At 65.5% G+C, this 114,672-nt stretch carries 101 protein-coding genes (1 of these 101 only partly in view); 46 read left to right on the top strand and 55 right to left on the bottom strand.

Going from position 1 to position 114,672, the window contains the following annotated elements:
* The 3 genes from PKKP23_RS00005 to PKKP23_RS00015 form a co-directional block, all read right to left on the bottom strand.
* Window positions 1-520, bottom strand: a 520-nt coding sequence (locus PKKP23_RS00005; RefSeq protein WP_420873174.1) for a T6SS effector phospholipase Tle3 domain-containing protein, incomplete at its 3' end; no start/stop codon positions are given.
* A gap of 3 nt (window positions 521-523) precedes the next feature.
* A complete protein-coding gene (locus PKKP23_RS00010; RefSeq protein WP_126875327.1) occupies window positions 524-3,037 on the bottom strand; it encodes a type VI secretion system Vgr family protein in 2,514 nt (837 codons plus the stop codon).
* A 394-nt stretch (window positions 3,038-3,431) separates the two neighbouring features.
* Window positions 3,432-4,277 carry a helix-turn-helix transcriptional regulator gene (locus PKKP23_RS00015; protein ID WP_126875328.1) on the bottom strand — a complete coding sequence of 282 codons (846 nt, stop codon included), beginning with the start codon at window positions 4,275-4,277 and terminating at the stop codon, window positions 3,432-3,434.
* Between the two features lie 200 nt (window positions 4,278-4,477).
* On the opposite strand from PKKP23_RS00015, the gene PKKP23_RS00020 reads away from it, so the two are divergent.
* The 3 genes from PKKP23_RS00020 (at window position 4,478) to PKKP23_RS00030 (ending at window position 9,061) form a co-directional block, all read left to right on the top strand.
* Window positions 4,478-5,599: an extracellular solute-binding protein gene (locus tag PKKP23_RS00020; RefSeq protein WP_126875329.1), complete on the top strand. Its 1,122-nt coding sequence runs from the start codon at window positions 4,478-4,480 to the stop codon at window positions 5,597-5,599.
* Between the two features lie 185 nt (window positions 5,600-5,784).
* Complete coding sequence (locus PKKP23_RS00025) at window positions 5,785-7,374, top strand: DUF3138 family protein (RefSeq protein ID WP_126875606.1); 1,590 nt, start codon at window positions 5,785-5,787, stop codon at window positions 7,372-7,374.
* 31 nt (window positions 7,375-7,405) lie between these two features.
* On the top strand, window positions 7,406-9,061 hold the full coding sequence (locus PKKP23_RS00030; RefSeq protein WP_126875330.1) for an amidohydrolase: 1,656 nt from the start codon (window positions 7,406-7,408) through the stop codon (window positions 9,059-9,061).
* A 65-nt stretch (window positions 9,062-9,126) separates the two neighbouring features.
* Here PKKP23_RS00030 and PKKP23_RS00035 read toward each other — a convergent pair whose 3' ends face one another.
* The 6 genes from PKKP23_RS00035 to PKKP23_RS00060 form a co-directional block, all read right to left on the bottom strand.
* Entirely contained in the window at window positions 9,127-10,683 is a 1,557-nt protein-coding gene (locus tag PKKP23_RS00035; protein ID WP_126875331.1) for a UxaA family hydrolase, read from the bottom strand.
* Window positions 10,680-11,603, bottom strand: coding sequence for an SMP-30/gluconolactonase/LRE family protein (locus PKKP23_RS00040; protein ID WP_017774809.1), 924 nt, complete (start codon window positions 11,601-11,603; stop codon window positions 10,680-10,682). The genes PKKP23_RS00035 and PKKP23_RS00040 overlap by 4 nt, the downstream gene beginning before the upstream one ends.
* Before the next feature lie 60 nt (window positions 11,604-11,663).
* Window positions 11,664-12,719 carry an ABC transporter permease gene (locus PKKP23_RS00045; protein ID WP_240658653.1) on the bottom strand — a complete coding sequence of 352 codons (1,056 nt, stop codon included), beginning with the start codon at window positions 12,717-12,719 and terminating at the stop codon, window positions 11,664-11,666.
* Window positions 12,716-13,654 (bottom strand): ABC transporter permease, encoded by a 939-nt coding sequence (locus PKKP23_RS00050; RefSeq protein WP_126875332.1) that lies wholly within the window; start codon window positions 13,652-13,654, stop codon window positions 12,716-12,718. The genes PKKP23_RS00045 and PKKP23_RS00050 overlap by 4 nt, the downstream gene beginning before the upstream one ends.
* Entirely contained in the window at window positions 13,651-15,165 is a 1,515-nt protein-coding gene (locus PKKP23_RS00055) for an ATP-binding cassette domain-containing protein (RefSeq protein WP_126875333.1), read from the bottom strand. The genes PKKP23_RS00050 and PKKP23_RS00055 overlap by 4 nt, the downstream gene beginning before the upstream one ends.
* A 120-nt stretch (window positions 15,166-15,285) precedes the next feature.
* On the bottom strand, window positions 15,286-16,254 hold the full coding sequence (locus tag PKKP23_RS00060; protein ID WP_017774805.1) for an ABC transporter substrate-binding protein: 969 nt from the start codon (window positions 16,252-16,254) through the stop codon (window positions 15,286-15,288).
* 307 nt (window positions 16,255-16,561) lie between these two features.
* On the opposite strand from PKKP23_RS00060, the gene PKKP23_RS00065 reads away from it, so the two are divergent.
* Complete coding sequence (locus PKKP23_RS00065; protein ID WP_017774804.1) at window positions 16,562-17,296, top strand: GntR family transcriptional regulator; 735 nt, start codon at window positions 16,562-16,564, stop codon at window positions 17,294-17,296.
* Window positions 17,297-17,389: 93 nt separating this feature from the next.
* Here the strand turns inward: PKKP23_RS00065 and PKKP23_RS00070 are convergent, their stop codons facing one another.
* From PKKP23_RS00070 to PKKP23_RS00080, 3 genes are all read right to left on the bottom strand, one after another.
* A complete protein-coding gene (locus PKKP23_RS00070) occupies window positions 17,390-19,201 on the bottom strand; it encodes a methyl-accepting chemotaxis protein (RefSeq protein ID WP_126875334.1) in 1,812 nt (603 codons plus the stop codon).
* A gap of 145 nt (window positions 19,202-19,346) precedes the next feature.
* Entirely contained in the window at window positions 19,347-20,912 is a 1,566-nt protein-coding gene (locus tag PKKP23_RS00075) for a methyl-accepting chemotaxis protein (protein WP_126875335.1), read from the bottom strand.
* Between the two features lie 374 nt (window positions 20,913-21,286).
* Entirely contained in the window at window positions 21,287-21,481 is a 195-nt protein-coding gene (locus tag PKKP23_RS00080; protein ID WP_126875336.1) for a hypothetical protein, read from the bottom strand.
* A gap of 111 nt (window positions 21,482-21,592) precedes the next feature.
* Here PKKP23_RS00080 and PKKP23_RS00085 point away from each other — a divergent pair, with 111 nt between their 5' ends.
* Both PKKP23_RS00085 and PKKP23_RS00090 read left to right on the top strand, forming a co-directional pair.
* Window positions 21,593-22,150, top strand: coding sequence for a TetR/AcrR family transcriptional regulator (locus tag PKKP23_RS00085; RefSeq protein WP_126875607.1), 558 nt, complete (start codon window positions 21,593-21,595; stop codon window positions 22,148-22,150).
* 76 nt (window positions 22,151-22,226) lie between these two features.
* Window positions 22,227-23,141, top strand: a complete 915-nt coding sequence (locus tag PKKP23_RS00090; RefSeq protein ID WP_240658654.1) for an alpha/beta fold hydrolase — start codon at window positions 22,227-22,229, stop codon at window positions 23,139-23,141.
* Window positions 23,142-23,250: 109 nt separating this feature from the next.
* On the opposite strand, the gene cyoD is transcribed toward PKKP23_RS00090, so the two are convergent.
* The 7 genes from cyoD to PKKP23_RS00125 form a co-directional block, all read right to left on the bottom strand.
* Entirely contained in the window at window positions 23,251-23,583 is a 333-nt protein-coding gene (gene cyoD / locus PKKP23_RS00095) for a cytochrome o ubiquinol oxidase subunit IV (protein ID WP_017774800.1), read from the bottom strand.
* The gene (cyoC, locus tag PKKP23_RS00100; protein WP_126875337.1) at window positions 23,584-24,192 is read right to left on the bottom strand and encodes a cytochrome o ubiquinol oxidase subunit III; all 609 of its coding nucleotides are present in this window, start codon (window positions 24,190-24,192) and stop codon (window positions 23,584-23,586) included.
* A 2-nt stretch (window positions 24,193-24,194) separates the two neighbouring features.
* Window positions 24,195-26,207 carry a cytochrome o ubiquinol oxidase subunit I gene (gene cyoB / locus PKKP23_RS00105; RefSeq protein ID WP_126875338.1) on the bottom strand — a complete coding sequence of 671 codons (2,013 nt, stop codon included), beginning with the start codon at window positions 26,205-26,207 and terminating at the stop codon, window positions 24,195-24,197.
* 3 nt (window positions 26,208-26,210) lie between these two features.
* A complete protein-coding gene (gene cyoA, locus PKKP23_RS00110; protein ID WP_126875339.1) occupies window positions 26,211-27,101 on the bottom strand; it encodes a ubiquinol oxidase subunit II in 891 nt (296 codons plus the stop codon).
* Between the two features lie 226 nt (window positions 27,102-27,327).
* Entirely contained in the window at window positions 27,328-29,292 is a 1,965-nt protein-coding gene (locus PKKP23_RS00115) for a putative bifunctional diguanylate cyclase/phosphodiesterase (protein ID WP_126875340.1), read from the bottom strand.
* Entirely contained in the window at window positions 29,289-29,822 is a 534-nt protein-coding gene (locus tag PKKP23_RS00120) for a YfiR family protein (protein ID WP_126875341.1), read from the bottom strand. Before PKKP23_RS00120 ends, PKKP23_RS00115 begins: the two co-directional genes overlap by 4 nt.
* A gap of 1 nt (window position 29,823) precedes the next feature.
* Window positions 29,824-31,851 (bottom strand): TonB-dependent receptor plug domain-containing protein, encoded by a 2,028-nt coding sequence (locus PKKP23_RS00125; protein ID WP_126875342.1) that lies wholly within the window; start codon window positions 31,849-31,851, stop codon window positions 29,824-29,826.
* A gap of 231 nt (window positions 31,852-32,082) precedes the next feature.
* Between PKKP23_RS00125 and PKKP23_RS00130 the strand changes: the two genes are divergently transcribed.
* A complete protein-coding gene (locus PKKP23_RS00130) occupies window positions 32,083-33,009 on the top strand; it encodes a LysR family transcriptional regulator (protein ID WP_126875343.1) in 927 nt (308 codons plus the stop codon).
* A 262-nt stretch (window positions 33,010-33,271) separates the two neighbouring features.
* Entirely contained in the window at window positions 33,272-35,488 is a 2,217-nt protein-coding gene (locus PKKP23_RS00135; protein ID WP_126875344.1) for a glycoside hydrolase family 3 C-terminal domain-containing protein, read from the top strand.
* A gap of 22 nt (window positions 35,489-35,510) precedes the next feature.
* Here the strand turns inward: PKKP23_RS00135 and PKKP23_RS00140 are convergent, their stop codons facing one another.
* The 6 genes from PKKP23_RS00140 to PKKP23_RS00165 form a co-directional block, all read right to left on the bottom strand.
* Window positions 35,511-36,497: a LysR family transcriptional regulator gene (locus PKKP23_RS00140; RefSeq protein ID WP_017774791.1), complete on the bottom strand. Its 987-nt coding sequence runs from the start codon at window positions 36,495-36,497 to the stop codon at window positions 35,511-35,513.
* 78 nt (window positions 36,498-36,575) lie between these two features.
* On the bottom strand, window positions 36,576-36,917 hold the full coding sequence (locus PKKP23_RS00145; RefSeq protein WP_017774790.1) for a carboxymuconolactone decarboxylase family protein: 342 nt from the start codon (window positions 36,915-36,917) through the stop codon (window positions 36,576-36,578).
* A gap of 51 nt (window positions 36,918-36,968) precedes the next feature.
* A complete protein-coding gene (locus PKKP23_RS00150; protein WP_420873175.1) occupies window positions 36,969-37,832 on the bottom strand; it encodes a hypothetical protein in 864 nt (287 codons plus the stop codon).
* A gap of 53 nt (window positions 37,833-37,885) precedes the next feature.
* Window positions 37,886-38,794, bottom strand: coding sequence for a substrate-binding domain-containing protein (locus tag PKKP23_RS00155; RefSeq protein ID WP_026121429.1), 909 nt, complete (start codon window positions 38,792-38,794; stop codon window positions 37,886-37,888).
* A 44-nt stretch (window positions 38,795-38,838) separates the two neighbouring features.
* Window positions 38,839-39,261: a c-type cytochrome gene (locus PKKP23_RS00160; protein ID WP_126875345.1), complete on the bottom strand. Its 423-nt coding sequence runs from the start codon at window positions 39,259-39,261 to the stop codon at window positions 38,839-38,841.
* A 235-nt stretch (window positions 39,262-39,496) separates the two neighbouring features.
* Window positions 39,497-41,323 (bottom strand): methanol/ethanol family PQQ-dependent dehydrogenase, encoded by a 1,827-nt coding sequence (locus PKKP23_RS00165; protein ID WP_026121427.1) that lies wholly within the window; start codon window positions 41,321-41,323, stop codon window positions 39,497-39,499.
* A gap of 465 nt (window positions 41,324-41,788) precedes the next feature.
* Between PKKP23_RS00165 and PKKP23_RS00170 the strand changes: the two genes are divergently transcribed.
* The 9 genes from PKKP23_RS00170 to PKKP23_RS00210 all read left to right on the top strand — a co-directional run bounded on the left by PKKP23_RS00170 (window position 41,789) and on the right by PKKP23_RS00210 (window position 50,283).
* Complete coding sequence (locus PKKP23_RS00170) at window positions 41,789-42,181, top strand: 4a-hydroxytetrahydrobiopterin dehydratase (protein ID WP_126875346.1); 393 nt, start codon at window positions 41,789-41,791, stop codon at window positions 42,179-42,181.
* A gap of 394 nt (window positions 42,182-42,575) precedes the next feature.
* Window positions 42,576-43,601, top strand: a complete 1,026-nt coding sequence (locus PKKP23_RS00175; RefSeq protein ID WP_126875347.1) for a beta-ribofuranosylaminobenzene 5'-phosphate synthase family protein — start codon at window positions 42,576-42,578, stop codon at window positions 43,599-43,601.
* Window positions 43,602-43,661: 60 nt separating this feature from the next.
* Entirely contained in the window at window positions 43,662-44,612 is a 951-nt protein-coding gene (locus PKKP23_RS00180) for an NAD(P)-dependent methylenetetrahydromethanopterin dehydrogenase (RefSeq protein ID WP_126875348.1), read from the top strand.
* Between the two features lie 44 nt (window positions 44,613-44,656).
* Window positions 44,657-45,886: an ATP-grasp domain-containing protein gene (locus PKKP23_RS00185; RefSeq protein ID WP_126875610.1), complete on the top strand. Its 1,230-nt coding sequence runs from the start codon at window positions 44,657-44,659 to the stop codon at window positions 45,884-45,886.
* Window positions 45,861-46,883: a methenyltetrahydromethanopterin cyclohydrolase gene (gene mch / locus PKKP23_RS00190; protein ID WP_126875349.1), complete on the top strand. Its 1,023-nt coding sequence runs from the start codon at window positions 45,861-45,863 to the stop codon at window positions 46,881-46,883. Before PKKP23_RS00185 ends, mch begins: the two co-directional genes overlap by 26 nt.
* 101 nt (window positions 46,884-46,984) lie before the next feature.
* Entirely contained in the window at window positions 46,985-47,971 is a 987-nt protein-coding gene (locus PKKP23_RS00195; RefSeq protein WP_240658686.1) for an ATP-grasp domain-containing protein, read from the top strand.
* Between the two features lie 67 nt (window positions 47,972-48,038).
* Window positions 48,039-49,004, top strand: a complete 966-nt coding sequence (locus PKKP23_RS00200) for a triphosphoribosyl-dephospho-CoA synthase (RefSeq protein WP_126875350.1) — start codon at window positions 48,039-48,041, stop codon at window positions 49,002-49,004.
* A 144-nt stretch (window positions 49,005-49,148) separates the two neighbouring features.
* Window positions 49,149-49,658, top strand: coding sequence for a formaldehyde-activating enzyme (gene fae / locus PKKP23_RS00205; protein WP_017774778.1), 510 nt, complete (start codon window positions 49,149-49,151; stop codon window positions 49,656-49,658).
* A gap of 163 nt (window positions 49,659-49,821) precedes the next feature.
* Window positions 49,822-50,283: a hypothetical protein gene (locus tag PKKP23_RS00210; protein WP_126875351.1), complete on the top strand. Its 462-nt coding sequence runs from the start codon at window positions 49,822-49,824 to the stop codon at window positions 50,281-50,283.
* A 226-nt stretch (window positions 50,284-50,509) separates the two neighbouring features.
* On the opposite strand, the gene PKKP23_RS00215 is transcribed toward PKKP23_RS00210, so the two are convergent.
* A complete protein-coding gene (locus tag PKKP23_RS00215) occupies window positions 50,510-51,031 on the bottom strand; it encodes a dihydroneopterin aldolase (RefSeq protein ID WP_126875352.1) in 522 nt (173 codons plus the stop codon).
* Between the two features lie 370 nt (window positions 51,032-51,401).
* Here PKKP23_RS00215 and PKKP23_RS00220 point away from each other — a divergent pair, with 370 nt between their 5' ends.
* From PKKP23_RS00220 to PKKP23_RS00230, 3 genes are read left to right on the top strand one after another with little or no spacing between them, the layout of a single operon-like run.
* Window positions 51,402-53,492, top strand: a complete 2,091-nt coding sequence (locus PKKP23_RS00220; RefSeq protein ID WP_126875353.1) for a sigma-54-dependent Fis family transcriptional regulator — start codon at window positions 51,402-51,404, stop codon at window positions 53,490-53,492.
* Entirely contained in the window at window positions 53,489-54,088 is a 600-nt protein-coding gene (locus PKKP23_RS00225) for a flavoprotein (protein ID WP_042300860.1), read from the top strand. The genes PKKP23_RS00220 and PKKP23_RS00225 overlap by 4 nt, the downstream gene beginning before the upstream one ends.
* On the top strand, window positions 54,067-55,449 hold the full coding sequence (locus PKKP23_RS00230; protein WP_126875354.1) for a DUF6513 domain-containing protein: 1,383 nt from the start codon (window positions 54,067-54,069) through the stop codon (window positions 55,447-55,449). Before PKKP23_RS00225 ends, PKKP23_RS00230 begins: the two co-directional genes overlap by 22 nt.
* 61 nt (window positions 55,450-55,510) lie before the next feature.
* On the opposite strand, the gene rpe is transcribed toward PKKP23_RS00230, so the two are convergent.
* The 8 genes from rpe to PKKP23_RS00270 all read right to left on the bottom strand — a co-directional run bounded on the left by rpe (window position 55,511) and on the right by PKKP23_RS00270 (window position 64,744).
* Window positions 55,511-56,245, bottom strand: a complete 735-nt coding sequence (rpe, locus tag PKKP23_RS00235; protein ID WP_126875355.1) for a ribulose-phosphate 3-epimerase — start codon at window positions 56,243-56,245, stop codon at window positions 55,511-55,513.
* A gap of 61 nt (window positions 56,246-56,306) precedes the next feature.
* On the bottom strand, window positions 56,307-57,344 hold the full coding sequence (fba, locus tag PKKP23_RS00240) for a class II fructose-bisphosphate aldolase (RefSeq protein WP_017774771.1): 1,038 nt from the start codon (window positions 57,342-57,344) through the stop codon (window positions 56,307-56,309).
* 40 nt (window positions 57,345-57,384) lie between these two features.
* Window positions 57,385-59,448, bottom strand: coding sequence for a transketolase (gene tkt / locus PKKP23_RS00245; protein ID WP_126875356.1), 2,064 nt, complete (start codon window positions 59,446-59,448; stop codon window positions 57,385-57,387).
* Window positions 59,449-59,497: 49 nt separating this feature from the next.
* The gene (locus tag PKKP23_RS00250) at window positions 59,498-60,370 is read right to left on the bottom strand and encodes a phosphoribulokinase (protein WP_126875357.1); all 873 of its coding nucleotides are present in this window, start codon (window positions 60,368-60,370) and stop codon (window positions 59,498-59,500) included.
* Window positions 60,371-60,477: 107 nt separating this feature from the next.
* Entirely contained in the window at window positions 60,478-61,572 is a 1,095-nt protein-coding gene (locus PKKP23_RS00255) for a class 1 fructose-bisphosphatase (protein WP_126875358.1), read from the bottom strand.
* Between the two features lie 21 nt (window positions 61,573-61,593).
* A complete protein-coding gene (cbbX, locus tag PKKP23_RS00260) occupies window positions 61,594-62,667 on the bottom strand; it encodes a CbbX protein (protein ID WP_017774767.1) in 1,074 nt (357 codons plus the stop codon).
* Window positions 62,668-62,745: 78 nt separating this feature from the next.
* Window positions 62,746-63,174, bottom strand: coding sequence for a ribulose bisphosphate carboxylase small subunit (locus PKKP23_RS00265; RefSeq protein ID WP_017774766.1), 429 nt, complete (start codon window positions 63,172-63,174; stop codon window positions 62,746-62,748).
* A 70-nt stretch (window positions 63,175-63,244) separates the two neighbouring features.
* On the bottom strand, window positions 63,245-64,744 hold the full coding sequence (locus PKKP23_RS00270) for a form I ribulose bisphosphate carboxylase large subunit (protein WP_017774765.1): 1,500 nt from the start codon (window positions 64,742-64,744) through the stop codon (window positions 63,245-63,247).
* On the opposite strand from PKKP23_RS00270, the gene PKKP23_RS00275 reads away from it, so the two are divergent.
* From PKKP23_RS00275 to PKKP23_RS00290, 4 genes are all read left to right on the top strand, one after another.
* A complete protein-coding gene (locus PKKP23_RS00275; RefSeq protein WP_126875359.1) occupies window positions 64,743-65,018 on the top strand; it encodes a hypothetical protein in 276 nt (91 codons plus the stop codon). The genes PKKP23_RS00270 and PKKP23_RS00275 overlap by 2 nt on opposite strands.
* A 191-nt stretch (window positions 65,019-65,209) precedes the next feature.
* Window positions 65,210-65,284 carry a pyrroloquinoline quinone precursor peptide PqqA gene (pqqA, locus tag PKKP23_RS00280; protein WP_081601853.1) on the top strand — a complete coding sequence of 25 codons (75 nt, stop codon included), beginning with the start codon at window positions 65,210-65,212 and terminating at the stop codon, window positions 65,282-65,284.
* Between the two features lie 117 nt (window positions 65,285-65,401).
* Entirely contained in the window at window positions 65,402-66,037 is a 636-nt protein-coding gene (locus PKKP23_RS00285) for a DUF447 domain-containing protein (protein ID WP_126875360.1), read from the top strand.
* On the top strand, window positions 66,034-66,777 hold the full coding sequence (locus PKKP23_RS00290; RefSeq protein WP_126875361.1) for a (5-formylfuran-3-yl)methyl phosphate synthase: 744 nt from the start codon (window positions 66,034-66,036) through the stop codon (window positions 66,775-66,777). Before PKKP23_RS00285 ends, PKKP23_RS00290 begins: the two co-directional genes overlap by 4 nt.
* Here the strand turns inward: PKKP23_RS00290 and PKKP23_RS00295 are convergent.
* The 3 genes from PKKP23_RS00295 to PKKP23_RS00305 all read right to left on the bottom strand — a co-directional run bounded on the left by PKKP23_RS00295 (window position 66,740) and on the right by PKKP23_RS00305 (window position 69,675).
* Window positions 66,740-67,330 carry an amino acid kinase family protein gene (locus tag PKKP23_RS00295; protein ID WP_017774762.1) on the bottom strand — a complete coding sequence of 197 codons (591 nt, stop codon included), beginning with the start codon at window positions 67,328-67,330 and terminating at the stop codon, window positions 66,740-66,742. The genes PKKP23_RS00290 and PKKP23_RS00295 overlap by 38 nt on opposite strands.
* Before the next feature lie 102 nt (window positions 67,331-67,432).
* Window positions 67,433-68,554: a hydantoinase/oxoprolinase family protein gene (locus PKKP23_RS00300; protein WP_126875613.1), complete on the bottom strand. Its 1,122-nt coding sequence runs from the start codon at window positions 68,552-68,554 to the stop codon at window positions 67,433-67,435.
* Window positions 68,555-68,568: 14 nt separating this feature from the next.
* Window positions 68,569-69,675 (bottom strand): ATP-grasp domain-containing protein, encoded by a 1,107-nt coding sequence (locus PKKP23_RS00305; RefSeq protein ID WP_126875362.1) that lies wholly within the window; start codon window positions 69,673-69,675, stop codon window positions 68,569-68,571.
* 14 nt (window positions 69,676-69,689) lie between these two features.
* Between PKKP23_RS00305 and PKKP23_RS00310 the strand changes: the two genes are divergently transcribed.
* From PKKP23_RS00310 to PKKP23_RS00365, 12 genes are all read left to right on the top strand, one after another.
* A complete protein-coding gene (locus tag PKKP23_RS00310; protein ID WP_126875363.1) occupies window positions 69,690-70,616 on the top strand; it encodes a HisA/HisF-related TIM barrel protein in 927 nt (308 codons plus the stop codon).
* Between the two features lie 327 nt (window positions 70,617-70,943).
* On the top strand, window positions 70,944-72,326 hold the full coding sequence (locus tag PKKP23_RS00315; protein ID WP_126875364.1) for a molybdopterin-binding domain-containing protein: 1,383 nt from the start codon (window positions 70,944-70,946) through the stop codon (window positions 72,324-72,326).
* A complete protein-coding gene (locus PKKP23_RS00320; RefSeq protein ID WP_126875365.1) occupies window positions 72,323-74,074 on the top strand; it encodes a formylmethanofuran dehydrogenase subunit A in 1,752 nt (583 codons plus the stop codon). The genes PKKP23_RS00315 and PKKP23_RS00320 overlap by 4 nt, the downstream gene beginning before the upstream one ends.
* Before the next feature lie 111 nt (window positions 74,075-74,185).
* The gene (fhcD, locus tag PKKP23_RS00325; RefSeq protein WP_126875366.1) at window positions 74,186-75,166 is read left to right on the top strand and encodes a formylmethanofuran--tetrahydromethanopterin N-formyltransferase; all 981 of its coding nucleotides are present in this window, start codon (window positions 74,186-74,188) and stop codon (window positions 75,164-75,166) included.
* The gene (locus tag PKKP23_RS00330) at window positions 75,163-75,987 is read left to right on the top strand and encodes a formylmethanofuran dehydrogenase subunit C (RefSeq protein WP_126875367.1); all 825 of its coding nucleotides are present in this window, start codon (window positions 75,163-75,165) and stop codon (window positions 75,985-75,987) included. The genes fhcD and PKKP23_RS00330 overlap by 4 nt, the downstream gene beginning before the upstream one ends.
* An 82-nt stretch (window positions 75,988-76,069) precedes the next feature.
* Complete coding sequence (locus PKKP23_RS00335; RefSeq protein WP_126875368.1) at window positions 76,070-76,639, top strand: cytochrome b; 570 nt, start codon at window positions 76,070-76,072, stop codon at window positions 76,637-76,639.
* Complete coding sequence (locus PKKP23_RS00340; RefSeq protein WP_126875369.1) at window positions 76,636-77,661, top strand: alpha/beta fold hydrolase; 1,026 nt, start codon at window positions 76,636-76,638, stop codon at window positions 77,659-77,661. The genes PKKP23_RS00335 and PKKP23_RS00340 overlap by 4 nt, the downstream gene beginning before the upstream one ends.
* Entirely contained in the window at window positions 77,658-78,602 is a 945-nt protein-coding gene (pqqB, locus tag PKKP23_RS00345) for a pyrroloquinoline quinone biosynthesis protein PqqB (RefSeq protein ID WP_042300841.1), read from the top strand. The genes PKKP23_RS00340 and pqqB overlap by 4 nt, the downstream gene beginning before the upstream one ends.
* 51 nt (window positions 78,603-78,653) lie before the next feature.
* Window positions 78,654-79,394: a pyrroloquinoline-quinone synthase PqqC gene (pqqC, locus tag PKKP23_RS00350; protein ID WP_017774751.1), complete on the top strand. Its 741-nt coding sequence runs from the start codon at window positions 78,654-78,656 to the stop codon at window positions 79,392-79,394.
* Complete coding sequence (gene pqqD, locus PKKP23_RS00355; RefSeq protein WP_017774750.1) at window positions 79,391-79,654, top strand: pyrroloquinoline quinone biosynthesis peptide chaperone PqqD; 264 nt, start codon at window positions 79,391-79,393, stop codon at window positions 79,652-79,654. The genes pqqC and pqqD overlap by 4 nt, the downstream gene beginning before the upstream one ends.
* A gap of 4 nt (window positions 79,655-79,658) precedes the next feature.
* Window positions 79,659-80,891 (top strand): pyrroloquinoline quinone biosynthesis protein PqqE, encoded by a 1,233-nt coding sequence (gene pqqE, locus PKKP23_RS00360; protein ID WP_126875370.1) that lies wholly within the window; start codon window positions 79,659-79,661, stop codon window positions 80,889-80,891.
* A complete protein-coding gene (locus tag PKKP23_RS00365; protein WP_017774748.1) occupies window positions 80,888-81,559 on the top strand; it encodes a response regulator in 672 nt (223 codons plus the stop codon). Before pqqE ends, PKKP23_RS00365 begins: the two co-directional genes overlap by 4 nt.
* Here the strand turns inward: PKKP23_RS00365 and PKKP23_RS00370 are convergent.
* Window positions 81,529-82,566, bottom strand: a complete 1,038-nt coding sequence (locus PKKP23_RS00370; protein ID WP_126875371.1) for a histidine kinase — start codon at window positions 82,564-82,566, stop codon at window positions 81,529-81,531. The genes PKKP23_RS00365 and PKKP23_RS00370 overlap by 31 nt on opposite strands.
* 226 nt (window positions 82,567-82,792) lie before the next feature.
* On the opposite strand from PKKP23_RS00370, the gene PKKP23_RS00375 reads away from it, so the two are divergent.
* Complete coding sequence (locus tag PKKP23_RS00375; RefSeq protein ID WP_126875372.1) at window positions 82,793-85,228, top strand: TonB-dependent receptor; 2,436 nt, start codon at window positions 82,793-82,795, stop codon at window positions 85,226-85,228.
* A gap of 87 nt (window positions 85,229-85,315) precedes the next feature.
* On the opposite strand, the gene PKKP23_RS00380 is transcribed toward PKKP23_RS00375, so the two are convergent.
* Window positions 85,316-86,422, bottom strand: a complete 1,107-nt coding sequence (locus PKKP23_RS00380) for a YVTN family beta-propeller repeat protein (protein ID WP_126875373.1) — start codon at window positions 86,420-86,422, stop codon at window positions 85,316-85,318.
* A 454-nt stretch (window positions 86,423-86,876) separates the two neighbouring features.
* Between PKKP23_RS00380 and PKKP23_RS00385 the strand changes: the two genes are divergently transcribed.
* The 4 genes from PKKP23_RS00385 to PKKP23_RS00400 all read left to right on the top strand — a co-directional run bounded on the left by PKKP23_RS00385 (window position 86,877) and on the right by PKKP23_RS00400 (window position 89,779).
* Complete coding sequence (locus tag PKKP23_RS00385; RefSeq protein WP_126875374.1) at window positions 86,877-87,704, top strand: HAD family hydrolase; 828 nt, start codon at window positions 86,877-86,879, stop codon at window positions 87,702-87,704.
* Window positions 87,701-88,387 carry a phosphoglycolate phosphatase gene (gph, locus tag PKKP23_RS00390; RefSeq protein ID WP_126875375.1) on the top strand — a complete coding sequence of 229 codons (687 nt, stop codon included), beginning with the start codon at window positions 87,701-87,703 and terminating at the stop codon, window positions 88,385-88,387. The genes PKKP23_RS00385 and gph overlap by 4 nt, the downstream gene beginning before the upstream one ends.
* Window positions 88,388-88,695: 308 nt before the next feature.
* On the top strand, window positions 88,696-89,139 hold the full coding sequence (locus PKKP23_RS00395; RefSeq protein WP_240658656.1) for a hypothetical protein: 444 nt from the start codon (window positions 88,696-88,698) through the stop codon (window positions 89,137-89,139).
* Window positions 89,140-89,191: 52 nt separating this feature from the next.
* Entirely contained in the window at window positions 89,192-89,779 is a 588-nt protein-coding gene (locus tag PKKP23_RS00400; RefSeq protein WP_126875377.1) for a hypothetical protein, read from the top strand.
* Between the two features lie 119 nt (window positions 89,780-89,898).
* On the opposite strand, the gene PKKP23_RS00405 is transcribed toward PKKP23_RS00400, so the two are convergent.
* The 13 genes from PKKP23_RS00405 to ftsH all read right to left on the bottom strand — a co-directional run bounded on the left by PKKP23_RS00405 (window position 89,899) and on the right by ftsH (window position 103,806).
* Window positions 89,899-91,065 (bottom strand): porin, encoded by a 1,167-nt coding sequence (locus PKKP23_RS00405; RefSeq protein WP_026121423.1) that lies wholly within the window; start codon window positions 91,063-91,065, stop codon window positions 89,899-89,901.
* A 342-nt stretch (window positions 91,066-91,407) separates the two neighbouring features.
* Entirely contained in the window at window positions 91,408-92,460 is a 1,053-nt protein-coding gene (gene hypE, locus PKKP23_RS00410; protein WP_126875378.1) for a hydrogenase expression/formation protein HypE, read from the bottom strand.
* Window positions 92,457-93,596, bottom strand: coding sequence for a hydrogenase formation protein HypD (gene hypD / locus PKKP23_RS00415; protein WP_126875379.1), 1,140 nt, complete (start codon window positions 93,594-93,596; stop codon window positions 92,457-92,459). The genes hypE and hypD overlap by 4 nt, the downstream gene beginning before the upstream one ends.
* Window positions 93,593-93,844 carry a HypC/HybG/HupF family hydrogenase formation chaperone gene (locus PKKP23_RS00420; RefSeq protein ID WP_126875380.1) on the bottom strand — a complete coding sequence of 84 codons (252 nt, stop codon included), beginning with the start codon at window positions 93,842-93,844 and terminating at the stop codon, window positions 93,593-93,595. The genes hypD and PKKP23_RS00420 overlap by 4 nt, the downstream gene beginning before the upstream one ends.
* The gene (gene hypF, locus PKKP23_RS00425; RefSeq protein WP_205702988.1) at window positions 93,844-96,234 is read right to left on the bottom strand and encodes a carbamoyltransferase HypF; all 2,391 of its coding nucleotides are present in this window, start codon (window positions 96,232-96,234) and stop codon (window positions 93,844-93,846) included. Before hypF ends, PKKP23_RS00420 begins: the two co-directional genes overlap by 1 nt.
* The gene (locus tag PKKP23_RS00430) at window positions 96,231-96,518 is read right to left on the bottom strand and encodes a hydrogenase maturation nickel metallochaperone HypA (protein WP_042300827.1); all 288 of its coding nucleotides are present in this window, start codon (window positions 96,516-96,518) and stop codon (window positions 96,231-96,233) included. Before PKKP23_RS00430 ends, hypF begins: the two co-directional genes overlap by 4 nt.
* Window positions 96,511-97,035, bottom strand: coding sequence for a hydrogenase maturation protease (locus PKKP23_RS00435; protein ID WP_126875381.1), 525 nt, complete (start codon window positions 97,033-97,035; stop codon window positions 96,511-96,513). Before PKKP23_RS00435 ends, PKKP23_RS00430 begins: the two co-directional genes overlap by 8 nt.
* Window positions 97,032-98,321 (bottom strand): Ni/Fe hydrogenase subunit alpha, encoded by a 1,290-nt coding sequence (locus PKKP23_RS00440; protein WP_126875382.1) that lies wholly within the window; start codon window positions 98,319-98,321, stop codon window positions 97,032-97,034. The genes PKKP23_RS00435 and PKKP23_RS00440 overlap by 4 nt, the downstream gene beginning before the upstream one ends.
* Window positions 98,311-99,114 (bottom strand): NADH-quinone oxidoreductase subunit B family protein, encoded by an 804-nt coding sequence (locus PKKP23_RS00445; protein ID WP_017774732.1) that lies wholly within the window; start codon window positions 99,112-99,114, stop codon window positions 98,311-98,313. The genes PKKP23_RS00440 and PKKP23_RS00445 overlap by 11 nt, the downstream gene beginning before the upstream one ends.
* Window position 99,115: 1 nt before the next feature.
* Window positions 99,116-99,997, bottom strand: a complete 882-nt coding sequence (locus PKKP23_RS00450; protein WP_126875383.1) for an FAD/NAD(P)-binding protein — start codon at window positions 99,995-99,997, stop codon at window positions 99,116-99,118.
* Window positions 99,984-100,442 (bottom strand): cyclic nucleotide-binding domain-containing protein, encoded by a 459-nt coding sequence (locus PKKP23_RS00455; RefSeq protein WP_017774730.1) that lies wholly within the window; start codon window positions 100,440-100,442, stop codon window positions 99,984-99,986. The genes PKKP23_RS00450 and PKKP23_RS00455 overlap by 14 nt, the downstream gene beginning before the upstream one ends.
* A complete protein-coding gene (locus tag PKKP23_RS00460) occupies window positions 100,429-101,658 on the bottom strand; it encodes a 4Fe-4S dicluster domain-containing protein (protein WP_126875384.1) in 1,230 nt (409 codons plus the stop codon). Before PKKP23_RS00460 ends, PKKP23_RS00455 begins: the two co-directional genes overlap by 14 nt.
* A 207-nt stretch (window positions 101,659-101,865) precedes the next feature.
* Entirely contained in the window at window positions 101,866-103,806 is a 1,941-nt protein-coding gene (gene ftsH / locus PKKP23_RS00465; protein WP_240658658.1) for an ATP-dependent zinc metalloprotease FtsH, read from the bottom strand.
* 324 nt (window positions 103,807-104,130) lie between these two features.
* Here ftsH and PKKP23_RS00470 point away from each other — a divergent pair, with 324 nt between their 5' ends.
* From PKKP23_RS00470 to PKKP23_RS00485, 4 genes are all read left to right on the top strand, one after another.
* Window positions 104,131-105,750: an SH3 domain-containing C40 family peptidase gene (locus PKKP23_RS00470; RefSeq protein ID WP_240658660.1), complete on the top strand. Its 1,620-nt coding sequence runs from the start codon at window positions 104,131-104,133 to the stop codon at window positions 105,748-105,750.
* A 455-nt stretch (window positions 105,751-106,205) separates the two neighbouring features.
* Entirely contained in the window at window positions 106,206-106,583 is a 378-nt protein-coding gene (locus PKKP23_RS00475; RefSeq protein ID WP_017774726.1) for a hypothetical protein, read from the top strand.
* 434 nt (window positions 106,584-107,017) lie between these two features.
* Window positions 107,018-109,312: an outer membrane protein assembly factor BamA gene (bamA, locus tag PKKP23_RS00480; RefSeq protein ID WP_126875385.1), complete on the top strand. Its 2,295-nt coding sequence runs from the start codon at window positions 107,018-107,020 to the stop codon at window positions 109,310-109,312.
* A gap of 145 nt (window positions 109,313-109,457) precedes the next feature.
* Window positions 109,458-111,710, top strand: coding sequence for an LPS-assembly protein LptD (locus tag PKKP23_RS00485; RefSeq protein WP_240658662.1), 2,253 nt, complete (start codon window positions 109,458-109,460; stop codon window positions 111,708-111,710).
* Between the two features lie 53 nt (window positions 111,711-111,763).
* Here PKKP23_RS00485 and PKKP23_RS00490 read toward each other — a convergent pair whose 3' ends face one another.
* Window positions 111,764-111,943 (bottom strand): hypothetical protein, encoded by a 180-nt coding sequence (locus tag PKKP23_RS00490; protein ID WP_126875386.1) that lies wholly within the window; start codon window positions 111,941-111,943, stop codon window positions 111,764-111,766.
* Window positions 111,944-112,446: 503 nt separating this feature from the next.
* Here PKKP23_RS00490 and PKKP23_RS00495 point away from each other — a divergent pair.
* Window positions 112,447-112,767: a high-potential iron-sulfur protein gene (locus PKKP23_RS00495; RefSeq protein WP_126875387.1), complete on the top strand. Its 321-nt coding sequence runs from the start codon at window positions 112,447-112,449 to the stop codon at window positions 112,765-112,767.
* A gap of 312 nt (window positions 112,768-113,079) precedes the next feature.
* Here the strand turns inward: PKKP23_RS00495 and rfbC are convergent, their stop codons facing one another.
* Window positions 113,080-113,631, bottom strand: coding sequence for a dTDP-4-dehydrorhamnose 3,5-epimerase (rfbC, locus tag PKKP23_RS00500; protein WP_026121417.1), 552 nt, complete (start codon window positions 113,629-113,631; stop codon window positions 113,080-113,082).
* 26 nt (window positions 113,632-113,657) lie between these two features.
* Window positions 113,658-114,672, bottom strand: partial view of a glycosyltransferase family 4 protein gene (locus tag PKKP23_RS00505; protein ID WP_126875388.1) — the 3' portion only. 236 nt of this gene lie beyond the right edge of the window; only the last 1,015 of its 1,251 coding nucleotides appear in the window; its start codon lies beyond the right edge, outside the window; its stop codon occupies window positions 113,658-113,660.

Consider the following 114,672-nt stretch of genomic DNA (forward strand, 5'->3'; position numbering starts at 1 on the left):
TTCCGGTGAAGCCATCGCTGGTGCATTCGGGAGCCCACGCATCGACGCCGCGTGGATTGCGAAGGGGAATACGCCAGTTCCGTTCGGTACCCGAAGCCGCACTGTAGCCCCAGTAGAAGCGGATCACGGGCGAATGTCCGCGCTTTGTCGGATCGAGCTGGCGTGGAATGGGGCGACCATCGGAGTCCGCAGTGATATAGGCATTCGCCTTTAGCTTCGTTTCTTCTGTTCGGTGCAGACGATCATTCAGGCCGGCACACAACGCCTGTTCCGCCGCGTCATACCACTCGCCCGTGGAATTGACACCATGCACGAAGATGATGACGCCCGGCATGTGCGGCGGTATCCGGCACTCGGCGCGCACCTCGAAGCTCGACGGCGTGTGATAGGACTCCCAGTACGGCCGCCCCAGGTGATCGCGCTGCATCGGCACGACGCGCGTGGCGGTTGAATGCCGGTAGGGCTTCGGCGCATCGGCACTGTCTGCCGCGCTATCGGGCGGATTGGTCTTGTCGTTCATGAATCAGACTTCCTTGTGGTTCGGCAGGGTCAGCTTGAGTCCCTGGGCAACGTCCTTGCGGCTCAGCGAGGTCTCGCCCTGCTCGGTGGTGACGCCCTCAACGATCTGCCCATCGGCAAGCTCGATCCTGTAGGGGCGGTTCGCGACAGGGCGGCTCGTGATGCCGTCGCTCAGGATGAACCGCTCGTCGTTCGCGACATCCATCCGCCCCAACTTCGGCACCGGCAGCGACAGCGCGCCCGGCCCCTGCTTCCTGATGTCCGGCACCTTCAGGATCAGGCTGCCCGCCCCGCCGATCTCCACGTGGTCGCCTCGCACCTTGATATAGGCTGTGCCGCCGCCGCTCAACACCACGCCATTGGCCGCATTGACCGTAGCCGTGCCGTCCGCACTCGTGATCTGCACGTTTTTCTGCGCCACCAGTTCCATCGCATCGGACTGCGCCTGTATCTGCACCTTCCCGCGTGCCGCGAACATCCTGATGCCGAGCCGGTGCGCGAACAGCGACAGCACCTCGCCCGCCGCAACCGCCACGTTGCGCAGCGCCGTGACGTTGAACCGTGAAGACGTGGCCACGCTCACGTCCTTGCCCGCTGAAACCATGACCCGATCCGGCGTCACGAGGCCAATGCCGTGCGGTGCGGACAGCGCAATGACAGCCTTCTTCAGGTCTGCCAGTTCCTCCTTCAGCCACGCGTTTTCCGCCTTCAGGTCCGCCACGTCCGCTTTCGCCACGGTGGCCGCTTCGGCGATGCCCTGGGCCTGCGCCTGCGTGAGCGCAAACTGGTTCGTGGCGGCCGTCATGTCGGTCTGAAGGCCCAGCGCCTTCTCCTGCATGTCGGCCGATACCAGCACACCGCCGCCCGCGCGCACGTGTCCTTTCTGGTCCGTGCGCAGCTCGAAGCCCGCTCCTCTTTCCTTCTGGTTACGGTCAACCGTATAGCCCAGGTTCAGCTGTGTCTTGCCGTGCTCGGTTGCCAGCTTGATACGCTCGCGGTTCTCGCGGTCGTCCATCTCCAGCGTGTTGTTCGAGCGCGTGCGGATCGTGTTGCGCGTGCCCCAGGGCACGCTCGCCACAATCGGGTCCGTGTGCTGTGCCGTATGAAGCACCTGGCTGATATAGGGCAGATCGGGATTGCCCCACAGAAAGCCGATGGTGACGATGGTTCCCTCGATCAGGCCGAAGTGGAAACCGGTCTGATCCGGCCCGGCGAAAGGCTTCGCCAGCCGCATCGGGCAGCTTTGCAGGCCAGGAACACGCCTGTCGCGGTCTGAATGGATATGGACGATGTAGTCGCCCTGTCTGCCCAGATACGGGTCGCGCCAGCCGCCCGACGAGGCAACCGTGCCGGTGATGACGCCGTGAATCCTGGGCCACGTCTCTTCCTTCAGCGGCAGCCGGTACTGGCGGTCGGACGGAATCGCGTCGAACTTCACGTGATACGGTTCGCTGCGCGCGGCCCGGCACGTCGTGCGCACCACGAGCAGCCCGTGTTTCGCGTCCGGGAGTGTGTGGTTCGAGAGCTTGAGCACACTGCCGGGCGTCAGGTCCAGCATGTCGCACTGGCCGTGATACCCGATCTGTTCAGCCAGCGACGCCTCGCGCCGTAGCTGCGCCTCTTCCTTCGCTTCCTGTTCGCCCAGGTCCGGCGTGCCCCACGTATAGGCCTCGTCGTAGGTGGTGGGGTCATTGTGGATGCGGCTGGCCGCCTCCACCGGCTCCGAAACCGGCGTTTCGGTGCTGAACGTGCGCACCGTGTGTTTCGCGGGCACGCTCTTCGCGCGCATTTCGAGTTTGCTGACCGACTCGACGCCGCCGGTTTCCAGTCCGCCCAGGGGCCGGTAGGCAGCGGTCAGGCGGGCGGGGTCCCTGCGGTAGAACGCGTAGTCATCGCCAAAGCGCACCATCTCGCAGCGCTCGCCGGTGTCGCACACGAACCAGATGCCGGAGCGGCGGCACAGCCTGGTGATGAATGCCAGATCGTCTTCGCCCCACTGCATCACGAAGCTGCGCTTGCGATACGTGTGGTGCAGCCGGAACTCGAAACCGGCGAGCAGCCTGTCGAAGTGATGTTCGCGAAGAACCTGTTCGATGATCTCCGGAACCGACATGTCCAGAAAGAACCGGCATTTCGGCGCGTTGCGCAGCAGGGCGAGACGAGATTCGAGGACGATCTCGTAGAGCGACTGGTCGCGGTTGCTGGCCTTCAGCGCGAAGGCCGTGACGACGCCCTGCACACGCCGCGCCTCTTCGGGCTGGCTCCAGCGGTCCACGGGTGGCGGCTGGATCACGAACGCGCCTACACGGTGCAGGAAATCGCTACGCGACAGGTCGTGTCGGGGATGGGTGAACTGGATCGTGTACTTCGTCGGTTCGCCGATGCCGCGCTCGCCGTCGAACGCGTAGACGTCCGCGAGCGCGGCGGCCGGTGTGCCCTTCAGGTCCAGGCTGTAGAACGGGTGGATGTTGATGCCCGCGCGTGCGGCGGCATCGGAATACGCTGTTGCAGGAGTCAACGGTGCTCTCCCTGTCCGGCAGGAAATGAATGACAGATCAGCTGCCAGTCATACCGGATCAGGGCGCCACGCGTCTACGTGGCTTGACTATTGTTTGCAATGTAATGTGGGACGCGTAAACAATCTGCGAGGCATCGACATGCAACGAGGCGTGTGGGAAAGGATATGTATTGATGCGCGTCCCACGCCGCTTTTACCGGCACAGCCCGTGCCTGCACGGGAACGCGACCAAACGGGAACGGCGGGCTGCCGCAGGCAAATTGCGGCTAGTCAATCGTCTTCTCGCTACGAGCGCACGTAAAAATCCCATCGTCTTCGATGATCGCCTGCGCGCATACCGGCGACCCGGTTTCGATCAAGCGCTCCCCCAAGCACCGCCTCCCGCCCCGTCGATTCACGCATAGACCAACGCCAACAACTCCCGCCGCGAGGCCACGCCGAGCTTCGCGAACGCTCGCCGCGCGTAGGTCTCCACGGTCGACTGCTTGACGCCCAGCGCGCGGGCCACCGAATCCGTAGTCATGCCCTGCAGGAACGCGCGGCACACCGTCGCCTCGCGCGACGAGAGATTCACGCGCTGCTGCGCGAAATACGCGGCAAGCGCATCCGAGCCCGTGGAGCGGGCCGGCGCGCCGCCTTGCGCCGCGTCGGGTACACGGCCATGCAGCGCCGCCAGCGGCAACAGCAGATGACCCAACTGCCGCAGCACGCTCAGCTCGCGAATCGAAAACGCGGGCAGCCGCCGCGAGCGGCACACCGAGATCAGATAGCTTTCACCCTGCGCGGTGCGCGCGAGCATGCACTCGTCGTGGATGTCGCCCGCGTCGTAGACCTTGTGGCGCAGCTCGCCGTCTTCTATGCCGTACACCGAGATCTGCGTGAGCGTAATGTCTTCGCCGCGCTCCTGCCGCATGACGGCCTTGTCGCGCTGCACGAAGCGCTCGAAGTAGACCTGCATGATGCGGCGGATGTCGTCGGGCCGCGTGCCGTGGCTGCCGATCCAGTCCACCTCGAAGGCGGGCGAATCGGCGCTGCTGCGCTCCAGATGCAGCGCGTCGCAGTCCACGAAACGCACCACGCACTCGTACAGGCTCGCGACGAACTCCGGCGTGCCCACCGCGCTCAGCACGGGCGCAAGCGCGTCCACCATGTTCACGAGCTGCGGCAGTTCGGGCAAGCGCGGCAGCGCAATGGTGGCGCTCGTGGGCGAGCCGGTCTCCCGCACGTCGGCACAATTCATAGGATTGCCTCTTGATCCAGCGTTGTTTCGCGCATGCATACCACGACAAAAACGGGTCGCCTATGAGGACGCCGCCTGAGAAGGCAGGACGACCCATGACGTCTGTCCCCCCGTGACGGGGACAGACGTGCCTTTTTCGCGTTCGTACACTGCATCGACGGTCAATCAACAAGGTCAACCACGCAGTCGGTCAACGCGGGATGGAGAAAAAAGTGAAAGCGAGCAATCTGTTCGGAGTGCGCTTCAAAACGGTCGTACTGGCTCTGGCCGCCACGCTCTGCGCGGGCGCCCATGCCGAGCCCGAAGTCGTCAACGTCTACAACTGGGGCAACTCCATCGGCAAGGCAACCGTTGCCAACTTCGAGAAGGCGACCGGCATCCATGTCGTCTACCAGGAGTTCGACAGCAACGAAACGTTGCAGGCGAAGCTGCTCTCGGGCAACTCGGGCTACGACGTGGTGGTGCCCTCCGACGCGTTCTGGACGAAACAACTGCAGGCCGGCGTCTACCGCCCGATCGACCGGACGAAGCTGCCGAACTACACGCTGCTCGACCCCAGGCTCATGACCATGCTCAGCGCCGACGACCCCGGCAACCACTACGGCATTCCGTGGACGTGGGGCACCGACGGCCTCGGCATCAACGTGGAGCGCGTGAAAGCAGCGCTCGGCAAAGACGCGCCGCTCGACAGCCTCGCGCTGCTGTTCGATCCGGCCAATGCGGCAAAGCTCAAGCATTGCGGCATCTCGCTGCTCGATTCGCCGCGCGACATGTTCGGCGCCGCGCTCATGTACATGCACCGCGACCCGAACAGCACCAATCCGCGCGACTATCAGGATGCGCTCGGCGTGCTCAAGGCGATTCGCCCTTATGTCTCGCAGTTCAGCACCGGCAGCTATATCTCGGACCTCTCGGGCGGCGACGTCTGCATCGCATTCGGCTGGTCCGGCGACGTCAACGTCGCGCGGCGCGCGGCACTGGACTCGCATCGCTCGTATCACATCCAGTACGTGCTGCCGAAGGAAGGCAGCCCCATCTGGTTCGACGTGATGGCCATTCCGAAAGACGCGCCGCATCCCGAGGCCGCGCTCAAGTGGATCAACTTCGTGATCTCCGAGCAGGAGAGCGCGAACCTGACCAACGACACGTCGTACCCTACGGCCGTGCCGTCCGCGAACCGCCTCGTGCCGCACGAGGTGCTGGCCGACCCTGCCGTGTTCCCCACCGCCGAGCGGTTCGCGCAGCTGCAACCCGTCAAGCCGCTGCCCACGGACCTCAACCGCCTCATCACACGGCTCTGGCAGCAGTACAAGGCCGACTAGCGCCGGCGCATGGCGCGAGGCGCTGACAACACGACACACAGCGCCTCACCCGCCTCCGATTCCTCCTCGCCTTCCCTTTGCCGCCTGCGCCAGCACGCGGCCAGGGCCGGCTCGTCTCTACGGCTCATTTTCCACAGCTCATTTACGCTCATTTCTACGGGACCTTTACCGTGAAACTCAAGGCAATGGCACTCATCGCCGCCCTCACATTCGAGGCCACGGCACACGCGGCGGGCACGGGTGACACCGCCGGCAAGGCAGACAAGCTCGACGCAGCGCTTGGCGCATTGCGCGCACAGATCGCCGAACTCCAGGCCGAGGTGAAAACGCTGAAGGCCGAGCAGCGGGCCAAACAATCGAAGGCGAATACGCGCAGCGAGGCAGCGGCAACGGCGGTAGCCCCTGCGGCTTCGGCAACCACGACGCCGGAGGCCAGCCAGCCGTCCGCCGATACCACCGCACAGTCCACGCCCACGCTCGCGAACGACGACGTGCGCCAGATGCGCGAGCAGATCAACAACCTCTCGCTGAAAACCGACGCACTCGAAGACGCCGCCACGCACGGTCCCATTGCGGGCCTGAGCGTGACGGGCTACATCGACCCGGTCTACCTCTACAACCGTGCGCGCGGCGCGGGCAGCTTCCAGTTCCTGAACCACAACGCGGGCGTCTACGACTACTACGAAAGCACGATCGGCGACGTGTATCTCGACATCAAGAAGACCTTCGGCGTGGGGCCGCTCGCGCCTGCCGCGGAACTCGTGATCGAGCCGAATCGCGGTGCCGGCAATGGCCTCACCAACGAGCGCGGCGGCGTGGGCAACAACATCGTGACGCAGGCCGACGCCACCGTGCCGCTCAATTCGCTCACCACGCTCGTGGCGGGCCTCGTGCCGAGCCCCATCGGTTACGAGTTCCAGCCGTCGAACCAGATGGTCACGCTCACGCACAACCTGCTGTTCGACTTCAGCGAGCCCGGCAGCATCCTGGGCGTGGGCGTGAAGGGCAACAACGCCACCATGACGCGCTTCTGGCAGGTGTTCATCGCCAACGAGCAGTTGCACACGGCGGGCACCGTGGCCTCCGGCCCGAACAACACGTCGCACAGCAACTGGCTGCCCTCGCTCGTGGTGCGCTACGACAGCGTGCCTTCCACGGCGCTCGACATCGGCGTGGCCGGCATGGTTGGCCGCAGCACGCTGCTCTCGCCGTGCGCGAGCGGGTACGGCTACCAGTGCAACTCGTCGTCACCGTTCGGGATGATGCGTTACATCGAAACCGACCTCACCTACACACGCGACAAGCTGCAACTCAACGCACAGCTCGATTACGGCGAGCAGCAAAAGGGCGCATGGAACGGCGGCACCGCGCGCTGGTACGGCTTGTCGCTGCAAGGCCACCGCAAGTGGACGAGCGCGTGGCTGGGCCACATGGGCGCGACGCTGCGCTTCGACTACCTCGACAACTCCGCCAACGGCGGCGGCGCGCCGAACATTGCTTACGGGCTCTCCGGGTCCGTGCCGTCCGTGAACCCGACGAGCGGCTTCGGCCTCGACCCGGCGTGCTGGCGCGCCTCCACGACAAACGGCACAGAGTGCAAGGGCGCGCGCCGCTACGACCTCACCGCGGACCTGCTGTTCTACCCCACCGACCAGATCACCGTGAAGCTCGAATATCGCCACGACCAGGCCAATCACCCCGTGTTCCTGATGAACGACGGCAGCTATTCGCGCAGCAACGACCTGCTCGCCGCGCAGTTCCTCTATTCGTTCTGATTTGCCTGATTCGTTCTAACCGCTATCGCTTATGACCTTCGTTTCCGAACTCGACGCCACAGGCTCCCGCTACCGCGATCACACCTTCTACAACGCCGCCGTCTACACGGGCGGCGCTCATCCTCGCTACGTGGACTGCATGGTGACGCGCGCGGGCCGCGTGGCCTGGGTGGGCGAGCACGCGCAGCGACCCGACGCGTTTCGCGGCGGCGCGGCCACCGACCTGCGCGGCCGCATGGTGGTGCCTTCGTTCACAGATTCGCACGCGCATCCGGTAGACGGTTTCCAGCTGACCTGCGACGCCGACCTGGGCGGCATCCAGACCTTCGAGGGCATTCGCACAGCCGTGCAGCATTGCGCGCAGACCCATCCGCAGCGCACGTGGGTCGTGGCAGGCAACGTCGTGCTGGAAGCACTCGGCGAGCGATTGAACCGTGAAGCGCTGGACACGATGGTGCCCGACCGTCCGCTGCTGCTGATCGGCTACGACGTGCATTCGGGCTGCCTCAACACGGCGGCACTGCGCCTGCTCGGTATCGATGCCTCCACGTCCGACCCCGAAGGCGGCATCTACGGCCGCGCCGCCAACGGCGAGCCGAATGGTCTCGTGCATGAAGCCGCGCTGTACCGGCTCTTCTCTTACCTGCCGCAAATGAGCCCGACGGAATCTGCCACTGCATTGCGCAAGGCATTGCAGCAGGCGCACCGCTTCGGCGTGACGGGATGGTTCGACGCGATGGTGGGGCAGCGCCTGGTCGATGCCTACCAGCGTGCGGACAAGGCAGGCGAACTGCTCGCGCACGTGAGTCTTGGTCTGCTCGTGTCGCCCACGCTGCCGCTCGCACCGCAGATCGAGAAGATGAAGCACTGGCGCGCGTCATGCTCCACGGACCGCGTTCGCGCCCACACGGCGAAGATCTTCATCGACGGTGTGCTGGAAAGCCATACCGCGGCGCTGCTCGCGCCCTACGCCGACGCACCGCACGCAGGCGAAGCGCATTGGGCGCCCGCGCAGTTGCGCGAAGCGGTGTTCGCCGCCGACGCAGCGGGCTTCGATCTGCACTTTCACACCGTGGGCGACCGCGCGGTGCGCATGGCGCTCGACGCGCTCGATGCGCTGAACCGCGAGCGCGGCCCAGCCTATCTACGAGACCGCCGCGCGCAGCTCGCGCACGTGCAACTCATCGACGCGAGCGACGTGCCGCGCTTTCGCGAAACCGGTGCGATTGCGTCCATCCAGGCGGTCTGGGCCAACATGGAGCCTGCGTTAAGGCAGCTTTATACGTCGCTGCTGGGCGATGCGCGCATGAACCGGCAGTACGTATTCGCGGAATTGCAGCGTGCGGGCGCGATGCTCTCGGGTGGTTCGGACTGGCCGGTCTCCACGCAGAATCCGCTCGTGGCATTCGAAAGCGCCATGCGGCGCGCGACGCTCGGCGACCCGCGCGCCGCCGCGTTTCTGCCCGCGCAGTGCGTGGACCTCGACACGATGTTGCAGGCTCATACGTACCACTCGGCGTTCAGCCTGCGCCTTGACGATGCACTGGGCACGCTGGCCGCAGGCCGGCCGGCATCGTTCGCGGTACTGGAGCAAGACCTGCGCACGGTGGCGCCGCACGACGTCGCGCAGGTGGATGTCGCGATGACGGTGTTCGAGGGGAAAGCGGTCTACGGCGCAGTGGAGTGAGCGAAACTCGCGAAGACAGTCCTGCGCAGATTCAACGCAGGCCCCAACACAGCGCCGCTTCACGCTCACATGATCGCGCCCAACTGCCAGGGCACGAACTCGTTCTGTCCGTACCCGTGCAGTTCGCTCTTCGTGCGTTGCCCCGACGCCGTGGCAAGCATCAGCCGGAAGATCTCTTCGCCGGCCTGATCGACGGTCTGTTCGCCGTCCAGAATGCGGCCGCAGTTCACGTCGATGTCCTCTTCCTGGCGCTGCCACAGCGTGCTGTTGGTGCCCAGCTTCAGCGACGGTGACGGCGCGCATCCATAGGCCGAGCCGCGCCCCGTGGTGAAGCAGATCAGGTTCGCGCCGCCCGCCACCTGGCCCGTGGCGGAGACGGGGTCGTAGCCCGGCGTGTCCATGAACACGAGTCCATGCGCGCGTACGGGTTCGGCGTATTCGTAGGTTTCGACCAGCCGCGTCGTGCCGCCCTTCGCCACCGCGCCCAGCGACTTTTCGAGGATCGTGGTGAGCCCGCCCGCCTTGTTGCCCGCCGACGGATTGTTGTTCATGTTCGCGTTGAGCCGCGCGCAATACGCTTCCCACCAGCGCACGCGCGTAATCAGCTTCTTGCCGACTTCGCGCGAAATGGCGCGGCGCGTGAGCAGATGCTCCGCGCCGTAGATTTCAGGCGTCTCCGAAAGAATGGCCGTGCCGCCGTGCGCGACGAGCCGGTCCACCGCCGCGCCCAACGCGGGGTTCGCCGTGATGCCCGAGTAGCCGTCCGAGCCGCCGCATTGCAGACCCACCATCAGATGCTTCGCCTCCACGGGCTCGCGCGTTACGCGATTCGCGTCCGCGAGCAGCGCCTGCACCTGTTCGATGCCGGCGGCCACCGTGCGCGCCGTGCCGCCCGTCTGCTGGATCGTCAGCGTGCGCAGCCGCGCGCTGCGCTCCAGATGCTCGGACGCGACGAGCCCGTCGATCTGGTTCGTCTCGCAGCCCAGCCCCACGATCAGCACCGCGTAGAAGTTCGGATGCCGCGCGTAGCCCGCAAGCGTGCGGCGCAGCACGGCGAGCGGCTCGCCTTCGGCGTCGAGCGCACAGCCCTGGCCGTGCGTGAGCGCCACCACGCCGTCCACGTTCGGATAGTGTTCGAGCGCTTCAGGGTGAATGTCGCGGCGGAAGTGATCGGCAATGGCGCGCGCCACCGTGGCCGAGCAGTTCACGGAGGTCAGGATACCGACGTAATTGCGCGTGGCAATGCGGCCGTCGTCGCGGCGAATGCCGAGGAAGGTGGCGGGCTGCGCGGCCATCGCGGTTTCGTGCGCTTCCTCGCCGTAGGCGTAGTCGCGCTCGAAGTCGCCCATCGAAAGGTTATGCGTGTGCACGTGTTCGCCGCGGCGAATCGGCTTGCTCGCAAAGCCGATGATCTGGCCGTAGCGGCGCACCGGCGCGCCCGCGTTGATGTCGCGCAGCGCCACCTTGTGGCCCGGCGGAATCAGTCCGGCCACGTTGCCTTCGTCGTCGAGGCGCGTGCCGGGCAAGAGTTGCTCGCGTGCAATCGCCACGTCGTCGCGTGCGTCGAGCAGGATCAGCGCCTTCGCGAGGTTGCGAGGCGCAGCGATTTCAGAGGGCGTCATGACCGGTCTCCATAAGTTGCCGCGCCGCGCACGCCGACATAAAGCGAGTACAGCGACGTGCTCGCCGCAATGAACAGCCGGTTGCGATTCGGGCCGCCGAACACGAGGTTCGCCACCGTTTCGGGCACGAGAATCTTGCCGAGCAGCGTGCCGTCCGGTGCGTAGCAGTGAATGCCGTCCTCCGCGCTGGTCCAGACGTTGCCGTGCTCGTCCACACGCATGCCGTCGGGCACGCCGGGGGCTACGTCGACGAAGATGCGGCCGTTGCGTAGCGTGCCGTTCGCGTCCACGTCGAATACGCGGATGTGATGCGGGCCGCCTTCGATATGCGACGACCCCGAATCCGCCACGTAGAGACGCGTTTCGTCGGGCGAGAACGCGAGGCCGTTGGGCTTGGCGAAGTCGTCGGCCACGGGCGTCACCGCGCCGTTATCGGGCGACACCCGGTACACGTTGCAGTTGCCGATTTCGCTCTCCGCACGGTAGCCCTCGTAGTCGCCCAGGATGCCGTAGTCGGGGTCGGTGAACCATATCGAGCCGTCCGAGCGCACGATCACGTCGTTCGGTGAATTGAGCCGCTTACCTTCGTAGCGGTCCGCGATCACGGTGATGCGACCGTCGTGCTCCGTGCGCGTCACGCGCCGCGTGCCGTGCTCGCAGGTGACGAGACGGCCTTCGCGGTCCAGCGTGTTGCCGTTGCTGAAGTTCGAGCACGCGCGGAACACGCCCACGCCTGCGCCCGGCACCCAGCGCAGCATGCGGTTGTTCGGAATGTCGCTCCACGCGAGGAATTCGGCGGCGGGAAACCAGACCGGCCCTTCGGCCCACATGCAGCCGCCCGCGAGCTTTTCGAACTGCGCGTTCGGTTGCAGCAGCGCCCGAAAGCGGGCGTCGTGGACTTCGTATTCGTTGGGTTGCATTGTTGGACCCTCGTTCTGTCGTTCTGTAGCAAATGGCAAAACAGCCTGCACACAAGATGGCTAGCGCGCGGGCCGGCCGCCCGCCAGCGCCACCACCGCGATGATCAGAAGCCCGTAGACCACCGAGCGCACGCCGGCACCGGCGCCCAGCGCATTGAGCATGGCGTTGGTGAGAAAAAGGAACATCGAGGCGCCCCACACGCCCGCCACGGATGCGCGGCCGCCCGTCACCAGCGTGCCGCCGATCACCACCACCGCGACGGAAATCAGCATGTACTCCACGCCCATGTCGAGCGCCGCGCCGCCCGACACGGCAGCCAGCAGCAGGCCCGTGAGCGCGGCGAAGGTAGCGCACAGCATGTACGTGAGGCAGCGCACGCGCTCTACCTTCACGCCGGCAAGCCAGGCCGCACGCGCGTTCTGCCCAAGCGCCGAGAGACCGCGGCCGAACACCGTGCGATAGAGCAGCAGCGCCAGCACGATCGAAATGACGAGCACGAGCCACGCGACGTTCGGCAAACCGATGAAGCGATCGTGCGAGAAAGCCTGCAGCGCGGGCGGCGGAGGCGGCATGTCACGGCTTTGCGTAATCGCGACGGACTGCACGATGAAGCTCGACGAGAGCGTGGCGATGATGGGCGGAATGCGCAGCAGGCGGATCAGCAGATAGTTCGCAAGACCGATCAGCACGCCCACGGCGAGCGCCACACCAATGCCCGCCGCGATCATGCTGTCCTGGCTCTTCATGACCTGCACGCCCACCACGCCGCTCAACGCGATGGCCGACGGGATCGAAAGATCGACGTTGCCGGGCCCCGCCGTGATGACGAGCATCTGGCCGAGGCCCACGAACACCATGAAGATAGCGAACACGAGCGCCGTTGCGACCACGTTGCCCGCAATCCCGAAGCCGAACACGCCCGCGATCACGAGCCACACGAGCACCGCGCCCACCACGGACCAGAGCCACGGCGCCTGCGATGGCTTGAAGCGAGAAGCCAGTTGCGAGAGCGGCGTGCCTGCACTGGATTCGTCGCGTTCGTGCTGCGGGTCGCGCGCGTGATGAACAGCCGGCACGGGCTCCACCTCGCGGCGGGTTTCCTGGGCGCCGCTCATTGTTCGCCTCCCCGTTGTTGCAGCAGCACGCGCAGCGAGAGCACGACGATCAGAATCGCGCCCTGCACGGCGATCTGCCAGTCCGACGACACATTGAGAAAGGCGAGGAACGACGCCGCCAGCGTAAGCGTCACCGCGCCCAGCACGGCGCCGATCACGGAAACGCGGCCGCCCACGAATTCGCCGCCGCCCAGAATCACCGCGGCAATGGACATCAACGTGTAGCGCAACGCGAGGTTGGCATCCGCGGACGTGGTGAGCCCGAGCAGACACAGTCCCGAAAGCACGCCGAAGAGCGCCGCCACCGCATAGAGCGTGGCCTTGCTGCGCACAAGCGACCAGCCGAAGCGGCTCATCGCGCGCGGATTGCCGCCCGCGCCGCGCAAACGCACACCCACCGACGAGCGCATCAACAGCAGATGCCCCGCCACGGCAATCACCGTGGACCACAGAATGGGCGCGGCAACGAATGGCGTCTGATAGCCCATCACCGTGCTGATCCACGCCGGGCTCGTGCCGCCCGGCGAAGGCAGCAGCAGCACCGCCAGGCCGTTCCAGACGAACGAAAGACCGAGCGTGACGACGATCGATGGAATCTGGCGCATCTCCACGAGTGCGCCCACAGCGGCATAGAGCACCACACAGCCCGCGAGCGCCGCCACGCCGATAAGCGGCTGGTTCACGAGCAACGTAGCGCCGATGCATGCCACGAGGCTCACGAACGGGCCAATCGAAAGATCGAGGTCGTTCGCCGTGATGATGGCGAGTTGCGCGAGCGTGGCCAGCACGAGCGGCACGGCCAGATTCAGCAACAGCCCCAGGCCGAAGTAGCTGAACGTAGCCGGCTGCAGAAAGAAGATGGGCACGAGCACCGCCACCAGCGAGAACGCGGGCAGCAACGCGCGCAGACGCGCCCGGTCGAGCGTGAGCGTCATGCGTGAGCCTCCTCGAAGCTGGCCGCCAGCAGCGACTGCTCGTTGCATTCGTGCGCGAGCAGCATGCGCGTGATGCCGCCCGCGCGAAACACGTAGGTGCGGTCGCAGTAGGCGAATTCGTCGTTCTCGGTGGTGTACCAGATGAACGTGCGGCCGCGCGCGGCCTCGTTGCGCACGAGTTGGTAGATGTCGCGCTTGGTGCCGATGTCGACACCGCGCGTGGGGTCGTCCATGAGAATCAGTTGGGCATCCGAAGCGAGTGCGCGTGCGAACAGCACCTTCTGCTGGTTGCCGCCCGAAAGCGAAAGGATGTTGGCTTTCATCGGCGCACCACGAATGCCGATGCGTTCGCGCCATGCGTCGGCCACGTCCTGCGCGGCGCGTCCGTCGATCAAACTGGGCAAGCCCGGTCGCCGCGCAGTGCCATTCTTCATGCGGTCGAGCAGCCAGCGAATGTCGAGGTTCTGCGCGATGGACCATAGCGGAAACACGCCGTCGCGTGCGCGGTCGCCGGCTACGAACGCCACGCGCTCATGGCTTTTCGTGGCCGCTTCGTAGATGGAGAGCAGCGCCTCGCTCTGCCCCTGGCCCGCCAGACCCGCAAGGCCGATCACCTCGCCGCGTGGCGCTTCGATGTTCCATTGCCGATGCGCGCCAAGCGCCCAGCGCCAGGCGGCCGCGCCCTGCGTGGCGGCGCTGCGCGCGCCTTGCGCCGCAGCGGCGGCGTCAGGCTCGACGTCCACGTGCTGGCCCATCGCGCGAATGATGGCGTCGTGCGTGATCGACTCGCGCGGCAGCACCGCGGCCACGCGCCCGTCGCGCATCACGAGCACGCGGTGCGCGGCTTCGGCGATCTCGCCCAGCATGTGGCTGATGAGAATGGTGGCGATGCCGCGCTCGCCCGCACGGCGGATGTATGCGAGCAATTGCTGGGCCGTGTGCGCGTCCAGACTCGAGGTAGGCTCGTCGAGAATCACGAGCTTGACGGGGTCGCCCGTCACCGTGAAGGCGCGCGCAATTTCGACCATCTGACGCTGCGTGAGCGTGAGGTCGCCGATCAGTTCATGGCCCTTCAGCCCGTGGCCCGGAAAGATCGCGTCGAGCTGTTCGCGCATGAGGCGCGTGGCGCGCTTGCGCCAGTCGCCGCCGCGCAGCCCCGGATGCACGATGGTCATGTTCTCCGCCACGCTCAGGTTCGCGCAAAGCGATAGCTCCTGAAACACGCAGCGCACGCCCGCGGCACGCGCGGCGTTGGGATCGTAGTGACTCACCTCGCGCCCATCGATGGCAAGGGTGCCCTCTTCGGGCAGGAACACGCCCGTCAGCACCGCCATCAGCGTGGACTTGCCCGCGCCGTTGTGGCCGGCAATGCCCACGCACTCGCCCGCGCGAAAATCGAAGCTCACGTTGGAGAGCGCCTTCACGCGCCCGAACGTCTTGCCGATGCCGGCAAGGCGGATCAGCACCTCGGCGTGCTGCGGCGTGGCGTTCGATACAGCTGGATCGTTCAATGCCCGACTCCCTGGTGTCGTGTCTTTCGCGGTGCCGCCTGCAACGTTTTGCGACGTGTTTTACGATGCCGCGGCGCGCATGACGAACACTGCGCGCCGCGCTTCACGCCCGCCGGCAACCTACTTCGCGTCCACCACCTTGAGCACTTCGTCGCGCGTATAGAGCTTGTTCGCGAGCCCGCCTTGCGGGGTCTTCGCGAGCACGCTGTCGAGCTGGTCGGCCTGCACTTCGAGCAGCGGCATCTGGACGTCGTGCGGCAGCTTCTTGCCCGCGAGCAGCTGTTGCGCCACCCAGAACGCGAAGGTCGAGCAGCCCGGCGGAATGGTGACGGAAAGCGTGTCGTAGTTGCCCGTCTTGCGCTGCGCCGCCCACCAGGCGAGTTCTTCCTGGCGGTTGCCGAGAATGATGATGGGCGTGGGTCGGCCGGCTTCCTTGATCGCATTGGCCGCGCCGTAGCCGTCGCCGCCTTGCGCGACGACGCCATCGATCTTCGGCAGCGTGGGCAGAATGCCGGCCACCTGCTTCTGCGCTACCGTCTGCGTCCAGTCGCCATGCACCGAGCCGACAACCTTGAGGCCCGGATACTTCTTGAGTTCGTCCACGATGCCGCGATGAATTTCGTCGTCCACCGAAACGCCCGCCAGCCCGCGAATTTCGAGCAGGTTGCCCTTGCCGTTCAGGCGCTTCGCCATGTAATCCACCTGCATGGAGCCGAGCTTGTGGAAGTCCACGGCAATGCGATAGGCGCAGGGTTCGGTGGCAATGCCGTCGAACGTGACCACCGTTACGCCGGCTCCGCAGGCCTGCTTGATGACACCGTTGAGCGCGGTGGGCGACGCGGCGTCGATCACGATGGCCTTGTAGCCCTGGAGGATCAGGTTCTGGATCTGCTGCGCCTGCTCGGTGGCCTGGTTCTCCGCGGTGGTGAAGGTGGGGGCCGCAGCCACGACGCCGGACTTCACGGCCGGGTCTGCCACCTCGGCCCAGCTTTTCAACATGGTCTGCCGCCAGCTGTTGCCCGCGTAGTTGTTGGAAAGCGCGATTTTCATGGATGAGGTGTTGCCGGTGGCGGCCTGCCCATACGCCATGCCGACAGCGCCGGCCATGCAGAGTCCGAGAACTGCTGAAGCGAGTAACGAACGCACTTGCTGTCTCCTTTCTGTTATGTGCGGATACGCGCATTGCCGCGTGTGTTGCCAGCCGCGTTGCCTGATGAAGCTTGGCCAGGCCGGCAGCGGACGGCGACGCGGCGGGAAGGCGTGACCGGTGGCGGCGACTGTGCCGATGGCACTAACGGTCGCAGCAGGCAACTAATATACTAGTTGAACGGCTCGCTGTGAGCATTTCCACGAGCATTTTTTTGTCTTCCGTCGCCGGCCGCATTACCCTGCCCCCATGAAATCAGAACGTAACGATCCACAGCAGTTCATCGCACGCGTGCTGCCCGGCAAGCCGGCCCTCGACCGCGCCCAGCCGCTTTCCACGCAAATCTACAAGCTGTTGCGCGAAGCTATTGTGACTATGGCGATCCTGCCGGGGGATGTGATCTTCGAACGCGCGCTCAGCGAGACGCTGGGCATTTCCCGCACGCCCGTGCGCGAAGCGCTTCAGCAGCTCGCGCGGGAAGAACTGGTGACGATTGCCGCGCAGTCCGGCACGTTCGTCGCGCCCGTGCGCCGCGAGCAGTTCGCTGAAAGCGCGCTGCTGCGGCGCGTGCTGGAAAGCGCCAGCATTCGCCGTGCTGCCGAGTGCATCAGCGACCGTGAACTGCATCTGCTGCACGACATTCAGGAAATGCACCGGCGCGCCGTGGAACGCGGCGATTCGGTGGAATCGATCCGCCAGGACAACCGCTTTCACACGACGGTGGGCAGTGCAGCGCAGTTGCCGAAAGCGCTCCAGCTGATCGAACTGGTGCGCGCGCCGATTGACCGCGTGCGCTACGTCACCGCCCGCGAGCCCGAAGAAGGCGCGCTCACGCTCGCGCAACACCAGCAGGTGATCGACGCACTCGTGCGGCACGATCCCGATGCCGCCGAGCGTGCCCTGCTCGCTCATCTCGACGATGCGCTACAGCGCCAGCAGCGTGTGTTCGACGCACACGTGGATTTGTTCGAGAGCGAGGAATGAAAAAGGGCGGCCTGTGCCGCCCTTGAGCCCTGGAAGCACCGCGCGTGCTTCGTGATCCGTTAGTGATCCGTCAGCGATACGTTGGCCGTTCGCTTAACCCCGCGCCCCCGCAAGCCTGAATCCACCCACCGCCTGAGCGAGCCTCTCGGCCTCTTCGCGCAAGAGCGCCGCCGATGCCGCCGACTGCTCCACCAGCGCCGCATTCTGCTGCGTCGAATGATCGAGCTGCGAAAGCGCCTGGTTGACCTGACCGAGCCCGGTGCTCTGCTCGTTCGTCGCCACGCTGATTTCGCCGATCACGTTCGTGATGCCGCGCACGCCTTCCACAATCTCGTCCATCGTCGTGCCCGCGGTCTGCACGAGGCGCGAACCCGCCTCGATCTTCCCGACCGACGACTCGATCAGCGTCTTGATTTCCCGCGCCGCCTGCGCGCTGCGCTGCGCAAGCGCGCGCACTTCGCCGGCCACCACCGCGAAGCCGCGGCCGTGCTCGCTGGCGCGCGCCGCCTCCACCGCCGCATTGAGCGCGAGGATGTTGGTCTGGAAGGCGATGCCGTCGATCACGCCGATGATGTCCGCAATCTCCGTCGAGGCCTGGGTGATCTGGTTCATCGTGGAAACCACTTCGCTCACCACCTGGCCGCCGCGCATCGCGACACCGGAGGCCGATGCCGCGAGCTGGCTCATCTGCGCCACCGCATCTGCGGAGTTGCGTGCGGTGCCCGCAATCTCTTCGAGTGCGGCAGCGGTTTGCTCGAGGCTCGACGCGGTGTGCTCGGTACGGCTCGACAGATCCTGGTTGCCCTGCGCAATCTCCGAACTGGCCACGCGCACCGACTCGCTACTCTCGCGAATCTGCAACAGCGTCGTGCTGATTTTTCCGGTGAACAGGTTGAAGGCGCGCGCGATCTGCGCGGCTTCGTCGTTACCCTCTGCGGGCAGGCGCTTCGAGAGATCGCCGCTGCCGCTGCTCACGTCGTTGAGCGCGTCGCGCACGAGCAGGATGCGCCGGAACGCAGCATTCGTGAGCGCGCCCACCAGCGCCGCCGCCACCAGCACGACGACGACGATGCAGGCGAGCGTCGTGGCGGCCACGGCGCGCATGCCAGCCGTCACGTCCGACTTGTCGAGCGCGAGCACGAGGCGCCAGTCGGTGCCGGCAATCGGCTCGGCGCGCAGCAGCTTCGTTGCGCCGTCGATGGTCACTTCGATGGGCGCGTCGGCCGACTGCAGCGAATCGAGCGCCTGGGCCGTGAGGTCCGGCGAAAGATCCGTGGCGGGCTTCATGATGAGGTCGGTCTTGCCGAGGGCCAGCAGATTGCCGCTCTTGTCGACGAGAAACGCCGAACTGGCCGGCGTGGGATGAATGGCGGCCACGATGCCGCTCACGCCCTCCAGCAGCACGCCCGCAGCGATGGCGCCTTTCATCGAACCGTCACGCATGACGGGCGCAACGAACGAGAACGTGGGCTTGCCCGTCACGGCATCGCGATAGATGCTGGTCACGATGGGATGGCCCGCGGCCACCACCTGCTTGTACCAGGGCCGCGCCGTGGGATCGTAGCCGGCCGGCAGCGGCGTGGGCGAGTAAGCCGTCTTGTCGGCCAGACCCAGCGTCACCGCAATGAAACCGCCGGACTGCATGACGAGCCGCAGGGACGGCATCGGGTCGCCCTCGCCCACGGGCACGGCGTCGGCCAGCACGCCAATCTGCTTCGCGCGGCTTGCGATCCATTGGTCGATGGCGAGCGCCTGGCCTGCGAGCGTCGACTTCAGGTTCTCGTTGATGGTCTCGTCGTTGTGCTGCTTGACCACGACATAGACAAGACCGCCGGTGACAATGAGCGCCGTGGCGACGATAGCGACACAGGTCGCGAGAATACGCGCTCGGATCGATGCAAGCATGCTGAGTTTTTCCTTTCTTATTCGTGACGATGGGTGACTGACTTCCGGAAAAAAGATCTCCGGACGGTTTATCGGCACGAAGGGGAAAAACTTGTGTATCGAACCAGTGTTGGGTCGATGTAATGCGGCTCGCGAAACGCGCTGATTAAGCGACCACTGGGTTGCCGCTCTCCACCTTGAAAGCGCCCACCGTGAGCGCAAGCTGGTTCGCCTGTTCGTGCAGGGAGCCCGCTGCGGCAGCGGCCTCTTCCACCAGCGCCGCGTTCTGCTGCGTCACCTGGTCCATCTGGCCCATGGCCTGGTTGATCTGCTCAATGCCAAGGCTCTGCTCTTCGCTCGCCGCCGTGATGTTGCCCATGATGTCGGTCACACGCTGCACGCTGTGCAGGATTTCGTCCATCGTCGCACCAGCCTGGGCGACCAGTTCGCCCCCCATATCCACGTTGGCCACCGACCCGCCAATCAGGTCTTTGATTTCCCGCGCCGCTGCCGCTGAGCGTTGCGCCAGGTTGCGCACTTCGCCCGCCACAACGGCGAAGCCGCGTCCGTCTTCGCCCGCGCGTGCCGCTTCCACTGCCGCGTTCAGCGCGAGGATGTTGGTCTGAAAAGCGATGCCGTCGATGACGCCGATGATGTCCACCATCTTGCCCGCCGACACCTTGATGTCGTTCATCGTATCCACCACCTGCCGAACCACGGTGCCGCCCTTCACCGCGACCTCGGACGCGGACCGCGCCAGATGATCGGCCTGCCGTGCGTTGTCGGCGTTCTGCCTGACAGTGCTGGTGAGCTGCTCCATGGACGCCACCGTTTCTTCGAGCGAACTCGCCTGCTCTTCCGTGCGTGAAGACAGATCGAGGTTGCCGTTCGCGATCTGGCTCGACGCAGAGGCGATCGTGTCCGCGCCGTGATGCACCTTGCGCACGATCTGCTTGAGGCTTTCGTTCATGTCCTTGAGCGAGTGCAGCAACTGGCCGGTCTCGTCGTTCGTTCTTACTTCGATGTGGCTCGTAAGATCGCCCGAGGCCACGGTACGCGCCACGCGCACCGCCTCGCCCAACGGATGCGTAATTGACCGCGTAATGGCCCACGCGAAGCCAATGCCCATCAAGACAGCCGCCACGCCCAGTTCGACCATCAGATGCCGTGCCGAGTCGATGTCTTGCCGGCCACGCTCGGCACTCGCTTTGACGAGTCTGGTCTGCCAGTCGACCATGTCTTTGATGTGCGACTGGAGCGTATCCAGCGCGGGCAGCGTTGCGCCGTTCAACGTCGCGGTAGCTTCGTCGCGTTTGCCGTCTTTGAGCTGCTGCGCGACCTCGCTGAAAGACTTCACGTAGGCGACGCGCGCAGCAGTGGTCTCTTCGAGCTGCGCCTTCTCTTCGGGACTTTCGGCGAGCTTGCCGAGCGTACTCAGTGCATCGGTAATCGCCTTCTTGTTGCCTTCGATACGCTCGTATATCGCGGCAACTTTGCTCGCGTCCGTCGTGACGAACAGCTCCATGGTGCTGCGAGCGTTCGCACGTGTCAGCACATCGATGGTGTGGGCCGCGTCGGCCTTGACCCATTCGGTGCCTACCAGCCTGTCGTTGATATTGCCGATGCCCGTCAGCCGAACGAGTCCCACCACGATCAAAGCCGTCATGAGCAACAGGACAAAGCCGAAGCCCGCGCCAAGGCGCACTCCGATTCTCATATTTCCCAGATACATGCTAAATTCCGCCGTAGTTTCGAAGATGTTCTGTCCGTTTCGCGTCCGGATCTTATCTTGCGATATCGATATTGGATCCGCTTTCCTGCGTCAAATCTTTATGCTTCATGAGTCAAGGCAGCGAAGTGTTCCGCACTGGATTATTTCAGCCAGAAAACCCGGGCGATTGACTTGAATCAAGCAACACCCCGCGCTCCAACGTTCGGGCTCAATGGTCGCAGGGCCGTGGATCAGGCGCGATTTTAAATGTCTGGCGCCATTTCAGTTGCCGCTGCGCGCCGCTGCATATCGCCACTTTAAAACGATATCGTCCTGAAAAAATAATCCGTTATTGCATTGCACGGCCCTCAAGTTTGAACACAGCCAGCCGTTATTCACGGCTTCAATAAAGCGGTGACGATCGCCTTTTCCAGGTGATCGAAGGCATCGCCTTCCAGCCCCATATTCTCGCGCTCAATACAGCCGTTGAAACCGCGTGCGCCGGCTAGCAGGTCAACGTGGCGATGAGCCAGATGGCCGACAGTTACGCGGCGTAATCGTCCTGCGCGCACGAATGGGAGCAGGCCCACGCCAGTCCATATGTTGATTCGGAAACAATCATTTCCTATAATCGCCGCATGACTTCCCCGTCCCCTTCCCCCACTGCCTCGCGCGGCCCCGGCCGTCCGCGCGAATTCGACATGGACACGGTGCTCGACGGCGCCGTGCGCGTCTTTCGCGAGCGCGGTTATCACGCCACCTCCGTGGGCGACCTCAGCGAGGCGACCGGACTCACCGCGGGCAGTCTTTACAAGGCATTCGGCGACAAGCGCGGCGTTTTCCTCGCGGCCTTCGCGCACTACGTAGAGGCACGCAATGCCGGGCTGCGCAGGCTGCTCGACCGGCAACCGAGCGGGTACGAGAAGATTCGCGCGGTGTTGCACTTCTACGCGCAGTCGTCGCACGGCAGCGAAGGCCGGCGCGGTTGCCTCGTCGTTTCCAGTGCCACGGCGCTCGCCACCTTCGACGATGAAATTGCGGCACAGGTCGAGGCCGCCATGCGGCGCAGCGAAGACCTGCTGCGCCAGTTGCTCCGGCAGGGGCAGGAAGACGGCTCGGTCGCGCAGGATACCGACGTGACCGCCATGGCGCGCGTGCTGCTTGCCGTGCTCCAGGGCTTCCGGTTGATCGGCAAGTCGGGGCGCACGCGCAACGACATGATGGCGGCAGCCGATCAGGCGCTGAAGCTGTTGGCCTGAAATTTTTTTACCTTATTTGGAAATGTTCATTTCCTATACAGAAGCACCACTCACGCAACCATCAGGAGAGTCCATCATGTCTACCTCAGCGCGTATGGTCGACCCCGGTCCTGCTTCGCTGCCGGATACACAGCTCGATGGGTTCGAGCATCGCTTCGAAATGGTCGACGGCATCCGGCTTCATTACGTCACCGGCGGCAAGGTGGATGGCGAGACGGTCGTCCTGCTCGCGGGTTATCCGCAAAGCTGGTTCGCATGGCGCAAGGTCATGCCGCTGCTGGCCGCGCGCTACAGAGTCGTCGCGCCGGATCTGCCGGGCCAGGGCGACTCCGATCGTCCGCTCGATGGCTACGACACGCAAACACTCGCCACGAGATTGCACGCGCGGCTTCGCAAGCTCGACGTGCAGCGCTGCTACCTCGCGGCACACGACGTGGGCGCGTGGGTCGCGTATCCCTATGCCGCGCTATTCGGCGACACAGTCATGCGTCTTGCGCTGCTGGATGCCGGCATTCCCGGCATCACGCTGCCCGACGCCCTGCCCATTGCACCCGAGCGCGCGTGGCGCACTTGGCACTTCGCGTTTCATGCCATACCGGACCTGCCGGAGTTGCTGATCGAAGGAAAAGAGCGCGCCTACCTCGACTGGTTTCTGCGCCGCAAGACTGCAAACCCGCAGACGTTTTCCGAAGCCGACATGGACGAATATGCGCGCGTCTTTACGCGTGAAGGCGGCTTGCGTGCGGGGCTCGCCTACTATCGCGCGGCGGATGAATCGGCACGCCAGAATCGCGCACTCAGTGCGAAAGGCAAGCTGCAGATGCCCGTGCTCGCACTGAGCGCCGATCAGGGCTCCATTCCGAACATGGCTGCTCCGCTCGAAGCCTGTGCCGCGAACGTAGAGGGCGTGACCATCGGACATTGCGGGCACTTCCTGCCCGAAGAGCAGCCCGCGGCCGTTGCCTCGGAACTCACGCACTTCTTCGCGTAGCTGGAGAAGACGCGGAAGGGGGAAGAGACGGAGAGGAAGAGGAGGAGGAGGAGGAGGAGGAGGAAAAAACCGGAGAGCCTTCTACAAAGGCCCTCCGGTTGCGATGCGCTTATCGCGACATCATATTGACGCTGACGTTGTGCATCACCCACATCGTGCCGAACACAAGGATGACTGCAGTAAGCACCGTGTAGCTGAACGCCATTACGTTCCAGCGCTGACCCGACGACGCGTTCATGTGCAGGAAGAACACGAGGTGCACGACGATCTGCACCAGCGCGAGCCCCGCAAGCGCGATCAGCGCGCTATGGGCGGGCAGAGCGCCCTTCATGACGATGCCGAACGCTCCTGCCGTGAGCAACACCGAGAGCACGAACCCGGCAACGTAGCTGCCGAAGCTGCCGTGCCCGCCTTCCGTATGAGCCGAATGCGAATGAGCCATTTAAAGTACGCTCGCGAGATAGACAAAGGTGAAAACGCAGATCCAGACGATGTCGAGGAAGTGCCAGAAAAGGCTCAGGCACGTAAGACGCCGGATCTCCCGCTCGTTCAGCGTGGGCCGCGAAATGACCTGCACGGCGAGCACCACCATCCACACGAGGCCCATGAACACGTGCAGGCCGTGCGTGCCGACCAGCGTGAAGAACGACGACAGGAACGCGCTGCGGCCCGGTCCGTTGCCTTCGGCGATCAGCGCGGAAAACTCGCGCATTTCCATGCCGAGAAACGCGAGGCCCAGCACGAACGTGACGGCGAGCCAGCCCAGCACCGCGCCGCGTTGCTGCTTGTGCGCGCCCAGCATCGCGAAGCCGTAGGTGATGCTGCTCAACAGGAGCGCGGCCGTTTCCAGCGCAACGCCCGAAATGTCGAACAGGTCCTTGCCGCTCGGGCCGCCCGCAAACTGCTGCGACGACACGGCAAACACCGCGAACAGCGACGCGAAGATGACGCAGTCCGTCATCAGGTACAGCCAGAAGCCGAACACCGAGTGTGACGGCGGATGGTCGGCGGCCAGATCGTGCGCGCCGTTGACAAGCGTGTTGTGTGCCATGCTCAGGCCTCCACGGATTCGGGCACGAGGCCGCGTTCTTCACCTTCCGCACGGCGGCGGATTTCATCTTCGATCTCGCGAACCTTTGCCGCGGGAATGATGTAGCCGTCGTTGTCGCCGAAGCTGTGAATGATGACGGTTGCCGCCACTGCGACGAGCGACGCGATCACGAGCCACCAGATGTGCCACACCAGCGCGAAGCCGAGTGCGAGGCTGAACACGGCGACGAAGAAGCCCGCGCCCGTGTTTGACGGCATGTGGATGTCGCGATACGACGACGCCTTGACGCCGAGGCCATGCCCCGTTTCCTTCATGTGGGCAAACGCATCCAGTTCACGCACCGTCGGGATCACCGCGAAGTTGTAGACCGGCGGCGGCGACGACGTGGCCCATTCGAGCGTGCGGCCATTCCACGGGTCACCCGTCGCGTCGCGATAGTCGGGACGGTTGCGGTTGCGCACGGCGAGCACGACCTGCGCAATCTGATGCAGCACGCCGATAGCCACGAGCACCACGCCGAACGCCGCTGCGATCAGCCACGGATGCCATGCGGGATTGTCGTAGTGGTTGAGGCGTCGCGTCATGCCCATGAAGCCCAGCACGTAGAGCGGCATGAACGAGGCATAGAAGCCCGTGAACCAGAACCAGAACGCGCGCTTGCCGAGCTTCTCGTCCAGCTTGAAGCCGAAGGCCTTCGGGAACCAGTAATGGAAGCCGGCAAGGTAACCGAACACCACGCCGCCAATAATCGCGTTATGGAAGTGCGCGATCAGGAACAGGCTGTTGTGCAGCACGAAGTCCGCGCCCGGAATCGCCATCATCACGCCGGTCATGCCGCCGATGGTGAAGGTGATCATGAAGCCGATGGTCCACAGCACGGGCGTGGTGAACTCGATACGCCCGCGGTACATCGTGAAGAGCCAGTTGAAGATCTTCACGCCCGTTGGAATCGCGATGATCATCGTCATGATGCCGAAGAACGCGTTCACGTCGGCGCCGGAACCCATCGTGAAGAAGTGGTGCAGCCACACGAGGAACGAGAGCACCATGATCACGCACGTGGCGTACACCATCGTGCGATAGCCGAAGAGCGGCTTCTTCGCGAACGTGGCGATCACCTCGGAGTAGATGCCGAACGCGGGCAGCACAAGGATGTACACCTCGGGGTGGCCCCACGCCCAGATCAGGTTCAGGTACATCATGGCGTTGCCGCCGCCATCGTTCGTAAAGAAGTGCATGCCGAGGTAGCGGTCCAGACCCAGCAGCGCAAGCGCGACGGTCAGAATCGGGAACGTCGCCATGATCAGCACGTTCGAGCACAGCGCCGTCCACGTGAACACGGGCATCTTCATGAACGTCATGCCGGGCGCGCGCATGCGCACGATGGTCACGAAGAAGTTGATGCCGGTGAGCAGCGTGCCCACACCTGAAAGCTGCAAGCTCCACAGGTAGTAATCCACGCCCACGCCGGGGCTGAACTGCAGCTCCGACAACGGCGGATACGCGAGCCAGCCCGTCTGTGCGAATTCACCGATCACGAGCGAGACGTTGATCAGGATGGCGGCCACCGCCGTCATCCAGAAGCTCAGCGAGTTGATGAACGGGAAGGCCACGTCGCGCGCGCCGATCTGCAGCGGCACGATCAGGTTGAAGAGGCCCACCATCAGCGCCATCGCCATGAAGAAGATCATGATGACGCCGTGCGCCGTGAACACCTGATCGTAGTGATGCGGCGGCAGATAGCCCGGCGAATGATAGGCGAGCGCCAGTTGCAGACGCATCATCACGGCATCCGCGAAGCCGCGCAGCAGCATGAGCGTGGCCACGATGATGTACATGATGCCGAGCTTCTTGTGGTCCACCGTGGTGATCCACTCGGTCCACAGCCATGTCCATTTTTTGGTGATGGTGAGCGCAGCCAGCACCACGATCACCGCAAGGCCCATGAAGGCGCCTGCACCCATGATGATGGGCTGATCGAACGGGATCGCCTCGAGCGTGAGTTTTCCGAACATGCTTTACCCCTTCGTCCCGCAGGCCTCGTCCTTCGTGTCGAGGACGTGGCCGTTGTTGTACTTCGCGATGATGTTATGGAAGAGCCGCGGATCCACGGACGAGAAGTACTCGACCGGATTCTTCTCCGAAGGCTGCGCGACCGTGCCGTAGGCGTTCATGTCGAGACGCCCCTGCGCGTGCTTCACCTGCTCCACCCACGCGTTGAACTGCTCGGGCGTGGTGGCGAGCGCACGGAACTTCATGTCCGAAAAGCCCTTGCCGCTGAAGTTGGCCGACACGCCCGCGTAGTCGCCCACCTCGTTGGCCACCAGGTGCAGACGCGTCTGCATGCCCGCCATTGCATAGATCTGGCTGCCCAGCCGCGGGATGAAGAACGAGTTCATCACCGAATCCGACGTGATGCGGAAATTTACGGGCGTGTTGACGGGGAAGGCCAACTGGTTGATCGAGGCGATGCCCAGATCGGGATAGATGAAGAGCCACTTCCAGTCCAGCGCGACCACTTCCACGTTGATCGGCTTCACCGACGATTCGAGCGGCCGGTACGGGTCGAGCTCGTGCGTAGTGCGCCACGTGAGCACGCCGAGGAACAGGATGATGAGCGTGGGCACGGTCCAGATGACGACTTCGATGGCCGTGGAATGCGCCCACTTCGGCGCGTAGGTCGCATTGCGGTTCGACGCGCGGTAGCGCCATGCGAACAGCAGCGTGAGCAGAATGACCGGCACGACGACGATGAGCATCGTGAACGTGGCCGTGCTGATGAGAGACTTTTCCGCAGCACCTACGCTGCCTTTGGGATCGAGAACATCGAGGTTGCTGCAGCCGGCAAGGCAGGTGCCCACTCCAATTGCAGCGAAGGTCCACGCCCGCTTCAAGATAGCTCTGGCCATCGGATATGCCTGGAATTTTGTATGGTCTGATTGGGTGATCTGGTCGGATCGGCGGGAACGACAGCGGGTACGCCACACGTTGCGCGTGCGCGAACGCGCCCGTGTCGTAAGCGGCGGATTCTATTGAAACGGGCGGGAAATTACCTTGACGTCCAACAAGAAAACGTCAAGTCTTGCCGATGACAGCAAACAGTAAGCTTGTGTCCGGACAAGAAACTGATGGAATTCAGTTCTGCTGTTCAGGAAGCGGCGGCGTACGATCCGCGGCCTTCGCAGCGGCTTGCGGCCCCGCACGCAAGTCGCGGCTCGCGCGGTGCGGCGGGTTCGCTCTTTCGCGCACGATGTCGGCCGTGAGCACGTCCAGCCGCACGGGCCGGCCGGTGAGATAACCCTGCACGAGGTCGCAGCCAATGTCGCGCAGCAACGCGAACTGCTCCCACGTCTCCACGCCTTCGGCCACCACTTCGAGGCCGAAGCTGTGCGCCATCGAGATGATGGCCTCCACGATCTCCCTGCCCTCGCGCGGCAGCCCCTTGACGAAGCTGCGGTCAACTTTGAGCTGATCGATGGGCAGCGTGCGCAGATACGAGAGCGACGAATACCCCGTGCCGAAGTCGTCAATCGAAACGCGCACGCCGTTCGACTGGAATTCGCGCAGCAGCCGTACGCTGTCGTCCACGTCGGTCATCAGCATGCTTTCCGTGAGTTCGAGTTCGAGCAGCGACGAATCCAGTCCGCTTGCCTGCAACGCCGAAAACACGTGCTCCGCGAACTGCGGATGCCTGAACTGCCGTGCCGACACGTTCACGGACACTTCGAGCGCAACGCCCGTGTCGCGATTGAGCCGCGCGATGTCGTTGCACGCCGTTTCCAGCACGTGCAGCCCGAGCGTCGCGATCAGGTCGCTCATCTCCGCTACCGCGATGAATTCGGCCGGCGAGATTTCGCCCTCCTGCGGGTGATGCCAGCGCGCGAGTGCCTCGACGCCCGTCATCGCACCGGCGCCGCAGCTGAACTTCGGTTGATAGACCACGTAGAACGCGTCGGTGTTGAGCGCATCGCGCATTTCACGCTCGAGGCGTGCGCGCCGTTTCGCGGCCTCGGTCATCTCCGGCCGGAACGCAACAGCCTGACCCTTGCCCTGGCTCTTCGCGACGTAAAGCGCCGTGTCCGCGCTGCTCACGAGGTCGGCGAGACGCTGCGCGTCGTCTGGATAGCGGCTGTAGCCCACGCTCGCGCTCACGTGCAGCTCCACGTCCGCCACGCGAAAAGCGCGCCGCGTGTGTTCGACCACGCGTACCGCAAGCGAGGCGCTGCGCTGGGCACTGCCGCGATCCACGGCGAGAATTGCGAACTCGTCGCCGCCGATGCGGCTCACCAGGTCGTGGCGGCCCACCGCCGCCTTGAGTTCGCGCGCCACCGCAGCGAGCAGTTCGTCGCCTGCGCCGTGCCCCAACGTGTCGTTGACGATCTTGAAGTTGTCGAGATCGACCAGCATCAGCGTGAGCGGCGTGCGCTGCCGCACCGGCACGCCAAGGCGCGTGCCGAGTTCGTCGTAGAACGCGCGGCGATTGGGCAGATGCGTGAGCGGATCCGTATTGGCGAGCCACGCAAGCTGGCTTTCCGCGCTCGACATGCGTTCCTTGAGCCGCCGCATCACGATGCCGGAAGCCGCCACCGATGCGAGGCACACCAGCACGAGCAGCGTCACGTAGCTCGCGAAGCGCGAGAGGATCTGCCCCGTGGAGGCCACCAGCACCACGTCGCCGAAGTGTCCGCTGTTGTACGTGATGGGCGCGCTGACCGTGACCGACCGTAAGCCGAAGGTGCTGCCGTCGCGTTCGGCCGCGATGAAGGGTTGCAGCGTGCGCGGCACCGTCACCTCGGGGCCGTACGAGGCGAACACGTGCGCGTCCTTGTCGAGAATCGCCACGCTGCGGATGTACGGCAGGATACGCAGCGCGCTCAATGTTTCCTGCGCGGCCTGACGGTCGTTGAACATCATCGGCGCGGCCGCGTTCTGTGCGACGATGGCCGCCTGCAGGCGCGCGTTGTCGCGCAGCTCGTGCTCCATCGAGAGGCCATGGTACAACGCAAGCGCAATCATCGCGATGACGAGCGCCGTGACGACACCGGCGAGTTGCACACGCCAGCTTGAATCCGTGGGACGAACCTCCGGTTGCGTCGTCACTGAACGCTCCTTGCCAGCGAAAGCAGCCTCGAACTCGCCATGAGGTTACGCCGCACAAGCTGGCTGTTGTCGATATCGAACCGCACGTGGTCACCCTCGCGAAACAACAGAATGCCGGGGGCCGCCTGCGCCGCGTCTTCGTCGGTGCCGATCACGAGCACCGGCTGGCGCGCGGCGGCGAGCAAACGCAACGCCCGCGTGGCCGCATCAGCGCCCGAGACTACCACCACGTTGCAGGTGTTCGCACCGCTCTCGCCAGGCTCGATCACCCGCACCACCCACGTCACACCGTTGGCCGCCCGGCCCGAGAGTTTCTGCAACGCGGGGGTAATGCTGGCGCCCGCGCCCACGCAGACCACGACGTGCCCATCGGCGAGCGCACCTGGCGGCCACGTCACGAATACCGTGAAGTTGAAGATGAACGCAGCCTTCAACGCAGCTTCGTCGACCTGGGCGTGGCTCTCCGACCGCCAGAACAACGCGCTCCCGAATACGCAGGCGATCAGCAGGGCTCGGACAGTCTTGCGCATGTCACATCCCGTACACCAGCTTGAACAGGAACGTGCGGCTTTCCTGCGCGATGGCCTGCTGCGTGAACGCCGGTCCGGCCGGATCCGCGTAGCGTTTGTCCGTCACGTTATAGACGGAAAACGACACCGTGCTGTGCGGCACGAGCTTCGACGAGCCGATCGTGACGTTGCCGATGCAATAGCCGCCCGTGCGGCTCGCCTGCGTGAGACGCGACGCGCTGCAGAGCGCCTCCACGCCCACACGTACCCGGTCGCTCGCCAGCGGCACGACGATATTGAGCTTGCCGAGATGGCGCGGCGAATTCTGCAGCACGCTTTCCGTGGCCTCGTCACGCGCGAGTTGCCACGAATAGCTCGTACGCACGCGAATGCCGCCCGCGGTCTGCTGCTCGTAGCTGAGTTCCGCTCCGTTCGCCTCCACGTGATTCAGATTGCGAAAGACGAGCAGACCCGTGCCCGCATCCGTGGTTTGCGAAATCAGGTCGGCAATGTCGTAGTGAAAGAGCGAAAGCGTGGCCCGCGCCGACGATCCCAGGTCGCGCGAATAGACAAGCTCCGTGGTCGTGATGTGCTCGGGTTTCAGCGACGGATTCGCGAGCTGCCCGCCGTCGCCGGACGTGGCGTAGTAGAGCTCGTAAGCATTCGGCGCACGGTAGGCACGACCATAAATGGCCTTGAACGTATCGCGGTTGGTGGGCTTGTAGATGAGCGCAATACGTGGGCTCAGGTTGCCTTTCGCTATCGTTTCGTAGTCGTAGCGCAAGCCCGCATTGAGTTCGAAACCCGCGGGCAACTGCACTTCGTCTTCCACGTAAGTCCCGGCGCGGTTGCTCGAACGGTGATCGTCGAGCACCTGCTGGTACGGGTTCACGTCGAAGTTGTACTGGTCCTGCCGCGCGTTGCGGCGAAAGTCCGCGCCGAACACGATCTTGTTGCGCGCAATCGTCGTGACGACCGTATGAACGTCGGTGCCGTACCAGAGAGCGTGATCGCCGTCGATGTTCAGTTCCGGCGGGGCGCCCATCACGTACACGGGGCTGCGGTAGTCGTAACGTCCCCAGTACGCCGACGCGTTCAACTCCACGCCTGTCGCAAGCGGATGATGCCAGGCCGCGTTGACGAAGCTCTGCGTGTCCGTGAGGCTGTACGGCGCGTTGAATTGCGCGCCGAACGGCGCATCGGGCACGCCCTTCGTGCGGTTGCTGTGTGCGATCTCCAGCGAGAACTCGCGATACGCAAACTTCGCGAGAAACTGCTGCGCGCGGTCGTAGTCGAGTCCCACTGCCACGCCGTGGTTCTGGTCGGGCGTGTCGAACTCGGGGTAGTAGAGGCTTTGGCCATTGCGGTCGTAGGCGCTCGCCGACAGCACAATGTCCGCGCCGTTCGCGCCATGCCAGCCCCAGGTCGCGCGTCCGCGCTTTTCGCCGAAACTGCCGGCTGAGGCGGCCACCTGCGTGCCGTTGATGTCACTGCCCTTCTTCGTGATGACGTTGACCACGCCGAAGAACGCGTTCGATCCGTACACGGCAGAGCCTGGGCCCGGCACGTACTCGATGCGCTCCACGAGGTCCATGTCGATCAGGAACTCGGTGCCGATGGGCGCTTCGTCGTAGACAGCGTCGTTGACCTGATAGCCGTCTATCAGCACGAGAAAGCGGCTGTCGTAGTCGCCAGGCCGCAAGAAGCCACGTGCACCGAGATACGCGTAGTTGCGGTCGTAGCTCACGTAAAGGCCCGGCAGCGACGCCAGCGCATCGCCCAGCGTGCGCCACCCGAAGTCGCGGATGTCGGCTGCGGTGAGCACCACGGCCGCGGCGGGCGCATCGCTCACTCGCTGTTCGAACTTCGATGCCGACGTCACCGTCATCTGCATCAACGCTTCGAGCGGCATCGTGGCAAGCACGGCCGAAGCGTCGCCGGACGGAGGAGTCGCCGACTCCTCCGCCCTGCTGTCATTCACCAGGAAGATGTGTGTAGCGCAACATACCGCGGCGATGACTATGCGGAGTTTTGTGGAATCGTGGGGCATCGCCTGGGATTACGGAAGGTTGTTCTGTCTCTGTCCGGGATATCGACAGAAACAGCCGCAAACTTGAGGAGATGCCGCCATTACGCCACTCGAACGCCGCTCAAACCCGGGGCATCCCGCATTTGAGCGCCTCGCAGTTCCGGCCCCGTACAATGTGCGCGTCCGTCCACCGCACGGCATGCAAGGCGGACCACACAATCACGCACCCCGTCACCGTCGAGGAGCCTCTGCATGGATCGTCTCCAGGCAATGGAAATTTTTACCCGCGTCGTCGAATCCAAAAGCTTTTCGAAGGCCGCCGATATGCTGGACCTGCCGCGCGGCACCGTGAGCAATCTGATCCGCTCGCTCGAAGAACACGTGGGCGTGCGCCTGCTCAATCGCACCACGCGTTCGGTGAACGTGACCGAAGACGGCGCGCTCTACTACGAACGCTGCGTGCGCATTCTCGCGGAGATATCGGACGCCGAATCGTCGCTCTCGAACAAACGGTCCAGCCCCACGGGCACCGTGCGCGTGGACACCTCGGGCACCATCGCGCGCACCTTGCTGATTCCCGCGCTAGGGCAGTTTTACCGCGCGTATCCGCACATCAACGTGCGCCTCGGGCTCTCGGACCGCAACATCGACATGATCCAGGACGGTGTGGACTGCGTGATCCGCATGGGCTCGCTCGAAGAGTCGAGCCTCGTGGCGCGGCGCATCGGCAATGCGCGCATGGTGGTGTGCGCGTCGCCCGCCTATCTCGAGGAATACGGCACGCCCGCTACGCTCGAAGACCTCGCGCAACATCGTGCGGTGAACTACGTATCGTCCAGCACGGGCCGCACGTTTCCCTTCGAATTCCTGAAGAACCCGAAGGACCTGAATGCCCCTGAGACCATCACCGTGCAGATGGAAAGCCTGCTCGCCGTGAACGACGGCTCTGCATATATCGCCGCGGGCGTGGAAGGCTACGGCATCATCCAGCCCTCGCGCTTCATGGTGACGGAACTACTCGCGCAAGGGCATCTTCGGGAAATACTGACCGATTACCGTTGTCCCTCCACGCCGCTTTCCATTCTTTACCCGCATCGGCAGAACCTCAATTCGCGCATTCGTGCCTTCACCGAATGGGTGACCGACCTCGCCCACGCGCACCCCGACCTGCGTACCTGAAGCGCCGGGTAAACCCCGACCACGTAGTGAGCCTGTAGTGAGCTTACTTCCATACCATGAGTAAACACGGAGTTTGGCTACATGAAATACCGTAGCCACATCGCCGGCCGCCACGGGCCGCACGCATAAAAGCGCTGCGGCACTGTCGCGATTCACGGGGCATCAACGTCGCCGGTACTGTCTCGCGTCTCGAAAAGTTGTCCGGATACGAGCCGGATCGGTGTGATCGGTACCACCGTAGTTCACACTCATGGAGAGAGACATGCAGGTCAAACGTTGGCCAATGGCGCTGCTGTTGGCGATGGCGACCGCTGGCGCCCACGCGGGCCAGAACGACTTCGACATCGCAACGAATCCGTTCACCGCATCGTTTCCCGCAGCAATCGCCGACAACGGCGCGCACTGGCGCGCCGAAGTTCTGCTGAAGCAGTTGACGCTCGACGAAAAGCTTCAGCTCATTCACTCCGAATATCAGATGAGCGACGTGCCGAATGGCGGCGCGGGCTTCATCCAGGGCGTGCCGCGCCTCGGCATTCCTGACCTCAACATGGTCGATTCGGCCACGGGTTCCGGCAGCACGCAGCTACCCAGCACCACGTTCCCCGCCACCATCGCATTAGCGGCAAGCTGGGACCGTCACCTTGCCTACGCCTTCGGCGCGCAGATCGCGAAACAGCTGCGCGCGCAGGGCTTCGGCATGGGTCTGGGCGGCGGCACCAACCTCGCCCGCGAGGCGCGCGGCGGCCGCATGTTCGAGTACCTCGGCGAAGACCCCGTGCTCGCAGGCGAAATGCTCGCGTCACGCACCATCGCCACGCAGAACAGCAAGGTGATCGCCACGATCAAGCACTACGTGGGCAACGAGCAGGAACACAACCGCATGGGCGGCAACGACACGATCGACGAGCGCACGCTGCGCGAACTCTATCTGCTGCCGTTCGAAATCGCGGCGCGCGCAGGGCGTCCCGGCAACGTGATGTGCAGCTACAACCGCATCAACGGCACCTATGCCTGCGAGAACCCGCACGTGCTCACCGACGTGCTGAAGAACGAGTGGGGCTTCCAGGGCCAGGTGCAGTCCGACTGGGGTGCGGCGCACAGCACGGCGCCCGCCATCAACGCGGGTCTGGATGAAGAAGAGGACGTGGGGCCGACGGTCTACCTCACGCCCGCGCTCGTTCGCCAGGCGCTGCAGAGCCATCAGATCACCGAGGCGCGTCTCGACGACATGGTTCGCCGCAAGCTCTACGTGATGATCCGCACCGGCATCATGGACGATCCGCCCAAGGCCGGCGGCGCAATCGACTTCCCCGCAGCCACGGCGTTCACCCAGGCGGCCGAGGAACAGTCGATGGTGCTGCTCAAGAACGACAACGCGCAGTTGCCGCTCGCGGCGGCAAGCCTCAAGCGCGTTGCGGTGATTGGCGGCCATGCGGACGCAGCGGTTATCACGGGCGGCGGTTCCGGCGATACGCGGCATCCGGTGACGGGCGCGTTCGCAGGCTGCGGCGGGCTCACGTTCGGTACGTCGACAGGCTGCAACTGGTGGCCCAACCCATGGATCACGCTCAACGTGCCGATCGTGAAGGCGATCCAGCAGCTCGCGCCCACGGCGCAGGTCAGCTTCGCCGGCAACAGCGATCAGCAGTCGCCGTTCCGCGCCTATACGCAGCAGGAAATCGATCAGGCCACGGCACTGGCGGCGCAGTCCGACGTCGCGATCGTCGTCGTCACGCAGCCCTCGGGTGAGGACTTCGGCGAACTGCAGAGCCTCGCGCTCAGCAATCCGTCGAACCAGGACCAGCTCGTGGAAGCGGTGGCGAAGGCGAACCCGCACACCATCGTCGTGATCGAGAGCGGCAACCCGGTGCTCATGCCGTGGAAGGACCAGGTGCAGGCCATCGTCGAAGCCTGGTATCCGGGTGAAGGTGGCGGTCAGGCCATTGCGAACGTGCTGTTCGGCAAGGTGAATCCGTCGGGCAAGCTGCCCGTCACGTTCCCCGTGCGCGATCAGGACACGCCGACGTGGGGCCAGGACGGCACGTTCCCGAATGACCCGGTCTACGCCGAGAAGCTCGACATGGGCTACCGCTGGTACGACGCGAAGAACATCGCCCCGCTCTTCGAGTTCGGCTATGGCCTCTCGTACACGCACTTCTCGTACTCGGGCCTCTCGGTGCGCAAGGCGCCTGACCATACGCTCATTGCGAGCTTCACCGTGAAGAACGACGGCCACATGGCGGGCGCGGAAGTGCCGCAGGTGTATCTGGGCGTCAACTACAACGGCGAGCCGCCCAGGCGCCTCGTAGGCTGGCACAAGGTCTATCTGAACCCGGGTGAAGCACGTCAGGTGAACGTCGTGATTCCGGAACGCTTCCAGAGCATCTGGGACACGTCCAGCAACAAGTGGAAGTACGTGCCGGGCAGCGCCGTGTACGTGGGTGCCTCGTCGCGCGACATCCGCTTGCAGAGCCGGTAAGCGAAAGGCAATAACGCGGCGGTTACGCTTCTTCCGACTTCACGCGCGCCGGCGGCTTCGCCGGCGCGTTCGTGAAGGGCGAGAGCGGCGCGAATTCGTGTTCGAGCCACTGCGCCGCGTGCTCCAGCAGGAAATGACGAAACACCGTGCAGGTGGGCGAAAGCTGTTTCGAGCGCAGATGCACGACATGCCAGGTGCGCTCGATCGGTGTGCCGTTCACATCGAGCGTCGCCACTTCCCGCGTGCGCAATTCCAGCGCGAGCGTATGCAGCGAGATAAGGCTCACGCCCATGCCCGCCATCACGGCCTGCTTGATCGTTTCGTTACTGCCGAGCGTCACGACCTTGCGCGGCGTGAAGAGGTGCTTGCGGAACATCTCCTCTGCGGCCATGCGCGTGCCCGAGCCGGGCTCGCGCAACAGGAACGTGTCGCCGCGCAGCTCCTGCAGATCGAAGCGCCGCGCTTCGCAGAGCGGATGCGTGAGCGGCGCGATGATGACCTGCGGATGGTAGGCAAGCGGCTCCGTCACCACGTCGAGTTCCGCGGGCGGACGGCCCATGATGGCGAGGTCGATGGCGTTGTCTTGCAGCATGCGCAGCAGCGCATCGCGATTACCCACCGAAAAGTTGACGTCCACCTTCGGGTAGCGGTGCGAAAAGAGCGCGAGCAGCTTCGGTGCGAAGTACGTGGCCGAACTCACGATACCCACGGCGATCGACCCGCTGTCGGCCTGCTTGAGCGAGGTCATCGTGTCTTCGGCGTCTTTGATCGCGCCCAGAATGCGGCTCGCGTGATGCGTGAGTTTCTCGCCGGCTTCCGTGAGCGAGAGCTTGCGTGCAATCCGTTCGAAGAGCGGCAGGCCCACCGTTTCTTCCAGCTGGCGAATCTGCATGGAAACGGCGGGCTGCGTGAGATGCAGCTCTTCCGCCGCGCGCGCGAAACTTGCGTAGCGGCTCGCCACGAGGAAGATCTGCAGCTGACGCAAGGTCAGCGAACGAACGAAATTCACGACGATACGGTCCGCGGCGAGACATGAGGCTGTGGATGAACGGCGGCGCGCAGATCAACCCTGGGATCGGCCCGTGATTCAGCCGCCCTGCTGGTCGAAGGCGTCGAATGCGCGAGCCGAGTAGACGAGCGCGGCACCGGCGTTGAGCGCCATGGCCACTGAAAGCGCTTCGGCCACTTCGTCCTTCGTCGCGCCCGCTTTCGCGGCCGCGGCGCTGTGCACGGTGATGCAGCCGTCGCAGCGCGTGGTGACGGCAACGGCGAGTGCAATCAGCTCACGCGTCTTCGCGTCGAGCACGCCCTTGCGGGCTGGGGCGCCGTCCAGCGCTTCGAAACCTGCGATCGTAGCGGGCACCGTGCTGCCCAGCGCGCCCAGTGCGGCGGTGAGCTTCGCTGCATAGTCCTTCGTGTCGATCAGCATGCGAGACCTTTCCAGTAGGCGTTCAGTGGAGCAATGACGCGCGCCGAAGCCCTAGCGGCTGGCGTGAGTTGCATCGGCGGGTGCGTTATCGGGTGCATTCGCCTGCGGCTTGGCGGGTGCATTCGCCTGCGGCTTGGCGGGTGCGGCGGTTGGCGCGGCAGTTGGCGTGGCGGTCGGTGTAGTACTCGTGCCACTGGCCGGCGCGCCGGGCGCTGGCGCCAGCTTGTGCAGTTCCGCCTGATAACTGAGCGTCTCGACCCGCACCGGATGCGCGAAGTCGTTGTTGTTACCGGGCACTTCGGAGCGAATCTGCACCACCTGCCCCGGCACCGCCGAGGCCAGCAGGAACGTGTAGCGCTTGCCGGTGTACTCGGGAAAACGCGCCGCGTTCGGATCGTTGAGATACGGCTGCACGACGATCTGCTGCGCAGTAACAGGCTTGCCGTCCACTTCGCGCTTCACGGTCTCGACGCTTGGTCCCGCGGCAAGCGCGAGGCGCAGGCGCTTCTGGAAGTAGCGCTTCTTGCCGCCCGTGAGCCGTTCCATTTCCGCAATGTCGTGTTCGAGGAAATAGATGATCACGGGGTTGCACTCCAGCCCGCTGTTCGGCAGCGGCACGGCGCCCGTGCCGTCGGACACCTGCGCGTCGCCTTTCGCGTTGTTCGGGCTCGTCACGAGCACGCGCACGCGATCTTCGCCAGACGGTTTCGCATCCGGGCTCGCCATCGTGTAGTCGAGTTCCGTTTGCGGCGCGATGCCTTGCAGATGGCCCGTCATGAAGATGAGCCGCTCCGCGGGCGTAATGGGGTCCGACTTCCCCCCCTGCGCCGCCTGCGCCGTGCTCGCCGTAATGAGAAGCGGCGCGGCGAAGACGGCCGCCATCGCCACTGTCGCGACCCGCAACCCACGCGTCATGTCACGCCACGAGTCGCGCAACGAAGCATCCAACGCCCCCACTCGCGCCGCCCTCATGGCGACGCGGTCGAGTTGCCCGCCTGGGTGCCGGCGGGCTTGAGCAGCGGCACTTCGTAGCTCGTGAGAATCTGGTCGATCTTGTCGTGGTGCGCGCCGATCCATTGGTCGATCTTGTCCTTCCAGTCTTTTTCGCCGTAACGCACGCCCATCGATATTTCGTAGTCGAAACGGATACCGGGCGTGGCCGGGAACGGCACGATCTTCACGGTGTCGCCGGCGCGCTTCGCGAAGTAGCCGGCAATGGGCCCCCACAGGAACGCCACGTCCACGTTGCCTGCGCGCAGGTCGTGTTCGATCATTTCGCCGGGGTAGTTCTGCGGGTCGCCGCTTTGCACCTGGTACGACACCGCCTGGTCGATCAGGTTGTGCGCGAGCAGCCAGTCCACCGCGGGCGTCTGCGTGAAGATGCCGAAGCGCAGCTTGTGCAGTTCGTCGGGCGGCAGCTTGAGCAGGTCGTCTGGCGTGTGGATGTTCGCCAGTTCCGGCCGGTTCGCGAACACCATCGCGTAGGTGGAATGCAGGTACGGCTGCGTCGTCGAGGTCATGTCATACCCCTTCGGCACACCGATGATGAGGTCGCATTTGAAGCGGCCTGTATTGTCGTCTTTCTCGCGCAACGTATGGCGCACGAAGCCGATGCGCTGCGGGAAATACGTGTACTCGAGCTTGTAGCCGAAGTCGCTCGCCATCTGGCTCGCGATCTTGTTCTCGTACCCTTCGCCCTTGTTGTTCGAGAGCGGCATGTTGTTCGGGTCGGCGCACACTCTCAGCACGCCGTCCGCGCCGTCGTTGTTGGGCAACGCGGGCCCATCGGCACGCACCGCTGCGCTCGCGAGCGCAGCGCAACACAAGGCTGCCGCCGTGAGCGCGGCGTGCAGTTGCATCCGTTTGCCATGACGCATCGAAACCTCCGGTGAATGGAAACGAGGTCGCCGTTTTGCGGCCGTCAGTTCGAATCGATGGCTTTCAGGTCGCCGGGCTTGATCTGGCCGTCCGAGCGCCCTTTCAGATACGCGTAGAGGTTCTCCCAGTTCTTCTGCATCATCTGGCTCGAACTGAAATCGGGCATGCCTTTGTCGACGCGGCCGCCGAATACAGTGCGATGGAATTCGGTCTTGTCGAGCGTCTTGAACGCATCCACGAGCGACGGTCCGACGAGCCCTTGCTGCTGTGCGCCGTGACAGCGTTCGCAGTCGAGCGCGCGCCAGGTCTTCCAGCCCAGCAGCGTATTGCTGTCGACCTTGTTGCCATCCACCACCTTGTACGCCACCTGGGCAACCTGAACACTGTTGTTCTGGGCGTATGCAACCGGTAGCAAGACTGCTGCGGAAGAAACCGCTGCCAGCAACAAGATTGATCTTCCTTTCATGCGTATGTCTCCTGGTTCTCTCTAAACACCTTGATGCAGCCGTCTATGCAACTGCTCGATGTGATGATGGGCCGTGGGTCTCGCGGCGTGCCGCCGGCCGCCCGCTGCGCAGCGGGCCGGCGGCGTCCGCTTCCCGTCTTTGCTCGTGGCCCGCGGGGTCTGCCCCGCGGGTCTGACTTACTTCAACTGAGTTACTTCGACTGACTTACTTCGACTTCATGCAAAGGCACGCCGCTTACTCGCTCGTCGTGCCGCCGCCCGGAATCGCGAACACGAAGAGCGTGCCGCCGAGCGCCGTGTACTTCGCGAGTTCACGATAACCCCCCACCGCGCCGAGGCCTTCCGTCGACTTCTGCAGGCCCGCTGCCATGCCGATGCCGGCCCAGCCGCCAATGCCCGAGTAGACGCCCACGTACTGCTTGCCGTTGTAGAGATAGGTGAACACGTTGCCGATAATCCCGGACGGCGTCTTGAAGCGCCACAGTTCCTTGCCGTCCTTGATGCGCACGGCCTTGATGTAGCCTTCCAGCGTGCCGTAGAACGCGACGCCGCCTGCGGTAGCCAGCGCGCCGGACCACACCGAGAAACGCTCCGGCTTCGACCAGACGATCTTGCCCTTCGCCGCATCCCACGCGATGAAGTTGCCCATCGCGCCCTTCTCGCCCGGGCCCGGGTACATCGACAGCGTGGCGCCCACGTACGGCTGGCCGGACACGTAATCGACGTCGAACGGCTCGTAGTCCATACAGACGTGGTTGGTCGGCACGAGGAAGAGGCTCGTGGACGGATCGAACGCTGCGGGTTGCTGGTCCTTCGAACCGAGTGCGGCCGGGCAGATGCCCTTCACGTTGTGATCCGCGCCTGCCTGCTGCGTGGAGTACGCCACGTTGCGAACCGGCAGACCGGTCTTCAGGTCCACACGGTCGGCCCAGTTCACGGCCGGGTCGAACTTCTGCGCGACCAGCAACTGGCCCGTGGCACGGTTCAGCGTGTAGCCGAAGCCGTTACGGTCGAAGTGGACGATGGCGGGCACCTTCTTGCCGTCGATCGTGAGATCCGCGAGGATCATTTCGTTCACGCCGTCGTAGTCCCACTCGTCATGCGGCGTCATCTGGTAGACCCACTTCGCTTCGCCCGTATTGAGATCGCGCGCGAAGATGGAGAGCGACCACTTGTTGTCGCCGGGCCGCTGCGTCGGGTTCCACGTGCCGGGGTTGCCGGTGCCGTAGTAGACCAGGTTCAGCTTCGGGTCCCACGAATACCAGCCCCACGTCGTGCCGCCGCCCAGCTTCCACTGATCGCCCTTCCAGCTCTTCACCGACGAGTCCGCGCCCACCGGCACCATCTTGCCGTCCGCCCAGGTCATGGTCTTGTCGGGGTTCACGAGGATCTCGTTGTCCGGGCCCGTCGAGTACGCCGTCCAGACCATCTTGCCGGTCTTGATGTCATACGCGATCAGACGGCCGCGCACGCCGAACTCGCCGCCCGAAATGCCGGTGAGCACCTTGTCGCCGAACACGTGCGGCGCGTTGGTGTTGGTTTCGCCCGCCTTCGGATTGCCGTTCGTGGCCGTCCACACGACGTCGCCCGTCTTCGCGTCCAGCGCGACGAGTTTGGTGTCGGCCTGTTGCAGGAAGATCTTGCCGTCGCCGTAGGCGAGGCCGCGGTTCACCGTATCGCAGCACATCACGGACACCACCTGATCGTCCTGCTTGGGCTGGTATTGCCACAGGAACGTCTGGTCCTTCAGGCTGATCGCGATGACCTTGTTCGGGAACGGCGAGTGGATGTACATCGTGTCGCCGATCACGAGCGGCGAGCCTTCGTGACCGCGCAGCACGCCAGTGGACATGGTCCACGCGACCTGCAGCTTGCCCACGTTGTTCTCGTTGATCTGCTTGAGCGGGCTATAGCGGTGATTGGCGTAATCGCCCGCCTGAGCCGCCCAGTTCGCAGGGTTCTTGATCAGGCCGTCGAGCTGCGGATCGGCATTTGCAGCGATAGAGCTCAGGGCCGCCGATGCTACGACGGCAAGCCCCAAAACCAAGGTGCGTAAGTTCATGTCCCCTCCAGAATTGTCTTGCTGTTCACTGAACTCAAGAATGGCCCACGCTACCTGGTCGCATCGGCGCGCCTTCTCGATGGGGGTAACGATATGCGAGCGCGCCCGATCGATGCCGGGCTTCAACACGCGAGACGGCCCGACGCATATTCCATGCCGGAAATGGAGCGCGATTTCGCCGTGGCGCCGACGTAACCCACGCGGTCCGCGCGGCAAGGCCGCTGCTGCGTGCCGCGCAGACCGCACTGCCTTCGTCTCGCGCGGGCGGAACACGGCGAGGAGAACGCGCGCCTGTCACGTGCTCGCCTGGCTGCGACGCAGTGCGCGGCACATACTGTGTCAATTCCGGCATACGTGTGCGGCGCGCCTGCCCCGCCACCTCCCGGCGCGATGCGCGAAGCATCGTGGCGTGGCGCTTGCACTGCTGCCGGAGCAGTCCGTTCAACCTTTCGTGGAGCGACCGTCATGGCAAAAGCAGAGCACGTCTATAGCGACGAGGAAGTGCAGCAGCGCCTCGTTGGCACACTGCAGCATTGGTATCTGGAAGACGGATGGCTGCGGCGCAAGTACCGCACCGAAGGGTGGAAGGGCACGCTGATGGTGGTGAACGCCGTCGGGCATCTGGCCGAAGCGGCGTGGCACCACCCCGACCTGACCGTCTCCTATGCGTTCGTCACCGTGAAGCTGAAGACGCATAGCGCGAAGGGAATCACGGACAAGGACTTCGCGCTCGCCGAAAAGATGGAGTCGTTCATCCAGTGGCAGCCGGCATTGGAAGGCGGTCCGCTGGAAGGCACGCCCGCCGACGATCAACGCTTCCGCTACATCAAGTACGACGCGCCGAAGGTTGGGAGTTGAGTGAACGATGGCTGAGTCACGCGAGGTTCAAGCCTGGGTCGGGCCTGGGTCCGGCCTGGGTCCGGCCTGATTCAAGCCAGCCTCAACCCGCCACGAGCCAGATGCGAGGTGCGCGTCCACCAGGCTCAAACCCAGGTGACATAGTGCGCCTCGCCCGACGCAAAGCGTCGAGCCCCGCTCACACCTGAGCACACCGGCACGCCCGCCGGCCTGCCGCTCGCGCCCCGCCAGACGGGCGCGAGCACGCTGGTACGCGTTCTGCTTCGGGGGTCGCCAGCCGCGCCGCGCCCGCGTCGGCCACGAGCCCCCGGGCGCGGTGCCTGTCGCAGCGCGATGGCCGTTCTGCGGCAGAGCTGTCGCCAGCCGCCCTGCAACCCCTCTCAGGACACCCGCGATGCCGCTTCACATTCGCCGCCTTCCACCCCAGGCCTGCGTGACGGTCGATGCGCCCGCGCGTCTGCATCTGGGGTTCCTGGACCCGAGCGCTTCGCTCGGGCGCGCGTTCGGCAGTCTCGGGCTCGTCATCGACGGCGAGGGGACGCAGATCGAGGCACGGCATGCGGAACACGAACAGATAGACGGCGCGGCGACGCAAGCCGAACGCGAGCGCATCGCCATCTGTCTTGAACGCTTGAAGGCCGCCTATGGACCCGTCACGCTTGCCATCCACGTGCGCCGCACACCGCGTGCGCATACCGGTCTCGGCTCGGGCACCCAGCTCGCGCTCGCCGTGGGTACCGCATTCGTGCGCCTCGCCGGGCGCGAGGCGACGAGCGCGGAGCTGGCGACACTGCTGGGACGCGGCATGCGCTCGGGCATCGGCGTGCTGGGTTTCGATTCCGGCGGCCTGCTGCTCGACGCGGGCCCAGGCGAGCCGCCGCGCAACGCCGTTGCGCCGCTGATCTCGCGCCAGCCGTTTCCGGACCGCTGGCGCGTGCTGCTCGTCACCGACCATTCGCGCGAAGGCCTGCACGGCGCGCAAGAGCGCCGCGGGCTTGCCGCGCTCGCGCCGTTTCCGCGCGAACTCGCGGCGCACCTGTGCCACGTCGTGCTGATGCAGATCCTGCCGGGCGCCGCCGAGGCCAACTTCGCGCCGTTCGCGCGCGGCGTCACGGACATGCAGCAGACCATCGGCGAATACTTCGCGCCCGTGCAAGGCGGCGTATTCACGAGCCCCGACGTGGAGCGCGCCGTTCGCGCCGTGGCCGCCGAACGCCCGGCCGGCATCGGACAAACGTCGTGGGGTCCCACGGGCTTCGCGATCGTCGGCTCCGCGCGCGACGCGGAACTCGCGCTCGCCACGGCGCGCGAGGCGACGCGCGGCATGCCGCACATCGACTGCGCGATCGTGAGCGGACGCAATCGCGGGGCCACGGTACGCGCCGCCGAATCCCGGCAACCGCGCGTGGACGCGGCATGACAACGCCCTCCCGCCCCCGCGGCCAGACACCGAATTCAACACTCCAACGAGCCCGCTGCCATGTCCGACCCGATTGAAAGGCCCTACATCCTGCACATGTTCACGGCCACGCCGCAAATGAGCCCGTTCGACGTGAACATGGCCGCCGACGCCGGCTACCAGGTCATCGTCCCGTACTGCAACGTGGACGGCACGATGGTCACGAACCTGACCCAGGACGCCATCTTTTCGCGCGGCCCGAAGGGCGTGTCGCGCACCGGCATCTTCATTGGCGGACGCGACGTGATGCTCGCCGCCGACATGCTCGACACCGCGCGCAAGGCGATGGTGCCGCCGTTCGAAGTCTCCGTGTTCGCCGACCCGAGCGGCTCGTACACCACGGCCGCGGCGCTCGTCGCGCTTGTGGAGCGGCACCTGCGCAAGGAGTTCGGCATGGAGCTGGGCGGCAAGCGCGTGCTGATTGCGGGCGGCACCGGCGCGGTGGGCCGCGTGGCGGCGGCAATGGCCGCGTCGCTGGGCGCGGACGTCGCCATCGCGAGCCACGTGGACGCCGCGCGCGCCACGCGCGTGAGCGACGAGATCAACGAACGCTTCGGCATCAAGACCACGGGCGTTTCCACCGCGACGCCGCAAGCGCTGCGGCAGGCGCTGGCCGATACCGAAATCCTGCTCGCCACCGCGATTGCGGGCATCCAGGTGGTGAGCGCCGAAGACCTCGGGCATGCGAAGCGTCTCCTGATCGCCGCGGACGTCAACGCCGTGCCGCCCGAAGGCATTGCGGGCGTCAACGTGATGAACGACGGCAAGCCGCTCGCGTCCGCACCGGGCGCATCCACGCCGGGCACGACCGCGGACGGCGCCATCGGCATCGGCGCACTCGCCATCGGCAACGTGAAGTACCAGGTGGAGCACCGTCTGTTCGTGCGGATGCGCACCGCCGGCAAGCCCGTGTATCTGGGCTTTCCCGAAGCATTCGCCGAGGCCCGCGCGGTGGCCGGCGAACTGGGCTGAACGCCGCGCTCACCCGGAACGCACCAACGCCCGATATGGCTCATATGATTGCGCGCCCCTCGTCCTCGCAAGCGCCCTTCGTGGCGGTGGCCGGGCTGTCGGCGCGCATGCTCGCGCAGTCGGCGGCGCGCGCCGGGCTGCGCGTGGCCGCGCTCGACCTCTTCGGCGACCGCGACACGCGCGAGGCATCGGCAATCTGGTTCGACGTGAGCGGCCCGGCGAGCAACGGGCTGTGCATCGACGGCGCGCGGCTCGTGGATGCGCTGCAACGCGTCACGCGGCTGCCGAATCTGCTGGGCTGGATCGGCACGAGCGGCATCGAACCGCTCGCACGCGAGCTTCTGGATGCGCCCGGCTTGCCGCGCCTGATCGGCAACAGCGCCGAGGCAACGGCCGCCGTGCGCGAGCCCGAACGCTTCTTCGCGCTGCTCGACGCGCTGCACATTGCGCATCCCGCCGTCTCGTTCACGGTGCCTGAGGTGCTGCACGGGTGGCTCTTCAAGCGCGCGCACGGTTGCGGCGGCACGCACATCGAAGCGGCGGATTCGCTCGACCGCGGCGCGCTTTTTAGTCTCAGCAGCGAGAAGCGCGGCTATTTCCAGCGACACAGCGCGGGGCGTTCGCTCTCCGTGCTTTTCATCGGCGCGCGCGGCGAGGTGTCCATTCTCGGCTTCGCGGAGCAGCTCACCTGCGCGCTGGGCAACCTGCCGTTCGTGCATGCGGGCGCCATCGGCCCCATCGATCTGCCGCCGCGCGTGGCCGCCCAGGTGCACGAGGCCGTGAGCGCGCTGTGCGCCCACGCGGGCCTCACCGGCATCAACAGCTGCGACTTCCTGCTGGACGGCGACGCCATCCAGGTGCTCGAAATCAACGCGCGCCCGTCGTCCACCATGACGCTCTACGAAACCGTCTGGCCGCACGCGTGGCCGCGCGGGCTGCTCGCCTGTCATATCGACGCCTGCCGGCGTGGAAAGCTGCCCGATCCCGCACCCGCGCATGCCGCCTGGCGCGCCGGGCAGCAGGTGCTGTTTTCCCCGCGCCGCTTCGTCGCGTCCCAGGCGTTCAGCGACGCATGTCTGCACGACCCCGCGTGCCGCGACGTGCCGATGCCCGGCACGCTCGTCGAAGCCGGGCAGCCCGTTTGCACACTGGTCGTGCGCGCGCCCGCGCTTGCCGAGGTGCATCGCGCGCTGACGCTTCAGCGCGAAGCCGTTCTCGAACGTATCGAAACCTGCCACGAGCCCGACTATGCCTTCATCCATTGCCACTCCTGAAACGGCCGGCAACGCGGCGGCGCCCGCGTTGAGCGTCAATGCCCGCAGCGAAGCGCTCGTCGCGCAGTTGGTGGGCGACGCCGCGTACTACGGCGTGGCCGTCTCGCACACCGACGACGGCACGGTGATCGTGGATGCTGGCGTGGACGCGCGCGGCAGCGTGGAAGCGGGCGTGCTGGTGGCGCGCATCTGCATGGGCGGCCTCGGCCGCGTGGCGGTGCACGGCGACTTCGGCAGCGAACCGCTGTGGCCCACGATGATCGACGTACACACGTCGTCGCCGGTGCTCGCGTGCCTCGGCAGCCAGTACGCGGGGTGGAGCCTTGCGGCGTCGAAGGAAGAAACGGGCGGCAAGAAATTTTTCTCGCTCGGCTCGGGCCCGGCGCGCGCGCTGGCGGTGAAAGAGCCGCTCTTCGGCGAACTCGGCTATCGCGACCGGCACGATCGCGGCGTGCTCGTGCTCGAAGTGGACCGCCTGCCGCCGAAGGTGATCGTCGACAAGGTGCTGCGCGACTGCGGCCTCGCCTCTGACCGGCTCACGCTCATCGTCACGCCCACTTCGTCCGCGGCGGGAACGGTGCAGGTGATTGCACGCGTCGTGGAAGTGGCAATGCACAAGGTGCACGTGCTCGGCGTGCCGCTCGACGAAGTGGTGGAAGGCAGCGGCTGCGCGCCATTGCCGCCGCCCGCGCCGGACGGCATCGAAGCCATGGGCCGCACCAACGACGCCATTCTCTACGGCGGCCGCGTGCATCTCACGGTGAAACACGACGCGGTGGCGAAGCGCCTCGCCGCCGAATTGCCGTCGTCGTGCTCGCGCGACTACGGCCGCCCGTTCGCGGAAGTCTTTAAGTCCTTCAACTACGACTTCTACCAGATCGACCCGGCCCTCTTCGCGCCCGCCGAAGCGTGGGTGAGCAGCCTTGAAAGCGGCGCCACGTATCGCGGCGGACGCGTGGATGCCGCCGTGCTCACCGAGCAATGGCGCGAACAATGACGCAGGCAAAGCAAGACAGCATGAGCGACTCCGATACGACAAACCTTTCCGAAACGCCGCAGCTGACGCATGGCGGGCATCACGGCGTGCGCGTCGCGATCATGACCGACGAGACCGGCTGGCACACGGGCCGCCTCAAGAGCGCGTTCCGCGCACGCGGCGTGGAGGCGCGTTGCATCGACCTCGCGGCATGCCGCATCGACACCACGTGGGCGCCGCACGGCCTCGCACTGCCCGGCTACGGCCACACGCTGCCCGACGCGGTGTTCGTGCGCGGCATTGCGGGCGGCAGCTTCGAGCAGGTCACGCTGCGGCTCGGCATTCTGCACGCGCTGCGCGAAAGCGGCGTGCCCGTGTACAACGACGCGCGCGCCATCGAGCGCAGCGTCGATAAATCGATGACAAGTTTTCTGCTGCACCGCAACGGCATCGCGACGCCCGCGACCTGGGCCGGCGAATCCACGGCGTTTGCGCAGCGCGTGTTGATGCGCGAGGCGGCCGCGGGGCGCCAGGTCGTGCTCAAGCCGCTGTTCGGATCGCAGGGTCGCGGGCTCAAGCGGTTGGGCGCGAAGCGTACGTCAGGTGCGCGAGGCACGCAGGTGGAAGCGCTCACGCCGCTGCCGTCGCTGACGTCTTATCAGCACGTCGCGTATCTGCAGCGCTATGTGGAAGGCGCGCGGCCCGGCTACGACTGGCGCGTGATGGTGATCGGCGGGCGGGCCGTGGCCGCGATGCGGCGCGTGGGCGGCCGCGGCTGGATCCATAACTTCGCGCAGGGCGGACGCTGCGAGCCCGAGTCGCTCGACCCGGCTTTGGCGCACACCGCCATACGCGCAGCCGATGCGCTCGGGCTCGACTACGCGGGCGTCGATCTCATCCCGAATCCCGACGACGCGAACCGCCCGCTCGTGCTCGAAGTAAACGGCGTGGCGGCGTGGCGCGGGCTGCAATCGGTCACCACGGTCGACCTCGCGGCGGCGCTCGTCGACGACCTGCTCGACCGCAAGCTCGCCGCGAGCCGCGCCGCGCTCGCGCATGCGAACGAGCCAGGCGACACGCCGCCGCTGGCGGCGTCGCCGGCAGCGTGAGGGTGCGCGCCACCGCACGTGCCGCCCCGTGCCACCACGTGCCACATAACGCGCTATCAAACACACCATGACCCCACCGCCCACGCCATTCGACCTTGCGCGCGAGGCGTTTCTTGCCGCGTGCCGGCTCGACGTGGAAACACCGAAGCCCGGCAACGTCAGCGTGGAAAGCGCGGGACACGGCATGACGGCCGCGCAGTTTCTGGCCAGCGCGCAAGCCGCCGCCGGTCCGCTGTTCGCGCACGGCGCGCCTGTGGGCAAGCGGATTCTCGACGCAGTGGCGCGCACGCGCGAAGTGGCGGGATGCAACACGAATCTGGGCATCGTGCTGCTCGTCGCGCCGCTTGCTACCTCGCTTGCTGCCTCGCTTACTGCCCCGCTTACTGCCGCGCTCAACGAACGCGACGAACCAGACGAGTCCAGCGGCGAAGCGCTCACCGCCAGGCGCTGGCGCGCTGCAACAGAACGCGTGCTCGCTCGCCTCACCGTGGACGACGCACGCGACGCCTATCGCGCCATCGCGCTTGCGAATCCCGGTGGTCTGGGCGACGCGCCGGAGCAATCCGTCCACGACGCCCCCACCGTCGATTTGCGCGCCGCCATGCAACTGGCCGCGCAGCGCGACAGCATTGCGCGGCAGTACGCGAACGGCTTCGCGGACATCTTCGAAACGGGCCTTGCCGCCGTAGACGAAATGCCCGCCGAGGCACCGCGTCTGGTCACGCTCAACGTGTTCCTCACGTTCCTCGCGAGCCATCCCGATTCGCACATTGTGCGCAAACACGGCATGGCGCTGGCGCAGAGTGTCACGCTTGCGGCACGCGCGCAGCACGGCCGCTGGCGCGCGGCGGCCACTCAAACGCCAGACCAGAGCGCCTTGCGTGACCTCTATGCATGGGATACCGAACTGAAATCGCGCGGCATCAATCCCGGCACGAGCGCCGACCTGACTGTCGCCACGCTGTTCGTGGCGGGCCGTCTCGCGCCGCAAGGCTGGGTGCGTGCACCGGCTGCGCGCGGCGACGAGACATGAGCGTCGCGGCGCGCGAACTGGCACGGAAAGTGATAGCTAAAGCCACCGTTCTTCACCACGCTCCTGCACGCTCGGGGACCTCAAACCAACGATGCAGACGGCAACCACGCAGTCAGCAGATCCATTCACTCATGGAGGAACAGCATGGCCAAGATCAATCGCGTCCTGATAGGAGAGTCGCTGGTCGGCGACGGTAACGAAGTCGCGCACATCGACCTGCTCATCGGACCGCGAGGTTCAGCTGCAGAAACGGCGTTCTGCAACGCGCTGACCAACAACAAGGACGGCTTCACGTCGCTGCTCGCCGTCGTTGCGCCGAACCTCGTGACCAAGCCGCCTACGGTGATGTTCAACAAGGTGACGATCAAGGGCGCGAAGCAGGCCGTGCAGATGTTCGGCCCGGCACAGCACGCGGTGGCGCTCGCCGTGGCGGACAGCGTGGAGGACGGCACGATTCCTCAGGACGAAGCGGACGATCTGTTCATCTGCGTGGGCGTGTTCATTCACTGGCTCGCCGACGACGACAAGAAGATCCAGGAGTTCAACTACAAGGCCACTCGCGAGGCGATCCAGCGTGCCGTGGCCGGGCAGCCCACAGCGGCGGAGGTGGTGTCGAAGAAGGCGAGCGTGGCGCATCCGTTCGCAGCGGGTTGAAGCGAACCGCGCCCGCCACGCACGTGGTGGAAGTCAGGAAGTGAGAAGCCGGGAACCGCCTGGACCACGTCCAGCCACGGTTCCCGGCATGTTGCGTTGCCGGTGCGGCTGCACGTTGCTGCACGTTGCTTAAGCCGGCACGCCAGCCATTGAGGGGGAACAGATGACGAGACGATCCCGTATGTTGCTGGCCGGCGCGTGCGTGACGCTCTTCGCACCGCTGGCATGGGCACAGCAGAACGGCGCTGCCCAGCAGGCCGCAGCCCCGCCGCAGGATGCACAGGCTCAGGCAAAGGCGCCGGCAGGCGGCTACGACTACCCGACCGAAGGCCGCGTGGAGTACGTGCTCTCCTGCATGGACGAGAACGGGCACGACTTCGTGAACGTCTACAAGTGCTCGTGCGTGATCGACAAGATGGCGACCGCGTTGCCGTATAACGACTTCATCGACCAGTCCACGTTCGCGAAGTACGCCACGCTGGGTGGCGAAGGCGGCGCCGAGTTTCGCGTGGATGAAGCGAAGCGCCAGACGAAGAAATTCCGCACGCTACAGGCCAACGCCTATCACGCCTGCGGGCTAGGCTCGCAGACCACGGCGTCTGCCGCAGGGGCCACGGCGAAGTAGCAGGACTTACTGCGAAGACCACTGCGAGGGCTCACTGCGCAGAACGCACTGCGGGGCGAAATGCAGGGACGCCCCGCGTGGGCCGCATTGTCGGCGCTCATTGCCGGCGCGTACTGCTGCAACGCAGCGGACGAGGCGCGCTGATACGCGCCTGCTGATGCGTGTCTGCTAACACGTGCCGAAATGCGGCGAGCCGCCCCTGTATGCCGCGCGCGGCTCGCCCGCCTCAGTTGGGCACGAGCCCCGCGCCAAGCGACGCGAAACCTTCCAGACTCATGCGCGGCGCATCCGAACCGCTGCGCCGCCGCTCGATCTGCACGCCCACGGCCGTCACGTCGTCGAACTTGGCCGGCTTGGCAATCGACACGCGCACCCACGCCGCGCCGAATTCGCCGATCAACAGCTGCGCCACGGCCTCTGCGAGCGCTTCGAGCAGCGTCAGACGGTGCGTGGCGAGCAGCGCGAGCAGCGCCTCACGCACCGCTGCGTAATTCACGGTGTCTTCTATGCGGTCGGTCGTGCACGCGCGAATGCGCGGCAGCCCGATGGCAAGGTTGATGCGTACCGGTTGGGCAGCATCCTTTTCCTCGCGCTCTATTCCAATAATGGTTGGGGCCACGAAGTTTTCGACGAACACAATGTCCATCTGCTCCGGCATCGCCTCAGTCGCCTGCGAGCGCAGGCGCACGTGGCTGTCCGTTGCGGCGTCGGCAAGATTCACGAGGCGAAGGCTTTCGATACGATTCATGTTGTGCTGCTCCGCCGCGCGCGGCTCGTTGAAAAGGGACAGTTCCCAGGAAAGCGAAGCACTCTGTACCAAACCTGGCACAGCGACTTTCGTTTTGCAGGCCCGACTATGGGCTGAACAGCAAAGAGCAAAAATCGGGCACACTGTGCCTCCCCCGTGCGACTGCTTATTGAACGGGAGCGCCATCCGGCGTAGAGTTTTTTAAGCGGCCATGTACAGATAGAACCCAGATTCATGATGCATGGCCGTTGGCTGCGCATGCGGGCGCGAGAAACCGCAGTGCAACAAGTGGACGAACATTATCGATAAGGCGGCGCGCGCGCCGGCTCCACCAGCCGGCATGAGTGCGTACGCCACGGAGACAAGTCCCATGCCGTTGCTTGCCGACAGCAGTATGCACGCCCGCGAAGTTCTCAACGTCGTCAACCATCAGTTGCCTACACGGCCCATGAGCGAGTCCGTGGCGCAATCGTGGGCGCGTTGCATGAACGAGTACCACCTCGATCCGTCCCGCTTCGTCACCCCGCCGGTGCTCACCGACTACGAATTGCGCTCGCGCCGCGAAGCGCTGCGCGATCTCATTGCGTGCTCGAAGCTCGAGATGACCACGCTCTACCAGCAGCTTGCCGACCCCGAACTCGCCGTCGTACTCGTGGATGCGCAAGGGGCCATTCTTCATCAGGTGTCCTCCGTGCCATTCGCGGAGTCTGTCGCCGCAGACGGCTTTCGCGTGGGCGCGCTATGGAGCGAGCGCGAAGCGGGCACCAATGGCATGGGCACGTGCCTCGCGGAACGCGATTGCATTGCCGTGTGCCAGCACGAGCACTTTTATCCGCGCTACACGGGGCTCACGTGTTCGGCCGCGCCCATCTTCGACGACAAGGGCGAAGTGGCCGGCGTGCTCGACGTGACGAGCCGCTCGCGGCTGCTGCAGCAGCATTCGCTCGTGCTCGTGGGCATGTCGCGACAGATGATCGAAAACCGTCTGCTCGACGCGCGCTATCGGCACGCGAACATGATCCACTTCCACAGCCGGCCCGAATTCGTGGGCACGCTGCACGTGGGCAAACTCGCCGTGGCCGACGACAGCACCGTGCTCGCCGCCAACCGCAGCGCGCTCTTCCAGCTGGGTTTCCGCTCGCTCGACGAACTGCGCGGCAAGCGTATCGAGGAAGCGTTCAACGCGTCGCTGGAAGACATGATTGCGCGCAGCATTCGCGGCTCGTTCCATCCGGTCACGGTGTACAGCGCGAACGCCACCAACCGTTTCTTCCTCGTGGCGCAAAGCCCGCAGAGCAACGCGGCGCGCGCAACGCGCGTACTCATGACCGATCCGAACGCTCGCCCCGCGGCGAGTGCGAGCCATGCAAGCGGCGGCGCAAGCGGTGGTACAAGCGGCAGCAATCAAAGCGCGGGAAACCGCACGGCGCCGGAGCCGCATCTCGAAAAAGTGGCGCACCTCGAATTCGGCGACCCGCGTATGGCGTCGCAGGTGCAACTGGGTGTGCGCGTGATTCAACGGAAGATTCCCATTGTGCTGCGCGGCCAGACGGGCAGCGGCAAGGAAGTGTTCGCGCATGCGCTGCACAGCGTGAGCCCGCATGCAGCGGGGCCGTTCGTGCCGGTGAATTGCGCGTCGCTGCCTGAAACGCTGATCGAAAGCGAACTGTTCGGCTATCGTGCCGGCGCTTTCACGGGCGCGCAGCGCGAAGGCCGGCGCGGCAAGATTCTGCAGGCCAATAGCGGCACGCTGTTTCTGGACGAAATTGGCGACATGCCGCTCGCGTTGCAGGCGCGCCTGTTGCGCGTGATCGAAGAGCAGGAAGTCACGCCGCTTGGCGCCGAAACCACCGTGAAAGTGGACTTCCAGCTCATCAGCGCGAGCCACCGCAATCTGCTCGAACTCGTGCAGGAAGGCCAGTTCCGCGCGGACCTCTACTATCGTCTGAAGGGCGTGGAATTGACGCTGCCGTCGCTGGGCGAACGGCTCGACAAACTGCCGCTGATCCACCACCTGCTCGCAGGCGAAACCGACAACCCGCCCGAACTCGCGCCCGACGCTGAACAGGCCCTGCTCTCGTACAACTGGCCCGGCAACATCCGGCAGTTGCGGCACGTGCTGCAAATGGCCATCGCGCTGTGCGACGGCAAGTGCATCCGGCTGGCCGACCTGCCTGCCGAAGTCACGCAGCGCGCGCCCAGTGCGGAGCCTGCCGTGCTGAGGCGCGCCGTCGAGCCGGAATTCGATGCGGAACCCGACGAGGTGCTGGACCTCTCCGCGCTCAACGCCATTCAGTTGAACGAACGCGAAACCGTGCTCTCCCTGCTGGAGAAACACCGCTGGAACGTGAGCAACGTGGCGCGGTCGCTGGGCATCAGCCGCAACACGCTGTATCGCAAGATGCGAAGGCTGCACATTCCGCTGTCGCACGACGGCTCGATGCCCCCCGGCAACGCATGAGTCGCCCTTCCACGCGCGACCTTGCCACCTTCGCGCCGGACTCGCGCTTCGCATGGTGCGTGACCGGCTCGGGCCACATGCTTCAGGAATCCATCGCGCTCGCGCAGCAGTTGCCGGGCGTGGACATCTTTCTTTCCGCCGCGGGCGAGGAAGTGCTGCCGCTCTACGGCTGGACCGTGCCGAAGCTGCGCGAGCACTTTCACCGCGTACTGCGCGACAACAGCGCGAGCGGCGTGCCCGTCGGCATGCTCTATCACGGCGAATACCACACCGTGGTAATCGCACCGGCCACAAGCAACACGGTGGCCAAGTGCGCCTTCGGCATCTCGGACACGCTGCCCACCAACATGTTTGCGCAGGCGGGCAAGCAGTGCATTCCGGGCATTGTCTTTGCATGCGATACCGAACCCACGGTGATCACGCAAAGCCCCACAGAATGGGTCGAATTGCGGCCGCGCGCCATCGAACTCGAGAACGTTGAGCGCCTCTCGCGCTTCGAGTTCACCACCGTGGCACGCTCGCTCGATGAATTGAAGATAGCCCTCGACGCCCGCCTCGCCACGCTCGACCTCGCATGGAACACATCGTCTTCCTGACCGGGCGGCTCGCCGAAAAGAGCCTCGTGAACGTGCTGGAAAGCATGACGCCCGCGCCGTTCAGTTGGGAAGTGCGAGAAATCGGGCTACAGGTGGCCGCGCTCATGACGGCCGACCTGATCCTGCGCCGCGTGCCCGCGCCCATTGCCGCGCAACGCGTGATCGTGCCGGGCCGCTGCCGCGGCGACCTCGATGTGTTGACGCAGCACTACGGCGTGCCCGTGGAGCGCGGCCCCGAAGAGGTGAAAGACCTGCCGCAGTTCTTCGGCCGCAAGGCGCAGCCCTTCGACCTCACGCGCTACGAGACCGAAATCTTCGCGGAAATCGTGGATGCGCCGCGCCTCGATCTGAACGGCATCGCCGCACGTGCGAAGGAGTACGCGGCGCAGGGCGCGGACGTTATCGACATCGGCTGCCTGCCCGAAACGCCGTTTCCGCATCTGGAAGACGCGGTGCGGCTGCTCAAGTCGCAGGGCTATCGCGTGAGCGTGGACTCCATGCGCACCGAAGAACTCGTGCGCGGCGGCCGCGCCGGCGCGGACTACCTGATGAGCCTGAACGCGGACACGCTTTGGGTGGCAGACGAAGTGCAGTCCACGCCGATACTCGTGGCGCGCGAGCCCGCTGACGAAGCCTCGCTCGACGCCGCCATCGAAGCGATGACCGCACGTGGCCGCCCGTTTCTCGCCGATCCGATACTCGATCCCATTCCGTTCGGCCTCGCCACGTCGATTGCGCGCTATGTGCGGCTGCGCGAGCGGTACCCCGAGGTGGCGATCATGATGGGCATCGGCAACGTGACGGAACTCACCGAGGCCGACACGAGCGGCATCAACGCGGTGCTGCTCGGCATGGCGGCAGAGTTGCGCATCGCTGCCGTGCTCACTACATCAGTGAGCCAGCACGCGCGGCGCGCCGTGCGCGAAGCCGACGTGGCGCGGCGCGTGATGCACGCGGCACGCACGGCGCAGGTGTTGCCCAAGGGAATCGACGCACGGCTCGCCACCGTGCATGAAAAACGCCCTTTTCCCTATAGCCCGGCGGAAATCGACGAAATCGCGCAAGGCGTACGCGATCCGAACTTCCGCGTGCAGGTGAGCACGCAAGGCATCCACGTCTATAACCGCGACGGGCAGCGGCGCGCTGTGGACCCGTTCGATCTGTATCCGCAGCTTGGTCTGGAAACCGACGGCGGCCACGCGTTCTATATGGGCGTGCAGCTGGCGCGCGCGCAGATTGCCTGGCAACTGGGCAAGCGCTTCGACCAGGACCAGCCGCTCGACTGGGGCTGCGCGGTAGACAAGCCAGAAGACGATCTATGCGTGTGGCAGGCGCCGGGAAGCACGAGGAAGAAGGCGTAGGCGGCACGGGGCTTCGCTTAAGCCCAAGCCAACGCCTCGCGCATCGCCAGGTACAGCCGCATCACCGCACGGCAGGTTCGAGCACTTCGTTCGCTATGCCGCCCATCCGTTCGCCTTCCTGGACGCCAGCCAGCGCTGCCCGCATTTCGCCCATCGCCTTCGCGTAATCAACCGCACCGAACACCGCCGACCCTGCCACGAACACATCCGCGCCCGCCGCCGCAATTTCCGCGATGTTCGCGGCCTTCACGCCGCCGTCCACTTCGATGGCGATGGGCCGCCCCGTGCGTGCCACCGTCACCGCCACTTTCTCGCGCAGGCTGCGCAGCTTGTCGAGCGTTTGCGGGATGAATGCCTGGCCGCCGAAGCCCGGATTGACCGACATGACGAGCACCACGTCGAGCCGCTCCAGCACGTGGTCGAGTACCGCAAGCGGCGTCGCCGGGTTGAGCGCCAGCCCCGCGCGCGCACCGCTTGCCTTGATGAGCTCGATGGTCCGGTGCACATGATGCGAAGCCTCCGGATGAAAGCTGATGGTGTCCGCGCCCGCCTCGGCAAACGCCGTGACAAGCGGATCGACGGGCGACGTCATGAGATGCACGTCAATGGGCACGCGCGTATGCGGACGAATCGCCGCGCACACGAGCGGCCCGACCGTGAGGTTGGGCACGTAGTGGTTGTCCATCACGTCGAGATGGATCCAGTCGGCGCCGGCGGCCGTCACGTCGCGAATTTCGTCGGCCAGACGCGCGAAGTCCGCCGAGAGCAGCGAGGGGGCAATCAGGAATTCGCGCATGGCGGCCTCTTTCGGTTGATGGATGAAATGAACGCTGGATGCGACGCTCGACGTGCGCGCCTCAGTGATAACGGCGCGCCATCGCATCGAGCGTCAACGGCTTGATGCGCGCCGCCTGCCCGGCACAGCCGAACGCCTCGAAGCGCTCCACGCACACCGCCGCAGCCGCAGCCGTGGCGGCTTTCAGCGCCACGCGCGGATCGAACTCGGACCGCGCGCTCGCCATCGACTTGCGCATCGCGCCGCTCATGGCAAGCCGGATGTCGGTGTCGATGTTGACCTTGCGCACGCCGTGCGCAATGCCGCGCTGAATCTCTTCCACAGGCACGCCGTACGTGGTGGGAATCTCGCCGCCGTACTCGCGAATCACGGCAAGCCATTCCTGCGGCACCGACGACGAACCATGCATCACGAGATGCGTGTTCGGAATACGCTCGTGAATTTCGGCGATGCGGTCCATGGCGAGAATGTCGCCCGTGGGTTCGCGCGTGAACTTGTACGCACCGTGCGAAGTGCCGATCGCGATGGCGAGTGCGTCCACGCCCGTTGCTTCCACGAATTGCCGCGCTTCCTCGGGGTCGGTCAACAGATGTTCGCGCGAGAGCTTGCCCTGTGCGCCCACGCCGTCCTCGTCGCCGGCCTCGCCGGTTTCGAGCGAACCCAGGCACCCCAGTTCGCCCTCCACCGAAACGCCCACCGCGTGCGCGGCTTCCACCACGCGGCGGCTCACGTCCACGTTGTAGTCGTACGTGGCCGGCGTTCTCTGGTCGGCCAGCAGCGAGCCGTCCATCATCACCGACGTGAAGCCCGAGCGAATGGCCTGCTGGCACACGGCGGGACTCGCGCCGTGATCCTGATGCAGCACGACGGGAATGTCGGGATGCGCTTCGATGGCAGCGTGCACGAGGTGCCGCAGATACGGCTCGCCCGCGTACTTGCGCGCGCCCGACGACGCCTGCAGGATCACCGGGCTCGCCGTGGACTGCGCGGCGGCCATGATCGCGTGAATCTGCTCCATGTTGTTGATGTTGAAGGCGGGCACGCCGTAGCCGTGCTCGGCTGCGTGGTCCAGTAGCTGGCGCAATGCGATAAGAGCCATCATTCACTCCTCGTCGAGGTTCATGGATAGGGGAAGCGGATCATGGCGCGGCGCGCACGACGTGCACCACGCGGCGGGCTTCGTCGGCCACGGCCTGCGCGGTGAGGTTGAAATGCGCGAACAACGCGGCAGCCGGCGCGGATTCGCCGAACGAGTCGATGCCCACCACGCCGCCTTCGAGGCCCACGTACTGCCGCCAGAACGCGCGTACTCCGGCTTCCACGGCCACGCGTGGCACGCCGGGCGGCAGCACGGCATCGCGCCACGCGGCAGGCTGACGGTCGAACACGGTGGTAGCTGGCATCGAGACGACGCGTGCGGCAAAGCCGGCGTTGGCGAGTTGCGCGGCAGCATCCAGCGCGAGCGCTATTTCGGAACCCGTAGCAATCAGGACGACGCGTTGCGCCGTGGAAGGCGCAGGCCAGTCACGCAGCACGTAGCCGCCGCGCGCAATGGCTTCGATCTGCTCCGCACTGCGCGAAACGAACGGCACGTTCTGGCGGCTCAGCAGCAGGCACGAAGGCCCTTCGCGCTCCACGGCACTCGCCCACGCCTGCGCGGTTTCCACCGTATCGCAGGGGCGCCAGACGTCGAGGCCAGGAATCAGACGCAGGCTCGCCGCGTGTTCCACGGGCTGGTGCGTGGGTCCGTCTTCGCCCAGACCAATGGAATCGTGCGTGAACACGAAGAGGGCGCGCGTCTTCATCAACGCAGCCATTCGCAGCGCATTGCGCGCGTAGTCCGAGAACGTGAGGAACGTGCCGCCGAACGGCAGGTAGCCGCGATGCAGCGCGACGCCGTTCATCACCGCGCTCATGCCGAACTCGCGCACACCGTAGTGGATGTAGTTGCCGCCTTTCAGCTCCGCCGAAGGTCCGCTCGCTTCGATACGCACGTCGACCGCACCCTTCCAGTCCGTGAGATTCGAGCCCGTCAGGTCGGCCGATCCGCCCAGCAATTCAGGCAGTACGCGCGCGAGTGTCGCGATGGTCTGCTGCGAGGCCTTGCGTGTGGCCACCGTCTGTGCCGCGCTGTCGGTGTCGCGCAGCATCGCGCGCACCGCGTCGCGCCATTGCGCCGGCAGCTCACCACGCACGCGGCGCTCGAATTCGGCGGCCTCGTGCGGATAGTGCTGGCGATACGACTCGAAACGGCGACGCCAGTCGGCCTCCGCAGCCTCGCCGCGCATGCGTGCGTTCCAGCGCGCACGAATGTCGTCGGGTACGTCGAAGGGCGCATGCGGCCAGCTGAGCGCGCGGCGCGTGGCCGCAACCTCGTCCGCACCCAGCGGCGCGCCGTGCACGTCGTGCGTGCCCGCTTTCGAGGGCGAACCCTTGCCGATCAGCGTCTTGCAGCAGATCAGCGTGGGACGCCCCGCCTTCGTCGCTTCGTTCAGCGCGTCGTCCACGGCATCGATGTCGTGACCGTCCACGTCACGCACCACGTGCCAGCCGTAGGCGGCGAAACGCGCGGGCGTGTCGTCGGCGAACCACTGGACGACGTGGCCGTCGATGGAAATGCCGTTGTCGTCGTAGAGCACCACGAGCTTGTCGAGCCGCAGCGTGCCCGCAAGCGATGCGGCCTCGTGCGAGATGCCTTCCATGAGGCAACCGTCGCCGACGAACACGTAGGTGCGGTGATCGACAATCGCATGCCCCGGCCGGTTGAACTCGCGCGCGAGCAGCGCTTCGGCCAGGGCCATGCCCACGGCGTTGGCAAGGCCCTGGCCGAGCGGCCCGGTGGTGGTCTCCACGCCTGGCGTCACGCCCACCTCGGGGTGCCCCGGCGTCTTCGCGTGCAACTGGCGGAAGCGCTTCAATTCATCGACAGGCAAGTCATAGCCCGTCAGATGCAGCAGCGCGTAAAGCAGCATGGAGCCGTGCCCGTTCGAGAGCACGAAGCGGTCGCGGTCCGGCCAGGCCGGGTTGCGCGGGTTGTGCTTGAGATGCCGGTGCCACAACGCAACGGCAATTTCGGCCATGCCGAGCGGCATGCCGGGGTGGCCCGACTTCGCGGCCTCCACGCCGTCGATGGCGAGAAAGCGCAGCGCGTCGGCCATCTGTTGCTGCGCGGCGGCAGCAACGGGTTCTGCAACAGCACTCATCGGAGTTCTCCCTGAGTTTTTGCATGCCTGAAGGCGCGCTCATGCACCCTCAAGCACGCGCGCGCCGGTCCAGTAGCTGGAGAATCATCGGTGTGAAGATGAGCTGCATGGCAAGGCCCATCTTTCCGCCGGGCACAACGATCACGTTCGGACGCGACATGAACGAGTCGTGCAGCATGGTGAGCAGATACGGAAAGTCGATGCCTTTCGGCCGCGCGAAGCGAATCACCACGAAGCTCTCGTCGGGCTGCGGAATCTCCCTTGCGATGAAGGGGTTCGACGTGTCCACGGTCGGCACGCGCTGGAAATTCACGTGCGTGCGCGAGAACTGCGGGCAGATGTAGTTCACGTAGTCGGGCATGCGACGCAGGATGGTGTCCACCACGGCTTCGTGCGAATAGCCGCGCATGTTCTGGTCGCGATGCAGCTTCTGGATCCACTCCAGGTTGATGATGGGCACCACGCCCACCAGCAGGTCCGCATGGCGTCCTATGTCGACCTTGTCCGTCACGGCCGCGCCGTGCAGGCCTTCGTAGAACATGAGGTCCGTATCGGCTTCCACGTCTTCCCACGGCGTGAAGGTGCCGGCGTCCTGCTGATAGAGGCGTGATTCGCCTTCGTCGTGCACGTAGTGGCGCAGCTTGCCCGTGCCGTTTTCGCCGTAGCTCACGAACAGCGACTCGAGTTCTTCGAGCAGGTTCGCCTCCGGCCCGAAGTGGCTGAAGTTCAGCATGCCCTCGTGCTCGCGCTGCTTCATGGCCTCGCGCATGCCGTTGCGGTCGTAACGGTGGAAGGCGTCGCCCTCCACGATCTGCGCCTGGATGTGTTCGCGCCTGAAAATATGGGCGAAGCTCTTCATTACGGTCGTGGTGCCGGCTCCGCTGGAGCCCGTCACCGCGATGATGGGATGTTTGACCGACATGGGCCTGTCTCCGGATAGCAGTGTTATTCGATTCGGCGGATGGCGCGCTCGCGCCGCGCTGCATAACCGCATGTGCCATGCAGCGGCGAACCGCGCTCAAGACAGGCTCAAGCCGTGAAATCCGGCAGGAACAGCGAGCGCGTGCCGAAGAGCGGCGACGTGAAAGGCTTGTCCTCGCCGCGGTCGTATTCGCCGTGGTAGCGGCCAATGCGCTCCACTTCCTGCTTCGAGCCGAGGATCACCGGCACGCGTTCGTGCAGCCGGCGCGGCTGCACGTCGAGAATGCGCTCGCGGCCCGTAATGGCTTTTCCGCCCGCCTGCTCCACAAGAAAGCTCATGGGGTTGGCCTCGTAAAGCAGACGCAGGCGCCCTTCCATCGCTGAAGTCTTCGAATCGCGCGGGTACATGAACACGCCGCCGCGCATCAGGATGCGATGCACCTCTGCCACCATCGACGCGATCCAGCGCATGTTGAAGTCGCGTTCGCGGCAGCCTGTGCGGCCGTCCTTGCATTCCTGCACGTAGCGGCGCACGGGCGGCTCCCAGAAGCGTTCGTTGGACACGTTGATGGCGAACTCCGCGGTTTCTTCCGGAATCCGTATGTTCGAATGCGTGAGCACGAAGTTGCCCACGTCGCGCTCCAGCGTGAACGCATGCGTGCCGGTGCCCACGGAAAGCACGAGCATCGTGGAGGGTCCATAGATGGCGTAGCCCGCCGCCACCTGCTCGCGGCCCGGCCGCAGGAATGCGCTTTCGCCCACCTGCGCCTGCGGCTCGCCGGTATTGCGCAGCACGGAGAAGATGGAGCCCACCACGCCGTTGATGTCGATGTTCGACGAACCATCCAGCGGATCGAACGCCAGCAGATACTCGCCGCGCGGGTACACCTTCGGAATGGCGTAGACCTCCTCCATTTCCTCGGAGACCATTCCCGCAAGCAGGCCGTCCCACTCGCATTGCTGCACGAAGATCTCGTTGGTGACGACGTCGAGCTTCTTCTGCTCTTCGCCGTGCGTGTTCACGCTTTGCGCAGAACCATACTGGCCGCCCAGCGCGCCGCGCGTGAGTACCGCCGAAATCGCCTTGATGGCAGCAGCCACGTCGATGAGCAAAGCCGAGAGCCCGGCCTCCTGCACCGGGCAAGGCTCACGGTCCAGCGTATCGATCAGAAACTTCGAGAGGGTGGTTCGTCCGTCGAGCATGGCGCTCTCCTGATGGTGTCGTTAACCCGGGGGTGCGCCGGCATGGCCTTCACCGTGAGCGGCTGACATCGGCTCGCTGAACACGCGGCTCGCACGCACGTCGGCGGCGGCAATCAGCGTGAGCGCGCAAGCATCGAGAGGCGCATCGGTTTGCATGGCGGCGGCAAAAAGACGGTTGGCCTGGCGCAGGCGCGCGCGGTCCAGCGCGTTGCGCACGGAACGCGCGTTCGCGAAGGCCGGCTGGCGTGTGCGGATGGCGAGATAGTCGGCGAAGGCCTCACGCGAATCGGCGTCGAAGCGGTAATGCATGGTGGCGAGCATGCGGTCTGCTATTTCGAGCAGCTCGGCCTCGTCGTAATCAGGAAACGTGATGTGGTGTGCAATGCGCGAGCGAAAGCCCGGGTTGCTCTCGAAGAACACTTCCATGCGCGAGGCGTAGCCCGCGAGAATCACGACGAGGTCGTCGCGCTGGTTCTCCATGGTCTGCAGCAGGATCTCGATGGCCTCCTGCCCGTAATCGCGCTCGTTTTCGGGGCGATACAGGTAATACGCTTCGTCGATGAACAGCACGCCGCCCATCGCGCGCTTGAGCACCTCGCGCGTTTTCGGCGCGGTGTGGCCGATGTATTGACCCACCAGGTCGTCGCGCGTCACGGACACCAGATGGTTGCGGCGAATGTAGCCGAGCCGGTGCAGCACCTCGGCCATGCGCATGGCAACGGTCGTCTTGCCCGTGCCGGGGTTGCCGGAGAAGCACATGTGCAGCGTGGGAGGCGAACCGGCAAGCCCCAGCGCATCGCGAGCGCGTTCCACGAGCAGATGCGCCGCAATTTCGCGAATGCGCGTCTTGACGGGCACGAGGCCGACCAGATCGCGATCCAGTTCGGCCAGCACGTCGCCGATACCCGAATCGCGATAGAGCGCGGCGAGGTCCACGCGGGCGGTTTCCGCGGCATTCGCGGTGTTGGCTGCCTGCGCGGCTTCAGCCGGTTCATGACGCGCGATCTGCGCTCCCGCAGCCGAAACGCTGCGCTCCTCGCCGTGTTGCCCGACCCGCTGCCCGGCCTGCTGCTCGATGGTTGCCTCCACCGTCATTGCTGTCTCCCTGAGAGGTTCTTTGTTCAGCGGTACGTCGCGTTGCCGCCGCGTTCGGAGCAAACCCGAACCGTCACGTCACTCCTGCGCGCCATAGCGTTCGCCCTCGGGCCGCTCGCTCGCATAACTCGCCATGACGTAGCGCTGCACGCGACCCTGTGCCTCCTGGCGTGTGAGGCGGAAGCCAGGCTCATGCGCCGGCCGATTGACGATGAACGAGAGCCGCATGGTCTCGAAACCGCGCACCGAATCGAACGCATTCACCTTGATGTAGTGCTGCGGGAACGTGGCGCGGCACGCCTTCACTTCCTGCATCACGCCGGCCGCGTCGCGCAGGTCGAACATGGGCTGGCCCCACATGTCCCAGTAGGTGTTGCGCGGATGCGGGTCGTCCGTGTATTCCACCGAGCACGCCCAGCCCTGGCCCAACGCGTAGTTGATCTGTGCGCTGATCTCTTCGTCGGTCAGTTCGGGCAGAAAAGAAAACGTCCCTTGTGTGATGCGCATGGCAAACCTCGTGTGCAGATGAAGTGATGAAGCAAGAACCGCGTCAGGTGACGAACGTGGCTCGCGCGATTCATGCAGCCGTGGGCGTGGCGGCGAAGTCGGGCGTGTCGGTGGACGCGTAGTTGAACGTCACGTCGCGCCACGTATCCAGCGCCTGCTTGAGCGGCGTGCATGAGCGCGCAGCGGCTTCCAGAATGTCGGGCCCTTCGTTGAGGATGTCGCGGCCTTCGTTGCGCGCCTTCACCATGGCCTCCAGCGCCACGCGGTTGGCTGTCGCGCCGGCCTGAATGCCCCCGGGGTGGCCAATCGTGCCGCCGCCGAACTGCAGCACCACGTCGTCGCCGAAGAGGTCGATCAATTGATGCATCTGCCCCGCGTGAATGCCGCCCGAAGCCACCGGCATCACCTTGCGCAGCCCCGCCCACGGTTGATCGAAGAACAGCCCGCGTGACAGATCGACCTCGTTGTGCGCTTCGCGGCACACGTTGTAATAGCCCTGCACCGAAAGCGGGTCGCCTTCCAGTTTGCCCACCGCGGTGCCCGCGTGAACATGGTCCACGCCCGCCATGCGCACCCACTTCGCAATCACGCGAAACGAGATGCCGTGATTGCGCTGCCGCGTGTACGTGCTGTGCCCCGCGCGGTGCAGGTGCAGGATCATGTCGTTCTTGCGGGCCCAGCGCGCCATGGACTGAATCGCGGTCCAGCCGATCACGAGGTCGATCATCACGATGCACGAGCCCAGTTCCTTCGCGAATTCGGCGCGCTCGTACATCTCTTCCATCGTGCCCGCCGTGACGTTGAGGTAATGGCCCTTCACCTCGCCCGTTTCGGCCTGCGCGCGGTTCACGGCTTCCATCGAAAAGAGGAAGCGGTCGCGCCAGTGCATGAAGGCCTGCGAGTTGATGTTCTCATCGTCCTTCAGGAAGTCGAGCCCGCCCTTGAGCCCTTCGTACACCACGCGGCCATAGTTCTTGCCCGAGAGACCCAGCTTCGGCTTCACGGTGGCGCCCAGCAGCGGGCGACCGTATTTGTCGAGCCGTTCGCGCTCCACCACGATGCCGGTAGCCGGCCCCTGGAAGGTCTTCAGATACGCCACCGGAATGCGCATGTCTTCCAGACGCAGCGCCTTGAGCGGCTTGAAGCCGAACACGTTGCCGATAATCGACGCGGTGAGGTTCGCAATGGAGCCCTCTTCGAACAGGTCGAGTTCGTAGGCGATGTACGCGAAGTACTGCGGTTCGTCGGCGCGCGAAACGGGCACCGGCTCCACGCGAAACGCCTTGGCGCGGTACATGTCGCAGGCGGTGAGGCGGTCCGTCCACACCACTGTCCACGTGGCCGTGGACGATTCGCCGGCCACGGCCGCCGCAGCCTCTTCCGGATCCACGCCCGGCTGCGGCGTGATGCGAAAGAGCGCGATCACGTCCGTATCTTTCGGCGTGTAGTCGGGTTGCCAGTAACCCATCTCGCGGTATTTCATGACGCCCGCGGCGTACCGTTCGCGCGGATTGCGCGCATTGCGTGGTTCACGTGCGGACTCGATCGCTGCTTGACTGAAGTCGTTCATGGCGTATCCCTGGTTGCCTGGTTGGCGAGGCGCTCCGAAAAAAACGCAGCGCATGGGACGCACTGTAGGCAACCGCGCACGCATTGAAAATTCACGATTTAATTCGCCAGGGTTAAGCGATCCCTTATTGATCTCGCATCGCCAAATGGATTTTTGGTATGTGAATGAAAGCCGGCGTGACAGCGTAAAAATGCGCCGCAAAAAAACGATGGAGCACTTTGCTGCGTTTCCGGCACACCGCCGCAAATGGGCTATAACGTTATGGTCTGGCTAGCTCTTGTGTTGTCTTACGCCGGCAGATGCCGTGCGTTGCATATCGCCACGTGCCGCCACGGGCGATTGGCAGCGCAGGCGTACTGTCAGGGTTTCCGGCACGGAGCTTGCGTGACGCCGCATGCCGTGGTGTCCGGCATCACGCCGGCACATGGTGATTTCCCTGAATCATTCACATGGAGGGATACAAGGATGCAATGGACCACCCCCAGCTACGCCGATATGCGTCTAGGCTTTGAAATCACGATGTATATCGCTACGCGATAAGCCCGCACGGGCCGCGTAACGGGTCTCTGTACCCCTTCTGCGGCCCTTTTCGCGGGCTTTCTATTTTTTGAATCGTGCCGCCGCCGGCGCAGGCTCCGCCTGGACATACGTTCCCACATGATTTTCGAAACGATCGTCACCACGGCGGCGCCCGACGGCCGGCCTCACGTTGCGCCCATGGGCATTCGCTACGAGGGCGGCTTCGTGATCCTCGCCCCGTTCCGGCCCTCCGCCACGCTCGAAAACATCGTCGCCACGCGCGCGGCAGTCGTGAATTTCACAACCGACGTTCGCGTCTTCGCCGGTTGCGTCACGCGTTTCGCTACCGACTGGCCCACCGTTGCCGCGAGCCGCGTGAACAGCGTGCGGCTGGCGGATTCGCTCTCGCATGCCGAACTCGAACTCGAGGACATGAGCGACGACCCCACGCGCCCCGTGCTACGCATGCGTTGCGTGCACCGCGAGGAACACGCACCGTTCGAAGGCTTCAACCGCGCGCAGGCCGCCGTGGTGGAAGGCGCGATTCTGGTGAGCCGCCTTGCCATGCTGCCCGCCGACAAGGTGGACCGCGAAATGGCGTACCTGCAAATCGCCATCGACAAAACCGCCGGCGACACCGAACGCGCCGCCTGGGCCTGGCTCACGGCGGCCGTCGCACGCCACCGGGCCAACGCGGCGCGCGAGCCCGGCAGCAACACCCCCGAACCCGCGGGCAATCTCGATCCCCACCCGCACCACGGAGAACTGCAATGACCGCATTGCTCGCGAGCGTCCGCTCGGAAGACGAGGCCCTTGAAGCCGCCCGCGCCGGCGCGGAACTGATCGACCTCAAGGAGCCGAACGACGGCGCACTGGGTGGCCTGCCCGCAAGCGCCATCGCGCGCATTGCGAGCCGGCTGCGCGCGCAGTATCCGGTGAAGCCGATCAGCGCGACGATTGGCGACGTGCCGCCCGACGCGCTTGATGAAATCGCCGCGCGCGTCATCGACGTGGCCGACGCCGGCGTGGATTACGTGAAGGTGGGCGTGACGCCCGGGCCGGCCGCACGCCGCTGCCTCGACGAACTTGCGTCGCTGCCCGCCACGGTGGTGCCCGTGCTGCTCTGCGACGGCGGCGTGGAAAGTGTGGATAACGAACTGGTGGAGCACGCGGCCACGCTCGGCTTCACGGGCTTGATGTTCGACACCGCTGGAAAAGACGGCCTCACGCTGTTCGACCACGTGGATACCGGCACGCTCGCGCGCTGGCTGCGGCTTGCGCGTTTGCGCGGTGCCTTGTGCGGCATTGCGGGCGCGCTGGGCTGGGCGCAGCTTGCGCAGATTCGCGAACTCGCGCCCGACGTAGCGGGTTTTCGCACCGCGCTCTGCGCCGACGGGCGGCGCTCGCGCCTCGACCCGCAGCGCGTCGCGCAATGGGCGAGCGCGCTGCATCGCCCCGCCGAGATGACGCGCCCCCTCAACTCACCGGCACATTCAGCAGACGTTCGCGCATGAGCGCGGCGTTGTCCTTGTTGAAGAGTTCGACCACGTAATTGGCTTCGTTCACGTAGTCCAGAAAACGCCGGTCCACCACGCCGCTCGAAGCCAGCGTTTCGAGCGGTTCGCCATCGCCTATCGGGCACGACTTCACCACGATCAGCCGCTCCGCGTTCAGCATGGTGGAGAGCCACGCGGCGAGGCTGTCCGACGTGGTGTCCCAGTTGCTCATGGCGTCCGGCGTGTCGCGCATGAGCGCCGTGGGCACCCACACGGCAACGTGCCCGTCGCGCAGCGCGCGGCGAATCTTCGCCTCGCTCGACGCCAGCACGAGTTCAGGCAGCACGCCCTGCATCAGGATGGCGTACTGCGTCATGGCGAGCAGACACATGTTGTGCGCGGCGAGGTCGTCGAAATGCCACTCGCCCTGGTACTGGCGCACCTTGTCCGCAAAATCGCCGCCGCCGGGCACGATCACCACCCGCCCGCCGCCCAGCTCGCACAGTTCGGTGAGCCACGTGCGCAGCGCCGGCTCGTGACTCAGGCTGCCCCCGATCTTGACCACCCACATGACGGTTGTCCTCGCATTCGCGTTCGATTCATCTGATTGCTGCGCTTCTCTGTCCCGGCCTCTGTCCCGGCCTCTGCCCCCACGTTGGGCTGTCGCCGCGGCTCATGCTGCGCCGCGCAGGCGCTCGTGTTCCTCTGTGTTCTCCGATGCCTCTGTCATGCCCTGCGAGGCCAGCAACGCCACCGCCACGCTCGGCGCGCAGGTGGCGGCCCAATCCGCGCAATGCTCGGGCACGCCCGCGAGCCCGCCGAAATCGATATAGGAGCGCGCCTCGTCGCGCGCGAGCGCCGCCACGAGAAAGCGCCCGCAACCCGCGCCCACCAGCGGCGCCTTCGCGAGCCCGGGCTGTGATGCCACGACACGCGCCACCACGCGCGCCAGATTCGCACCTATTTCACGCAACTGAAGCTCGCGCCACTGCAACGCGAAGCGGCGCCACGCGTCGTGCGTCGCCTCGTGCGCGTCGCGGCCAATCATGCGTGCAAGCCGCGCCTCGCTCGCGGCCACCGTCTTGGGGCCGTGGTCCGCGCTCGGATGCAGGTCGTAGAGCGGTTCGAGTTCGCCCGTCACGCGATAGACGTCCGCGGTCGTCGCGAACCATTCGTTCATCACGTTCACGCGCGCATCGCCGAATTCGATGCGATGTGCCACGCAGCACAGCGGTGTGCGCACCACGCCCTGGTAGACGAGTTCGCCGGTTTCCAGCCGGCCCGCGTCCGTGGTGGCGCGCGCCGCTACGTGGCCGCCCGCGATGGGCACGATGTCCGTCGTCGTGCTGCCGATGTCGACCAGCACCGCGTCCGGCACGCGCGTGGCCACCCAGCGCGCAGTCGCCAGCCAGTTCGCGGAGGCCACGCTGCGCCAGCCCACCGCGCACTGCGCTTCGGTGAACCAACCGGCGTCGTTCGCGTAGAAGCGCACGTTGCGCCCCAGCCGGCGCGCCAGCGTGCCGGCAATCTCGCGCACGCCTTCGGCGCGGTCGTGAAAGAGATCCACCATCTCGCCCGTCATCGTCACCGCGTGGCGTGCAGCGGGCATGGCCGCCTCGGGCCAGCGTTCGAGCACGAGGCCGATGGTGTGTTCCAGATGATCCAGACCTTGCCAGAGCGGGCAGGCCCATTGCGCGACGTCGAGCACGGCGCCCGTGGCGTCCACAGCGCAGACCTTCACGTGCGCGCCGCCCACGTCCCAGCCGAATACGGCGCCGCGCGGCGCCTCCACCATGTCGCGCACGGCGCTCAAGGCTGCACTCCGCACGGTTGCGCGCGCGACGGCTGCCGCGCGGCGCCGCGCCTCACGGGCACACCGTGCGCCGTTAGCAGTTCGGCGGCCACGTTGCGATTGAGCGCGTCGCTCAGGCTCGCATAGGCCACCGTGAGCCGCGGGTTGATCTCGACCACGACGGGCCCGCGCTCGGGGCTCCACACCACGTCGATGCCAACGAAGCCGCGCAGCCCCGGCACGGCCTGCCCCACGCGGCGCGCGAGCGCAGCAAGCTGCCGGCCGCGCTCGCCGGAGCGGTCGATGCGGTCCACCTGCACGCCGTCGAACTCCACGATCTGCGGCGTGTGCGCCTCGGCGCCGCGTTCGTTGAGGCCGATGCGCTGACGGTTGATGCTGATGAGCTCCGCGCCGTGCTCGCTGCAGACGAGCGAAAGACTGAGCGGCTCGCCTTCCACCCACGACTGCAGCACGGGGTTGCGTCCGTCGGCAAGGCGCGTCAGGTATTCGGCGCGCGCGTTGCTGAAGCGGTCGAAGACGAAGGTGTCGAGTCCGCCTGCGCCGTCGTCGGGCTTCACGACCCAGCGGCCAGCGTCTGCGTGGCCGGCATCGGTCGATGCGAGATGCGAAGTTTCGCCCGGTTCCGCTGGTTCGCCCGGTTCCCCTGGTTCGATAGCCGGCGTCGCCGGAATGCCGTGCGCGGCGAGGCGCGCCGCGGTGGCCCGCTTGCTGGTGGCCAGCGCAATAGCCTCCGGCGTGCAGCCCAGCCAGCGCGCGCCGCCCGATGCGCTCACGGCCTCGTGCAGCCCCAGCAGCAGCCCGTCGCATTCGGGCGCAATCACGCAGGTGTAGTCGTGGTCGCGCGCCACGCGGGCCACGAAGTCCGTCATCGTTTCGCCGGACCGCGCCATACAATGCGCGTGCCCCGGCGCCACGTTCTCGAACGGCGAACTTGCGAAGGTCACCTCGATGCCGCCCAGCGCGTGCAGGTCCGCCACGAGCGCGTCGCGCATCACGCGGCCTTCCACGATCAGCGCGCTCAGATCGGCGAGACTGCCTGCGCCGGCCAGCTCGGGGTCGATACCGCCGCCGGTGAGATACTCGTAGACAAAGATGCTGGTCAAAGGAATACGCCCCTATGCTCGTGATACCGGTTCTCGATCTGCTCGACGGCCATGCCGTGCGCGCCGTGCGCGGCGAACGCAGTGCCTATCGGCCCATTGAGTCGCCGCTCGCCGCTACCAGCGAGCCCGTTGCCGTGGCTCGCGCGCTGCTCGCCGCGAGCGGCGCGCAGACCCCGCAGACGCTCTACGTGGCCGACCTCGGCGCCATCCTCGGGCACGGCGCGCACGTCGAAACACTTGCCGCGCTGCGCCGCGCGTTGCCCGGCACCGAGATCTGGCTCGACGCGGGCTACGCAGACTACGCCGCGATGCGCGCCCTCTTCGCGGCCATTCACCACGCAGACGCTGCGCACAACACGGCCGCCACGTCGCCGGCCACAACCACCACACCCGCCACACCCGCCGCCCTCGTGCCCGTGTTCGGCTCCGAGTCGCTGCGCGACATCCACGCATTACGCGAAGCCGAAGACGCTGGGCACTCGCCCATCCTTTCGCTCGATCACCGCGCAGGCGAACTGCTCGCTGCCGGCGCGGAACATCCCACGCAAACCACTTCGGAATCCGCTTTATTCCCGCCCAACGCTGCCCACACCACCACAACCTGGTGGCCACAGCGCGTGATCGCGATGACGCTCGATCAGGTCGGCAGCTATGAAGGCCCCGACCTGCGCACCTTCGAGCGCATCCGCGCGAGCGTACCGGCGCACACCACGGTCATCGGCGCAGGCGGCATTCGCGATGCGCAAGACCTCGTGCGCGCCGAACGCGCGGGTGCCACTGCGTGGCTCGTCGCGTCCGCGCTTCACGATGGCCGCGTACAGCCCCGCGATCTCGCGCCATGCACGCCTGCCACCAGCGCGCGGGCAGATCACACAAATTCCATGCCAGACGACGAAGCGCATACACACGCGTTGCGCTGTAAGGAGACGGCAAGCCGGTGAGTCAGCGCGTGCCCTTGCAGTGACACTGTGTGCCGCAACGACACACAACCTGTTCGATGCTGGAACGCACGCGCCCTGGCTGCTCATTACAGAAACACCCGCTCGAAGACGCTGCGACGTGATGCACTGCAAAACAGCACTGCAAAACGCGTATTCGCGGCGCATCGGGTACCGGGGCATCGCCTTGCCTGCACATACCTCGCCAGCACATAAGACGAGGCACGTCCGCGCGATTTCATGCGCAACGCTGCGCAGCGTTGCCTACGCCACCCAGCGCGCTCAGTTCGAAAGCACACATTTCGGCATGGACCTTGCTAAAACGGCGCCATGCCTCTTTCGCCCAACGAATCTTCGTCGGCCGATGCGGGCGGGCCGTCTGCCGCGTCGCCCACTCGCGTCACTCACGACACGCACGACTGGACCTGTCCGTTCTGTCCGCTGCTCTGCGACGACCTCACGGTCAGCGCACAGCGCGACGGCACGCTCGCCGTGTCCGGTCACGACTGCCCGCGGCTTGCGCAGGCGCTCGCCACCTATGGCGCGAGCGACGCAACGACGCCGGCCATCGTGGACGGCCAGGAAACGTCGCTCGATGCCGCGCTCGCACGTGCGGCGGCGGTGCTCGGCGCCGCGCGCCGTCCGCTCTTCGGCGGGCTCGCCACCGACGTAGCCGGCGCACGCGCGCTCTACACGCTCGCGGCCCACTGCGGCGCCACGCTCGATCATCTGCACGGCGACGCGCTCACGCCCGCCACGCTCGCATTCCAGGACCGCGGCGCGTTCTTCACCACGCTCTCCGAAGTGCGCGCACGCGCTGACCTCATCGTGTTCTTCGCGTGCGAGCCCTCGCAGCGCTATCCGCGATTCTTCACGCGCGCATTCGGCGGCACCTCGATGGCACGCGAATTCGTGTTCGCAGGCTGCGCGCCCGACCCCGGCGCCGCGGGCCTCACGCACACGCAAAGCGAAACGCTGCTCGCCAACGCGGACCCGTTCGATACGCTCGCCATCTGGTCTGCGCTCGTGAACGGCCGCCGCCCCGAGACCTTTCCGGCCGACGCCCGCGCCGCCGCCAACGCCCTCGCGGCATTGCAGGCGCGCATTGCGGCGGCCCGCTACACCGTGTTCGTCTACGAGCCCGCCACGCTGCCGCACCCCCATGCGGCGCTGCTGATCGAAGCGCTGAACCGCATCGCGAAGGCCGCGAATCTCACCACGCGCGCGGGTTGCCTGCCCCTTAGCGGCGACGACGGCGCGCTCACCGTGAACCAGGCTGTGACGTGGCTTTCGGGCTTGCCGCTGCGTCTACGCGTTTCGGCGGCGGCCTCGCAAACAGGGGGCGCCTCGCTCGACTACGACCCGTACCGCTATCGCACCGAAACGCTGCTTGCCGCCAACGAGGCCGATGCGTTGCTGTGGGTGACGAGCTTCGCGATGCACGCCTTGCCTTCCACGCTGAAGGCCGACGTGCCCGCCGTCGTGCTCGGGCACCCGGCGCTGGCGGAGGCGGCGAAGGCGCGCGGCGGCGCCACGGTGTTCATTCCGGTCGCGACGCCGGGCATCGACGACACGGGGCATCTCTTTCGTGTGGATAGCTCCGTGGTCATGCCGCTCGCCGCCGCGCGGGGCGCCGCGCTGCCTTCGGTGCATGCCGTGGCCACACAACTGCTGGCAAAACTCGCCGCGTCCGCAGACGGGGAAGCCTCATGAGCCTCATTCGACTCAAAGGCGGCACGGTCTACGACCCGATCAACGGGGTGAATGGGCTGCGTCGCGACATCGCGATTCGCGACGGCCGCATCGTGAACGTGCCGGACCACGTGCCCGCCGACATGGAATACGACGCCGAAGGCATGGTGGTGATGGCGGGCGGCATCGACCTGCATTCGCACATCGGCGGCGGCAAGACGAACATCTCGCGCCTGCTGTTGCCCGAAGACCATCGCACCGACCTTGCGCGCGAAGCCGAACGTGCGCGCGCGTGTGAGGCGAACGGCAGTGCAGTGCTCGAACCGACGCGCGATGCCGAAGGTCGCTACCTGCGCCTGCCCTCGTGCGGCGTCTGCACGCCGGGCACGCTCGCCACCGGCTACCGCTACGCGGAAATGGGCTACACCGCGGCCTTCGAGCCCGCCATGATGGCCTCGAACGCGCGCCACGCGCATCTGGAAATGGGCGACACGCCGATCATCGATCATGGCGCCTACGTGATGCTCGGCAACGACGAACTGTTCCTGCAACTGCTGGCCTCGGGCGCCGGCCCGGAACGCATTCGCGACTACGTGGGCTGGACGCTGAACGCAAGCAAGGCGCTCGGCGTGAAGGTGGTCAACCCCGGCGGCATCTCGGCGTTCAAGTTCAACCAGCGCGCGCTCGACGTGGACGAAGCGCACGTGCACTACGGCGTCACGCCGCGCGACGTGCTGCGCACGCTCACACGCGCGCTCACTGAATTGCGCGTGCCGCATCCGCTGCACGTGCACGCGAGCAACCTGGGCGTGCCGGGCAATCTCGCGTCCACCATCAAGACCATGGACGCCGCGGACGGCTTGCCCATCCACCTCACGCACATCCAGTTTCACAGCTACGGCACCGAAGGGCCGCAGAAGTTTTCGTCGGGCGCGCGCGAGATTGCCGAGGCCGTGAACGCGCGGCCCAACGTGACCATCGACGTGGGCCAGGTGATCTTCGGGCAGACCGTCACCGCTTCCGGCGACACCATGATGCAGTTCCGCAACGCGCCGTTCGCGCGGCCGCACAAGTGGGTGATGGGCGACATCGAATGCGATGCGGGCTGCGGCGTAGTGCCGTTCCGCTATCGCGAACAGAGCTACGTGAACGCGCTGCAATGGATCATCGGGCTCGAAATCTTCCTGCTCGTGGACGACCCGTGGCGCGTTTCGATGACCACGGACCACCCGAACGGCGGCCCGTTCACGAGCTACCCGCATCTGATCCGCCTCTTGATGGACAAGTCGTTTCGCGACGAGCAACTCGCGAAGCTGCACCCCGAGGCGCAGGTGGCCAGCGCGCTGCGCGAACTGAAGCGCGAATTCTCGCTGTACGAGATCGCGATCATCACGCGCGCCGGCCCCGCGAAGCTATTGGGCCTGCGCGATCGCGGCCACCTGGGCGAAGGCGCGGCGGCGGATATCGCCGTCTATCGCAACCAGGACGACCGCGAACGCATGTTCACGTCGCCGGCCTACGTGTTCAAGGACGGCCACCTCGTGGCGCGCGACGGCACGCTCGTTTCGGTGCCCACGGGCGGCATCCATTTCGTGACGCCCGAATACGACCGCGGCATCGAAAAGACCCTGCGCGCGTGGAGCGACGCGAATCTCACCACGAACTTCGCGCACGCCGCGATCAGCAACGACGAAGCGTGTGCGTGCTGCCGCGGAGGCAGGCTGTTGCCGGTCGAATGCTTCTCCGCAGAGGAGGCGGAAAATCGTTGAACCCTGCGTTGAACTAAGCGTTGAACCGCGCGAACCCGCGCTGAACGCGCAGCAAGCGCAACCTCACGGAAGCATCACGCAAGCATCAAGCAACCAACCAGGCGCCGAGAGATGGAGCACGAACAGCCCGCGACGACCGACACCGCGCCCCTTACGATCAACGGCACGCTGATCGACAGGACGTTCGCCGAAGCCTTCCCGATGAAGGCCACGCGGCTCGTCGTGACGGCGCACACGCCGCAGTGGGCGCACCACGCCGCGCATTCCATGACGGGCTTCGCGACCTCGGTGATCGGCTGCGGCTGCGAGGCCGGTATCGAACGCGAACTCGCGCCCGACGAAACGCCCGACGGGCGGCCGGGCGTGAGCGTGCTGCTGTTCGCGGTGTCGTCGAAGGAACTGGCGAAGCAGGTGGAGCGGCGCGTGGGCCAATGCGTGCTGACGTGCCCGACCACGGCGGTGTATGGCGGTATCGACCGCGCCACGAGCCGCGCGCCGCTTTCGGACAACGCGGCGCTTGGCAGCACGCTGCGTTTCTTCGGCGACGGCTGGCAGATTGCGAAGATGATCGGCACCACGCGCTACTGGCGCGTGCCGGTGATGGATGGCGAGTTCGTCTGCGAAGACACGGCGCCCACGGTAAAGGCCGTGGGCGGCGGCAATCTGCTTTTGCTCGCCACCGACACCGACGCCGCCCTCGCCGCCGCCGAAGCCGCCGTGGCCGCGATGCGCAAGCTGCCGAACGTCGTGATGCCGTTTCCGGGCGGCGTGGTGCGCTCGGGGTCGAAGGTGGGCTCGAAGTATCGGGGCGCGACTGCCTCCACCAACGACGCGTTCTGTCCCACGCTCGTGGGCCTCTCGCCGCGCAGCGAACTCACGGACGAAGTGGGCTGCGTGCTGGAAATCGTGATCGATGGGCTCACGGAAGCCGACGTGGCCGCCGCAATGACGACGGGCATCGTGGCCGCCACCGCGCGTGGCCGCGCGGCGGGCATGCTGCGCATTTCGGCGGGCAACTACGGCGGCAAGCTCGGGCCCTATCACTTCCATCTGCACGCCCTTGCAGCTGGACTGGACGGGAGCCACGCATGAGCACCACGACCCTGCGTGTGAAGAAGGCGCCCGGCTTTCGCGTGGATGCATCGCCGCTGCTGCCCGAATTACTCGACAGCAAACCGCTCGCCGAGATCGAACGCATCGTGCTGCATGCGGGCAACGAAGCGTGCGCCGTAGGCGATCTGTTCGACGTGGCGCGCAGCGAAAGCGATGCAGGCGGCCCCACGCTGATGATCGAAGGCGCAGACCCGTGGCTCGACAGGCTCGGCGTCGCAATGAATGGCGGGCACCTCGTCGTGCAGGGCGCGGCCGGCGACTACGCGGGCCACCGCATGGCGGGCGGCGTGCTGAGCGTCGGCGGCAATGCGGGTCACTTCACGGCCTGCGAGATGCGTGGCGGCCGGCTCACCGTGAACGGCAACACCGGTGACTTCGCGGCCAGCGCGCTGCCCGGCGACATGGACGGCATGACGGGCGGCACGCTCGCCATTCACGGCAACGCGGGCGCGCGCCTGGCCGACCGCATGCGGCGCGGCCTCGTGCTGGTGGGCGGCAACGCAGGCGAATTTGCAGCGTCGCGGCTCGTGGCGGGCACCGTCTGCATAGCCGGCGAACTGGGCCCGCATTATGCGTACGGTATGCGGCGCGGCACGCTGCTGCTCGCACGCGAACCGCAACGTCTGCCGCCCACTTTTGCGGGCGGCGGGCGCGGCTTCGGCGTGTTCTGGTCGCTGCTCGTGCGCAGCCTCGCTGGCGAAATGGCGCCTTTTTCCGCGTGGAGCGCCGCGCAGCTGCCGGCGCGCTACACCGGCGACCTCGCCGTGGACGGCAGGGGAGAAATACTGATTCCCGGCTGAGCCTGCGCGCGGTAAAGGAGGGGTGTTCGGCAGAACACCTCGACAACGAAAGCACAACCCAAAAACGATAGGAGACATCGGGATGACGACGGCGCATTCTCCCGCTGCACGCCAATCCACCGGTTTGCGCGAACCGCGTCGCTACGCGGGCTCGCTGATCGTGCTGCACTGGCTGATCGGGCTCGCCATCATCGCCCTGCTCGCGCTGGGCTTGTACATGGTCGGCCTGCCCAAAGGGCTGCCCGTGAAGGCCACGCTGATCAACTTGCACAAGTCGCTCGGGTTGACGGTTTTCCTGCTGGTGCTTCTGCGCATCCTGGTGCGCGCGGCCCGTAACCGGCCGCCGCTTCCGCCGATGCCACCGTGGCAACGCGCCGCCGCGCGCACCACGCAGGTTCTTTTATATGTCGGGATGGTGGCCATGCCGGTCACCGGTTATCTGGGCTCGTCGTTCAACAGCTACGGCACGCGCTTCTGGGGCCTCGCGCTGCCGCGTTGGGGCTGGGACGACGCGGGCCTGCGCCACCTCTTCTTCGGCGCGCATCGCTACATCGCGTACGCGATGATCGTGCTCGTCGCGCTGCATATTGCCGGCGCGCTCAAGCATCAGTTCATCGACCGCGACAACCTGATGGCGAGAATGCTGCCATGAGCGTGGCTACCATGATGCCGTGTTCACGGTCGCCATCGTCGCAGGTGTCGCAAACACTGCGCACGCGCGACGGGCACCGCGTACGCTATGCCGTTGCGGGCGCAGCTGATGGACTGCCCGTGGCCGTGCTGCATGGTGGCCCCGGCAGCGGCAGCCAGCCGGGCGCGCTGCGGCTCTTCGATCTCTCGCGCCATCGCATCGTGCTGATCGATCAGCGTGGCGCGGGCGCATCGAAGCCGCGCGGCAGCGTGCGCCGCAACCGCACCAACGCGCTGATCGCCGACATGGAAGCCATTCGCGTGCGCCTTGGCATCGAACGCTGGGGCGTGCTGGGCGGATCGTGGGGCGCGGCGCTGGCGCTCGCCTACGCGGGGCGGCATCCCGAGTCGCTAAGTGCGGTCGTGCTGCGCGGGCTCTTTCTCGCGTCGGAACGCGAAGTGCGCGGACTCTTCGTGACTTCGCGCCATCGTGCTCCGCGTCAGTGGACGAAGCTTGCGTCCGCTGCGCATTGCACGCGCCCTCACGCGTTGCTGCGTCGTTGCCACGCGTTGCTTCAATACGGCGTGAGCCCCGCACGTCAACGCGCCGTGGCGCTCGCGTGGCGCGACTACGAAAACGTCGTGCTCGCGCGTTCGTGCGGACGCGGCGCCGTGGCTTCGGCCACGCGGACGCCTCGCGTCACGCCGGCTCGTGCAGACCGGCTTGTCGCGAAGTACCGCGTGCAGTCGCACTATCTCGTACATCGCTGCTGGCTGGGCGAAACGCGGCTGCTGGCGCTGGCGCGTCGCGCGGGCAAGGCCGGTGTGCCGATTGCCGCCGTGCATGGCAGCCGCGACCCCGTGTGTCCGCCGCAGAATCTGCAACGTCTCGCGCGTGCCGTGCCGCATGCGCAGACCGAATGCGTGCCGGGCGCGGGCCATCTCGCGAGCGACCCTGCGCTGCACCGGCGCGTGGCGCGCGCGATCGAACGCCTGTTTGCCGAACCCAACCGCGAGGAGCGCACGCTGCGCTACGCCACATGAAAATCAAGGTGCTCGGATCGTCCGCAGGCGGCGGCTTTCCACAATGGAACTGCAACTGCCGCAATTGCGACGGCGTGCGACGCGGCACGGTGAAGGCGACGCGCCGCACGCAGTCGTCTATTGCGGTGAGCGCGAACGGCGAAGACTGGCTGCTCGTGAATGCGTCGCCGGACCTGCTCGCGCAGATCGCGGCGCATCCCGAACTGCAACCGGCGCGCCGTGTGCGCGACAGCGGCATTGCCGCGGCGCTCGTGATCGACGCACAGATCGACCACGTCACGGGCCTCGTGATGTTGCGCGAGCGCGATACGCCGCTGCCGCTCTACGCGACGCAGGCCGTGTGGCAAGACCTCTGCACGGGCTTTCCGATTGGCCCCATGCTCTCGCATTACTGCGGCGTGGAGCATCACCCCATCGCGCTGGACGGTGGCGCCTTTTCCGTCGCGGCGCTGCCGGGCTTGCAGATCGAAGCGCTGCCGCTTTCGAGCAAGGCACCGCCGTACTCGCCGCATCGCAATGCGCCGGAACGCGGCGACAACATCGGCCTCACGTTCATCAATCCGCAGTCGGGCAAGCGGGCGTTCTATGCGCCGGGGCTGGGCGCAATCGAACCGCACGTGCTGGCCGCCATGCGCGAAGCCGACCTGCTGCTCGTGGACGGCACGCTGTGGACCGGCGACGAAATGATCCGTCTCGGGCTTTCGAAGAAGACCTCGGCTGACATGGGCCATCTGCCGCAATCGGGGCCCGGCGGCATGATCGAGGTGCTCGATTCGATCGGCAGCGACAAAAGCAACGGCAGCGGCACGGGCAAACCGCGCAAGGTGCTCATCCACATCAACAACACGAACCCGATTCTGGTGGAAGACGGCCCGGAGCGGCGCGAGCTTGCGGACCACGGAATCGAAGTCGCGTACGACGGCATGGCGTTCGAGCTTTGAGAGTTTGAATGCGTTGAGCGCCCTGACCAGACGAAATCAAACGGAGACGGCATGAACATCAACGACACCTACGGCACAGCGCCGGTACGCGAGGTCGATCCCACGCTGCCGGCCTGGAGCCGCGAGGCATTCGAAGAACAGTTGCGCGCGAAGGGCACGTCGTACCACATTCATCATCCGTTCAACGTGAAGATGAACAGCGGCGGCTGTTCGCCCACACAGATTCGCGGCTGGGTGGCCAACCGCTTCTATTACCAGATCAACATTCCGCTCAAAGACGCCGCCGTTCTCTCCAATTGCCCCGACCGCGCCACGCGTCGCCGCTGGATGCAGCGCATTCTGGACCACGACGGCTACGGCGAAGACGAAGGCGGCATCGAAACGTGGGCGCGCCTGGCGGATGCCGTCGGTATTTCGCGCGACGACCTGTGGTCGCTGCGGTTCGTCACGCCGGGCGTGCGTTTCGCCGTGGACGCCTACGTGAATTTCGCGCGCCGCGCGCCGTGGCAGGAAGCGGTGTGCTCGTCGCTCACGGAGATGTTTGCACCGCAGATCCATCGCGACCGTCTCGCCACGTGGCCCGGTCATTACCCGTGGATCGACGCCGTGGGTCTCGACTACTTCCGCTCGCGCATCACGCGTGCGCAGCGCGACGTGGAGCACGGCCTCGAAGTCACGCTCGACCACTTCACGCGGCGCGACCAGCAGGAACGGGCGCTCGAGATACTGCAATTCAAGCTCGACATTCTCTGGACGATGCTGGACTCGATCGAAAAGGCCTTCCCGCAATGACTGACGAAGCGCACAACCTGAAGCTGAAAACGCTGTTCCGCATGCAATGGGAGCCGGCGCAAAACGCGCACGTGCTGCTGTACCCCGAAGGCATGGTGAAGCTGAACCAGAGCGCCGCCGAAATCCTGAAGCGCTGCGACGGCACGCGCAACATCGACACGCTGATCGCCGATCTCGAACAGGCCTTCAACGCCACGGACATCGGCGGCGAAGTCCGCTCATTCGTGGCCGAAGCGCAGCGGCGCGGCTGGCTGGAGTAGTGCCATGAACGAACCTGCTGCTGCCTTTGCCTCTCCCGCTGCCGCCGCGTCGCAAACCGCAGCGCCCGACGTGCCGCCGCCGCTGTGGCTGCTTGCCGAACTCACCTACCGTTGCCCGCTGCATTGCGTGTTCTGCTCGAACCCGGTGAACTACGCGGCACACAATCGCGAACTGGATACGGCGCAATGGCTCGACGTGCTGCGCGAAGCGCGCGCGCTGGGCGCGGCTCAACTGGGCTTTTCCGGCGGCGAGCCGCTGCTGCGCGACGACCTCGAAGTGCTCGTGGCCGAAGCGCGCAAGCTAGGCTTCTACACGAACCTCATCACCTCCGGCATCGGGCTCACGGAAAAGCGCATCGGCGACCTGAAGGCTGCGGGCCTGGATCACATTCAGCTCTCGTTTCAGGACTCCACGCAGGAACTCAACGACTTCCTTTCCAGCACGCGCACGTTCGATCTGAAGCGGCGTGTGGCGAGCCTCATCAAGGCGCACGGTTTTCCGATGGTGCTCAACTGCGTGCTGCATCGCTACAACCTGCCGCACGTGGACCGCATTATCGAGATGGCGCTTGCAATGGGTGCCGAGTACCTGGAACTCGCCAACACGCAGTACTACGGCTGGGCCAAGGCGAACCAGGCGCAACTCATGCCCACGCGCGAACAACTGGAAGAGGCGGAGGCCGTGGTGCAGCGCTATCGCGAAACCCATGGCGACCTCTGCAAGATCTTCTTCGTGGTACCCGACTATTTCGAACGGCGCCCCAAGCGCTGCATGAACGGCTGGGGCGCGGTGTTTCTGGGCGTGGCGCCGGACGGCACCGCGCTGCCCTGCCACGCGGCCCGCGATCTGCCGGGGCTCGTCTTCCCGAAGGTGACCGAACAGCCGCTGCGCAGCATCTGGTACGAGAGCGACGCGTTCAATCACTATCGCGGCACGTCGTGGATGAAAGAGCCGTGCCGCAGTTGCGACGAAAAAGAGAAAGACCTGGGCGGCTGCCGCTGCCAGGCGTATCTGCTCACGGGCGACGCGGCCAATGCGGACCCTGTCTGCGACAAGTCGCCTATGCATGAAAAAGTGGTGAGCGTGGTGCGCGAGGCGGCAATGGCTCGATCGACGCCAACATCGGCCCTGCGCGAGCAACCCATCCTGTTTCGCAACGACGCCAACTCGCGGGCGCTGGCCGCGCAGACAGAGCACACCGACCACACATCGGATACCGCGGGAGCCGTGCGATGACCGAGAACGCCATTTCCGTCCTGCTCGTCGACGATCACGCCGTGGTGCGCGAGGGCTACCGGCGTCTGCTCGAACTCAACGCCGACGTGAACGTATGCGGCGAAGCGGCCGACGCCGCCGCGGCCTACCAACGCTTCTGCACGCTGCAACCGGACGTGGTGGTGATGGACGTGTCGTTGCCGGGTGCAAGCGGCATTGAAGCCATGCGCCGCATGCTGGCACGCGAACCGCATGCGCGCGTGCTGATTTTCAGCGTTCATGAGGAAGCCATCTTCGTGCGCCGCGCGCTGGATGCGGGCGCCCTCGGCTACGTGACGAAGGCCAGCGCGCCGGACGTGCTGGTGGAAGCGGTGCGCACAGTGGCGAGGCGCGCGAGCTATCTGAGCCCCGATATTTCGCAAACGCTCGCGTTGCGCCACGCATTCAGCGAAGGTCCGCCGGGGCGTCAACTCTCCGCGCGCGAATTCGAAGTACTGCGGCTGCTCGTGCAGGGCTACACGTTGCAGAGCATCGCGGAAAAGCTGGGGCTTTCGCAAAAGACCGTGGCGAATCACCAGTCGGTAATTCGCCAGAAGTTCGGCGCCGACAACGGCGTACAGCTCGCGCAGATGGCGAGCCGTTTAGGCCTTCAGGGTCTTCAATTCACGGGGCCGGCGAGCCCCGCCTGAGCCGGAAGACGCGCACAGAACAGAAAGCCTTCGCCGGGTTTGCTCGCCAGCTGAAACTCGCCACCCAGTGCTTCCACACGCTCGCGCATCCCGATGAGCCCGAGCCCCGCACGCGGCTCGCCCAGGTCCGTGCCTGGACCGTTGTCCGCCATCGAGACGATGATCTCGTCGTCGCCCTGCGCGCCCTCGCTCACCTGTCCCGCCGCCGCATCGCGCGGCGCCCGCACGAGAAAGATCTCGACGCGCGACGTGCGCGCGAATTTCGACACGTTCGTGAGCCCTTCCTGCACGAGCCGGTAGAGCGTGATGTTGAGCACGTCGGAGAGTCCGCTGAAATCGCCTTCGATAGTGAGCGAAAACGACGCGTCGGGCAGCCGTTCGCGCCAGCCGTCCACGCAATGTTCGAGGGCGCTCGGCAAGCCGAATTCGTCAAGCCCGATAGGCCGCAGCCTGCGGATCATGCCGCCGATCTGCCGGTAGACGTGACCCGCGCTCTGCACGAGCGCGAGCGCAATGCGATGAATCTCGGGTTCGCGTTCGCCCGAGAGGTCACGCACGCGCGAGGCGTCCAGCGACATCGCATTCAGGTATTGCCCCAACTCGTCGTGCAGTTCGCGCGCGAGGTGCCGGCGTTCCTGCTCCTGCGCGTCTAATGCCTGATTCGCAAGACGCCGGTTGTCCGCGAGCAGCCGCTCGGCCTCTTCTTCCAGCATGCGGCGGCGCGCCAGTTCGCGCTGCGTTTCGCGATAGCGTCGCCACGAGAACCACGCAAGGCCCACGGCGAGCACACATAACGTGGCGGGCAATTCGTCCAGCTGAAAGCGTTCGAGGTGGCGCGTGAAGCGGTAGGTCAGTTCGCTGAAGTCGAACATCATGGCGAGCAGCCACGCGACCACCGTGATGACGACAACGCAAAGCAGATCGCGCCACGCAACGGAACGTGACGGCTGCGGGCTCGCCTCAGGAGCCTTGGGAACGCTAGACAGGTCGGTTGGGTCGTGTGCCATTCCGCTCGATTGTACTCAGCCCATGCGCGCGCGAGCACTGTTTTACAGGCGCTTTCGACGTCTTTTAGCGGCCTTTTATGGCTTCGGGAAGGGTTCCGGGCAAGATCAGGAAAAGCTCCCGGTTCTGCATGCCATGCCTTGTGCGAAGCTTTCAGCACGCAGACATCGCGCGTGGCAATGATCTGTGGCGAACAACAAAAGACTTCGAACAGGTGGAGCAGAGACAATGAGCATTCCAATCCATTTGCGCCGCAGGCGTCTGCGCATGCGGCGCGCCGGTCTTGGTGTGTTTGGCGCGTGCATCACGGGTGCGCTGACGGGTCTTCCGGGGGCGGCGTGGGCGCAGGCCACGCCCGCGGCTGCAACGGCTGCTTCTCAGCCCGCTGCTTCTCGGCCCGCTGCCGCAGCTGAAGCGCCAAACGCATCGGGCAACAACGCGGGCAATAGCGCTGGCAACGACGCTGGCAACAGCGCGGCAAACACACCGCTCCCCGAAGCCACGCTCGCACCCGTCGTTGTCGTGGGCACCACGCCGTTACTCGGCATCGGCACCCCGCTCGCCCAGGTGCCCGCCAACGTGCAAACGGTGCACGCCAAAGACATCGACGCACAGCATCGCAACACGCTGATCGACTATTTCGCGAAGAACCTGCCGAGCGTCGATATCTCCGACGCCCAGGGCGATCCCTGGCAAATGAACGTGAATTACCGCGGCTTCACGGCGTCGCCGCTGCTGGGCACGCCGCAAGGGCTCTCGGTATTCGTGGACGGCGTGCGCGTGAACGAGCCCTTCGGCGACATCGTGAACTGGGACCTGATTCCGTCGCAGGCCATCGATACCATCCAGCTCATTCCCGGCTCCAATCCCACCTACGGGCTCAATACGCTGGGCGGCGCCATTGCGATCACCACCAAGAACGGCAAGACGAGCCCCGGCGGCGAAGCCGAAGTGCAGGTAGGCTCGTGGGGCCGCAAGACCGCGCAGATCGAACAGGGCGGCACCATCGGCCAGAATCTGGACTACTACGTGACCGCCGGCGCCGCAAACGACAACGGCTGGGCCGCGCAAAATGCCAGCCGCGTGCGCCAGGCCTTCGGCAAGCTGCGCTACACGGACGCGGACACCACGCTCTCGTTTTCCGCTGGCGGCGCAGACAACGACCTGCACGGCAGCCAGACGATTCCGCGCTCGTTCCTGAGCAACCCCGCGCAACCGTACACGTTCCCGGACGAAAACAAGAACAGCGTGGGCTACGCCACGCTTTCGGGCGATCACTTCTTCAACGACAACGTGGAGCTGAGCGGCAACGCCTACTTCCGCCAGTTCCGCAACAGCAACCTCAGCAGCAACAACAACCCCGACTTCGGGTCGCTGAACGCGGACGGCACCGTCAACACGCTGGAGGCCACGAACGTCCAGTCCATCGTCTCTACGGGCAGCTACGGCGGCAGCTTGCAACTCACGCTGCTCGGCAAGCTCGCGGGCATGGACAACCAGTTCGTTTCGGGTGTGTCGGCCGATCTCTCGAACTCGCATTACACGTCTTCGTCTCAGGACGCCGCGTTTACGTCGACGCGTGCGACAGTGGGCATTGGCGACTACGCGCTGCAGACCGACGCGCGAACGCATTCGGCCAACTACGGCGTCTACTTCAGCGACACGCTCTCGCTCACGAAGCAATGGGCGCTGACGTTGGCGGGTCGCTACAACTGGGCGTCGGCCACCATCGGCGACGAAAGCGGCATCCAGCCGCAACTCGACGGCCACCACACGTTTTCACGCTTCAATCCCGCCGTGGGCATCAACTGGAATCCCACGCGCAACTTCACGGCCTACGCCACGTACAACGAAGGCATGCGCTCGCCTACGGCCATCGAACTCGCCTGCGCGGACCCTGCCGCGCCCTGCTCGCTGCCGAACGAATTCGTGGCGGACCCGGCGTTGGAGCCTGTGATCTCGAAGACGTTCGAGGTGGGCGCGCGCGGACGCATCGGCGCGAGCACCACGTGGAGTGCGGCCGTCTACAGCACCACGCTCGACAACGACATCCAGTTCGTGAGCAGCAACGGCGCGTCGAGCAACCAGGGCTTCTTCCAGAATGTCGGCAGAACGCGGCGCCAGGGCCTGGAACTCGCGGGGCGCAGCGAGTTCGGCCCGTTCGCCGTGACCGCGAGCTATAGCTATGTGAACGCCACTTATCGCTCGACGTGGACTGAAAACAGCGCGAGCAATTCGAGCGCGGATGCGTCGGGCAACATCACCGTGAAGTCCGGCGACCATATTCCGGGCATTCCGCAAAATACCGTGAAACTGCGGCTCGATTACAAGCCGCTGCCGAAGTGGAACATCGGCACGAACCTGACGTGGCGCGGCAGCATCTACGCGCAGGGCGACGAAAACAACCAGGACGTGAACGGCAAGATTGCGGGCTACTTCCTGATCGACCTCGATACGACCTGGCAGGCCACGAAGCAGCTGCAACTGTTCGCCACGGTGACGAACCTGCTCGACAAGCGTTATGCGAGCTACGGCGTGCTGGGCGAAAACTTCTTCAACGGGCCCGGCCACACGTTCGACGGTGCGAACCCGGTGAACGAACAGTTCGTGGGACCCGGTGCGCCGCGCGGCATGTGGGTGGGACTGCGATACGCGTGGAAGTAGGCGGCAGGAGCATGCGTGCCTTGCATGCGTGGAGCGACAGGCTCACGCGTGTGACGCACGCGTGAGCTTTGATGCCGTGATGCGTCTTCAGTCGATCGTGCCGTCGCTGCGCGGCCACGTGACGATGCCCCAGGCAAGCGGCAGGTCGCCGATCTGCTTGATGGGCTGATAGCTCTTCGCATCGAGCACGTAGACCGCGTCCGAGCGCCCGCAGGCCAGCATCAGCTTCGTGCCGTCCGGCGTGAAGCTGAAGTGCCAGCAGCGCTGCCCGATGGGCACGTCCGTAACGTGCTCGAAGCTGTGGCCGTCGAACACCTGCAGCGTCTTGTCACGCGCGGCGGCCACCAAAAGCCGCTGCCCTTCGGGGCCGAACGTGATGCCGTATGGCCCGAGCTTCGTGTCCACGGTCTTCACCACGCTGAAGTCGTGCGCGTCCAGCACCACGAACTTGCTCAGCGATTCGAGCGTGACCACGTAATACTTGCCGTCCGGCGACACCGTGATGCCGCGCGGCCGGCCGCCCGCCGTGAGCTTCACCGTGCGAATGGGTTGACCCGTGCGGGCGTGGTAGACCGACACGGTGTCGTCGCCTTCGTTGGTGACGAGCATCGCGTCGCTATCCGGCGAAAACGCAATGCCTTCGGTCTCGTGGCCACTCGTGACAGAGCGGATCACGCGCCACGTCTTCATGTCGACGATGGCGATTTCGGCGGGCGGCTTGTTCGCGTCGTCGTCTTCCGCAGCCGGTTTGCCGGTTTTTCCGGGGTTGTCGGGTTTTCCGGGTTTTCCGGGTTTTCCATTGGGCGGACCACCGTCCTCGCCCGGTTCGTAGGTCACGTAGGCGTAGCCGTTGTGCACGCGCACATACTCGGGGTTTTTGCCGATCTTTACGCGCTTCACGACGTTGCCCGTGGCCGTATCGATCACGGCAAGGTCGCGCGTGTTCTTGTTCGCCACCAGCAGGCGCGTGCCGTCCGCGTTGAGGCTCAGGCCGCGCGGACCGTCCGCGCCAACCGGGAAGGTCTTCGCGAGCGTCATCTGATTCAGGTCGATCACGCCAACGCCGGCCTTCTCGGAAGTGACGTAGGCCGTGGGCGCCGACGCATCGGCTGCACCGGCTGCGTTAGCACTCGTAGCCCCTACCGCCGTGCCGGCCGCAAGCGCGAACGCAACGGCCAGCGTCAGCGGACGCACGCGGCGCCTTGCGGGATGGGCTCGTTCTGCAGCAGCGGGTTTCAAGGGAGGGAAGGAACAGCGTGTCTCCAGCATCTTGTTCTCCTTGTCCGTATCGGAAGCGTTGCGCGCGGTTGTGTGGCGCGACCGCGCACGGCGAAGCTCAATGGTCCAAGTTAGCCCATCGGCACGCAGTTTGGCAATGGAGGCTAAACGGGAGAACTTCCCGAAATAAACCCCGGCTTATCGGCAACGAAAGAATGTCTGAATTCACATCGCCGCGCTGCTTCGCTATTGTCGGGCTCATGAATCGGCCAATGAATCGGTCAATGAACCGGTCAATGAACCGGCTCATCTGCCGGCCCATGTCTCGCGGCTTGCACCCACGCTCGCAGCCGCCGCCGCGAACTGCCGACCGGACTATCGACGGGGACTACCCACCACCCTGCCAGCGGGACCCTCACAGGACCAGCCCATGCAAGCGCTCATTTTCGACGTTGACGGCACACTCGCCGACACCGAAGCCGCTCATCGCAAGGCCTTCAACGCGGCCTTCGCCGAGGCCGGGCTGGACTGGCACTGGGACGAGCCGCTCTATACGCGGTTGCTTTCCGTCGCAGGCGGCAAGGAACGGCTGCTTCACTACTGGCGCATCACCGACCCTGAAGAGGCCGCGGGCTCGCGTGTGAGCGAAGTGATCGACGCCGTGCATGCCATCAAGACGCGCCACTACGCGGCGCTTCTGCGCGATGGCGGCCTGCCGCTGCGGCCCGGCATTGCGCGGCTCATCGATGAGGCCAACGCCGCCGGCGTGCCCGTGGCCATCGCCACCACCACGACGCCCGGCAATCTGGACGCGTTGCTCAGCACGCCGTTCGGCACCGACTGGCGCCACCGCTTCGCCGCCATCTGCGACGGCCACACCACGCCCGTGAAGAAGCCCGCGCCCGACGTCTACTTCGACGTGCTGCAACGGCTCGCCTTGAGCGGCAACGACTGCATCGCCTTCGAAGACTCGGTGAACGGCCTGCGTGCCGCCCGCGCCGCGCGCATTCCCACCATCGTGACGCCTACGGCCTACACGGCCCATCACGATTTCGACGACGCCTTGCGCGTGCTACCGCATCTGGGCGACCCGGATCAGCCGCTCGCGCTGCATGCCACGCACGAGCCGTGCACGATCGTCGATCTGGCCACGCTACGCCGCTGGCACGGCAACACGCTGTTCCCAGGCGCCGCGATCAGGCCCGCGAGCTTTGCCACGCCCGCTGGAATCACAGGCAACCCGGCGGTACGCCGATGAGCGGCCCGACACGTGCAGTGCTCGTCGATCTGGACGGCACGATGGTCGATACGGCGGCGGACATCGCCGCCGCCGTCAATTTCATGCTGGCCGAGTTCGGCGCCGAACCGCTGACGCTGGAGACGGTACGCGGTCTGATTGGCCGCGGCGTGCCGGCACTCGTGCGGCGCTCGCTCGAAGCTGCGCACCTCGACCGGCGTTTGAGCGCAGGGCGCGCCGAGCCCGTGTTTCACCACTACTACGCGCAGGTGAACGGGCGCCTCGGCACGGTCTATAGCGGCGTGACGGAAGGGCTCGCCGCGCTGAAGCGCGAGGGGTATGCGCTTGCCTGCGTCACCAACAAGCCGCGGTCGCTCGCGGCGCCGCTGCTTGCGCTGACGGGCCTCTCCCGCCACCTCGATGCCCTCGTGGCGGGCGACTCGATTCCCCACATGAAGCCCGCGCCCGAGCCGCTATGGCATGCGGCGGAACTGCTCGGCGCGGACGCCGCGAACGCGGTGCTCGTGGGCGACTCGCCCGTCGACGTAGCGGCCGCGCAGGCCGCGGGCATACCCGTCTTCATCGTCACCTACGGTTACGCAGGGCCGAACGGCGCGCAGGCCCTGCCTTGCGATGGACTCATCGATTCGTTCGAGATGTTGCCCGCGTTACTGGCGCGGGCGAGGGCAGTGTCGGAGCAGTAAGGGGCATTTCTCACGCCGACGCCGCATGTTTGCATGTCTATGCACTTCGCATCGCAATGCGAAGTGGTCCAGAACGAAAACTAAAGATTCGGACAATGCGGCCGTAATACGGGCGGTAAATCACAAGAGCCAGGGCCGGCCTCGGCCTCAAGGCGATCAACAATAACCGCTCACCGCACGAGGGATTTTCCATGCCCATTCGCCGCATGCGCCTGTTGCTTGCAGCGCCCGCCGTCTTGCTCGGCGCCTGTTCAATGGTTGCCCCGCCTTATTCCCCCTCTGTCGACAATATCGAGTCCCTGAAGAGCATGCCCGCTGCACATGCGCGGCTTGGCGAATTTTCTTCGACCCCGGGCCCGGCCAATTACTACCCCGTGCCGCTGCGCGCAGATTCAATGCGCTCGCCTGTCGGAAAGTCGTTCGGCGACTATCTGGCGGACGCAATGACCCGAGAACTCACGATGGCAGGCAAGCTCTCGCCGCAAAGCGACGTCGAAATCAAGGCCACCTTGATCACGAACGACATCGACGCAGGTCTTGCCCAAGGCGGCGCGAAACTCGCCGCGCGCTTCGTGGTGACGCGCAGTGGCGACATTCGCTACGACAACGTCGTAAGCGCGCAAACGCAATGGGATTCCGCATTCGCGGCCATGATCGCCGTACCGAAAGCGAGAGAGGAATATCCGATCGCCGTGCAGAAGCTGCTCGGTGCGCTATATGCCGACCCGGCCTTCCGCAAGGCAATCGATTAAGACGCCGCTTCGAGCTTTGAATACACCAACCACACGAACGAGGATTAAAACAATGACGATGATTCGCACCGTGGCCGTTGCCAGCCTGATCGCCGTGCTGTCCGGCTGCGCGCATGAAATTTCGTTGACGGGCGATCCCACCAGGCTGCCTGCACTCCAGACGGCGCCACTCGACAAGACCGTCGCGCTCGTCATCACCGACGATGAGGCCGGCCGCGAAGTCATTACGCCGGGCGGTGGCGGCGACAAGGTTAGCTATCACCCGTACCGCGATCTCGAGTTGCCGCTGTATGTCGGGTTGGGCCACGTGTTCAAGAACGTGACCAAACTGAAAGCTGCACCGGACGCCGAAACCATTCGCGCCAAGCATCTGGATTACGTGGTCGTGCCGACTATCGTGACGACGTCTTCGTCGCCGAGCCTCCTGACATGGCCGCCGACCGACTTTTCCGTCACGCTCACGTGCACGGTGACGGACCCGGCGGGCCAACAGGTTGTGACAGAGAAGGTCACGGGCACGGGCCACGCGGAATTCAGCGAATTCCGCCGCAACTTCGGCCTGGCAGCCCAACTGGCTACCGCGGACGCCGTCACGAAGCTGCAGGACTCGCTTGCAGGCGCGCCGGAATTGCATAAGTAACGCTGCGGCAAAGAGATATACGGCGGCCCGCACGGCTTCATGAGGCGATCATGAGTAACAGTGCAGGCCCGTCGCTTCGTTTGCAGGCCTTTCTCTTGCAGTCCGGCTGCAAACCTCGCCTAGAACGCGTGCCGCAACCCCACCGTCACCGCCACCTGCGTGCCGGTGGACGAAGGCGACAGCGTATTGATCATCGCTTCGCTCAGCACGGTGCCGGCCGGCGCACCGCGCACGTGTTGATAGACACTTTCCAGATAGACGTCGGTGCGCTTGCTGAGCGAGTAGTCGGTTTGCAGCATGACCGAATGCCACGCGGGATACGCGACCGTCGTGCCGCTGCCGTAAGCGCCATCCGTGTACGTGTAGGCCCCCGAAACGCTCCACGCCGGCGTGATCGCGTACTTGGCGTTCACCTCGTAGTTGTCGAGCCGCAGCGTTCCCGCGAGCGGCAGATAGCCGCCCGTGCCGAACGAGAACACGCCTGCCATGTTGTCGATCTGCGTGTGGCTCCAGACGAGCCCCACCGTTGCCGGCCCGAACGTGTAGTTGCCGCCCGCGCCCCAGATGCGCTGACGCTGCGCCACGAAGTTCGCGCTGCCGTCGCCCTGCGAAATCGCACCGTTCGGCGTGGTGCCCGTCACGCCGCCGCCCGCGTTGTTGAATTGCAGATAGCCCGCCGCGAGATTCACGGGGCCTTGTGCCCATGAGAGCGCGAAGCCGTAGGCGCGGTTGTCCGCGAATGCGCCCGCCTTGTTGCTGAACGCGTACATGCCTTCGAAGGTCGCGCCGTAGAACGTGGGGCTCGTGTACTTCACCGCGTTGTTGATCACGACGGAATTGGCCGCGAGATTGTCGTTCTCGAACGGATGCGCAGCCATGTTGCCGCCCCAGGTGTTGGCCTCCGCGGAGAGCGGTCCGAGCAGGTCGTTGACCACGTCGAACTGGCGGCCGAACGTGAGCGAACCATACGGATCGCTTTGCAGCCCCACCCACGCCTGCGAACCGAAGCCGTCGCCGGGGAACGCCTGGGTGCCGTTGTTCAGGTTGAAGCCCTGCTCCAGCTTGAAGTTGGCATGCAGGCCGCCGCCCAGGTCTTCCGAGCCTTTCAGGCCGAACACGGTGTTCTGCGTGGAACTCGTCGCCATCTGCCAGGCGCTGTGGCCGCCCTGGTTGTTCGTGTAGGTGAGCCCGGTGTCGATGAGACCATACAGGGTCACACTGCTTTGCGCGTGCGCGCAAGCGGCAAAGGCGCCGGTGAGTGTCAACGTCAGCAAGGTTTTCTTCATGCTTTCAAGCTCCGTTTTGATCTTGGCAAATTCTGGCGGACTTTCATGGATAGCGCCGGCCATGCCGCAAACAAGGGCATGCCATTGCACCAGTTCGAAACCGCGTGCGACGCAGTGGTGAAGCAGAGGCTGTGACAACACGGAACGTGTGGCCACGAGCCGACGAACACGCGGTATCGAACGCAAGGTTCGCACCAGCTTCGCGAACGGCGATTGCAGTGACGGGCTTGAAAGGAAGAGCAGGTACGTGGGCACTTTACGAAACGAAACGTAGATGACGTTTCGCTTCCTCGCGGCTTGCTTGCTGCTTGCCGCATGCTTGCTGCTACTGATCGCGTGAATTCAGCAGATGCGCGGCAACTGCTCGCCGCTCAGCATGTCGAGTTCGCGTGCGCCGCCCAGGGCGTTGAGCCGCACGGCAGGGCGGTTGTTGTGCACGGCCTCCACGCGTCCTATCACTGTCGCGCGCGGATCGAAGCGGCGCAGCACGTCCACCGTGCGGCTCGCTTCATCGGCAGGCGTGAACGCGACGAAGCGCCCCTCGTTGGCTACGTAGAGCGGATCGAGCCCAAGCAGTTCGCATGCGCCGCGCACAGGGTCCAGCACGGGAATGGCGGCTTCGGCGAGATCGATCACAACGTTCGCGGCGTCCGCAATTTCGATGAGCCCCGTTGCGAGACCGCCGCGCGTGAGGTCGCGCAGACAGTGCAGTTCGACACCCGCGTCGATGAGTGCGAGCACGGTGGCCGCAAGCGGCGCGCAATCGCTCGCGAGTTCCGTTTCGAAGCCCAACCCCTCGCGCACCGCGAGAATCGCAATGCCGTGGCGGCCAATATCGCCGCTCAGAATCACGGCGTCGCCGGCGCGAACGCGTTGCGGCACCACAGGAGCAGGCGCGCGAATCAGGCCGACGCCCGATGTGTTGACGTACAGCCCGTCGCCCTTGCCGCGCTCCACCACTTTCGTGTCGCCGGTCACGATGCGCACGTTCGCGGCAAGCGCCGCCGCGCGCATCGATTCGACCACCCGTTGCAGCGTAGCGAGCGCGAAGCCTTCTTCGATCACGAGCCCCACGCTCAAATAACGCGGCTCGGCACCGCACATCGCAAGGTCGTTCACGGTGCCGTTGACGGCGAGCGATCCGATGTCTCCGCCCGGAAAGAACAGCGGGCGCACGACGTAGGAATCCGTGGTGAAGGCAAGCCGTGCGCCGCCGGCGTCGAATGTCGCGCCGTCGTGCGTGAAGTCTTCGTCGCACGTCGCGAATGCGGGACGAAAGAGCCTCTCGATCAGTTCACGGGTAAGACGCCCTCCGCCGCCGTGCGCGAGTTCCACGACGTCTTTGCTGCTTGCAGGCATCGGGCAGGATGCCGAAAGAAAGGACGATTCGCTCATAGGGTGTCGGTCACCTTGTGCATTTCATGTCCGGTCGCAGGCAGGCTATCGCCCGCGCGCCGATAGCGGTAATACGCGGCACATACACCCTCGGACGACACCATCGTTGCCCCCAGTGGATGCTCCGGCGTGCAGCGTGTGCCGAATGCGGGGCAATCGCAGGGCTTGCGCCGGCCGCGCAGCAAATCGCCTGCGATGCATTCGCCCGCGTGTTCTTCGGGCACGGCGAGGTCCGCAAAGCGCGTCAGTGCGTCGTAGCGCCGATAGCGCGGCGCAAGCCCAAGGCCGCTCGCGGGAATCTCGCCCAGGCCGCGCCAGCGCTGCGCCTGCACGCTGAAGACCTGCGCCACGGCGGCGCGCGCCGCCGTGTTGCCCTCGCGTCGCACCGCGCGGCTGTAGGCGTTCTCCACCTTCGCCTCGCCGGCTTCGAGTTGCCGGATGCAGAGGTAGAGCCCTTGCAGCAGATCGACAGGCTCGAAGCCCGTCACCACGATGGGAATGTGATGCCGCTGCGCGAGCGGCTCGTAATCGGCGTAACCCATCACCGTGCACACGTGGCCGGCTGCGAGAAAACCGTTCACGCCGTTGTCCGGCTCCGTGAGTATCGCTTCGATGGCGGGCGGCACGAGCACGTGCGAGACGAGCAGACAGAAGTTCGCCAGTTGCTCGCGTTCGGCCTGAAGCACGGCCATCGCCGTGGCCGGCGCGGTGGTCTCGAAGCCGATGGCAAAGAACACCACCACACGTTCAGGATGACTACGCGCCAGCACCACGGCGTCGAGCGGCGAATAGACGATGCGCACGTCCGCGCCATGCGCCCTCGCTGTCAGCAGGCTGCCGCTTTCACCCGGTACGCGCAGCATGTCGCCGAACGAGCAGAAGATCACTTCGGGCCGGCTGGCTAATTCGATGGCAGTGTCGATCATGCCCGCAGGCGTGACGCATACGGGACAACCAGGGCCGTGCAGCAGCGCGATGCCTGGCGGCAGCATGCGATCGATACTGTGCCGCACGATGGAATGCGTCTGCCCGCCGCAGATTTCCATGATGGTCCAGTGGCGCGTGGCGAGCTTCGCAATGGCATCCGCATAGTGGCGCGCCGCCGCTGGATCGCGCCATTCGTCGACGTGCTTCATGCCTCGCGCTCCCCTGCATCGAGGTCGGCAAGCGATTCGAGCGAGGCCAGCGTCTTCAGCGCCTCGGCCTCGTCGATCACTGCAATCGCGAAACCCGCGTGCACGAGCACATAGTGGCCAGGCATCGCCTCGGGCACGTAGGCCAGGTTCACCACTTTCACGATGCCGCCGAAATCGACGCGGCCCTGGCGCATGAGCGGGTCGCCGCCATCGGCGGTAAGAATCTGGCCTGGAACGGCGAGGCACATCAGCGTTTCTCCTCGTGCTTTGCATCGAGCACATTCAGTGCCGTCGCCACGAACAATGCCTGGCCTACCGCGAGCCCGCCATCATTCGGCGGCACGCGGCCATGCGTGGACGCTTCGAAGCGGGCATTTCGCAAACGTGCCAGCGCGTGCGAGGCAAGGCGTTCGTTCTGAAAACAGCCACCGGTAAGCAACACATGGCGTGTACCAACGAGCGAGACGGCCCGCGCCACGACATCCGCAATGAGGTGCGCAAGGGCATCGTGGAAGGCCGCGGCGAGCGTGGCGGCATCGATGTTCGCTTCACGCGCTTCGACGAGCGAGGCCAGTGTTGGCGCCCAGTCAGCCACGAGCGTGCCGCTGTTCGCGGTGGTTCGCAGCACAGCGGGCGCAAGCACGAAGGCGTGCGACGACCGGCTCGCCGCCGCTTCCAGCCCAAGCGCGGCTTCGCCTTCGAAGCTGCTGCGCCGGCCTAGGCCAAGCATGGACGACACCGCATCGAACAGCCTGCCGGCACTCGACGTAAGCGGCGCCTGCACGCCGCGCGCGAGCATGACACTGAACACGCGCCGAGCCTCGGGCGTCGCGTCTGCAACCGGTGGCAACGAGCGCTTCGACCACATCGCCTCTCCGAACACGGCGTGCAACGCGCCAAGTGCGGCACGATCCGGCTCGCGCATCGCGGCTTCGCCGCCCGGCAAGCGGAACGGCAGCAAATGCGCCACGCGACGATAAACGTAACCGTTCCGGTTACGCTCTACCACAATGAACTCTCCGCCCCACACGGTACCGTCGCCGCCGTCACCGCTGCCGTCCCAGGCGATGCCGAGCACAGGTTCCGCCGCCAGGCCGCGGTCCGCCATAGCGGCGAGCACGTGCGCGACGTGATGCGGCACGCGCCGCACCTCGCCCGCAAGCTTCGCAGCGAACTGCGTGCTGTAGTAATCGGGATGTGCGTCGCACGCAATGGCCGGTGACTGCATCGGGAACAGCTGCAGCATGTCGTCCATTCCACGCGCGAACGCTGCGCGCGCCGCGCTGCCGTCAAGGTCGCCGATATGCGGACCCAGCACGATCTGGCCTGCTGCTGCCGCTGCCATTGCGCTCTTGCCATGACCGCCCAGCGCGAGCACGGGGGATACGCCGCGTTGATTCACGGCAGGCATCGAGAGCACGAGCGGTGCATAACCCCGCGCGTGCCGAAGAACGACGGGTTCGTCTGCAATGACACGCACCACCGAATCATCCACGCGATGCACGATGGGACGGTCGTGCACCAGAAACAGGTCGGCCACGCCCCGAAGTTGCTGCACAGCCTCGCGCTCGTCACAGAGAATCGGCTCGCCGCTCAGGTTACCGCTCGTGGCAACGATGGGAAAACCGAGTTGCTGCACCAGCAAGTGATGCAGCGGCGTGTACGGCAACATGATGCCGAGCCAGGGAAGCGAAGGCGCCACGGAAGGCGCGAGGCCTGCCCTTTCTTCGCGAGCCCGCAGCAGCACGATGGGCGCGGCTGCCGAGCGCAGCAACGCCGCTTCCGTTGTGCCGATAGGCGCGAGTGCCGCCGCTGCGTCAAAGTCCGGCACCATGATGGCGAACGGCTTCGACGGCCGGCCCTTGCGTTCGCGCAGCAAGCGCACTGCTGTGTCGTTGCGGGCATCCACGAGCAACTGGAAACCGCCCAGACCCTTCATCGCCACGATGGCGCCTGCGCGCAGCGCATCGGCGGCACGGGTCAGCGCATCGTCACCCGTGCAGGTTGGGTGCCCGCCTGCATCGAGCAGCGCAAGCCGAGGGCCACATTGCGCACACGCATTGGTCTGCGCATGAAAGCGCCGCGATAGAGGGTCGTCGTATTCGGCCTGACACGCGGCGCACATCGTGAAGCGCCGCATGGCGGTGCGTTCGCGATCGTACGGCGCGCGCTCAATCAGGCTGAAACGCGGGCCACAATGCACGCACGTCGTGAACGGATAGCGGTAGCGGCGGTTGGCGGGGTCGCTTATCTCGTCGAGACATGCGGCGCACGTCGCGAGATCGGGCGGCACGGCGGCGAACTGCGTGCGTTCGTGCGTGCTGGCAGCAATCGCGAATGCCTCGGCGCCGCAAGGCGCGATGCGTTCGATCCGGCGTTCGCGCACCTGTGCCGGGGGCTGCAATTCCGTATCGAACCGCGCAAGGAACCGTTCCAGCGCGAGCGCATCGCCCTCCACTTCGATCACTGCGCCGTCGCCCGTATTGCGCACGAATCCGCGCAGGCCTTCGCTCACCGCGAGCCGATGCACGAACGGACGAAAGCCCACGCCCTGCACGGCGCCTGTCGCGGTGATGCGCAAGCGCATCGCTGCGTTGGCTTCGTTTGCGCAAGCGAACGCGCGCAGCGGGCCGTTCACGGAGCCTCGCTCCGCTCGTCGGGCACGTTCAGCGCCACGCTTTGCAGCACCACGTGCAATGCATTCGGGTCCGCGGCATCGTGCGAGGTGACGATGTTCAGCGTCGCCTGTTCGGCCAGCGTGCCGCGCACCTCTTCGTCGAAATGCTCGCGAAAATGCTCGGGCGAAAACTGGCTCAGCGCACCGAGCCAGACGTGCACTTCGCTCACGCTCTCCGCGTCTGCTTCGAGTGCGGCGGCCACCACGCGACGCACGAGGTCGCGCACGATTCCCGTCTCATGCATCGAATGCCTCCCTGGGCGGGCGATTCGCGCCACGCAATCGCTCCACCTCGGCTATCACCAGGCTCGCCGCTTCGGGAACGGCTGCCGCCACCGCGGGCGTAACGGGCGCACCCACGTCGAAACACGCGCCTTCAATGGCGAACACCACGATGTCTTTCGGCGCGACGCCCAGCGCTTCGGCCAGTGCGATGGCGTCCGCCAATCCGAACGCATGGCTCGACGCGAACGGCATTTCGCGCGGCAGCGCCTGCGTGGCCAGATCGAGCCGCCGGATGCGACCGGGCTCGCCCATTGGCGCGGCAGCGTCGATGCAGATCAACGCGTCGATGCCGCCCATGTCGTCGCCCAGATTCATCATGTCGCCGCCGCGCGTGAGCAGCGAGACGTCGGCGGGCAAACGCCCCGCCAGTGCCGCGGCGACGAGTGCGCCAACACCGTCGTCGCCGCGATCGGCGTTGCCGATACCGATCACGCGCACGGTGCGCGCGGGCGCATGTATTTCTGCCGCGTTCGTCATGACCGCTCCACCGATAACTTGAGAAAGTGCGCCGAGCACGAAATACAGGGGTCGTAGTTGCGGATGCTGCGTTCGCAGTGGTCGCGTATCACGTCGTCCGAAGCGTCGATCACGGACTGCGCCACGGCCGCGAGATCCGCTTCGATGCTCGGCTGGTTCTGCGACGTAGGCGGAACGATGCGCGCATCCAGCACGGTGCCTTGGGCGTCGAACGTGTAGCGGTGCCAGCAGATGCCACGCGGCGCCTCGGTACAGCCGAAGCCCGTGCCTGCGCGCGGCTCGGCGGGCACGGCGGAAAGCGGCGGCGGCTCGTACGCCGCGATCAGGCGCAATGCTTCTTCACACGCGTAGACCAGTTCGACGGCTCGCACCACGATGCTTTTGAACGGATTGCGGCATACCGATTCAAGCCCGGCCTCGGCGGCAAGCTCGCGTACCGCGGGCGGCAGGCGGTTGAAATTCAGTGCGTAACGGGCGAGCGGCCCTACCAGATAGGCGCCGCGCTCCTTCACGAATGCGTGCAGCGCGGTGGAGTGCGAAACGTGGCGCTCTTCAAACGCGCTCTCGAATGCATCGATGCCGATGTCGATACCCTTGCTCGATACGATTCGCCCTTCGTTGAAGGGGTATTCGTCGCGGTGACGCAGTGCGACGAATTCGTAGTCGCACTCGTAGTCCGGGAAGGCAAACGTCGCGACCCAGCGGGCGAGATCGACTGCACTGTCGCGCGCGCGTTTCAGGCTTTCGGCCACGGGCGCCAGTTCGGCTTTGCGAGGCACGCGATGAAAGCCGCCCACCTTGACGTTGACCGGATGAATCTCGCGGCCGCCCAGCACGCGCATCAACTCGTTGCCGGCCTTCTTCAACGCGAGGCCTTTGCGCACCACGTCGCCATGCTCGCGCGCCATCGCGATGGCATCGGGAAAGCCGAGGAAGTCCGGTGCGTGCAGCATGACCACGTGCAACGCGTGACTTTCGATCCATTCGCCGCAGTAGAGCAGCCGGCGCAACGCACGCAGTTGCCCTTCTACACGAACGCCGAATGCGTTCTCGATGGCGTGGACCGCGCTCATTTGATACGCCACGGGACAGATGCCGCAAATGCGCGCCACGATGTCCGGCGTCTCGGCATAGCCCCGGCCGCGCAGCATCGCCTCGAAGAAGCGCGGCGGCTCGAAGATGTTGAGCCGCGCCTCGCTCACCTTGCCGTTGCGGATGCGCAGATCGAGCGCGCCTTCGCCTTCCACGCGAGCCAGGTAATCCACGCGGATCGTCTTAGTCGCCATGACGTTCGCTCTCCTCGCGGAACGGTTCGGCTGCGGCATTGAATGTGCGCAGCGCACGCTGGATATCGCGCGGCCTTGCGCCCAGCGCCCGCCACTCGCGCGAAAGCGCCGGCATGTTGGGCGTTTCCATCGGACCGTAGCAGCCGTAACAGCCGCGCCGATACGAAGGACAGATCGCGCCGCAGCCCGCATGCGTAACGGGCCCGAGACACGGCGTGCCCTGCACCATCACGCAGACGTTGCCGCGCTGCTTGCATTCGATGCACACGCTGTGCGCCGCGATGGCGGGCTTGCGTCCCGCCAGATACGCGCTGATCACTTCGAGCAACTGCACCTTGTTGATGGGGCAGCCGTGCAGTTCGTAATCCACGCGCACGTGCGCCGAGATGGGCGTGGAAGTGGCAAGCGTGCTGATGTAGCTGGGCCGCGCGTAGACAGCGGCAATGAAGGCATCGACGTCCGCGAAGTTGCGCAGGGCCTGAATGCCGCCCGCCGTTGCGCACGCGCCAATCGTGACCAGGTATTTCGACTGTTTGCGCACGTCCTGAATGCGCTTCGCGTCATGTTCGGTGGTGATGGACCCTTCCACGAGCGAGAGATCGTAAGGACCGCGCACAACAGCGCTGGACGCTTCGCTGAAGTTCGCGATTTCCACGGCGTCGGCCAGTGCGAGCAGTTCGTCCTCGCAATCGAGCAGCGACAACTGGCAGCCATCGCACGAGGCGAACTTCCACACCGCGAGGCGAGGACGTTTGTTCGTTGCGCTGCGCGGCGGGTTGGCGTCGGCGTTCATCTCATACCTCCCGCACGGCGAGATAGCGCGCAATCGTGTCGTAGCGCATGACGGGACCGTCCTTGCAGACGAACGTGGGGCCGAACTGGCAGTGGCCGCACAGGCCGACCGCGCATTTCATGTTGCGCTCCATCGAAAGATAGATGCCCGTGTCCGGCACGCCGCGCTCGCGCAGCGCGTTCGCGGTGAAGCGCATCATCACCTCGGGACCGCATACCAGCGCCGTGGTGTCGCGCGGATCGAACGCGGCGCGCGCGATGAGCGCCGGCATCACGCCGACGTGGCCGAACCACTGCGCATCCGCGTGATCGACGATCACTTCCACGCTGATGTCGAAGCGCTGCCGCCACCGCTCCAGCTCGCGGCGATACAGCATGCCCGCGGGATTGCGGCAGCCGAACAGAATCGTGACGCGCCCATAGCGGCTGCGATTCGCGAGGATGTCGTAGATGGCGGGACGCAGCGGTGCAAGCCCCAGGCCGCCCGCTGCAATGACCACGTCTGTTCCCGCGGCTGCCTGCATCGGCCAGCCCGCACCGAAAGGGCCGCGCACACCGAGCGTCGCGCCGGCTGCGAGTTGTGCGAGCGCATGGCTCACGGCGCCCACGTCGCGAATGGTGTGCACGAACGCGCCTTGTGCCGCCGGGTCGCCGCTCATGCTGATGGCCGCTTCGCCCACGCCGAACGCGTAGAGCATGTTGAACTGGCCTGGCGCGAACGCAGGCCGCGCGCGCGCGAGCGGCTGGAGTTCGAGCGTCACGACGTCAGGCAGTTCTTTGTGCCGCGCCGCCACGCGATACGCCTGCGGCACGAATGGATCGAATGCATCGCACGTACTGGGCGCAAGCGTGGCCGACGTCAGGCGAGCGTCATCGTTTTCCATAGACGTCGAGAATCTGCAGGCGGGTGGCGTGAAGCCGTTTCGTGAGAATCGGCAGGAAGCGCTTCATCATCTCGTAGCCGAGGTCGTGATCGGCCTCGCACTTGCCGCGCAGACAGGCGGCGTTGATGCCCACCGCGCGCGTGAGCGCCATGGCGCGTGCGTCGAACATCCAGCGGTACGGCGGCACGAGCCACGAGGCACCGATAATCTCGCCGTCGCCCAGCGTCTCGAACACCACCGGAGCCTGCCCCGGCGCCGATATTTCGAGCGCGGCGCGGCCGTGGCGAATGAGATAGAACTCGTCGGCGCTATCGCCTTCGTGAAAGAGGTAGTCGCCCGTGTCGAAGCGGCAATTGCGCGCGCAGCCCGCCACCAGTTGCAGATGCGCGGGCGCAAACCCGGCGAAAAACGCATGCTCGCCGAGAATCTGCTCAAGGCCTTCCATTGCCGTCTCCATTGGCCTGCCCTGCGGTGCTCGTGGCGCCCGGTGTGGCCTGAATGGCCGCCACTTCCTCCGTGATGTCGATGCCCACCGGGCACCACGTAATGCAGCGCCCGCAGCCGACACAGCCCGAGGTGCCGAACTGGTCGATCCAGCCCGCCAGCTTGTGCGTGAGCCACTGGCGGTAGCGCGCCTCGCCGGACTGCCGCACGCTGCCGCCATGCAGCCACGAGAAATCCAGCGTGAAGCACGAATCCCATTTGCGTACGCGCTCGGCTGTGGTGCCCGCCAGGTCGGTGTGGTCCTCCACCGTCGTGCAGAAGCACGTGGGGCACACCATCGTGCAGTTGCCGCAACTGAGGCACCGGTCGCCCACTTCGGCCCAGCGCGGATGACGCAGGTTCTCTTGCAGAAGCGGCTTGAGATTGTCCGTCCGCATGGTGCGGCCCATCTGCCGCGCGGTGCGCGCGACCACGGCATGGGCCACGTCGAGTTCCGCAGACGTTGCCTCGCGGTGCGGAAGTTGCGCAAGCAGTTCGGCGCCTGCCGCACTGCCGGTCTCGACGACGAAGCGGCCGCTCGTGCCGTCCACTGCGGCAGGCAGTTCGGTGAGCGCGAGGTCGAAGCCCCCGGTCGCCTTCGGTCCGGTTTGCATCGACGCGCAAAAGCACGTCCCGCCCGCCTGCGAACAGTTCACGGCCACGATGAAGGCATCGCGCCGCCGTAACGCGTAGCCGCGATCCACCCATGAGCCTTCCAGGAAGACGCGGTCCTGTATCGCGATGGCATGCAGTTCGCAGGCGCGCACGCCGATGAAGGCGAATTTCTGCGGCGCGCGTTCGTTAGACCCGTCGGACCCTTCGAACGCGTTGGCCTCGCCCGGCTCGACAAACGCGAGACCCGTGCTGTCTTTGCGCACCGTGAAGAGCCGCTCGACGGGCGGATGCAGAAACTGTTTCCATGAATGCGGACCCACCGCGAAGCCGAAGAGCGCCTGGTCGGTGCGGCGCTCCAGCTCGTAGCGCCCAGGCGCCTGGTAGTCGGTCCAGCCTGCGGGCAGGTCGTCGACGCTGGCAATGTCGTCGTAGACGATGGCGTCGTCGCGCACGGTGGGTCCGATCACGCGGTACGCGCGTGCGGCGAGGGCCTGGATGAGCGCCGTCAGGCCCTTCGCGTCGAGCATGGCAGGCGGGCGATGTGCGAACGATGACGAGGTCATGCGGAAGCACCTGTGAAGGGAGTGGACGTGCGCCTTCGAAAGAGTACGGCCCCCGTCGAAAGGAGCCGGCTCGGTTCAGTATAGGCGGCGCGCCTGGGTCCTGTGGACCAACATGATGCTTCGCGTTCGGGCCGCGCAGGCTGGGCCGCCAGGGCCGCCCGTTAGCCCTGGCGGCCCCGGCATGCAAGCACTTTCATGCAGCGGCTTTCATGCAGCCTCTGCATGCTCCAGTTCCGCGTGTTCGGCCTCCGGGGTTTCACGCTGCGGCTCACGCGAACCGTCCAGCAGCGCATCGATCTCCTCGCCCGTAAGCGTTTCGCGCGCCAGCAGCGCCTCAGCAATACGTTCCAGCACCGCGCGCTCGGCCACGAGAATGCGCCGTGCTTCGGCTTCGGCCTCGCCCGTGATGCGCCGCACCTCGCTGTCGATGGTCGCCGCCATGGCCGCCGACATCGCGACCGGCATGCCATGCGGGTCCACACCGCTTTCGCAGCAGACCACGCCCACGGTGTCGCTGAAACCGAACTCCGTCACCATGCGGCGCGCAAGCTGCGTGGCCTGGCGGATGTCGTCGCTTGCGCCGGTCGTGACTTCCTCGCGGCCATACACGAGTTCTTCGGCCACGCGCCCGCCGAACATCATCGCGAGGCGCCCTTCCAGCTGGCGCTTCGAGAACGAATGCTGGTCACGCTCGGGCAACGAAAGCGTGACGCCGAACGCACGGCCGCGCGGCACGATGGTGACCTTGTGCAGCGGGTCCTGATACGGCGAGCGCAGCGCGACGAGCGCATGCCCGGCTTCGTGATACGCGGTCATTTCGCGTTCGCGCGCCGTGACTGCGAGCGAGCGGCGTTCGGGACCGAGCAGCACCTTGTCGCGCGCTTCGTCGAAATCGGCCATGGAAACGCGCGCGTGACCGCGGCGCACCGCAATGAGCGCAGCTTCGTTCACGAGGTTCGCGAGGTCCGCACCCGCGAAGCCCGGCGTGCCGCGCGCGATGACGGCCGAATCCACGTCCGTCGCAACGGGCACCGGTCGCATGTGTACTTCGAGAATCTTCTGGCGTCCCGCCGTGTCAGGCGCCGGCACCATCACCTGACGGTCGAAACGGCCCGGGCGCAGCAGCGCTGCATCGAGCACGTCGGGCCGGTTCGTCGCCGCGAGCACGATCACGCTTTCGCTGCCGGAAAAGCCGTCCATTTCCACGAGCAACTGGTTCACGGTCTGCTCGCGCTCGTCGTTGCCGCCCGCGCCGCTGCTGCGGTGCCGGCCCACAGCGTCGATCTCGTCGATGAACACGATGCACGGCGCATGCTGGCGTGCCTCGCGAAAGAGGTCGCGCACGCGCGCGGCGCCCACGCCAACGAACATCTCCACAAATTCGGCGCCGGAGATGGAAAAGAACGGCACGCCCGCTTCGCCCGCCACGGCGCGCGCCAGCAGTGTCTTGCCGGTGCCGGGCGGGCCGATCAGCAGCACGCCCTTCGGCACGCGGCCGCCCAGGCGCAGGAACGCGGAGGGCTCGCGCAGATAGCGCACGATCTCGTCCAGCTCGACCGCCGCTTCTTCTATGCCGGCAACGTCTGCGAACGTGGTGCGGTGCGCATCCGGCGAAATCAGGCGGGCGCGCGAACGACCGAAGCTCGCGGCCTTGTTGCTGCCGCTGCCCTGGGTTCCTTGCCGCGAGGTAAAGAGGATCGCGCCCACCATCAGCACGCCGATCAACAGCGTCTGGAAGAGCGGACTGTCGAGAAACCCCATGCCGTTGTTCGCCGCTGCCTCGATGCGGACCTGATGGCTCAACAGGCGGTCGATCAGCGCGGGATCGGTCGGCGCGACGGTGCGAAACGAGCCGCCGTTGCCGAGCTTGCCGCTCAGCGTCGACCCTTCGATACGCACGCTGCGAATACCGCCCTTCTCCACCAGCACGACGAATTCGGAGTACGCGAGCGTGCGGACCTTCGCGGAATCGCCGGTTGCGCCAACGGCGGGTTCGTCCGCGCCGTTCTGGTAAGCCGTCGTCAGGTCGGCCAGGCTAGCCGCGCTGGCCCCGCTCACGGGAATGGGCTGCGCAAGGACGGGCGCCCCGTACGCCCATGCCGCGAACACCGCCGCGGCCAATCCTGCCCGTAATGTGTGATTGCGCATGGCTACCGCCTCCTCGTGATGCGAGCGATGCGGTCTGCGGGACGGCAGCACGCCGCGCCCATCGTTTTCGCATCTGAACAGACTCAAGCCTCGCGCGAGCGTGTTCCGTCCCCGTTGACGTGGATCAAGCAGGCCCAGCACGCTGTGGACGCCGTGCAACATGGCGGCCCGCCGCCCTTTGCCTCACAATCACGGGCGTGCCGCCGCAGCCGGCTTTCATCGGGCTGTCGGCGTGCGGCATTACTGTCCAGCGGTTCCCTTCCCGTTCTCGTCGTGCTGTGCATCATGTCTCTTGATTTCGTGCGTTCCCCGCTGTCCCGCTGCATGGCCCGACGTTCGATGGCGCGCTTGCCCGCCGCCGCTTTCGCCTTCTGGCTCGCGCTCACGCTTGCCGGTTGCGCGGCGCCGCCTGCCCGGCCAGCCGTTGAAGCCGCGCCGGCGCATGACGTGGTCGGCCTCTTCCCGATGGACGCGTACGACCAGAACGTGGACCACTGGATCGACCCGCACGACGCGGCTTACGACCGTCCCTTTCTCTCCGCCGCGCAGCAACGTGCGCATGAAGAGGCGCTTTACGCGCGCTATTTCGGCGCAGGCTCAGGTGCCAGCTCAGGTGCCAACTCAGGCAGCAACTCAGGCAACAGCACGGGCAGCGGCGCCGCCAATGCCACTGCGCCCTCGCCGTGGAACCCTGCGTATATCGAACAGGTCGTCTATCGCGACGGCGGCGACGCCATTGCCGCATTGCAGCGCCGGCGCCTCAGCTGGTTCGACAACCGCGAGCGCACGGGCCGCCATATCGGCTACGGCCAGAACTTCCGGCCGCATACGGCTGCATGGATCGATGCCATTGCGAAGAACATGAACGTGGCGCAGTTCGAGGGCGCGCCGCATTACGCCGGCTCGCAACGCGCGATCGCGACGGGCAATCTGCTGGTGCGCGAACTGCCTACCATGGACCCGTCGTTCTACGACTGGCACATCGCAGGCGAAGGCTATCCCTTCGACAACTTGCAAATCTCGGCGGTGCGTCCGGGCACGCCGCTCTATGTGCTCGGCAGTAGCGCGGACGGCGCGTGGCGTTACGTGCAGACACCCGACCTGCAAGGCTGGGTGCAAAGCGATCACGTGGGTACGGTGGACGACGCCTTCGTGCTGGCCTGGCGCGCCGCTGCGGGCAAGATGTGGGGCGCGGTGATCGCGGCATCCGCGCCCGTGAGCGACAGCCAGGGCACGTTCCGCTTCAATGCGCCTGCGGGCAGCCTGCTGCCGTTGCAAGCCGCTGCTTCGAGTTCAGCTGCGGGTTCAGCGTCGGCCAACACGTGGAACGTGCTCGTGCCCGCACGCGACATCGACGGCCGCGCCGTGATTCGCACGGCCACGCTCGACGCATCGCAGATCGCGCCCATGCCGCTCGCCGCGACGCCGCGCAATCTCGCGATGCGGCTCAAGAACCTGATAGGCCGCCCGTATGGCTGGGGCAATACGGGGTTCTATAACGACTGTTCTTCTGAACTCCAAAGCGTCTTCGCAGCGTTCGGCGTGTGGCTGCCGCGCCATTCGTCCACGCAGATGAGCGCCGGCCGCATGACCGACCTTTCCGACGCCTCGCCCACAGAACGCCTCGATTACCTCGCGCATCACGGCGTGCCGATGCGCACGCTCATCTACATCGGCGGCCATGTGATGCTGTACCTCGGCAACACCACGCGCGACGGGAAAGTGGTGCCTGTGGTGTATCAGGACGTGTGGGGCCTGCGTCCCGCCGACAACAGCCGGCGCGCGGTGATTGGCGGCTCCGTGATCCTGCCGCTGCTCGCGCGCATTCCCGAAGACCCGTCGCTCGAATCGCTGGCGGGCACGCCTACGTTTCAGATTTCTGTGATCGGTGGGCCCGATGAAGGCGGGCCGTCGCAAGGCGATGAGGACAATCCTGCGAGTTGAACCTTCGTTGAGCCTTCGTTGAACCTTCGTTGAACCTTCGTTGAACGTCGGGGATGCCAGGCGCCTCGCAAGCGCCCTATGATCGGCTCGCCTGCCGATAGCCGCTTCGCCGTCAGGCGCACGAAAGCCCATCCGCCACGCTGCGCATCCGCCCCCGCTTACCAGCCCTTACCTTTCCTCGCCGCGCAATGCCTTGCGCTTGCCGGCACACGCCCTGGAAGCGCGATGCGTGATGCCGGCTGGCGTCACGCTGCTTCCCCGCTGGACTCTCTCCACTGCATGCCGGGCCATGCGACACCGCCCTCTGCCGATCCTGTGCCGATCATGCCGCGTTATTAACCGATTAACGGTGCGTAACGCAACGGCAACCGATCACAACAACAACTTCACTATGCTGCGCCTCATTCGACGGTGAACTGCCGCCGACTACCTGTCCCCGTCCAGGAACATCTGCCATGTACCACCTGATGACAATGGAACCCGTGCACGAAGCCGGCACGGTTGCGGTGCGCTTCACGATAGAAGGCCGGTCTTCCGTATTGGGCGCCGCCGACGTGGACACGCTCATCGAAAAGCTCGTCGAACTGCGGGCCGGCATGTCGCCCGCTCATTCCATGACGCCCGTGCCCTCGCACAACTATCCGCTCGAAGTGGACCCCAGCTGGCACGTGGACCGCACGCCGCTTTTCGATGGCCCCGTGCTCATGTTGCGCCACGCCGGCATGGGCTGGACGGCGTATGCACTGCCTGCGCGGAGCCTTTGCCAGCTCGTCGACGCGCTTGAAATGCAACCCGCTCCAGCCGCATTCGCCGCCCACCCCGTGATGAATTAGTGCTGTTGCGTTGGAGCGCTGCAGGTCGTTCACGCGTGGCGATGACGGGCCATGAGCGCGTAGAAACGCCGTGCTGCTTCTGTCCGCTGCCACCCGCTACCGACGCCCGGCGGACGGCCGGTGATGTGCCTTGTTGCGTCGCTGGAGTTGACCATGGTGCGAAGTGTCATTCCCGGTGTACTGACAGTGTGGCTGCTCAACACGAAAGACGCCCTGCATAGGGATGCGTTCAACCGCGAGAACGAAACCCGCTGGCACGCCGCAACCTTTCACATGCGCCATTCGATTCCCGCTGAACGCTATGCGCCGCGCCCGCACTGCGTTCCTCCCGCCTCTCAGGCGTATTCGTTCGTGCGGCAAACGGTCGGGTACCACCCGAACCTTCTGCCGCCTTCTTACCGGTCAACATGAAGTCCAGATTCCTAGCCAGGTTCATGACGCCACGCGTCGACATCGCGATTGCGGGCGCCATCGGTGCTCTCGCAGCGCCCGCCGCGCATGCCACCACGCCCTTCGTCGTTCAGGACATCCGCCTTGAAGGACTGCAGCGCGCCGAGCCCGGCACGGTGTTTTCCTATCTGCCCATCAAACAGGGCGATACGTTCACCGACGACAAGGCATCCGAAGCAATTCGCGCGCTGTACGACACCGGCTTTTTCAACGACGTGAAGATCGCCACCGAAGGCAATGTCGTGATCGTGCGCGTGGTGGAACGCGCGGCCATCGGCACGATCGACTTTTCCGGGCTGCACGAGTTCGACAAGGACAACCTCACGAAAGCGCTGCGCACGGTGGGGCTTTCGCAGGGCCGCAACTACGACCGCGCGCTCGTGGACCGCGCCGAACAGGAACTGAAGCGCCAGTACCTCACGCGCGGCTTCTACGCGGCAGAGGTCACCACCACGGTCACGCCGATCGACCGCAACCGCGTCGCCATTCTCTTTGCCGTAATCGAAGGGCCGAGCGCAAAGATCCGCCAGGTGAACTTCATCGGCAACAAGGTGTTCGACGACAGCGTGCTGCGCGACCAGATGCAGGAGTCCACGCCGAACTGGTTCTCCTGGTACACGAAAGACGACCTCTATTCGAAGGAAAAGCTCACGGGCGATCTGGAGAACGTGCGCTCGTACTACCTGAACCGCGGTTATCTGGAGTTCAACATCGAATCCACGCAGGTCTCCCTCTCGCCGGACAAGAAGGACATGTACCTCACCGTCACGGTGCACGAGGGCGAGCCGTACACGGTCTCTGGCGTCAAGCTCGCGGGCAACCTGCTGGGCCGTGAAGCGGAGTTCGACAAGCTCGTCGCCATCAAACCGGGCGAGCGGTTCTCGTCGGAAAAATTGCAGGCCGCAACGAAAGCTCTCGTCGACAAGCTGGGCGAGTACGGCTACGCGTTCGCCACCGTCAACGCGGTGCCGCAGATCGACCAGGAACACCACAAGGTTGCCCTCGCACTCCAGGTAGACCCGGGGCGCCGCGTGTACGTGCGGCGCGTGAATATCGAAGGCAATACGCGCACACGCGACGAAGTGATTCGTCGCGAAATGCGGCAGTTCGAAAGCTCGTGGTTCGACTCGTCGCGCCTGACGCTTTCGAAGGACCGTCTCAATCGCCTCGGCTACTTCACCGACGTCGACGTGACGACCGTACCCGTGGAAGGATCGAGCGATCAGGTCGACGTGGACGTGAAGGTGACAGAAAAGCCCACGGGCACCATTTCGCTGGGCCTTGGTTACGGCTCGGGCGAGGGGCCCATCATTTCCGCGGGCGTGACGCAGGACAACGTGTTCGGCTCCGGCAACACGCTCTCGGTGAACGTCAACACGGCCACGTCGTACCGAACACTGACCGTCACGCAGGTCGACCCGTACTTCACCGTGGACGGCATCAAGCGCATCACAGACGTCTATTACCGCACGACGGAGCCGCTCTACTACTCGAGCAGTTCGAGCTTCCGCATCATCGCGGCCGGCGCCGATCTCAAGTTCGGCATTCCGTTCTCGGAATCGGACATGATCTACTTCGGCCTCGGCTTCGAGCAGGACCGGCTTGATACGGACTCGGCCACGCCGCAAACCTATATCGATTACGTGAAGGACTTCGGCCGCGTTTCCAACAACATCCCGCTCACGGTCGGCTGGTCGCGCGACGCGCGCGACAGCGCACTCGTACCCAGCCGCGGCTACTACGCGCAGGCCAACGCGGAGTACGGCACACCCGCCGGCACCACGCCGTACTACAAGGCCGACGTGCAGGGCCAGTACTACTACTCGTTCGCGCGCGGCTTCGTGCTGGGCCTGAATTTCCAGGGCGGCTACGGCAATGGTCTGAACGGCAAGGCGTACCCCATCTTCAAGAACTATTACGCGGGCGGCATCGGGTCGGTGCGCGGCTACGAGACCAGTTCGCTCGGCCCGCGCGATACGAGCACGGGCGACCCGATTGGCGGCTCGAAGATGATCGTGGGCAACATCGAAGTCACGTTCCCGCTGCCAGGCACAGGCTACGACCGCACGCTGCGCGTGTTCACGTTCCTGGACGGCGGCAACGTGTGGGGCTCCGAAGGCAACAGCACAGGGGCGAACGGACTGCGCTACAGCTACGGCATAGGCCTCGAATGGATCTCGCCCATCGGTCCGCTGAAACTCGACTTCGGTCTGCCCGTGGTGCGGCATGCGGGCGACCAGTATCAGAAGTTCCAGTTCCAGATTGGCACGTCGTTCTGACGCGTCTGAACCTCATTCATCCGCCACTGCCTCGCCCATTGATTTGCAATCCCCATCGTTACACCGCCGCAGGCCCCGCGTCAGAGTCTGGACGCTTCGACTTCCGCTGGACCTGCTGCTCGCCGCGCCTGCGTGCATGTTCTGCATGCCGGGCTCGGCGTGTGCCCAGCTCGCAGCGCAAGCTGCGCTGCCGTATCGCATGGACGGCGCGTGGGGGCTGCAACTCGCGCCCGAACTCGTGGAGCATCCGCTCGCGCCCGGCGCAAAGGCCGCGATATTCACGGGCAGCAGCGGCGCCACAGGCACCAGCAACACCGACCTTGCACTCAAAGGCAACGCGGACTTGCGCAGCGGCACGTCCGTAGTCAAGGCCGACGCGCTCCACTACGACGTGGACACCGACATGGCCGATGCCTACGGCCACGTACAGATCACGCATGACGGCGACGTGTTCAGCGGGCCGGATGCCCATCTTCACGTAAGCGAGACGGCGGGCACGATGAGCACGCCCGCCTACCATTTCACGCTGACGAACGGTTCGGGCCGCGCTTCACGAATCGACCTGATCGACGCGCAACGCGAGACCGCCTACGACGCGACGTACACCACCTGCAATTGCGTCGAAAGTCCCGCGTGGCATCTGCGCGCTTCGCGCCTCGATCTGGACCAGGGCGAGAACGAGGGCGTGGCGTACAACGGCGTGCTGTTTTTCGGCAGCGCACCGCTTTTCGCGTTTCCGTGGCTCGCGTTTCCGCTCAACGGCGAACGCGCCACAGGGCTCCTGCCGCCCACGTTCTCGCTCAGTTCGTCGAGCGGCTACGACTTCCAGTTGCCCGTCTATTTCAATCTGGCGCCCAATTACGACCTGACGCTCACGCCGCGCGTCATGACTAAACGCGGCGCCCTGCTGACGGCCGACTATCGCTATCTGACAGCGAATTCTTCCGGCGCGCTCTCCATCACCTACCTGCCCTACGATGCGATCACGAAGACGAACCGCTATTCGTTTTCGTTCAAGCATCAGCAGACGCTGGGCGACGGACTTGCCGCGTATGTGAACTACAACCGCGTGTCCGATGCCGCGGTGCCGACGGACCTCGGTCAAAACGCCTTTGTACTGGGCTCGCAGACGGTGTTTCAGGAGGAGGCCGGCGTGACGTACAACCACGGTCCGTGGTCTGTGCTCGCACGCGTGCAGGACTGGCAGTCGTTTACGACTTCGCCACCGTACAACCGCGAGCCCGAAATAGACGCGAAGTACACGCGCTACAACGTAGCAGGGTTCGACTTCGGTGCAGATGCGAACGCTGCGCGCTTTTCGATTCCCGTCGGACATTCCACGCAGGGCGCGCGCTTCACGTTCGACCCCTACGTGAGTTACGCAATCCTGCATCCGGGCTGGTACGTCACGCCCAAGGTGCAATGGCACTTCGCGTCATACGATCTCAGCAGCATCGGCAGCAATGCCCCTGCAGGCCAGCCGAAGACGTTCAGCTTCAACGTTCCCACACTGAGCTTCGATTCGGGCGCAACGTTCGAGCGCAACATTCGCCTCTTCGGCGTCGACATGATCCAGACGCTCGAACCGCGCCTCTACTACGTCTACACGCCTTACCGGAACCAGACATTCGCGCCCATCTTCGACACGGCGCCGCTCGACTTCGGGCTGGCGGAGATTTTCACGAGCAACCGCTTCGTGGGCGGCGACCGCGTGTCCGACATGAACCGCGTGACGGCAGGCATCACGACGCGCTTTCTCGACGCCGCAACCGGCGCGGAACGCGCGCGCTTCGTGCTCGCCCAGGAATACTATTTCCGCACCACGCAGGTCACGATGTCCGGCGACATTCCGCCTTCGGCCGGTCCCTCCAACGTCATTGCGGGCGCCTCGTTCAACCTGGGCGACAACATGAGCGTGGAACAGGCCGTGGAATACGACCAGTCGAACAACGCGTTCGCGCAGGCTACGTCGGGCGTGAGCTGGAAGCCGGCCGACGGCAAGGTGCTCAACGCGGCCTACCTCTATGCGAAAGCGAACGCGACGCTTGGCGACGCAGCGGTGAACCAGATTCTGCTCTCGAGCCAATGGCCGCTCTCGCGCCGCGTTTCGGCGGTAGGCATGATCGATTACGACATGGGCGTTCACCGTACCGTGGCCGGACTGCTCGGCATGCAATACCAGGCCGACTGCTGGGCCGTGAGCCTCGCCTTCGAGAAGTACACCAACACGAGCAGCACCAACACGCCGACGAGCGGCACACGCCTGCTGATGCAGCTGCAACTGAACGGCGTGAGCCGCATCGACAACGGACTGCTCCAGCAGTTTCGCGCGAGCGTTGCCGGTTATAGCGCGCCTGCCGTGCCGGATGCCGAATCGCGGTTCGCGAACTATCCGTGACGAGACGGACGGCGACGTCGCTCATTCGAATGTCGCGGCATTGGCACACAGGCTTACCGCATGAAGAGCCTCAGCACGATGCCGAACAGCCCGAATCCGACGACAAGCGAAGCGACGAGGCCGACCAGGACGAGCGCCAGCACGACCGCGCCCTTGATGGAGCCCGCCTGCCGGCGCCAGCCGTGGCGCGATTGCGGGCGCCTTGCGGCGCGAAGGGGCACGATGTGAGGCATCAGAGGTCCCTGAGGGGATTGAACACGCAAGTGCATGATGGGAGCACGGCGAATGCCCGTTCCCATACCGACGTATACCCTGGTGCGCCGTTTAAGTTTCGTTTAAGTGGGTGGCCCTACATTCGACGGGCATTGCGTTGCCCCGCCTTGCACGGCGGTCTGTTCCGCAACGCCCCTCCTCCCCTGTGGAGACCAGAGCAGCAACGGCCGTTCGGCCCCCCTGTCCGCCAGGACCAGGGCCGATGTTAGGGACCCGGATTTTCGGGTCCTTTTTTTTGCGGTCTTTCGTGAATTTCCGGCGAGCGTCGCGGAACAGGGCGTCGCCAGGCTTGTGCGGACGTGAGTGCCGCGCGACGGGAAGCGGTGCTTCTGGAAGGCCTTGCCCATCCGCATGCACCTTCTCAGCGACGCTGCCATACTGGCCATCGCCGCTCGCAGGCACGGCGACTCTCGTCGCCCCTCTTGCGTTCATCTCCTCACACCACCAAAAAACCACGCACCCCATGAAGACATCGCGCCGTCACTTTCTGCATCACGTCATGGTCGTGGGCGCCGGCATGGCACCGGCGCTCATCCTCAGCCGCACCGCACGGGCCGCCGACGAAAAGGTGAGCGAAAGCGACCCCACAGCGAAATCGCTGGGCTATGTGGAAGACGCCACACGCGTCGACAAGGCACGCTTTCCCGCCTACGCGGCCGGGCAACGCTGCGGCACCTGCTCGCTGTTCCAGGGCAAAAGCGGCGATGCGTGGGGTGGCTGCGTGCTGTTCGGCGCGAAGCTCGTGGCCTCCGGTGGATGGTGCAGTTCATATACGAACTCGTAGCAGACGCGGACGCGCCCGGTTTTTTCGCACGGTCGGTCGAACGGCGCGATGAGGTGTAGCCAACCATTTGCCAACATTTTTCTTTCTAATGTCTTTCGTTTTTATTTTTGTTCGGCTCTAATGGCGCCTCCACACCTTGCCAGGAGACTTCCATGAGCGACTTCATGCGCGGCGCTTTCACGCTGGGCGGTTGCATCAGCGCCTACACCTTCGTGGTCAGCGCCATCGAGTATCTGGCGGGCTAGGGCCAGGGTTGACGGCCGCGAGACGCGACCGTCGCCCATTGCCGTCCTGGCTGCACGGAAAGAACCCTCAAGCAAAACATTCGGCCTCGTAAAGCAAGCGGCCGGCCGCGTCCTTCGGCGACAGGACGGGTTCTGCGCCATTGGGCCAGTCGATGCCCACTTCCGGGTCGGACCACAGCAGGCTGCGCTCGTACTCGGGGAACCAGAAGTCCGTGGTCTTGTAGAGCAATTCGGCGGAAGGCGAAAGCACGATGAAGCCATGCGCGAATCCCGGCGGCACCCATAGCTGCCGATAGTTCTTCGCGCTCAGCCGCGTGCCCACCCACTTGCCGAAGCTCGGCGAACTCAGCCGCAAATCCACCGCGACGTCGAACACCTCGCCGGTCATCACGCGCACGAGCTTGCCCTGCGGCCGTTGGATCTGATAGTGCAGTCCGCGCAGCACGCCACGTGTGGAACGTGAATGGTTGTCCTGCACGAACACGTGTCCTCTCGCCACGTTCTCTTCGAATTCCCGCGCGTTGAAGCTTTCGAAGAAGTGCCCGCGACTGTCGCTGAACACCGTCGGCTCGATTATTTTGACCTCCGCAATTGCTGTCTCCTTCACCTCAATAGCCATCTCGGCCTGCTCCGTATAGACGAGTTTCAAATCCTCCCGCGCGCGGCGCGGTCGCGGCGGGCATGCACGCTCGCTTCGCGCTCCAGCACATCGAGCAGTTCACGCGCGGCGGCATCCCACCGGAAACGCTTCGCGTGCTCGCGCCCGCGCGCACGCCACGTTTCGCGCAGCGCCTTGTCGCTCATCATCTGCGCGATCTTTCGCGCAATGTCTTCCACCGAACGCGCATCGCAGTACATCGCGGCGTCACCGCAGACCTCGGGCAGCGACGCCTCGCGCGACGCGATCACCGGGCAGCCGCACGACATCGCTTCGAGCGGCGGCAGGCCGAACCCTTCATAGAGCGAGGGAAACACGAAACAGCCCGCGTGCTCGTACAACGCCTTCAATTCGCCATCCGAAACAAAGCCTGCCGCGATCACGTGGTCGGACGGCTGCAATCCCGCCTTCGCCTTGCCGTTGAAGACGCGCAGATCGCAACCGCCCGCCACCACGAACTGCCAGTCGTGATCGCGCTCACTCAATTGCTCGACAGCAGCCAGCACGCGCGCAAGGTTCTTCCCCACGGAGAGGCTGCCCACAATCAGCACGTAACCGTCTTCCTTCAGACCGAGCCGCGCAAGAATGCGCGCATCCGGAACGATACGGTCGAAGTGATCGACGCCGTTTCGCACCACCGAGATACGGCTCGCGTCGATACCGAGGCGCACCATGATGCGTTGCTTCGAAAATTCGGACACGGTGACGATGTGCTTCGCTGTGCGCTTCAGAACGGCATACGCCACGCGATACCAGAGCCGGTACTTCCACGAGTAGTTTTCGGGCAGATCGTAGACCGCGACATCGTGCACCATGAGCACCTGCCGGCGCGCCAGCAGCGGGCCGATGTTGCAGAGGCTCAGCAGCGTGCGGCCGCCCGATGCAAACGGCAGCACCAGTTGCTCCCACAGTGCGCCCTTGAAAACGCGCTTCATCCAGCGGGCAGCGATGCCCTCCGGCGAAGTCACGGATGCGGCCGCGGGCCATGCCACGTCGTCACGC

The sequence above is a fragment of the Paraburkholderia kururiensis JCM 10599 = LMG 19447 genome (assembly GCF_003986935.1).
GTDB lineage: Bacteria > Pseudomonadota > Gammaproteobacteria > Burkholderiales > Burkholderiaceae > Paraburkholderia > Paraburkholderia kururiensis.

Excerpts from the sequence above, each read along its gene's own strand:
- PKKP23_RS00455 (WP_017774730.1), bottom strand. The coding sequence starts at position 100,442 with ATGGAAGGCCTTGAGCAGATTCTCGGCGAGCATGCGTTTTTCGCCGGG.
- PKKP23_RS00370 (WP_126875371.1), bottom strand. The coding sequence starts at position 82,566 with ATGGCACACGACCCAACCGACCTGTCTAGCGTTCCCAAGGCTCCTGAG.
- PKKP23_RS00170 (WP_126875346.1), top strand. The coding sequence starts at position 41,789 with ATGGCAAAAGCAGAGCACGTCTATAGCGACGAGGAAGTGCAGCAGCGC.
- fhcD (WP_126875366.1), top strand. The coding sequence starts at position 74,186 with ATGGAGCACGAACAGCCCGCGACGACCGACACCGCGCCCCTTACGATC.
- PKKP23_RS00050 (WP_126875332.1), bottom strand. The coding sequence starts at position 13,654 with ATGACGCTCACGCTCGACCGGGCGCGTCTGCGCGCGTTGCTGCCCGCG.
- PKKP23_RS00330 (WP_126875367.1), top strand. The coding sequence starts at position 75,163 with ATGAGCACCACGACCCTGCGTGTGAAGAAGGCGCCCGGCTTTCGCGTG.
- PKKP23_RS00460 (WP_126875384.1), bottom strand. The coding sequence starts at position 101,658 with ATGACCTCGTCATCGTTCGCACATCGCCCGCCTGCCATGCTCGACGCG.
- cyoA (WP_126875339.1), bottom strand. The coding sequence starts at position 27,101 with ATGGCCAGAGCTATCTTGAAGCGGGCGTGGACCTTCGCTGCAATTGGA.
- PKKP23_RS00435 (WP_126875381.1), bottom strand. The coding sequence starts at position 97,035 with ATGACGAACGCGGCAGAAATACATGCGCCCGCGCGCACCGTGCGCGTG.
- PKKP23_RS00125 (WP_126875342.1), bottom strand. The coding sequence starts at position 31,851 with ATGCCCCACGATTCCACAAAACTCCGCATAGTCATCGCCGCGGTATGT.
- PKKP23_RS00150 (WP_420873175.1), bottom strand. The coding sequence starts at position 37,832 with ATGACGCGTGGGTTGCGGGTCGCGACAGTGGCGATGGCGGCCGTCTTC.
- pqqD (WP_017774750.1), top strand. The coding sequence starts at position 79,391 with ATGACTGACGAAGCGCACAACCTGAAGCTGAAAACGCTGTTCCGCATG.
- PKKP23_RS00475 (WP_017774726.1), top strand. The coding sequence starts at position 106,206 with ATGTACCACCTGATGACAATGGAACCCGTGCACGAAGCCGGCACGGTT.
- bamA (WP_126875385.1), top strand. The coding sequence starts at position 107,018 with ATGACGCCACGCGTCGACATCGCGATTGCGGGCGCCATCGGTGCTCTC.
- fba (WP_017774771.1), bottom strand. The coding sequence starts at position 57,344 with ATGGCTCTTATCGCATTGCGCCAGCTACTGGACCACGCAGCCGAGCAC.
- PKKP23_RS00195 (WP_240658686.1), top strand. The coding sequence starts at position 46,985 with ATGACCGACGAGACCGGCTGGCACACGGGCCGCCTCAAGAGCGCGTTC.
- PKKP23_RS00130 (WP_126875343.1), top strand. The coding sequence starts at position 32,083 with ATGGATCGTCTCCAGGCAATGGAAATTTTTACCCGCGTCGTCGAATCC.
- pqqB (WP_042300841.1), top strand. The coding sequence starts at position 77,658 with ATGAAAATCAAGGTGCTCGGATCGTCCGCAGGCGGCGGCTTTCCACAA.
- PKKP23_RS00490 (WP_126875386.1), bottom strand. The coding sequence starts at position 111,943 with ATGCCTCACATCGTGCCCCTTCGCGCCGCAAGGCGCCCGCAATCGCGC.
- PKKP23_RS00135 (WP_126875344.1), top strand. The coding sequence starts at position 33,272 with ATGCAGGTCAAACGTTGGCCAATGGCGCTGCTGTTGGCGATGGCGACC.
- PKKP23_RS00045 (WP_240658653.1), bottom strand. The coding sequence starts at position 12,719 with ATGAGCGGCGCCCAGGAAACCCGCCGCGAGGTGGAGCCCGTGCCGGCT.
- PKKP23_RS00295 (WP_017774762.1), bottom strand. The coding sequence starts at position 67,330 with ATGTGGGTGGTCAAGATCGGGGGCAGCCTGAGTCACGAGCCGGCGCTG.
- PKKP23_RS00075 (WP_126875335.1), bottom strand. The coding sequence starts at position 20,912 with ATGTATCTGGGAAATATGAGAATCGGAGTGCGCCTTGGCGCGGGCTTC.
- PKKP23_RS00265 (WP_017774766.1), bottom strand. The coding sequence starts at position 63,174 with ATGCGCATCACACAAGGGACGTTTTCTTTTCTGCCCGAACTGACCGAC.
- PKKP23_RS00320 (WP_126875365.1), top strand. The coding sequence starts at position 72,323 with ATGAGCCTCATTCGACTCAAAGGCGGCACGGTCTACGACCCGATCAAC.
- PKKP23_RS00085 (WP_126875607.1), top strand. The coding sequence starts at position 21,593 with ATGGACACGGTGCTCGACGGCGCCGTGCGCGTCTTTCGCGAGCGCGGT.
- PKKP23_RS00165 (WP_026121427.1), bottom strand. The coding sequence starts at position 41,323 with ATGAACTTACGCACCTTGGTTTTGGGGCTTGCCGTCGTAGCATCGGCG.
- pqqC (WP_017774751.1), top strand. The coding sequence starts at position 78,654 with ATGAACATCAACGACACCTACGGCACAGCGCCGGTACGCGAGGTCGAT.
- fae (WP_017774778.1), top strand. The coding sequence starts at position 49,149 with ATGGCCAAGATCAATCGCGTCCTGATAGGAGAGTCGCTGGTCGGCGAC.
- rfbC (WP_026121417.1), bottom strand. The coding sequence starts at position 113,631 with ATGGCTATTGAGGTGAAGGAGACAGCAATTGCGGAGGTCAAAATAATC.
- PKKP23_RS00470 (WP_240658660.1), top strand. The coding sequence starts at position 104,131 with ATGGCCCGACGTTCGATGGCGCGCTTGCCCGCCGCCGCTTTCGCCTTC.
- PKKP23_RS00160 (WP_126875345.1), bottom strand. The coding sequence starts at position 39,261 with ATGAAAGGAAGATCAATCTTGTTGCTGGCAGCGGTTTCTTCCGCAGCA.
- PKKP23_RS00185 (WP_126875610.1), top strand. The coding sequence starts at position 44,657 with ATGATTGCGCGCCCCTCGTCCTCGCAAGCGCCCTTCGTGGCGGTGGCC.
- PKKP23_RS00285 (WP_126875360.1), top strand. The coding sequence starts at position 65,402 with ATGATTTTCGAAACGATCGTCACCACGGCGGCGCCCGACGGCCGGCCT.
- PKKP23_RS00030 (WP_126875330.1), top strand. The coding sequence starts at position 7,406 with ATGACCTTCGTTTCCGAACTCGACGCCACAGGCTCCCGCTACCGCGAT.
- hypD (WP_126875379.1), bottom strand. The coding sequence starts at position 93,596 with ATGAAGCACGTCGACGAATGGCGCGATCCAGCGGCGGCGCGCCACTAT.
- cyoB (WP_126875338.1), bottom strand. The coding sequence starts at position 26,207 with ATGTTCGGAAAACTCACGCTCGAGGCGATCCCGTTCGATCAGCCCATC.
- PKKP23_RS00420 (WP_126875380.1), bottom strand. The coding sequence starts at position 93,844 with ATGTGCCTCGCCGTTCCAGGCCAGATTCTTACCGCCGATGGCGGCGAC.
- PKKP23_RS00395 (WP_240658656.1), top strand. The coding sequence starts at position 88,696 with ATGCCCGCTGCACATGCGCGGCTTGGCGAATTTTCTTCGACCCCGGGC.
- PKKP23_RS00180 (WP_126875348.1), top strand. The coding sequence starts at position 43,662 with ATGTCCGACCCGATTGAAAGGCCCTACATCCTGCACATGTTCACGGCC.
- PKKP23_RS00365 (WP_017774748.1), top strand. The coding sequence starts at position 80,888 with ATGACCGAGAACGCCATTTCCGTCCTGCTCGTCGACGATCACGCCGTG.
- ftsH (WP_240658658.1), bottom strand. The coding sequence starts at position 103,806 with ATGCGCAATCACACATTACGGGCAGGATTGGCCGCGGCGGTGTTCGCG.
- PKKP23_RS00440 (WP_126875382.1), bottom strand. The coding sequence starts at position 98,321 with ATGGCGACTAAGACGATCCGCGTGGATTACCTGGCTCGCGTGGAAGGC.
- PKKP23_RS00175 (WP_126875347.1), top strand. The coding sequence starts at position 42,576 with ATGCCGCTTCACATTCGCCGCCTTCCACCCCAGGCCTGCGTGACGGTC.
- PKKP23_RS00060 (WP_017774805.1), bottom strand. The coding sequence starts at position 16,254 with ATGGCGTATGGGCAGGCCGCCACCGGCAACACCTCATCCATGAAAATC.
- PKKP23_RS00070 (WP_126875334.1), bottom strand. The coding sequence starts at position 19,201 with ATGCTTGCATCGATCCGAGCGCGTATTCTCGCGACCTGTGTCGCTATC.
- PKKP23_RS00485 (WP_240658662.1), top strand. The coding sequence starts at position 109,458 with ATGCCGGGCTCGGCGTGTGCCCAGCTCGCAGCGCAAGCTGCGCTGCCG.
- PKKP23_RS00400 (WP_126875377.1), top strand. The coding sequence starts at position 89,192 with ATGACGATGATTCGCACCGTGGCCGTTGCCAGCCTGATCGCCGTGCTG.
- cbbX (WP_017774767.1), bottom strand. The coding sequence starts at position 62,667 with ATGACGGTGGAGGCAACCATCGAGCAGCAGGCCGGGCAGCGGGTCGGG.
- PKKP23_RS00200 (WP_126875350.1), top strand. The coding sequence starts at position 48,039 with ATGACCCCACCGCCCACGCCATTCGACCTTGCGCGCGAGGCGTTTCTT.
- PKKP23_RS00450 (WP_126875383.1), bottom strand. The coding sequence starts at position 99,997 with ATGGAAAACGATGACGCTCGCCTGACGTCGGCCACGCTTGCGCCCAGT.
- PKKP23_RS00015 (WP_126875328.1), bottom strand. The coding sequence starts at position 4,277 with ATGAATTGTGCCGACGTGCGGGAGACCGGCTCGCCCACGAGCGCCACC.
- cyoC (WP_126875337.1), bottom strand. The coding sequence starts at position 24,192 with ATGGCACACAACACGCTTGTCAACGGCGCGCACGATCTGGCCGCCGAC.
- PKKP23_RS00430 (WP_042300827.1), bottom strand. The coding sequence starts at position 96,518 with ATGCATGAGACGGGAATCGTGCGCGACCTCGTGCGTCGCGTGGTGGCC.
- PKKP23_RS00065 (WP_017774804.1), top strand. The coding sequence starts at position 16,562 with ATGAAATCAGAACGTAACGATCCACAGCAGTTCATCGCACGCGTGCTG.
- PKKP23_RS00040 (WP_017774809.1), bottom strand. The coding sequence starts at position 11,603 with ATGCAACCCAACGAATACGAAGTCCACGACGCCCGCTTTCGGGCGCTG.
- gph (WP_126875375.1), top strand. The coding sequence starts at position 87,701 with ATGAGCGGCCCGACACGTGCAGTGCTCGTCGATCTGGACGGCACGATG.
- pqqE (WP_126875370.1), top strand. The coding sequence starts at position 79,659 with ATGAACGAACCTGCTGCTGCCTTTGCCTCTCCCGCTGCCGCCGCGTCG.
- PKKP23_RS00230 (WP_126875354.1), top strand. The coding sequence starts at position 54,067 with ATGGAACACATCGTCTTCCTGACCGGGCGGCTCGCCGAAAAGAGCCTC.
- PKKP23_RS00310 (WP_126875363.1), top strand. The coding sequence starts at position 69,690 with ATGCTCGTGATACCGGTTCTCGATCTGCTCGACGGCCATGCCGTGCGC.
- PKKP23_RS00035 (WP_126875331.1), bottom strand. The coding sequence starts at position 10,683 with ATGACGCCCTCTGAAATCGCTGCGCCTCGCAACCTCGCGAAGGCGCTG.
- PKKP23_RS00315 (WP_126875364.1), top strand. The coding sequence starts at position 70,944 with ATGCCTCTTTCGCCCAACGAATCTTCGTCGGCCGATGCGGGCGGGCCG.
- PKKP23_RS00155 (WP_026121429.1), bottom strand. The coding sequence starts at position 38,794 with ATGCGTCATGGCAAACGGATGCAACTGCACGCCGCGCTCACGGCGGCA.
- mch (WP_126875349.1), top strand. The coding sequence starts at position 45,861 with ATGCCTTCATCCATTGCCACTCCTGAAACGGCCGGCAACGCGGCGGCG.
- PKKP23_RS00270 (WP_017774765.1), bottom strand. The coding sequence starts at position 64,744 with ATGAACGACTTCAGTCAAGCAGCGATCGAGTCCGCACGTGAACCACGC.
- PKKP23_RS00210 (WP_126875351.1), top strand. The coding sequence starts at position 49,822 with ATGACGAGACGATCCCGTATGTTGCTGGCCGGCGCGTGCGTGACGCTC.
- PKKP23_RS00025 (WP_126875606.1), top strand. The coding sequence starts at position 5,785 with ATGGCACTCATCGCCGCCCTCACATTCGAGGCCACGGCACACGCGGCG.
- PKKP23_RS00225 (WP_042300860.1), top strand. The coding sequence starts at position 53,489 with ATGAGTCGCCCTTCCACGCGCGACCTTGCCACCTTCGCGCCGGACTCG.
- PKKP23_RS00445 (WP_017774732.1), bottom strand. The coding sequence starts at position 99,114 with ATGAACGCCGACGCCAACCCGCCGCGCAGCGCAACGAACAAACGTCCT.
- PKKP23_RS00145 (WP_017774790.1), bottom strand. The coding sequence starts at position 36,917 with ATGCTGATCGACACGAAGGACTATGCAGCGAAGCTCACCGCCGCACTG.
- PKKP23_RS00335 (WP_126875368.1), top strand. The coding sequence starts at position 76,070 with ATGACGACGGCGCATTCTCCCGCTGCACGCCAATCCACCGGTTTGCGC.
- PKKP23_RS00290 (WP_126875361.1), top strand. The coding sequence starts at position 66,034 with ATGACCGCATTGCTCGCGAGCGTCCGCTCGGAAGACGAGGCCCTTGAA.
- PKKP23_RS00300 (WP_126875613.1), bottom strand. The coding sequence starts at position 68,554 with ATGGTGGAGGCGCCGCGCGGCGCCGTATTCGGCTGGGACGTGGGCGGC.
- rpe (WP_126875355.1), bottom strand. The coding sequence starts at position 56,245 with ATGCGCGAATTCCTGATTGCCCCCTCGCTGCTCTCGGCGGACTTCGCG.
- PKKP23_RS00250 (WP_126875357.1), bottom strand. The coding sequence starts at position 60,370 with ATGTCGGTCAAACATCCCATCATCGCGGTGACGGGCTCCAGCGGAGCC.
- PKKP23_RS00405 (WP_026121423.1), bottom strand. The coding sequence starts at position 91,065 with ATGAAGAAAACCTTGCTGACGTTGACACTCACCGGCGCCTTTGCCGCT.
- PKKP23_RS00375 (WP_126875372.1), top strand. The coding sequence starts at position 82,793 with ATGAGCATTCCAATCCATTTGCGCCGCAGGCGTCTGCGCATGCGGCGC.
- PKKP23_RS00090 (WP_240658654.1), top strand. The coding sequence starts at position 22,227 with ATGTCTACCTCAGCGCGTATGGTCGACCCCGGTCCTGCTTCGCTGCCG.
- PKKP23_RS00255 (WP_126875358.1), bottom strand. The coding sequence starts at position 61,572 with ATGCTCGACGGACGAACCACCCTCTCGAAGTTTCTGATCGATACGCTG.
- PKKP23_RS00275 (WP_126875359.1), top strand. The coding sequence starts at position 64,743 with ATGGCGTATCCCTGGTTGCCTGGTTGGCGAGGCGCTCCGAAAAAAACG.
- PKKP23_RS00215 (WP_126875352.1), bottom strand. The coding sequence starts at position 51,031 with ATGAATCGTATCGAAAGCCTTCGCCTCGTGAATCTTGCCGACGCCGCA.
- PKKP23_RS00340 (WP_126875369.1), top strand. The coding sequence starts at position 76,636 with ATGAGCGTGGCTACCATGATGCCGTGTTCACGGTCGCCATCGTCGCAG.
- hypE (WP_126875378.1), bottom strand. The coding sequence starts at position 92,460 with ATGAGCGAATCGTCCTTTCTTTCGGCATCCTGCCCGATGCCTGCAAGC.
- tkt (WP_126875356.1), bottom strand. The coding sequence starts at position 59,448 with ATGAGTGCTGTTGCAGAACCCGTTGCTGCCGCCGCGCAGCAACAGATG.
- PKKP23_RS00385 (WP_126875374.1), top strand. The coding sequence starts at position 86,877 with ATGCAAGCGCTCATTTTCGACGTTGACGGCACACTCGCCGACACCGAA.
- PKKP23_RS00220 (WP_126875353.1), top strand. The coding sequence starts at position 51,402 with ATGCCGTTGCTTGCCGACAGCAGTATGCACGCCCGCGAAGTTCTCAAC.
- PKKP23_RS00495 (WP_126875387.1), top strand. The coding sequence starts at position 112,447 with ATGAAGACATCGCGCCGTCACTTTCTGCATCACGTCATGGTCGTGGGC.
- PKKP23_RS00120 (WP_126875341.1), bottom strand. The coding sequence starts at position 29,822 with ATGCGCAAGACTGTCCGAGCCCTGCTGATCGCCTGCGTATTCGGGAGC.
- PKKP23_RS00020 (WP_126875329.1), top strand. The coding sequence starts at position 4,478 with ATGGAGAAAAAAGTGAAAGCGAGCAATCTGTTCGGAGTGCGCTTCAAA.
- cyoD (WP_017774800.1), bottom strand. The coding sequence starts at position 23,583 with ATGGCTCATTCGCATTCGGCTCATACGGAAGGCGGGCACGGCAGCTTC.